This window comes from Syntrophothermus lipocalidus DSM 12680 (assembly GCF_000092405.1).
In the GTDB taxonomy this organism is placed as follows: domain Bacteria; phylum Bacillota; class Syntrophomonadia; order Syntrophomonadales; family Syntrophothermaceae; genus Syntrophothermus; species Syntrophothermus lipocalidus.
Genome location: NC_014220.1, coordinates 115,160 through 230,502, shown reverse-complemented (window position 1 = coordinate 230,502; position 115,343 = coordinate 115,160). Strand labels below are relative to the sequence as shown.

119 protein-coding genes and 2 pseudogenes (2 of these 121 running past the window's edge) are annotated in these 115,343 nt (G+C 51.9%); 37 read left to right on the top strand and 84 right to left on the bottom strand.

Features of this window, described 5'->3' with window-relative positions; translation table 11 throughout:
• The 4 genes in view from SLIP_RS01110 to SLIP_RS13095 are tightly spaced (at most 5 nt apart) and all read left to right on the top strand, a layout consistent with a single transcriptional unit that may run on beyond the window.
• Positions 1-729, top strand: partial view of an efflux RND transporter periplasmic adaptor subunit gene (locus SLIP_RS01110; protein WP_013174419.1) — the 3' portion only. 486 nt of this gene lie to the left of the window's left edge; only the last 729 of its 1,215 coding nucleotides appear in the window; its start codon lies off the left edge, out of view; its stop codon occupies positions 727-729.
• The gene (locus tag SLIP_RS01105) at positions 726-1,463 is read left to right on the top strand and encodes an ABC transporter ATP-binding protein (RefSeq protein WP_013174418.1); all 738 of its coding nucleotides are present in this window, start codon (positions 726-728) and stop codon (positions 1,461-1,463) included. The genes SLIP_RS01110 and SLIP_RS01105 overlap by 4 nt, the downstream gene beginning before the upstream one ends.
• A 5-nt stretch (positions 1,464-1,468) precedes the next feature.
• On the top strand, positions 1,469-2,647 hold the full coding sequence (locus SLIP_RS01100; RefSeq protein ID WP_242649129.1) for an ABC transporter permease: 1,179 nt from the start codon (positions 1,469-1,471) through the stop codon (positions 2,645-2,647).
• Positions 2,640-3,101 carry a DnaJ domain-containing protein gene (locus SLIP_RS13095; protein ID WP_423218573.1) on the top strand — a complete coding sequence of 154 codons (462 nt, stop codon included), beginning with the start codon at positions 2,640-2,642 and terminating at the stop codon, positions 3,099-3,101. Before SLIP_RS01100 ends, SLIP_RS13095 begins: the two co-directional genes overlap by 8 nt.
• Before the next feature lie 62 nt (positions 3,102-3,163).
• Here SLIP_RS13095 and SLIP_RS01095 read toward each other — a convergent pair whose 3' ends face one another.
• Entirely contained in the window at positions 3,164-5,257 is a 2,094-nt protein-coding gene (locus SLIP_RS01095; protein ID WP_013174416.1) for a sigma-54-dependent Fis family transcriptional regulator, read from the bottom strand.
• Positions 5,258-5,988: 731 nt separating this feature from the next.
• Between SLIP_RS01095 and SLIP_RS01090 the strand changes: the two genes are divergently transcribed.
• The 9 genes from SLIP_RS01090 to ccsA all read left to right on the top strand — a co-directional run bounded on the left by SLIP_RS01090 (position 5,989) and on the right by ccsA (position 13,651).
• Positions 5,989-7,530, top strand: coding sequence for an FAD-dependent oxidoreductase (locus tag SLIP_RS01090; protein ID WP_013174415.1), 1,542 nt, complete (start codon positions 5,989-5,991; stop codon positions 7,528-7,530).
• Between the two features lie 153 nt (positions 7,531-7,683).
• The gene (locus SLIP_RS01085; protein WP_013174414.1) at positions 7,684-8,046 is read left to right on the top strand and encodes a NusG domain II-containing protein; all 363 of its coding nucleotides are present in this window, start codon (positions 7,684-7,686) and stop codon (positions 8,044-8,046) included.
• 51 nt (positions 8,047-8,097) lie between these two features.
• Positions 8,098-8,889, top strand: coding sequence for an energy-coupling factor transporter transmembrane component T family protein (locus SLIP_RS01080; protein WP_013174413.1), 792 nt, complete (start codon positions 8,098-8,100; stop codon positions 8,887-8,889).
• Between the two features lie 16 nt (positions 8,890-8,905).
• Positions 8,906-9,745 (top strand): energy-coupling factor transporter ATPase, encoded by an 840-nt coding sequence (locus tag SLIP_RS01075; protein WP_013174412.1) that lies wholly within the window; start codon positions 8,906-8,908, stop codon positions 9,743-9,745.
• A complete protein-coding gene (locus SLIP_RS01070) occupies positions 9,730-10,653 on the top strand; it encodes an energy-coupling factor transporter ATPase (RefSeq protein ID WP_013174411.1) in 924 nt (307 codons plus the stop codon). The genes SLIP_RS01075 and SLIP_RS01070 overlap by 16 nt, the downstream gene beginning before the upstream one ends.
• 46 nt (positions 10,654-10,699) lie before the next feature.
• Complete coding sequence (locus SLIP_RS01065; protein WP_013174410.1) at positions 10,700-11,188, top strand: Gx transporter family protein; 489 nt, start codon at positions 10,700-10,702, stop codon at positions 11,186-11,188.
• Positions 11,189-11,249: 61 nt separating this feature from the next.
• A complete protein-coding gene (locus tag SLIP_RS01060; RefSeq protein ID WP_013174409.1) occupies positions 11,250-11,777 on the top strand; it encodes a cytochrome c3 family protein in 528 nt (175 codons plus the stop codon).
• Positions 11,778-11,815: 38 nt separating this feature from the next.
• A complete protein-coding gene (locus SLIP_RS01055; protein WP_041432532.1) occupies positions 11,816-12,835 on the top strand; it encodes a cytochrome c biogenesis ResB family protein in 1,020 nt (339 codons plus the stop codon).
• 33 nt (positions 12,836-12,868) lie between these two features.
• Positions 12,869-13,651 (top strand): cytochrome c biogenesis protein CcsA, encoded by a 783-nt coding sequence (gene ccsA / locus SLIP_RS01050; protein WP_013174407.1) that lies wholly within the window; start codon positions 12,869-12,871, stop codon positions 13,649-13,651.
• A 162-nt stretch (positions 13,652-13,813) separates the two neighbouring features.
• Here ccsA and SLIP_RS01045 read toward each other — a convergent pair whose 3' ends face one another.
• The 4 genes from SLIP_RS01045 to SLIP_RS01030 all read right to left on the bottom strand — a co-directional run bounded on the left by SLIP_RS01045 (position 13,814) and on the right by SLIP_RS01030 (position 15,335).
• A complete protein-coding gene (locus tag SLIP_RS01045; protein WP_207635744.1) occupies positions 13,814-14,248 on the bottom strand; it encodes a type II toxin-antitoxin system VapC family toxin in 435 nt (144 codons plus the stop codon).
• On the bottom strand, positions 14,245-14,502 hold the full coding sequence (locus SLIP_RS01040; protein WP_013174405.1) for an AbrB/MazE/SpoVT family DNA-binding domain-containing protein: 258 nt from the start codon (positions 14,500-14,502) through the stop codon (positions 14,245-14,247). The genes SLIP_RS01045 and SLIP_RS01040 overlap by 4 nt, the downstream gene beginning before the upstream one ends.
• A gap of 187 nt (positions 14,503-14,689) precedes the next feature.
• Complete coding sequence (locus SLIP_RS01035; protein ID WP_013174396.1) at positions 14,690-15,103, bottom strand: PIN domain-containing protein; 414 nt, start codon at positions 15,101-15,103, stop codon at positions 14,690-14,692.
• Entirely contained in the window at positions 15,078-15,335 is a 258-nt protein-coding gene (locus SLIP_RS01030; RefSeq protein WP_013174395.1) for an AbrB/MazE/SpoVT family DNA-binding domain-containing protein, read from the bottom strand. The genes SLIP_RS01035 and SLIP_RS01030 overlap by 26 nt, the downstream gene beginning before the upstream one ends.
• A gap of 84 nt (positions 15,336-15,419) precedes the next feature.
• On the opposite strand from SLIP_RS01030, the gene SLIP_RS11890 reads away from it, so the two are divergent.
• From SLIP_RS11890 to SLIP_RS01020, 3 genes and pseudogenes are all read left to right on the top strand, one after another.
• Entirely contained in the window at positions 15,420-15,725 is a 306-nt protein-coding gene (locus SLIP_RS11890; RefSeq protein WP_083761925.1) for a DUF4411 family protein, read from the top strand.
• 10 nt (positions 15,726-15,735) lie between these two features.
• A pseudogene (locus tag SLIP_RS13090) lies at positions 15,736-15,831 on the top strand (hypothetical protein); the annotation flags it as partial.
• A gap of 589 nt (positions 15,832-16,420) precedes the next feature.
• Positions 16,421-17,581 carry a DNA sulfur modification protein DndB gene (locus tag SLIP_RS01020; RefSeq protein ID WP_013174404.1) on the top strand — a complete coding sequence of 387 codons (1,161 nt, stop codon included), beginning with the start codon at positions 16,421-16,423 and terminating at the stop codon, positions 17,579-17,581.
• Between the two features lie 77 nt (positions 17,582-17,658).
• On the opposite strand, the gene murJ is transcribed toward SLIP_RS01020, so the two are convergent.
• The 3 genes from murJ to SLIP_RS01005 all read right to left on the bottom strand — a co-directional run bounded on the left by murJ (position 17,659) and on the right by SLIP_RS01005 (position 23,536).
• Positions 17,659-19,245, bottom strand: coding sequence for a murein biosynthesis integral membrane protein MurJ (gene murJ, locus SLIP_RS01015; protein ID WP_013174403.1), 1,587 nt, complete (start codon positions 19,243-19,245; stop codon positions 17,659-17,661).
• A gap of 164 nt (positions 19,246-19,409) precedes the next feature.
• Positions 19,410-21,629: an AAA family ATPase gene (locus SLIP_RS01010; protein WP_169303739.1), complete on the bottom strand. Its 2,220-nt coding sequence runs from the start codon at positions 21,627-21,629 to the stop codon at positions 19,410-19,412.
• A 29-nt stretch (positions 21,630-21,658) separates the two neighbouring features.
• Positions 21,659-23,536, bottom strand: a complete 1,878-nt coding sequence (locus SLIP_RS01005) for an SIR2 family protein (RefSeq protein WP_013174401.1) — start codon at positions 23,534-23,536, stop codon at positions 21,659-21,661.
• Between the two features lie 601 nt (positions 23,537-24,137).
• Between SLIP_RS01005 and SLIP_RS01000 the strand changes: the two genes are divergently transcribed.
• On the top strand, positions 24,138-24,428 hold the full coding sequence (locus SLIP_RS01000; protein ID WP_013174400.1) for a hypothetical protein: 291 nt from the start codon (positions 24,138-24,140) through the stop codon (positions 24,426-24,428).
• Positions 24,409-25,032 carry a nucleotidyl transferase AbiEii/AbiGii toxin family protein gene (locus SLIP_RS00995; RefSeq protein ID WP_013174399.1) on the top strand — a complete coding sequence of 208 codons (624 nt, stop codon included), beginning with the start codon at positions 24,409-24,411 and terminating at the stop codon, positions 25,030-25,032. The genes SLIP_RS01000 and SLIP_RS00995 overlap by 20 nt, the downstream gene beginning before the upstream one ends.
• On the opposite strand, the gene SLIP_RS13050 is transcribed toward SLIP_RS00995, so the two are convergent.
• Positions 24,924-25,184, bottom strand: a complete 261-nt coding sequence (locus SLIP_RS13050) for a hypothetical protein (RefSeq protein ID WP_341271056.1) — start codon at positions 25,182-25,184, stop codon at positions 24,924-24,926. The two genes, SLIP_RS00995 and SLIP_RS13050, sit on opposite strands and share 109 nt — an antisense overlap.
• Positions 25,185-25,514: 330 nt before the next feature.
• Between SLIP_RS13050 and SLIP_RS00990 the strand changes: the two genes are divergently transcribed.
• Entirely contained in the window at positions 25,515-26,270 is a 756-nt protein-coding gene (locus tag SLIP_RS00990) for an SDR family NAD(P)-dependent oxidoreductase (RefSeq protein WP_013174398.1), read from the top strand.
• A gap of 446 nt (positions 26,271-26,716) precedes the next feature.
• On the opposite strand, the gene SLIP_RS12505 is transcribed toward SLIP_RS00990, so the two are convergent.
• The 6 genes from SLIP_RS12505 to SLIP_RS00970 all read right to left on the bottom strand — a co-directional run bounded on the left by SLIP_RS12505 (position 26,717) and on the right by SLIP_RS00970 (position 29,760).
• Positions 26,717-27,064, bottom strand: a complete 348-nt coding sequence (locus tag SLIP_RS12505; protein ID WP_148216480.1) for a hypothetical protein — start codon at positions 27,062-27,064, stop codon at positions 26,717-26,719.
• A gap of 121 nt (positions 27,065-27,185) precedes the next feature.
• A complete protein-coding gene (locus tag SLIP_RS12675) occupies positions 27,186-27,350 on the bottom strand; it encodes a hypothetical protein (RefSeq protein WP_169303738.1) in 165 nt (54 codons plus the stop codon).
• A gap of 221 nt (positions 27,351-27,571) precedes the next feature.
• Positions 27,572-28,537 (bottom strand): HNH endonuclease, encoded by a 966-nt coding sequence (locus tag SLIP_RS00985; protein WP_013174397.1) that lies wholly within the window; start codon positions 28,535-28,537, stop codon positions 27,572-27,574.
• Entirely contained in the window at positions 28,522-29,103 is a 582-nt protein-coding gene (locus tag SLIP_RS00980; protein ID WP_041432521.1) for an SNF2-related protein, read from the bottom strand. Before SLIP_RS00980 ends, SLIP_RS00985 begins: the two co-directional genes overlap by 16 nt.
• Before the next feature lie 11 nt (positions 29,104-29,114).
• Positions 29,115-29,528 carry a PIN domain-containing protein gene (locus SLIP_RS00975; RefSeq protein WP_013174396.1) on the bottom strand — a complete coding sequence of 138 codons (414 nt, stop codon included), beginning with the start codon at positions 29,526-29,528 and terminating at the stop codon, positions 29,115-29,117.
• Complete coding sequence (locus tag SLIP_RS00970) at positions 29,503-29,760, bottom strand: AbrB/MazE/SpoVT family DNA-binding domain-containing protein (RefSeq protein ID WP_013174395.1); 258 nt, start codon at positions 29,758-29,760, stop codon at positions 29,503-29,505. The genes SLIP_RS00975 and SLIP_RS00970 overlap by 26 nt, the downstream gene beginning before the upstream one ends.
• A gap of 135 nt (positions 29,761-29,895) precedes the next feature.
• On the opposite strand from SLIP_RS00970, the gene SLIP_RS13085 reads away from it, so the two are divergent.
• The gene (locus SLIP_RS13085) at positions 29,896-30,093 is read left to right on the top strand and encodes a DUF4411 family protein (protein ID WP_423218572.1); all 198 of its coding nucleotides are present in this window, start codon (positions 29,896-29,898) and stop codon (positions 30,091-30,093) included.
• Here SLIP_RS13085 and SLIP_RS00965 read toward each other — a convergent pair.
• Positions 30,030-30,353, bottom strand: coding sequence for a hypothetical protein (locus tag SLIP_RS00965; protein ID WP_041432516.1), 324 nt, complete (start codon positions 30,351-30,353; stop codon positions 30,030-30,032). The two genes, SLIP_RS13085 and SLIP_RS00965, sit on opposite strands and share 64 nt — an antisense overlap.
• A gap of 54 nt (positions 30,354-30,407) precedes the next feature.
• On the opposite strand from SLIP_RS00965, the gene SLIP_RS00960 reads away from it, so the two are divergent.
• The 5 genes from SLIP_RS00960 to SLIP_RS00940 all read left to right on the top strand — a co-directional run bounded on the left by SLIP_RS00960 (position 30,408) and on the right by SLIP_RS00940 (position 34,365).
• On the top strand, positions 30,408-30,647 hold the full coding sequence (locus SLIP_RS00960; protein WP_013174394.1) for an AbrB/MazE/SpoVT family DNA-binding domain-containing protein: 240 nt from the start codon (positions 30,408-30,410) through the stop codon (positions 30,645-30,647).
• A complete protein-coding gene (locus tag SLIP_RS00955) occupies positions 30,647-31,066 on the top strand; it encodes a type II toxin-antitoxin system VapC family toxin (RefSeq protein ID WP_013174393.1) in 420 nt (139 codons plus the stop codon). The genes SLIP_RS00960 and SLIP_RS00955 overlap by 1 nt, the downstream gene beginning before the upstream one ends.
• 249 nt (positions 31,067-31,315) lie before the next feature.
• A complete protein-coding gene (locus SLIP_RS00950; RefSeq protein ID WP_242649114.1) occupies positions 31,316-32,062 on the top strand; it encodes a histone deacetylase family protein in 747 nt (248 codons plus the stop codon).
• Positions 32,063-32,159: 97 nt separating this feature from the next.
• Positions 32,160-33,551, top strand: coding sequence for an NfeD family protein (locus tag SLIP_RS00945; protein WP_013174391.1), 1,392 nt, complete (start codon positions 32,160-32,162; stop codon positions 33,549-33,551).
• A gap of 43 nt (positions 33,552-33,594) precedes the next feature.
• Positions 33,595-34,365, top strand: a complete 771-nt coding sequence (locus SLIP_RS00940) for a slipin family protein (RefSeq protein WP_013174390.1) — start codon at positions 33,595-33,597, stop codon at positions 34,363-34,365.
• A gap of 225 nt (positions 34,366-34,590) precedes the next feature.
• Here SLIP_RS00940 and SLIP_RS00935 read toward each other — a convergent pair whose 3' ends face one another.
• From SLIP_RS00935 to SLIP_RS13080, 8 genes are all read right to left on the bottom strand, one after another.
• Complete coding sequence (locus SLIP_RS00935) at positions 34,591-34,815, bottom strand: AbrB/MazE/SpoVT family DNA-binding domain-containing protein (protein ID WP_013174389.1); 225 nt, start codon at positions 34,813-34,815, stop codon at positions 34,591-34,593.
• Positions 34,816-34,843: 28 nt separating this feature from the next.
• A complete protein-coding gene (locus tag SLIP_RS00930) occupies positions 34,844-35,248 on the bottom strand; it encodes a PIN domain-containing protein (protein ID WP_013174388.1) in 405 nt (134 codons plus the stop codon).
• Positions 35,241-35,519, bottom strand: a complete 279-nt coding sequence (locus SLIP_RS00925) for an AbrB/MazE/SpoVT family DNA-binding domain-containing protein (RefSeq protein ID WP_013174387.1) — start codon at positions 35,517-35,519, stop codon at positions 35,241-35,243. The genes SLIP_RS00930 and SLIP_RS00925 overlap by 8 nt, the downstream gene beginning before the upstream one ends.
• A 246-nt stretch (positions 35,520-35,765) precedes the next feature.
• Positions 35,766-36,200, bottom strand: coding sequence for a PIN domain-containing protein (locus SLIP_RS00920; protein ID WP_013174386.1), 435 nt, complete (start codon positions 36,198-36,200; stop codon positions 35,766-35,768).
• Positions 36,197-36,415, bottom strand: coding sequence for a type II toxin-antitoxin system Phd/YefM family antitoxin (locus tag SLIP_RS00915; protein WP_013174385.1), 219 nt, complete (start codon positions 36,413-36,415; stop codon positions 36,197-36,199). The genes SLIP_RS00920 and SLIP_RS00915 overlap by 4 nt, the downstream gene beginning before the upstream one ends.
• Positions 36,416-36,549: 134 nt before the next feature.
• Positions 36,550-37,179, bottom strand: a complete 630-nt coding sequence (locus SLIP_RS00910) for a hypothetical protein (protein ID WP_148216479.1) — start codon at positions 37,177-37,179, stop codon at positions 36,550-36,552.
• 11 nt (positions 37,180-37,190) lie between these two features.
• The gene (locus SLIP_RS00905; protein ID WP_041432510.1) at positions 37,191-38,150 is read right to left on the bottom strand and encodes a ParA family protein; all 960 of its coding nucleotides are present in this window, start codon (positions 38,148-38,150) and stop codon (positions 37,191-37,193) included.
• Positions 38,151-38,471: 321 nt separating this feature from the next.
• Positions 38,472-38,624 (bottom strand): hypothetical protein, encoded by a 153-nt coding sequence (locus SLIP_RS13080; RefSeq protein ID WP_169303737.1) that lies wholly within the window; start codon positions 38,622-38,624, stop codon positions 38,472-38,474.
• Between SLIP_RS13080 and SLIP_RS12865 the strand changes: the two genes are divergently transcribed.
• Positions 38,590-39,177: a hypothetical protein gene (locus tag SLIP_RS12865; protein WP_013174381.1), complete on the top strand. Its 588-nt coding sequence runs from the start codon at positions 38,590-38,592 to the stop codon at positions 39,175-39,177. The genes SLIP_RS13080 and SLIP_RS12865 overlap by 35 nt on opposite strands.
• Positions 39,178-39,216: 39 nt before the next feature.
• Here SLIP_RS12865 and SLIP_RS13075 read toward each other — a convergent pair.
• The 9 genes and pseudogenes from SLIP_RS13075 to SLIP_RS00860 all read right to left on the bottom strand — a co-directional run.
• Positions 39,217-39,423 (bottom strand): annotated as a pseudogene (locus SLIP_RS13075) (type II toxin-antitoxin system RelE family toxin); the annotation flags it as partial.
• On the bottom strand, positions 39,410-39,700 hold the full coding sequence (locus SLIP_RS00890; RefSeq protein ID WP_013174380.1) for a type II toxin-antitoxin system Phd/YefM family antitoxin: 291 nt from the start codon (positions 39,698-39,700) through the stop codon (positions 39,410-39,412). The gene SLIP_RS00890 and the pseudogene SLIP_RS13075, both read right to left, overlap by 14 nt.
• A gap of 77 nt (positions 39,701-39,777) precedes the next feature.
• Positions 39,778-40,881 carry a DegT/DnrJ/EryC1/StrS family aminotransferase gene (locus SLIP_RS00885; RefSeq protein ID WP_049765067.1) on the bottom strand — a complete coding sequence of 368 codons (1,104 nt, stop codon included), beginning with the start codon at positions 40,879-40,881 and terminating at the stop codon, positions 39,778-39,780.
• A 79-nt stretch (positions 40,882-40,960) separates the two neighbouring features.
• Positions 40,961-41,632, bottom strand: a complete 672-nt coding sequence (locus SLIP_RS00880; RefSeq protein WP_169303735.1) for an HAD family hydrolase — start codon at positions 41,630-41,632, stop codon at positions 40,961-40,963.
• Positions 41,633-41,649: 17 nt separating this feature from the next.
• Positions 41,650-42,630 (bottom strand): ATP-grasp domain-containing protein, encoded by a 981-nt coding sequence (locus SLIP_RS00875; protein WP_013174377.1) that lies wholly within the window; start codon positions 42,628-42,630, stop codon positions 41,650-41,652.
• Positions 42,631-42,732: 102 nt separating this feature from the next.
• Entirely contained in the window at positions 42,733-43,404 is a 672-nt protein-coding gene (locus SLIP_RS00870) for a sugar transferase (protein ID WP_013174376.1), read from the bottom strand.
• A 190-nt stretch (positions 43,405-43,594) separates the two neighbouring features.
• On the bottom strand, positions 43,595-44,956 hold the full coding sequence (locus SLIP_RS00865) for a hypothetical protein (protein WP_013174375.1): 1,362 nt from the start codon (positions 44,954-44,956) through the stop codon (positions 43,595-43,597).
• Complete coding sequence (locus SLIP_RS12660; protein WP_013174374.1) at positions 44,946-45,104, bottom strand: hypothetical protein; 159 nt, start codon at positions 45,102-45,104, stop codon at positions 44,946-44,948. The genes SLIP_RS00865 and SLIP_RS12660 overlap by 11 nt, the downstream gene beginning before the upstream one ends.
• A 12-nt stretch (positions 45,105-45,116) precedes the next feature.
• Positions 45,117-47,447 carry a sulfatase-like hydrolase/transferase gene (locus SLIP_RS00860; protein WP_169303734.1) on the bottom strand — a complete coding sequence of 777 codons (2,331 nt, stop codon included), beginning with the start codon at positions 47,445-47,447 and terminating at the stop codon, positions 45,117-45,119.
• On the opposite strand from SLIP_RS00860, the gene SLIP_RS12655 reads away from it, so the two are divergent.
• Entirely contained in the window at positions 47,434-47,607 is a 174-nt protein-coding gene (locus tag SLIP_RS12655; protein ID WP_169303733.1) for a hypothetical protein, read from the top strand. The two genes, SLIP_RS00860 and SLIP_RS12655, sit on opposite strands and share 14 nt — an antisense overlap.
• Before the next feature lie 118 nt (positions 47,608-47,725).
• Here the strand turns inward: SLIP_RS12655 and SLIP_RS00855 are convergent, their stop codons facing one another.
• From SLIP_RS00855 to SLIP_RS00805, 11 genes are all read right to left on the bottom strand, one after another.
• On the bottom strand, positions 47,726-49,195 hold the full coding sequence (locus SLIP_RS00855; protein WP_013174372.1) for a hypothetical protein: 1,470 nt from the start codon (positions 49,193-49,195) through the stop codon (positions 47,726-47,728).
• Entirely contained in the window at positions 49,176-50,414 is a 1,239-nt protein-coding gene (locus tag SLIP_RS11885) for a glycosyltransferase (RefSeq protein ID WP_013174371.1), read from the bottom strand. Before SLIP_RS11885 ends, SLIP_RS00855 begins: the two co-directional genes overlap by 20 nt.
• A gap of 16 nt (positions 50,415-50,430) precedes the next feature.
• Positions 50,431-51,474 (bottom strand): glycosyltransferase family 2 protein, encoded by a 1,044-nt coding sequence (locus SLIP_RS11880; RefSeq protein ID WP_049764990.1) that lies wholly within the window; start codon positions 51,472-51,474, stop codon positions 50,431-50,433.
• Positions 51,475-52,605 (bottom strand): non-hydrolyzing UDP-N-acetylglucosamine 2-epimerase, encoded by a 1,131-nt coding sequence (wecB, locus tag SLIP_RS00840; protein ID WP_013174369.1) that lies wholly within the window; start codon positions 52,603-52,605, stop codon positions 51,475-51,477.
• A gap of 2 nt (positions 52,606-52,607) precedes the next feature.
• A complete protein-coding gene (locus SLIP_RS00835) occupies positions 52,608-53,723 on the bottom strand; it encodes a polysaccharide biosynthesis C-terminal domain-containing protein (protein ID WP_013174368.1) in 1,116 nt (371 codons plus the stop codon).
• Positions 53,720-54,793, bottom strand: a complete 1,074-nt coding sequence (locus SLIP_RS00830; RefSeq protein WP_013174367.1) for a polysaccharide biosynthesis protein — start codon at positions 54,791-54,793, stop codon at positions 53,720-53,722. The genes SLIP_RS00835 and SLIP_RS00830 overlap by 4 nt, the downstream gene beginning before the upstream one ends.
• 33 nt (positions 54,794-54,826) lie before the next feature.
• Positions 54,827-56,038 carry a glycosyltransferase family 4 protein gene (locus tag SLIP_RS00825; RefSeq protein ID WP_013174366.1) on the bottom strand — a complete coding sequence of 404 codons (1,212 nt, stop codon included), beginning with the start codon at positions 56,036-56,038 and terminating at the stop codon, positions 54,827-54,829.
• A gap of 64 nt (positions 56,039-56,102) precedes the next feature.
• The gene (locus SLIP_RS00820; protein ID WP_242649113.1) at positions 56,103-57,872 is read right to left on the bottom strand and encodes a polysaccharide biosynthesis protein; all 1,770 of its coding nucleotides are present in this window, start codon (positions 57,870-57,872) and stop codon (positions 56,103-56,105) included.
• A gap of 351 nt (positions 57,873-58,223) precedes the next feature.
• Positions 58,224-60,482: an O-antigen ligase family protein gene (locus SLIP_RS00815; RefSeq protein ID WP_013174364.1), complete on the bottom strand. Its 2,259-nt coding sequence runs from the start codon at positions 60,480-60,482 to the stop codon at positions 58,224-58,226.
• A gap of 44 nt (positions 60,483-60,526) precedes the next feature.
• Positions 60,527-61,588, bottom strand: coding sequence for an LCP family protein (locus SLIP_RS00810; protein ID WP_013174363.1), 1,062 nt, complete (start codon positions 61,586-61,588; stop codon positions 60,527-60,529).
• Positions 61,589-61,683: 95 nt separating this feature from the next.
• Complete coding sequence (locus SLIP_RS00805; RefSeq protein WP_013174362.1) at positions 61,684-62,748, bottom strand: glycosyltransferase family 4 protein; 1,065 nt, start codon at positions 62,746-62,748, stop codon at positions 61,684-61,686.
• A 304-nt stretch (positions 62,749-63,052) separates the two neighbouring features.
• Here SLIP_RS00805 and SLIP_RS00800 point away from each other — a divergent pair, with 304 nt between their 5' ends.
• The 7 genes from SLIP_RS00800 (at position 63,053) to SLIP_RS00775 (ending at position 71,620) form a co-directional block, all read left to right on the top strand.
• Positions 63,053-63,277: a type II toxin-antitoxin system HicB family antitoxin gene (locus SLIP_RS00800; RefSeq protein WP_013174361.1), complete on the top strand. Its 225-nt coding sequence runs from the start codon at positions 63,053-63,055 to the stop codon at positions 63,275-63,277.
• A 187-nt stretch (positions 63,278-63,464) separates the two neighbouring features.
• A complete protein-coding gene (locus tag SLIP_RS00795; RefSeq protein WP_013174360.1) occupies positions 63,465-65,444 on the top strand; it encodes a DUF5693 family protein in 1,980 nt (659 codons plus the stop codon).
• Positions 65,401-66,423, top strand: coding sequence for a polysaccharide pyruvyl transferase CsaB (gene csaB / locus SLIP_RS00790; protein WP_169303732.1), 1,023 nt, complete (start codon positions 65,401-65,403; stop codon positions 66,421-66,423). The genes SLIP_RS00795 and csaB overlap by 44 nt, the downstream gene beginning before the upstream one ends.
• 245 nt (positions 66,424-66,668) lie before the next feature.
• Positions 66,669-67,841, top strand: coding sequence for an SGNH/GDSL hydrolase family protein (locus tag SLIP_RS00785; protein WP_013174358.1), 1,173 nt, complete (start codon positions 66,669-66,671; stop codon positions 67,839-67,841).
• Positions 67,838-69,070, top strand: coding sequence for an MBOAT family O-acyltransferase (locus tag SLIP_RS00780; protein ID WP_013174357.1), 1,233 nt, complete (start codon positions 67,838-67,840; stop codon positions 69,068-69,070). Before SLIP_RS00785 ends, SLIP_RS00780 begins: the two co-directional genes overlap by 4 nt.
• A 39-nt stretch (positions 69,071-69,109) precedes the next feature.
• Positions 69,110-69,244: a hypothetical protein gene (locus tag SLIP_RS12990; RefSeq protein ID WP_013174356.1), complete on the top strand. Its 135-nt coding sequence runs from the start codon at positions 69,110-69,112 to the stop codon at positions 69,242-69,244.
• 507 nt (positions 69,245-69,751) lie between these two features.
• Positions 69,752-71,620 carry an FAD-dependent oxidoreductase gene (locus SLIP_RS00775; protein ID WP_013174355.1) on the top strand — a complete coding sequence of 623 codons (1,869 nt, stop codon included), beginning with the start codon at positions 69,752-69,754 and terminating at the stop codon, positions 71,618-71,620.
• A gap of 313 nt (positions 71,621-71,933) precedes the next feature.
• Here the strand turns inward: SLIP_RS00775 and lysS are convergent, their stop codons facing one another.
• The 28 genes from lysS to nuoE form a co-directional block, all read right to left on the bottom strand.
• On the bottom strand, positions 71,934-73,397 hold the full coding sequence (gene lysS, locus SLIP_RS00770) for a lysine--tRNA ligase (protein WP_013174354.1): 1,464 nt from the start codon (positions 73,395-73,397) through the stop codon (positions 71,934-71,936).
• Between the two features lie 22 nt (positions 73,398-73,419).
• A complete protein-coding gene (gene greA / locus SLIP_RS00765; protein ID WP_013174353.1) occupies positions 73,420-73,896 on the bottom strand; it encodes a transcription elongation factor GreA in 477 nt (158 codons plus the stop codon).
• A gap of 97 nt (positions 73,897-73,993) precedes the next feature.
• The gene (locus tag SLIP_RS00760; protein WP_041432501.1) at positions 73,994-75,028 is read right to left on the bottom strand and encodes a hypothetical protein; all 1,035 of its coding nucleotides are present in this window, start codon (positions 75,026-75,028) and stop codon (positions 73,994-73,996) included.
• Positions 75,029-75,080: 52 nt separating this feature from the next.
• Positions 75,081-75,983 carry a hypothetical protein gene (locus tag SLIP_RS00755; protein ID WP_013174351.1) on the bottom strand — a complete coding sequence of 301 codons (903 nt, stop codon included), beginning with the start codon at positions 75,981-75,983 and terminating at the stop codon, positions 75,081-75,083.
• Positions 75,984-76,077: 94 nt separating this feature from the next.
• Positions 76,078-76,614 carry a helix-turn-helix domain-containing protein gene (locus tag SLIP_RS00750; protein ID WP_013174350.1) on the bottom strand — a complete coding sequence of 179 codons (537 nt, stop codon included), beginning with the start codon at positions 76,612-76,614 and terminating at the stop codon, positions 76,078-76,080.
• 438 nt (positions 76,615-77,052) lie between these two features.
• On the bottom strand, positions 77,053-78,042 hold the full coding sequence (gene dusB, locus SLIP_RS00745) for a tRNA dihydrouridine synthase DusB (RefSeq protein WP_013174349.1): 990 nt from the start codon (positions 78,040-78,042) through the stop codon (positions 77,053-77,055).
• A 14-nt stretch (positions 78,043-78,056) separates the two neighbouring features.
• Complete coding sequence (locus SLIP_RS00740; RefSeq protein ID WP_013174348.1) at positions 78,057-78,827, bottom strand: type III pantothenate kinase; 771 nt, start codon at positions 78,825-78,827, stop codon at positions 78,057-78,059.
• 55 nt (positions 78,828-78,882) lie between these two features.
• Positions 78,883-79,842, bottom strand: coding sequence for a P1 family peptidase (locus tag SLIP_RS00735; protein ID WP_013174347.1), 960 nt, complete (start codon positions 79,840-79,842; stop codon positions 78,883-78,885).
• Between the two features lie 121 nt (positions 79,843-79,963).
• Positions 79,964-80,539, bottom strand: a complete 576-nt coding sequence (locus SLIP_RS00730) for a biotin transporter BioY (RefSeq protein WP_013174346.1) — start codon at positions 80,537-80,539, stop codon at positions 79,964-79,966.
• 66 nt (positions 80,540-80,605) lie between these two features.
• Positions 80,606-81,460 (bottom strand): carboxylating nicotinate-nucleotide diphosphorylase, encoded by an 855-nt coding sequence (gene nadC / locus SLIP_RS00725; protein ID WP_013174345.1) that lies wholly within the window; start codon positions 81,458-81,460, stop codon positions 80,606-80,608.
• A gap of 261 nt (positions 81,461-81,721) precedes the next feature.
• On the bottom strand, positions 81,722-83,320 hold the full coding sequence (nadB, locus tag SLIP_RS00720; protein WP_013174344.1) for an L-aspartate oxidase: 1,599 nt from the start codon (positions 83,318-83,320) through the stop codon (positions 81,722-81,724).
• 40 nt (positions 83,321-83,360) lie between these two features.
• Entirely contained in the window at positions 83,361-84,287 is a 927-nt protein-coding gene (nadA, locus tag SLIP_RS00715; protein ID WP_013174343.1) for a quinolinate synthase NadA, read from the bottom strand.
• 19 nt (positions 84,288-84,306) lie between these two features.
• Positions 84,307-84,681 (bottom strand): aspartate 1-decarboxylase, encoded by a 375-nt coding sequence (panD, locus tag SLIP_RS00710; protein ID WP_013174342.1) that lies wholly within the window; start codon positions 84,679-84,681, stop codon positions 84,307-84,309.
• Positions 84,682-84,684: 3 nt separating this feature from the next.
• Positions 84,685-85,533, bottom strand: coding sequence for a pantoate--beta-alanine ligase (gene panC, locus SLIP_RS00705; protein WP_013174341.1), 849 nt, complete (start codon positions 85,531-85,533; stop codon positions 84,685-84,687).
• Between the two features lie 14 nt (positions 85,534-85,547).
• Positions 85,548-86,378 carry a 3-methyl-2-oxobutanoate hydroxymethyltransferase gene (panB, locus tag SLIP_RS00700; protein WP_013174340.1) on the bottom strand — a complete coding sequence of 277 codons (831 nt, stop codon included), beginning with the start codon at positions 86,376-86,378 and terminating at the stop codon, positions 85,548-85,550.
• 41 nt (positions 86,379-86,419) lie between these two features.
• Positions 86,420-87,376, bottom strand: a complete 957-nt coding sequence (locus SLIP_RS00695; RefSeq protein ID WP_423218571.1) for a Rossmann-like and DUF2520 domain-containing protein — start codon at positions 87,374-87,376, stop codon at positions 86,420-86,422.
• 61 nt (positions 87,377-87,437) lie between these two features.
• Complete coding sequence (gene folK, locus SLIP_RS00690) at positions 87,438-87,959, bottom strand: 2-amino-4-hydroxy-6-hydroxymethyldihydropteridine diphosphokinase (protein WP_013174338.1); 522 nt, start codon at positions 87,957-87,959, stop codon at positions 87,438-87,440.
• Positions 87,960-87,979: 20 nt separating this feature from the next.
• Complete coding sequence (gene folB, locus SLIP_RS00685) at positions 87,980-88,345, bottom strand: dihydroneopterin aldolase (protein ID WP_013174337.1); 366 nt, start codon at positions 88,343-88,345, stop codon at positions 87,980-87,982.
• Between the two features lie 79 nt (positions 88,346-88,424).
• Positions 88,425-89,612, bottom strand: coding sequence for a dihydropteroate synthase (gene folP, locus SLIP_RS00680; RefSeq protein ID WP_013174336.1), 1,188 nt, complete (start codon positions 89,610-89,612; stop codon positions 88,425-88,427).
• Between the two features lie 64 nt (positions 89,613-89,676).
• Positions 89,677-90,201 (bottom strand): HD domain-containing protein, encoded by a 525-nt coding sequence (locus tag SLIP_RS00675; RefSeq protein ID WP_013174335.1) that lies wholly within the window; start codon positions 90,199-90,201, stop codon positions 89,677-89,679.
• 76 nt (positions 90,202-90,277) lie between these two features.
• Complete coding sequence (locus tag SLIP_RS00670) at positions 90,278-91,945, bottom strand: formate--tetrahydrofolate ligase (protein ID WP_013174334.1); 1,668 nt, start codon at positions 91,943-91,945, stop codon at positions 90,278-90,280.
• A 401-nt stretch (positions 91,946-92,346) separates the two neighbouring features.
• Complete coding sequence (ndk, locus tag SLIP_RS00665) at positions 92,347-92,793, bottom strand: nucleoside-diphosphate kinase (protein WP_013174333.1); 447 nt, start codon at positions 92,791-92,793, stop codon at positions 92,347-92,349.
• A gap of 48 nt (positions 92,794-92,841) precedes the next feature.
• Positions 92,842-94,644 (bottom strand): ATP-dependent zinc metalloprotease FtsH, encoded by a 1,803-nt coding sequence (gene ftsH, locus SLIP_RS00660; RefSeq protein ID WP_013174332.1) that lies wholly within the window; start codon positions 94,642-94,644, stop codon positions 92,842-92,844.
• Between the two features lie 65 nt (positions 94,645-94,709).
• On the bottom strand, positions 94,710-96,101 hold the full coding sequence (gene tilS / locus SLIP_RS00655; RefSeq protein WP_013174331.1) for a tRNA lysidine(34) synthetase TilS: 1,392 nt from the start codon (positions 96,099-96,101) through the stop codon (positions 94,710-94,712).
• A 271-nt stretch (positions 96,102-96,372) separates the two neighbouring features.
• Positions 96,373-98,880: a stage II sporulation protein E gene (gene spoIIE, locus SLIP_RS00650; RefSeq protein ID WP_013174330.1), complete on the bottom strand. Its 2,508-nt coding sequence runs from the start codon at positions 98,878-98,880 to the stop codon at positions 96,373-96,375.
• Positions 98,881-99,321: 441 nt separating this feature from the next.
• A complete protein-coding gene (locus SLIP_RS00645) occupies positions 99,322-101,046 on the bottom strand; it encodes an NADH-dependent [FeFe] hydrogenase, group A6 (protein WP_013174329.1) in 1,725 nt (574 codons plus the stop codon).
• A 32-nt stretch (positions 101,047-101,078) separates the two neighbouring features.
• Positions 101,079-102,302, bottom strand: coding sequence for an NADH-quinone oxidoreductase subunit NuoF (gene nuoF / locus SLIP_RS00640; protein WP_013174328.1), 1,224 nt, complete (start codon positions 102,300-102,302; stop codon positions 101,079-101,081).
• A gap of 41 nt (positions 102,303-102,343) precedes the next feature.
• Complete coding sequence (gene nuoE / locus SLIP_RS00635) at positions 102,344-102,790, bottom strand: NADH-quinone oxidoreductase subunit NuoE (RefSeq protein WP_013174327.1); 447 nt, start codon at positions 102,788-102,790, stop codon at positions 102,344-102,346.
• A 418-nt stretch (positions 102,791-103,208) separates the two neighbouring features.
• On the opposite strand from nuoE, the gene SLIP_RS00630 reads away from it, so the two are divergent.
• From SLIP_RS00630 to hydG, 3 genes are all read left to right on the top strand, one after another.
• The gene (locus tag SLIP_RS00630) at positions 103,209-103,466 is read left to right on the top strand and encodes a TM1266 family iron-only hydrogenase system putative regulator (RefSeq protein WP_013174326.1); all 258 of its coding nucleotides are present in this window, start codon (positions 103,209-103,211) and stop codon (positions 103,464-103,466) included.
• A gap of 384 nt (positions 103,467-103,850) precedes the next feature.
• On the top strand, positions 103,851-104,927 hold the full coding sequence (gene hydE, locus SLIP_RS00625; RefSeq protein WP_013174325.1) for a [FeFe] hydrogenase H-cluster radical SAM maturase HydE: 1,077 nt from the start codon (positions 103,851-103,853) through the stop codon (positions 104,925-104,927).
• Between the two features lie 42 nt (positions 104,928-104,969).
• The gene (hydG, locus tag SLIP_RS00620) at positions 104,970-106,373 is read left to right on the top strand and encodes a [FeFe] hydrogenase H-cluster radical SAM maturase HydG (protein WP_013174324.1); all 1,404 of its coding nucleotides are present in this window, start codon (positions 104,970-104,972) and stop codon (positions 106,371-106,373) included.
• Here hydG and SLIP_RS00615 read toward each other — a convergent pair.
• The 12 genes from SLIP_RS00615 to mfd form a co-directional block, all read right to left on the bottom strand.
• Complete coding sequence (locus tag SLIP_RS00615; RefSeq protein WP_013174323.1) at positions 106,370-107,254, bottom strand: Ppx/GppA phosphatase family protein; 885 nt, start codon at positions 107,252-107,254, stop codon at positions 106,370-106,372. The two genes, hydG and SLIP_RS00615, sit on opposite strands and share 4 nt — an antisense overlap.
• Before the next feature lie 66 nt (positions 107,255-107,320).
• On the bottom strand, positions 107,321-107,704 hold the full coding sequence (locus tag SLIP_RS00610; protein ID WP_013174322.1) for a S1 RNA-binding domain-containing protein: 384 nt from the start codon (positions 107,702-107,704) through the stop codon (positions 107,321-107,323).
• A 71-nt stretch (positions 107,705-107,775) separates the two neighbouring features.
• Positions 107,776-108,105 (bottom strand): FtsB family cell division protein, encoded by a 330-nt coding sequence (locus SLIP_RS00605; RefSeq protein ID WP_013174321.1) that lies wholly within the window; start codon positions 108,103-108,105, stop codon positions 107,776-107,778.
• Positions 108,071-108,319: a helix-turn-helix transcriptional regulator gene (locus tag SLIP_RS00600; RefSeq protein ID WP_013174320.1), complete on the bottom strand. Its 249-nt coding sequence runs from the start codon at positions 108,317-108,319 to the stop codon at positions 108,071-108,073. The genes SLIP_RS00605 and SLIP_RS00600 overlap by 35 nt, the downstream gene beginning before the upstream one ends.
• Before the next feature lie 120 nt (positions 108,320-108,439).
• Positions 108,440-108,874: a spore cortex biosynthesis protein YabQ gene (gene yabQ / locus SLIP_RS00595; protein ID WP_013174319.1), complete on the bottom strand. Its 435-nt coding sequence runs from the start codon at positions 108,872-108,874 to the stop codon at positions 108,440-108,442.
• Between the two features lie 47 nt (positions 108,875-108,921).
• Entirely contained in the window at positions 108,922-109,194 is a 273-nt protein-coding gene (gene yabP, locus SLIP_RS00590; protein ID WP_013174318.1) for a sporulation protein YabP, read from the bottom strand.
• Between the two features lie 125 nt (positions 109,195-109,319).
• Positions 109,320-109,568: an RNA-binding S4 domain-containing protein gene (locus SLIP_RS00585; protein ID WP_013174317.1), complete on the bottom strand. Its 249-nt coding sequence runs from the start codon at positions 109,566-109,568 to the stop codon at positions 109,320-109,322.
• Positions 109,569-109,841: an HU family DNA-binding protein gene (locus SLIP_RS00580; protein WP_013174316.1), complete on the bottom strand. Its 273-nt coding sequence runs from the start codon at positions 109,839-109,841 to the stop codon at positions 109,569-109,571.
• 92 nt (positions 109,842-109,933) lie between these two features.
• Positions 109,934-110,692, bottom strand: coding sequence for a nucleoside triphosphate pyrophosphohydrolase (gene mazG, locus SLIP_RS00575; protein WP_013174315.1), 759 nt, complete (start codon positions 110,690-110,692; stop codon positions 109,934-109,936).
• 122 nt (positions 110,693-110,814) lie between these two features.
• A complete protein-coding gene (locus SLIP_RS00570; protein ID WP_013174314.1) occupies positions 110,815-112,362 on the bottom strand; it encodes a putative polysaccharide biosynthesis protein in 1,548 nt (515 codons plus the stop codon).
• Between the two features lie 178 nt (positions 112,363-112,540).
• Positions 112,541-113,107: a stage V sporulation protein T gene (gene spoVT, locus SLIP_RS00565; protein WP_013174313.1), complete on the bottom strand. Its 567-nt coding sequence runs from the start codon at positions 113,105-113,107 to the stop codon at positions 112,541-112,543.
• Positions 113,108-113,337: 230 nt separating this feature from the next.
• On the bottom strand, positions 113,338-115,343 hold the 3' portion of the coding sequence (gene mfd, locus SLIP_RS00560) for a transcription-repair coupling factor (protein ID WP_013174312.1). Its footprint extends 1,240 nt past the window's final position; the window shows 2,006 of its 3,246 coding nt (coding positions 1,241-3,246); the start codon falls outside the window, past its right edge; the stop codon is at positions 113,338-113,340.

Genomic DNA, 115,343 nt, shown 5'->3' with positions numbered 1-115,343 from the left:
CTGGAAGCGGCGCAGCTGGATGCGGATCTCAAGAAGTCGCAGTACGAGAGTGCCCTTGCCCAAGCGGCGGCCAGTCGCCAGTCTTATGAAGCGAGGGTAAGACAGGCCGAGGCATCCTGGAAACTGGCTGTTAACCGGCTTCAGGCGGCCAGGATTGCGGCCCCGTGTGACGGAACCATCCTAGCAAGGACTGTAGAAAAAGGCCAGTTTGTCTCTGCCGGCACGGCGCTGTTTACCATCGGCAACCTAAGCAGCCTTGAGGTTCAGGCCGACATCAGTGAGGTTGATGTCTTGCGGCTCGCTGTGGGACAGGATGTGGAGATTACGGGAGAACCTTTGGGCACCAACAAGTACCGGGGGCGGGTTAAGGACATTGCTCCCCGGGCAGAAAACAAGATCAAGAATCAGAGCGAACAGACCATTGTGCCCGTAACAATAGGTGTGATTGGGAACGCCGAACTGCTCAGGCCAGGGTATAACGTGGACCTGAACATCACTACTGCCAGACGGAAAGCCGCTCTGGTTGTTCCCTACGAGGCGATTGTGGAAGATGGAAATGAAAGCGCTGTTTTTGTGGTCAAGGACGGGGTAGCCCGGAAACGGCAGGTCAGAACCGGGATTAGCGACGAGATGCGTGTGGAGATTCTGGATGGGGTGTCCTCCGGGGACAGGGTGATACTCAATCCTCCGGAAAAACTTGAGGACGGATCCTTGGTGAGAAGTCAATGATTAAAACAAATAACTTGAGTAAGATTTATCAAAACGGGAGCCTAGCGGTGCATGCCCTGAAGGACGTTAACTTGCAGGTAGCCGCTCACGAGTTTGTCGCGGTGATGGGACCCTCAGGGTCAGGGAAGTCCACCTTGATGAACATCCTCGGTTGTCTCGATCGTCCCACCAGCGGTTCGTACACCCTTGATGGGTTAGAAACTTCTGTTCTGAGGGAAGAAGAACTGGCGGAAATCAGAAACCAGCGTATCGGGTTCGTCTTCCAAACGTTCAACCTACTGCCGCGGTTGACTGCCTTACGCAATGTAGAACTTCCTATGATCTATGCCAACGTGCCGACCGATGTCCGGCGGCACAGAGCAAAGGAGGCCCTGGCTAGGGTAGGGCTGGCCGACTGCGGCAATCATCGTCCCAATGAGTTGTCGGGCGGCCAGAAACAGAAGGTGGCGATTGCCCGGGCCCTCGTGAACAACCCTAGCCTCATACTAGCCGACGAGCCGACAGGCAACCTTGATACCCGTTCGGGGGAGGAGATCATGGCCGTTTTTCAGGATCTGAATCGCGAGGGGGCAACGATTGTTCTTGTCACTCATGATCCGGAGATTGCTAGGCACTGCCAGCGGGTTATCTATTTTCGCGACGGGCGGATAGTCAGAGATGAACCGGTTCCGACACCGGTTTCCGCAGAAGAAGTGCTGGCCAAGATGCCGATAGAGGAGGCGCCGAGCTTGTGAACTGGATGGAGAGCATTCGAATCGCGCTGGAGGGTATCTGGGTCAACAAGATGCGGTCGTTTCTTACCATGCTCGGCATCGTGATAGGGGTTGCTGCTGTCATACTGGTGGTGGCCATCGGGCAGGGCGGGAGATCCAAGCTGCTGAGCGAGATGGAACAGATTGGATCCACGTTGTTCGTTATCTACATCCAAAGTGTCAGCACGGATACGGTCACTGACTCAGAAAGGATAAACTTGCAGGATATCCGCGTGATCAAGGAACGAGTGCCAGCCATACTGGCCTTGGCCCCTTCTAGTTATGAGTACGCAGAAGTTAAGAGCCGCAGAGGGAGCAAACAGGTACTGGCCGTCGGAACGACTGGCGATTTTGTTAAAGTCCGCAACTTAGACCTTGCACGGGGACGTTTCTTTTCGGAAATCGATAACAGGGCGGTTCGGCGAGTTGCGGTTATCGATGAAAAGCTGGGGGAGAACCTGTTTGGGCGGGCCGACCCGATAGGGAAAAAGATACTATTGAAGAATACCCCGACCCTGGTGATCGGGGTGGCCAAAGCTGGCGAAAGCATCTTCATGGAGGGACAGGTTAGAAACGTCTATATTCCCTTTTCCTACTGGCAGAGCCTGTTCAACTCCTCGCGGGTAGACCAGCTTGAAGGAAAGGCGGTTAACAAGGACAGGGTCAACGAAGCGGTGAAACAGGCCAAGAATATACTGAACAGGCGCCACCATACCACGGACCGGTACAGTTCCTTTACTATGGAGGAAGAGATGGCGGTGGCTGACCGCGTGATGGGTATTATGACCACGATTATTGGGGCGATCGCGGGGATTTCGCTGCTTGTCGGCGGAGTAGGCGTTATGAACATTATGCTGGTCTCGGTGACAGAGAGAACCCGCGAGGTAGGTATTAGGATGGCTGTAGGTGCCCGGCGAAGGGACATCCTGGTGCAGTTTCTGATTGAGGCCTTAGTCTTAAGCCTCATAGGCGGAACCATAGGGATGATTCTAGGCATCGCTGGATCGGCCATTGTATGCCTGATGTTAAAGCTGCCTCCTGAGATTTCGCCGTTGACCATAGCGCTGGCCTTTGTGTTTTCAGCAGCGGTAGGTATCTTCTTTGGCATCTATCCGGCTAACAAGGCGGCACGGCTGGATCCAATTGAAGCCCTGCGGTATGAGTGATGTTAACCCTAAAACCACTGTTTCCATGTCGTGGACAAGTGTGACTGCTCTGTTGGATATGCCTAGTGTTCTTTTGGCGAATACACGGTACGGTGACAAAGACCTAAAGTTAGCGAAGTTTTGTATTAACACAAAAGGCAACCGCTCCTTTCTCAGGACAACTGGTCAAAGTTATGTCGGCAATTCTGTATTACCACTTCGTTTAGTTCGGTCTTTGAAGTTGATGAGCGTGTTTTCCTGCTGGGTTTTTGTGATCGCTTTTCCAATCGTGGGATCTAATTGCTTTCAAGCAGTAGGCAAACCATTTCAGGGGGTTGCCAAGGTGCGGTTCAGATCGGCTATTTCAAAGGATTACTATTCGATATTAGGAGTCCCGGAGAGCGCTTCTCAGACCGAAATAAAGGCGAGGTATAGAAACCTAGCCAAGGTGTGGTATACCGCCCCATGTTATTGAAGAAAATGATAAAGCATCTGCTAGCGCACTCTTGAGTAGGCTTCACGACCAAACTGAGAAGTTCAGCTTTTCTTAACGATATTACGAGCTCTCCTAGCAAAAATATTTTCCAACCCGTACTCTCTTATCTTCCGATAAAGCGTGGAACGGCTCACTTTGAGTATCTTCGCAGCATCTGACACGCGGTAACCGGCCTTAATTATAGCATAGACCATCATGGTTTTCTCCTGGTCAGGGGGCAGCGGCTTCTTGAGGTCTAACTCGGACAGTAGAAAAGAATCCGCCTCTTCATGTTTTGTGCTACCAGCGGTATTTGAAAGCAAACTAACTTCGGCCGGGAGGTCCTCGGGTTTGATACGACCGTCGTCGGACATGTTAATTGCATACAAAATGCAATTCTGCAATTCGCGCACGTTCCCTGGCCAAGAGTACTGTAGCAGAAGAGCCTTCGTTTCGTCGGTCAGCACCGGAGGAGACAGATGCTGTTTTCGGGAAATATCAGCTATGAATCTCTCTGCTAGTAAGAGGATATCGTGCTTTCTTTCTCGCAGAGGCGGCAGGTATATCTTAAATGCGGCCAGACGGTGATATAGATCCTGACGAAATTGTTGTTTGTTCACCAGTTCTAGCAAATCGTGGTTGGAAGCCGCTATCAGTCGAAAATCCACAGGAATGTAACGGGTTCCGCCCACCCGCATGATTTTCTTTTCCTCCAAGACCCGGAGTAACACGGCCTGCACTTCCAGAGGCAGGTCTCCTATTTCATCGAGAAAGAGAGTTCCCCCATTGGCAATCTCGATTTTCCCTGGCCTCCCACGACGCTCCGCGCCGGTAAAAGCTCCGCCTTCGTAGCCGAACAGTTCGCTTTCGATCAAGTTGCGCGGTAGGGCAGCGCAGTTTATGGCCACAAAAGGACCATAAGGACGACTCTCATTATGGATGGCCTGCGCCAATATTTCTTTACCTGTGCCAGTTTCCCCCTGAATCAGAATACTTGCGTCTAATCTACAAATTTTTTTAGCAAAAGAGATCGATTTTATTAACTGTGGGGACTCCGCTACAATGTCGGCAAAGGTCAACCCGGTAGTTCCCGTTGCCTTGGACTCTATCCGGTGTTTGAGCGTTGGTATCGTCTTTGAAAGTACTAAAACCAGACCGTATATACTGCCGCGGTTGTCGATAATAGGCCGGGCAAGTTTCAATTGTAATCTTTGGGTCTCGGTTTCGATTATCATGTCCTGTACCGGATTCCCTGCTAATACAGAATCCATGAAAGACAGGTGGCCGAGGAGTGACTCGACGGGCACCCCAATAACACTGGGATTCAAATAACGAAAGTACTCTCTGGCAGTATTATTAGCAGCAGTTATTATACCGCGTTTATTGACGGCTAAGACGATGTCGCGATCGGATTGGGGGTGTGTTTCCACCAAATGGCCGTTTAATACCAGCTGGAACCTGTTCTGGATAGCCCAAGCCATGGATGTCACCAGGCCTAGGGAATGCGAGGTTTGAAGATGGACATAAGGGCTGACGATAGAAAGAGTAGCTGCAATGTTACCGTTTAAATCCCAGATAGGCGCGGAAGAGCAGGAAAAACGTTCGTAACTCTGGCAATAGTGTTCTGAGCTGGCCAGCTGGTAGGGGACTCCTTTGATGAGGGTCATCACGTGTGCGCAGGTTCCTACGGTATCTTCTGACCATTTGACTCCAGGAACTAACTCGAACTCTTCTGTAGCCATCTTGAAAAACTTGTGCTCCCCTGTTGCTACGCGCAACATGACCCCGTTTTCATCGGAAAGAAGTATCATGCTGGGGTTGTTGTACATCATGTTCTCTAATTCCCTAATGTAAGGGTCCGCAGCTATCAAAAGCAATTCCTTCTCCTCGAGAAGTTTATTGAAGCGAGCGTCATCCAGGATGGGAGCGAAGTTAAAATCATAGAGATCAAGACCGTAATTCTTCGATCTCATCCAGGATTCAAGGAGTTCGGCACGCACTAAATCGGTGGTTGAATCAGGACTCTTGTGATTGAGTATATCTACCTTATACTCCAGGACCGTCTTAATCAAAGCTTTTGCTTTGTTGTTTAGATTTCGTTTCTCGGCGGTTTCGAGCTTCGTTATTATAGGGCTCAGGATCTGACTAGATTCCATCAATACCACTCCCCCTATTCAGCCCACCACTTGTTCCCACATGCGACTGCCAATCCCAAACTGCCGGTTTTCGTCAGAAATGAACTGTTTTAGAAACTGACCCGACTCGATCAGACCGGAATGCTATTAAGACGTAGTTTGTCTTCGGTTTTGACCACTGGTCATTTTCACCTCCAGCGCCGGTGTTCATCACGAAACACAGGTATCTAATGGAGCAGTGGTATGCTCGGTGTCGTTTCCTGACCGAATCCGTTGTTTTTGGTCTTACTTCTTATGATACAGCACAAGATGTCTTCAGTTAAGTCTCAAAAAACACTGGTGAGACGTTTTTGTGAGACACAAAATTTACCAATTGCCGCAAAACGGCCTTTCGCGGTTGGCACGACTTTTGCATTTATCACAAAGAATAGAGCAGGTCGAATGGACGACAGGATGCGGAATTGGCGCGTGAATCTAGTCGTAAAGAATTGACGATCCGAAGGGTGGCCTGTTGAGGGGGTGAAAGGAGTGCCGACTTGAACTAGCTTGTGATTCACCGAGAAGCAAACACGGTCACGGGTTCCGAGTATCGGAGATTGCCAACTCTCTGTTCGAACTGAAAAGGCCGCTCTTCATACAAGGCTTATACACGTGATTCCCTGGTAAGAAGCGCAACCCTGTCTCGCACTCAGATGTTGAAAGCTTTGTTGATCTTTATAATGACGCAATTTAGGAAAAGGAGGCGGCAGACTATGAAACAAGCTCATAAGTTACTGGCGTTATTCCTGGTACTAGCTATGATGTTCACCCTGGTTGGTTGCGGCGGTGCTGGCAGCGAAAAGCAAGAGGGCAGCGCTCTCACGAAACAAGCGGACGTAGTGGTAGTAGGCGCAGGCATGGCTGGAATGTCAGCGGCCATCGAAGCCGCCAGTCAAGGCGCAAAAGTAATATTGCTGGAGAAACAAAGTGTTCTGGGCGGCAGCACGAACTTTGCGGAAGGCATATTCGGCTGCGAAAGCCCGATTCAGAAGGAAATGGGCATCACCGTCAATCAGGAAGAATTATTGAGGGAAGAGTTTGAGTTTTCCAATTACAGGGTAGATGGGAATTTATGGAAAGACGTAATGAAGCACTCTGGCGAAGACATTCAGTGGCTTATGGATATGGGAGTAAAGTTCGAGACGGTAACTAGTACTGGTGCTGGCAACAAGACTTGGCACGTTTATGAAGGGTTTGGCGAGACCGTTATCAACGAACACATGAAACCTGCAGCTGAAAAGCTGGGGGTCGAAATCATGACGAGCACCCCCGCCACTGAGCTGATCCTGAAGGATGGGAAAGTGGCCGGAGTTAAGGCAAAGACCAAGGACGGGAAAGAATTAATCATCAACGCGAAGGCGGTCGTCTTAGCTACTGGCGGTTTTGCCAACAATAAGGAAATGATTTATGAATTAACGCGTGTTGACGTGGACAACCTGGTTGACAGGGCTGCTCCTGGACATACGGGTGACGGGATAAATATGGCCAAGGCAGCCGGGGCCCTTACGGGTGAACGTGCGATAGTGATGAAGCTTGGCCTGACTCTGGAAGGCACCCCGATTGATTCTCACATCAACACAGCAGGTGCCATGGAGCCTTCTCTGTGGGTTAACCAAGATGGGAAACGGTTCTGCAACGAAGATGTCGTATGGTATTACACCCGCGCGGGCAACGCTGTGACTACCCAGCACCGGGCTTTTTCCGTGATGGATAGCAACGAAATCAAGAGGCTGGCAACAGAAGGGTGCACGGTTGGCTACGGTATGTATGTCACGCCGGGCACGAAGCTCGATAAATTAGAAGCCGAGCTTCAGAAGGCGATCGAAAAGAAGCTGCCTACTGTCTTTAAGGCCGACACGCTGGAGGAACTGGCTGACAAAATGGGGGTTGACCGGGCTACCTTCTTAGAAACTGTCAAGACATACAACGAATACTGCAAGACGGGTAAAGACCTCGATTACGGCAAGGATCCCCAATACCTGCATCCTGTGGAAACCGGCCCCTTCTACGGGTTCCGGCTTAAGGTGGCTAACCTCGCTACATGTGGCGGTATCAGGGTTAATCAGAAAATGGAAGCCCTTGACAAAGACTATAAACCTGTCGCAGGGCTTTACGCGGCAGGACTCGATTGTGACGGGTTTACCGGCGATACTTATGGGTTAACTCTTCCTGGTTCCGCCCAGGGATATTCGTGCTATACCGGCAGAACTGCCGGCAAGAATGCAGCCTTATACGCCAAGGGTTTGACCAGTTAACGGTCTTGGACATGCGGGAAACCGCCGCGAATCAGGTTTCCTGCATGTCCTTTCTTACTCCCCATGCCCGCCCTGATATAATCAGTCCAGGCAAGAACTGCAGTTTCATTTGGTTAGCTACTGACAATACGTACTGGGAAGAGGGAAATCAATATGGGCACAAAGAAGGAGGTATTTCTTGTCGTCCTGGTGGTCTTGGGGATTATCGCCAGTGTAGCCGGCTTTAAGTATTACGAAGGATACTATGAAGGGCAGCACAGCGGCGAGCGGATAGCGGTCATCATTCAGGATAACAGGATAATTGAACGCATCAATCTGGATAAGGTAGAAAAGCCTCGAAACATATTGATATCAGGAGATTACCACAATCTGATCCGGGTTGAAAAAGGAAGAATCAGGTTTGAAAAATCGGATTGCCCTAACCAAATCTGCGTACACACCGGATGGTTAGAAAAATACGGTGATATAGCCGTATGTATGCCTAACAGGGTGATCGTAGAGATAACAACCGATTAGCACCTGAGGAATATTCGGGACTAGAATCATAAAGGGGTTTTGTAGACAGCCATGAAATTAGGACAGTATGTACACGGTGATTCCGTGATTCATGCGCTGGATCCCAGGACAAAGATAATCTGCTGTACCTTGGCAGTTGTCTCGGTGATGATCAGCGTCAACGTTTATTACTTGCTTGTGCTGTTATCCCTGATGCTGGCAGTCGTTATGGTTTCCCGACTGAATTTGGGATTTATCCTGAAATGTATCTACCGCATAAAGGCTTTGTTGCTCGTTACCCTGCTTTGCCAAGGATTGCTTACCCACGGTCAACCTGTAATAATTATCGGGGGTTTGGCCCTAACCAAGGAAGGGCTGGCCATCGGGGCTATTAACATACTAAGGCTTGTTGTTTTGTTTGTGGGGTCTTTGATACTGCTCATGACCACTACTCCCATAAAACTGTCAACCGGAATAGAGGCTCTTATGAGCCCCTTAAGACGATTGAACATCCCTGTTCAGAACCTTACCACTATTTTGGGAATTTCGTTTCGCTTTCTACCTACTGTGTTCGAAGAGGCGACTATTGTCAAAAACGCCCAGAGGTCCCGGGGAGCTCAATTCGATTCGCCCCGAATCATGGTTAAGATAAAGAGTTACGCGGCTATAGTAATTCCTTTGTTCAACGCTTCTCTAACGCGGGCTGCGGATTTGGGCGAGGCTATGGACAGCCGGTGTTACAACCCTCACCCTAATCTGTTGCGCCTAGGCAGTCTCAAAATGCAGGGGCGGGATTTCACCGCCTTGACCATTGCAGCGGTTCTTTTTCTGGTTGCTGTAGCGACGACCATTTATCCAATGTAATGCGAGGAAAGGCATTATGCTGGGAGCCAGGATTGAACTGGTTAACGTAACCAAGCAGTATGAAACTCCGTTGGGAGACGGTGTAGCGGCTTTACGCAACGTCTCGCTGACCATAAGGAAAGGCGAATATATCGGCGTTTTGGGAATGAACGGCTCGGGCAAATCGACCCTGGCCCGGCTGCTTAACGGACTCATCAAGCCAACAGAAGGAAAAGTTTATGTGAACGGGCTGAGTACGGATAAGCCGGCCAATCTCACAGAGATTAGGCGTTCGGTGGGGATGCTTTTTCAAAACCCTGATAACCAACTGGTATGCCCGGTCGTTGAGGAAGAAATCGCCTTCGGGCTCGAGAATCTAGGGCTGCCGCTGCCGGAGATTAGGCGCCGGATAGAATGGGCCTTATATGTTTGCGGGCTTGAAGATAAGAGGTACCACGCGCCTCACCTCTTATCAGGCGGGCAAAAACAAATGGTGGCTCTGGCTTCGGTTCTGGCAATGCTGCCGGAGTATCTGGTGCTGGATGAGCCTACATCCATGCTTGACCCCATAAGCCGGCGAAATCTCATAGCCCAACTCCAAGTGTTGAACAAGGAGGAAGGGGTTACCGTTATCTTTATCAGCCATAACCCTGAGGACTTGATTCAAGCTGATCGCTTGATCGTGCTTGAGCAGGGGTCGGTATATATGGATGGAACGCCCCGGGATGTTTTCTTGAGCGAAGAAATTAGAAATCTAGAGCTCGGTCGTCCGGCAGTCTACCAGTTAATCGGGGAGTTGGAGGCAAGCGGGCTGACTGTTCCCTCGAATGTTAAATCAATTGACGAATTGGTAGGTTATATATGTCTGAGATTGTAAAAGTTAGACATCTTTCCTATACTTACGCTTCCGGTTCGGCCTATGAGCGTAAGGCTCTCAATGACATCAGTTTTTCCGTAGACCGGGGAGAGTTTCTCGGTATATTTGGACCTAATGGTTCCGGGAAGTCGACTCTGGCCCAGCACCTTAACGGGCTGATCCGGCCGGTAAAAGGTACGGTGATTGTTTGTGGGCTCGATGCTTCAGATCCACGGACGAGCCGCGATCTATGGAAAAAGGTTGGTTTGGTGTTTCAGTATCCAGAACACCAAATCTTTCAGACCTCGGTTTATGATGAGGTCGCATACGGGCCTAGGAACCTGGGGCTGCCCGAGGCGGAAGTACAGGAGCGAACGTATGAAGCTTTGAGAGAAGTAGGACTGACTCCAGAGAACATCGTCAAAGTTAATCCTGTAACGCTGAGCGGCGGAATGCGCAGGCGAGTAGCCATAGCCGGGATATTGGCTATTCGGCCGGAAATACTCATACTTGATGAGCCTATGGCAGGTTTGGATGCTGCCGGTCGAAAATTGATTCTCGACATTATCAGGCAGCGGCAGGAAAGACACGAGACAACGATAATGATATCGCACGACCTGAAAGAGGTCCTGAGCACGGCCGACAGAATCGCTGTTTTGGACAGAGGCTGTCTAAGCTTTTTCGGCTATGTAAGTGCGCTTCTGGATGAACCCGAAATCCTGGCCCGATACCAGTTTGACCTGCCCGAATACTTGCAGGTCGTGTTCGCCCTGGCTGCCAAGGACGTCGATATCAGGAGAGATATCAAAAATATCGAAGAAGCGGCTCGCGAGATCGTGAGGTTGCTGAACGAATCCGGACGTTTACCCCTTAGTCGCGGCAAGTTGATGAAGGCGAGGAGAAAGGAGGGGTTCTTAACTGGAACCTGAAAATCGAACGGTATCGACTAAGAGGCTGGCCGTAATTGCCACGCTTGTGGCTCAGGCCACTGCTCTTCATTACCTTGAAAGTTTGTTTCCCAATCCTGTTCCTATTCCTGGTGTGAAATTAGGGTTGGCCAACATTGTTACCCTGGTGGCCTTAGTGGTATTTGATTTTAGGACAGCCCTGCAAATCACCGTTTTGCGCACGATTCTCGGCTCCTTGCTAGCAGGCACTCTATTTGGCATGGGGTTCCTTATGAGTTTCGCGGGTGCGGTTACGGCTGCGGCGGTTATGGCCTTGGCGCTACGGGTCTGTAACATTCTGGGAGTGGTTGGTATCAGTATTCTGGGAGCTGCATTCCACAATATCGGACAGCTGGCTATGGCAACGTTTGTATTGCATTTTCCCGGAATATTCTTGTACCTGCCCTTGATGCTGGTGTTCTCCGTACCTACCGGGTTGCTAACGGGGTTGTTGACCAACGAATTAGTGAAATACATCAGAAAGAGCAATCATTTTGGCTCGATACTAAGCGACTAAGGGAATTTCTAGAGTTTACTCGGTTTGTACCAGGCGATTCTGAACTGAAGGGGTGCGCGCTATGGATGAGATGAAGGACCAGTCAAAGAAATGGCCAAGAAAAACGAGAAACTTGGTGCTGATTGCCGTTGCACTAATAGTAATGGGCAGCGGAACCGGAATTGGTCTTTTGAAGGCCAGTGAGAAGCCTGCTTTTTGTTCTTATTGTCATATCATAAAGCCTTACTACAATTCCTGGAATGAAGGTGACCTGTTGGCCCATAAACACGCGGAACATGATGTTACCTGTCACGACTGTCATCAGGAGTCTGTCTCGGACAAGATCAGCGAAGGGGTCAAGTACTTGACAGGCGATTACGAGACCCCGTTAAATAGGCGTGAGTTCGGGACCAGGGAATTTTGTCTTTCCTGTCATGACTTTGAAAAGGTGAAAAGCGCGACTAACTTTGAAGAATCTAACCCTCATGATAATCACAATGGAGACCAGGAGTGCAATCTCTGTCATAACATGCATCGGGAATCGCAAGTAATGTGCGCTCAATGCCACCAGTTTGAGTGGATGGACGATCTAGGAAAAGGGTGGAAGTAGTAGACGTGTCCGCTGTAGAACGCGCTAGGGGTAGAAACATGTCACGCGCAAGACAATTTTATCGCGCTATATCATCAGTGGACGCCGGACTGATCTTGCTATTTCTTATCGGACTGGATACGGCTGTTGGAAGTATAGCTTTTCCCTCTGGGTTTTCCCACACTGTTGTGTTCCGGCTACTGCTTCTGCTGCTGCTTTTCAACTTAGTGCTGTGCACTTTCAGCCGCTTGAGTCGGTTCAGGTCACTGGCCTTACATGGTACGGCGGATACAAAGTGTGTCATCCGGCATACCGGGATTCTGGTGCTGCATTTGGGTGTTGTCCTGACCTTGATCGGTGCTATAGTCAACAACTTTTACGGCTACAGCAGTCAGATAAGTATCTTGAAGGGGCAAACGGTTGACCTATCTGAAAAGATGAAGTTGGACAACCCTGTTTTCATGACCCTGGATGCGTTTGAGATCGCGGTCAACGAAGACGGTTCTCCGTCCCAATTCTATTCTCACGTGACCTTGCACGAAGCGAAGGGGCAAGAAATGAAACGGGTGATCAGCGTAAATCACCCGTTAGTCTTTGGTGGAATGAAGGTATATCAGGAAGGCTTTGAATACTTGGTGAGGGTTGAGGCCATCACCGGTTCTGTTCATCAACCTGCACGACTGCTGCATCAGGGAGATTACCTTAGATTCCCAGGTACCGAGCGTGTCGTTAAGATATTCCGGTATTTTTCAGATTTTGATCCCGAAGGCGGTATGCGCCAAACATCGATGAAAACGGGTAACCCTCGTATAGTCTACTCTGTATACGAGAATGACAGGCTGATCGGGGTCGGAGCTGCCAAGTTAGGTAGCAAGATCATGGTCGATGACGACGTATTCGTAGTATTTCATGGCGTTGAACCGATGACTATTCTGAGGGTTAAGTCTGATCCCGGGCTCAGGGTTACCCTCGTCGGTGGGATGCTGTTAGTCTCAGGCGTGATAGCAGCTATTTCCGCCGAATCAGCCATCAGGCGCCGCATTTTCCAACAACGCAGTAGGCCTGAGGAAGGGTTTTGAATTCTTGAGATCGGGGTGATGGGATAGATGGTATTGCCCGTGCAGGAGATGCTGTACATTGTTTCTATCTTGTATTTTGCAGGGGCCGTATTTTACCTCCTGGGTAATTATTCAGGTCGGATTTCTTTTTTTAGACTGGCATTGTGGACAAGCGCAGCGGGCGGTTTTTGCAACTTCTTGGCGATCATGATGAGGACAATAGTAGCTGGGAGGCTGCCGCTCGCCAACGGGTACGAATTCATCTTAAGCTATGTGTTCGTAACTGTGCTCTTGTACCTAATATTGGAGAGGAGGAGCGGGAGCCAGCGCGCGGGCTGGATGGTAATGACCCTTGCCGCTTTCCTGATTGTATTTGTGATGGCCAATGGGCAAGCGCAGTTAACAGAAGCCGGCAATTTGATGCCGGCGCTGAAAAGCCCCTGGCTGGCGTTTCACGTGGTCACGGCAGTGCTCGCTTATGCCGGATTTACACTGGCTGCCGGAATGGCGCTGGTTGATGTAATGCAAACAAAAAGCGAAAAACGGAATGATCGGGTATATGTGGTCGTAGGAGCTGCTTTTGTCATGCTGACCCTGTCAATCGTTTTTGGTGCTGTCTGGGCTGAACAGGCCTGGGGCACTTATTGGAGCTGGGACCCTAAAGAAGACTGGGCTTTGATAAGCTGGATAGTATACGCCTCTTACCTCCATTTACACAGGAGGAGGGAATGGAGGGGAAAGAGGAGCAACTGGATGGTCATCATAGGGTTTCTGATAGTGTTATTCACTTTTTTCGGAGTAAACTATTTGATGTCTGGGTTGCACAGCTACGCTTAACACAATAACACACGGAGACGGCAGCCTGTGTGAAAATTGGTTAGTGGTAGCAGAAATATACACGCCAGGCACCACTAGCCTCGTAAACAAGTGTATATTATGCAACCGGATGCATGATTACGCGTAAGACTTTCGTTTTCACACAGCCTGCCGTCCCCTGGTTTACGTGTAATCACCGAGAAGGATTACTTCCGGTGCATGAATCCTGGACCAGGACCTGTCGTTTCCAATAATTGCATCGCATCCATCTGCCTGAGCCGTTGCGATAATGAGTGCATCGGGTAGGGGCAAATTAGTTTCAGCTCTGATCGAAGCACCCATCTGGCTTATCTGACGCGAAACCGGCATGACTTTCAGCCCCGGAAACTCATTGAGCAACAGCTGTACCTTGGCTAAGGCTTCGCTGTCGTTCTTCTTAAGCGGTCCAACCAAGAGTTCGGCCTCCGTAATCGCAGAAATGACAGCTCGCAGTCTCCCCTCTTCAATAAGAATGAATAAAGGATGTAAGAGAACATCGTAAGGGCTGATACCCTGCAAAAAATAGATTATAACGTTGGTGTCGAGTAATAAACGTTTGGCACGGACCACTTTGTTCATGAATGCGTCCTGTCCCATGCTTCCCGTTCCTTTCTGACGTATGCGTCGACTTCTTTTGCAGTTCTACCGTAGACGTTCTTCACAGAACCCGCTAGCAGTTCTGTGTAGCTCGTGGTTTTTGGTGAAAGAATTATCTTGTCCCCTTGAACTTCTAATAATAGCTTTTGTCCCGGCTGTATGCCAAGCCTTTTGTAAATTGCAGCCGGAAGGGTTATTTGCCGCTTACTGGAAACCCGCACTATAACCTGTTCCACCCTATCCCCTCCATTCAGTTCTTTTCCAAAGCCATTATAAACTCAGTAAGTGGTTATGACAACAGAATACCATTACTTTTTCATTGCCAAACCCGTTATCCTTGAGACCCCGTCAAAAGCTTCAAGGCCTGGGTAGCCTCCGGGTCCCGGTTCACCTGGACCGGGACCAGAAACATGCGCCCCTGTTTTAAGGCTCAATCCTCTTGATTTCCAGTAACCTGTCAAAATGGCGGTCGTAGGAATAGATCTCGGCCCTATTTCCACTCGCCATTTTGGCAGCAACAAAAGCATCTGTCCAGTCTATGTTTTTTCCCACGTACCAATCTAGCGCCTTCCTTGCCACGGACTTGCTCGAAAGCCGCATGCCCCGAAGCAGCAATATCGGCAACAACAGCTCCCTTATCCTCGCCTTGGGCTGGCGGTAAAACTTTTCAAGCGTCCACACCACTTCGGCCATAACCAAGTCGGGCAAAAATACCTGTTCGGCCCCGCTTTCGACCCTCTGCAGCAGTTGAGAGCAGCGCTCGGCCTGACTGGGGTTGTCATTGAGGAGAAATCTCAGTATAACGTTGGCATCAATCGTCCTCGCCTTCGCCCGCAACCTCCCTCGCTACCTCCTCCATAACCTGCTGCCTTACTGCCAAAAAATCTTGTGCTTCTGACACCTTCACACTACCTCTCAAAGCAGCTATTCCTTCATCAGCCTTTACCACCTGCACCGAGTCCCCCTGCACGACAAAGCGCAGGCGGGTCCCCGGAGCTGCTCCCAGAACTTTTCTTATCTCGGCCGGAATAGTTACCTGTCCCTTTTTCGAAATCTTTACAACTGACATGGACCTCACCCTCATTCTTTACTTTAGATTGATTGTAAAGCTCCTTAGCTCGGGTGTAAAGCCCAGAACAAAAGCTAAGGCCCTATTTTCGCCAGCAATGGTCTGCTCTGCAGTGTTGATTGGGTTAAACGGGAGTTGGAGCGCGGGAACGACTATCTTGCCCAGTGGGCCAAGAAAGTTTTTGCCAGATGGTTTGACTCGACTGCCGACAAGGATATCGTGGAATGTTACGGTGAGGTTATGAATTGGGTCAACAGACAACGCCAATTTTATGACTGGGCTAAAAGAGATTTTGCCAGTGGAGCTGACGGCTGGCTGCTTGCATACGCAATGGTCCGGAATAAAGTACTCGTAACTCAGGAACAGTTCAAGGCTAACGTTAAAAAATAAGGTTCCTCTTCCCAACGTATGTCGTGCCTTCGAAGTTGACCATATCGACTCATTTACTATGTTGCGCGAGCTCGGGGTGAGATTGGTTGGATTTGAGACACCGTGATCGTGGCAAAGAGCCAAACGGTGGGATTTTATGAGTCATAAGAAGGCGTCCTAGATAGGGTGAGCGAACAGGCGGAGGTCGTCGATGTTGTTTTGGACCATGATGCTCACCCGTCGGTAAGTTATTGCTGCAAGCACTTACTAGGTTTACAATGGTCTTGGGAACAAACTACATAGAGGGTGTAGCATGGAAGAAGATACATGCCAGCCGAGTTGAGATTGTGTTTAGCCCAAGCCTGAGCCTTTCCTAAAACGGAAAGTCCAGCTTTTGCTATTCCAGGATCAAACTGAGTTCGTCATCATTGTGCGTTTGACCCTTTGTCTTTGTCAATGATTCCCCTAAGTGTCTGCAAGCTGGTCTTGCGTAGGCACGTTGTCCCACCGCATGATGAGCGCTTCATAGGCCGCACAAGCCCCCGCTTCCGACCCACAGCTACCTCTGTCTTGCCAATAACAGGAGCTAAGAACGGTATTGTCTCCCGTGGTACCGGTAACTTCCCCGAGTCGGATTGACTTGTGGTCTGATATTAAATATACTTGCATTAGATATATTTCTTGCAATACTTTCTGATAGAAAGAGAGGATAGTTTATGCTTCGCATTCCAGCTTTGCGGGGAGAAATGGGGGGCATCCAGTACTACCTCACCGTGTGGGGACTGGGAGAGGCCGCCCGCAATATAACCTATTCCGAAGAACTGGAAAAACGGCAAGAAGCCGAGATACCGGCCGACCTCCGGGCCCAGCGCAAGATCAACTGGCCCCGCGTGCGTCGGGAGGTAGTGCCTTACCTCTTACAGGTTCCGGACCATTTCTTCAGCTCTCTCACCGTGGAAGTGGTATACCCTGCCCATGCCAAATCCGAAATAACCTTTGAACCGGTGAACGGGGAATGGGGTTACGTCATCCTGGACGGAACCGAGGAACTGCGTACTTTAGACGGGCAACACCGGTTGGTAGCCATCAAAGAAGCCTTAAAAGAAAGCCCGGGCCTTGCAGCCGAAAAGATCTCGGTCATCCTTATACCCCACCGCGGCCTCAAGAAGTCCCAGCAACTGTTCAGCGACCTCAACCGCAACGCGAAACCTACTACCAAAACCTTGAACATCCTTTTCGAATGGCGCGGTCTCTTCGAGCAGGCCGCCAAAGAAGCCATGAACCGCTCGTCACTGCTGGCCAACCGGGTTGAACTTGAGCACAATTCCCTAGCCCAAAAATCGAAAAAAATAATCACTTTAGGAGTTCTTTACGAGATGAGCAAAGAAATCCTCAAAGACCGCAACGGCTACTACGATTCGGAAATGGCCGATATCCCTCCCGAACTCGTTTCCCGGGCCGCCGGTGAGCTGGTGCAGGTCTTCGACGAGGTCCTGCTTCCTTCGCTGCCCGAGATCGAGAAAGTGGTAGCGGGAAAGATGATGCCATTCGAACACCGCTCCCGCTATATCGCCATGCACAGCGTGGGCTGGCAGGCCATGGCGGGGGCTGTCCGGGCCGCCATCGATCAGCGTCCCCAGGATTGGAAAGATCTTTGCCGGGAAAAATTCAGCCGCCTCGACTGGAGCCTGAACAACCCGGCCTGGGAAGGATCGGCCATGGCCGGCGGGTTGGTCGCCAACCGTGCTCCCGCCATCCGCTATCTCGTAGCCCAACTCAAGGAATACTTGGGACTGGAGCTAACCCCGGCCGAGACCGAGTACTTCACCAGCCGTAAGCCGTTCCCGATAAGGAAACTGAAGGAAAGCGGCAGCTGAGCAAGCCCATCCCCTGCCGCGCCGCATGACTGCTCTGAATACCCTTTCTACGCGCGGCTGTTTGCAAACGGTCCCGCTTAATTCACCGATCCCGTGCTTGGCCTTCGCTGAAGTAACCCCACGCCCTTCTCCACCAAGGCCACAAACTCCCTCACTCTCAAAAACCAGGCCACCGTTCCGAACACGACAAGTCCTATCGAACCAGCCACCGCCACGCGAATAAAAGCCCCTACCGTTCCCATACCGACCATGCCCGCCAGCACCGCATCACAGGCCCAGGCGGCAAGGCCACAAACAGCGGCGGCCACGACCGTCATGCCAACGTCACGCCCGATGCCCGAAAACGACACTTGTCCGCCGCTCATCCGGCTCAACCGCCAGCCCAGCTGGAAGACGTTGAACGTGGCCGCCAGCGAGTTAGCCAAGGCCAGCCCCGCGTGCTTCAAGGGATGAATTAATATAAGGCTTAATACCAGGTTCAGCCCGATGGCCACCACCCCGCACTTCAGAGGTGTCACCGAATCCTGCCGGGCATAGAATCCGCGCGTCATGAGGGGATTAACGCACTGCCCCACCAGCCCGATGGCAAACATAGCCAAGGCTAAGGTAGTCATGACCGCCGCCCGCTCATCGAAGGCCCCGCGCATGAACAGCAGCTCCACCGTCGGCCGGGCCAAAACTAAGACCAGAACCGCCAAGGGCAAGGTGGTGACTAAAATTAGGCTCACCCCCCGGGTCAGAGCCCGGGCAAAATCCTCCTCTGACTCCGCCACCGCCCGTTCGGCTAAAGCCGGAAATATGGCGGTGGCCAGGGGAACCGCCAGCATCCCCTGGGGAAGCATCGCCACCTTCTGGGCATAGTTCAGGGCCGTGATGCTCCCTTCCGGCAGGCCCGAAGCCAGTATCCGGTCTATTATGAGGTAGATCTGTCCCAGCCCGGAACTGATCAAGACCGGCACCAGCATCTGCCAGGCCTCGAGCATGCCCGGATGTTTCAGGTCCCATACCGGCCGGTAGCGGAATCCCACCCCGCGCATGTACGGGACCTGCAGCAAAAAAGCAGCCGCATAGCCTGAAAGAACCCCCCAGGCTGCGGCCACGATGCCGTACTTCATGCCCAATACCAGGCCGCCGATTACTAAAACATTGGTCAGAACCGAAGAAAAAGCAGGTGGGCCGAAAATCCCGTTGGCGTTGAGAAGCCCGTAGTATATGTTCCCCAAAGCCAGGAAAATTACGCTGGGCAATACTATCCTAGTCAGCGAAGCAGCAAGAACCGCCGTTTCCTCTGGCAGCCCCGGGGTGATGAGCCACACCAACTGCCTGGCCAGAGGCTCCCCGGCCAGGGTAAAGCCGGTCAAAACCACCAAAAGAAAGGTAATCATAGCCGAAAACAGCCGCCAGGCTTCATCCTCTCCCCAGCGACTGCGGAAAGAAGTAAAAAGGGGCACCGCTCCCGCTGCCAATGCCCCTCCCAGGATCGCAAAAATGATGCCGGGAATGGTCAAGGCCACGAGATAAGCGTCGGTAGCTGCTCCCGCCCCGAAGCCGTAGGCCAAAACCATCTCCCGAATAAACCCCAGAATCTTAGATAATCCCGTAAATATTACGATCACTGCCGCAGCCCTGGCCACGGTTCCTGCTGTGTTGTTAATCGTACCCATCCCTCTTCACCTGACACACATCTTACCACAAACGAAGCCAAACGGTAATATCGGTATAATGTTGCACGCCTCCCGTTATTTTCATTGTAACCGGAATGGTTACCTGTCCCTTTTGTGATATTTTAACTATTTTGGGGTTATCGCCGCGAGATCTGATATCGTTATCAATTACCTGAACAAATGAAGTCGAGGGCATCCACAAACTTCTTCCTATTCTCCGCGGAAGCTTTTAACCCCGGAACAACCTCCCTTTGCTCAATCTGCGGCCCCTTATCTCGGGTCCAATTGACAAAGTTCAAGATTCGCATTTTTTTGCCCTGTGGAGGAATCAGAAAATCAAGGAGCCGATTAGTAAGGTCTTCGTGGTGGCTGACGATAAAGACCTGCCGGCGGGCGGACGCGTCGTCGGTCGCATACGCAATTTGCCTGATGAGAGCAGCGGTTCGAGGTAGCTGTGCCATGTCAAAGGCGGTGGTTACATCGTCCAAAGCGATAATGTTGTGTCCAATGTAACTGTTGAGGCAATAATTGAAACCAAGGAGCATCGCTAAGCCCAGCTGGGCCTTCTGGCCTGTAGAAAAAGCGCTCAGCGGCCGGCCGTCTGCCGCGCAAACTCCCAGGAATGAGCCTGACTTTCTGCTTCTTTCGCGTTTGACTCCAAAGCGAACGGGCCAGATACCGTCCACGAGACGGAAACACTTTAGAACATGGTTTACGATGCCCTCCAGGTCTTTGATAACTTCATCCGGCGGAAGAATTGCCGTGTTCAACACCGAATTTCTCCCGACCTCCTGTTCCAGGGCTTGGGTAACCGACTCCGTCAGCCCCTTGGCCTTCAGGTAAATGGTCTTTTGATGCAGAGCAACTTTTCTTCGTTCGTCGAGGTCCTCTATCTCTTTCCACTGCAAGACCGCTTTCCGTACGCGCTCTATGGCCGTTAGAAGATTGTTTGGTACGTCTGTACCCTGCAACACCGTTTTCAGCATCGATACAAAAAGAGGCGAGCCGCCGCCTGCTAAAGCCTCAAATTGGCTCTTGAGCCGTGGATCCTGCAATAGATCGTAGATCTGTCTGGACTTTTCCAAAAGCTCTTTCCTGTGTCGAGTTGCTTTCTGCAAATCAGACACGCGCTGTACAAGCTCAAGGCGCCTTGCCGCAACCCGTGCCAGCCATTTTTCGAACTGGTCAGCCAATTCGGTCAGATCGGACGACGCGGCCTGACGCAGCCATTCGATAACCGGGGAAGGAGGACTAAAATCAGCGCCAACATCCGGCACTTTAAGCCACTCCGTGCTCTTGTCCCGCAGCGTAACCAGAACTGTCTGTAGATTGGGCCCCGCGGGGTTGTCAAAGTGACGTTCCAAACTTTCGAGAACCGAAACCTGGGCCTGCAACTCCTGTATCTCCTGTGATGCTACAGCTATGTACCTTTCTTCTATCGGCCAGGCACGGGGTGGTAAAAGCGCAGTATCATCAGGGAGATCCTCGAGTAGCGAGCGGAGCTTTTCTTCAACGCGGCCTGTCCGGTTGATCACGTTAAGGCGTAGTGCGTTAAGTGATTCTTCAATGAGACCCAAGGAAACCGACGGTTTCTCGTTTGCGGCGGGCCGCCTTTTTTCCGTCAGAAACAAGGCCAAACAGTCTGCTGCCAGGTTCCTGAGTTCCCTTTCCCAGCCAGAGCGCAGGTTGTCCGATTTGATCAGAAATAGCCAATCCCCCTCACGTCGGGGAAGGGTAATACCACCTTGTGTCTGACAAATATTTGCCAGTTCTTGCCAAGAATCCCGAAACGCAATCGCCGCACGTTTCCTTTCCTCGTTAATCGCGCTCTCGCTCGCCAGACCCTCTATATCGGACACCTTTTTCAGTTCACGAGTAACAAAATCTTTCCATTGCACCCGCGCCTTCTTCAGAGACTCTTGGACAGTCGATACCTCTTCAGGCAGTGGTCTCAGAAATTCGAGCAAGCGTGGGACCTGCGGATCTTCTTCTTCGAAAAGTCTGCTCAAGAGATCCTGATAATAGAAGCTGCATCGGGCGGCCAGTTCCGGCGAAATACCATAAGGACAGAAACCGTCCGCCGACGAAATGTCAGAAACACCCTTGGAGTTGTCGCAAACGGTCACAACCTTTGAACCGAATTCGGAACCTGCATACTCAACCACAGCCTCGACTCGAGCATCGCCGGAGCTGTTAGCAACCCCAACATACGAAACCATCGGATGCCTCTCCCTGTAATAGTGACCGTTCAGCAGTAGGCACAGCGAGTCGATGAGACTCGTCTTGCCGAAACCGTTAGGACCAGTCAATAACACAACGTCGGCATCCGTGTCCAGGACCATTGGATCCCTGTTTACAAACCCCCTGAACCGGCAAAGTCTCAAGGACTTCGTCCATCCTTGTCACCCCCGACCTATATCGGTATCGACCGCTCGCGCACCCTAGATCGTTCAGCATCGATTAAGAGAGAGGTCTTGTGCAGCGTCCGGCGGAATCTCTTGACGGCCTCGGGAACACTGGCGGCCTGCCCAAAAAGTTCGAGAATCGATACCTGCCGAACTGTAACCACCTTTACGCTATTGTGTTCACCACAAGCAAAATACAACCTGTGTTTCCTTGCCCCATATGGGCTAAGTACTATTTGGATAGCCACGGTTAGCTCTGTGGGCATGTGGCACACGACCTTATGAAGCACCTGCTCTGCAACGTTGCGGTGGGCAATATACACACCTACAGGTACGTCGCCAAAAACATAGCATCCCTCAACAGAGAGCCCCAGAGGGCTAGCGTCATCTCTTATCATCGCCTTCAGTTCTTTCCAAGAAATGTCGGATCGATCCAATTGGTAAGTCCCGATCATCAAATAGATTAACAGGAGAACGGCGGGTATTAGGACAGGACGTTCCGCCAGCGGGTGATACAGGCCGCGCCAGATTTGCGGCTGAATTGAGCGGACACGCTCCACCCACCGCGCCAAGGGAATTACTTTGTCCTCGTCTTCCGCCAGCTCCAGCATTTCCGGAAAGCGCCCGCAAATGTGGTCCGGAGCATTCTGGGGAGCGAACCAGTTGATGGTATCGACCAAAAGAGAAGATGCACAAGGCAACACCGGCAGAAGAAAGGACACAACAGCGCTTTCACGCCCGCATGCCAAACGTAACAGCCGCCAGAAGACGGCTTGGAAAAGACGCTCCCAGAAAAGGTCGGCCGGTAGCAGATTTTTATCTGATGACCGTCCTCCGTTAAAGAATTTCACATCGGAACCGAGAAATGCATTCACATTCGTTGTTTCCGAATCAGCCGGGTTATTTGCCAAAAAAGCGTAGGCTTGCATTATTTGGGCTTGACTAAAGGATAGGGTCTCGTAATATGAGACTATAAACGGAGCGCTGGCCTGATCCCATATGGATGCGGCGTTTAGTGGTTCTGAAGAAAATTCCTCACAGACCTGGAGGGCTGTATGGCGCACCTGAGGTTCATCACTACCGAAGCCGGAGAAGAGCAGGGCGCGCGAACGTAGTCGGTCGCGGAACAGATCCCGGGCCCAGCGCCTTTTACCCCAGTCCTGTAAATCCTTTTCTGTTAGGAGAATATTCTTGCAGTAGTCTTCACATTTATCCTTGCCGCCTTTGCACAGGCTGCTTGCACACCCGTTAATCTTATAAACCTTGAGGTAACGCCGCTTTGTCCTCCCGTTTGCGAACTTTCTGCCGCCCTCGACCCGGTATTCGTTCAGATTTCTTACGACCAACGCAGGGGAATCGCCGCTTTCTGAGGCGCTCCCGAACCCAAATGTCGCGCAAAAAGCTTCTTCCATACAGGTGTCGTAATTGGTTGTAATCACTTCATCGATGAGTCCCTCCCGAGCAAGAAAAGCAATGTAGTAGTGTGCCTTTGGCGGCTCTACGTTCGCGAATTCAGGGATTTTTAGAATCTCACGGACAAGCTCGCATCTCCGACGGGATTCCCCGACCCGGTCACCAGGACAGGACCACTCCCATAACTCGCAGGCTTTATCAAAAGATATTTCTTTGCCTGTCTCCAGAGAACTCTCGATTTCAGTGCGTACCACGCACGTACTGCAACGAGCGTCCTGTCTTGTTTGGCATTTTTTAAGAAGTGCCACGAAAACACGCCCAGCCATACTGCTCGTCCTGGTCAGGTCGGCAATGCATCCGCGATGTTTCGCATCGTAAGAAACGCCGGCCCCGATAAACGGCACAATCATGCCGTCTAGCAATCTGCCAATCAACCGTTCGAAGATAAGCTTAGTATCCCTTGATGAAACCATTACGCATAACGCCGGGTTTACAGTCCCCGGCCGTCTACCCTCCTATCCGGCCTGTGTGCTGCTGCATTTTCCGTTTCCCCGCAACTTGACAGAAAATCACGCACCGTCTCCCAGGTGATAGGCAGTCGTAGTCTTGCCTACCACACCTTCCCAGTTAACGATGCTCGCGGTACGGCATTTCCCCATTCTGTATCCCTCCTAATGAATCGACTGCCGGGAACTCCTACCTACCGTCTCAGCAGCACACGTTTCTTCATATTGACTAATTCGCCGACAGAATCGCCTATCCTCCTGGGTAAATTCGCTTTATTCCTCCATATTTCGCCAATATCTGTCGAAATTTTGCGATAGCTTTTGCTTACGTTATCCTGAATATACTTTCCTTTTGTAAGAAACTGTGGCTGCTTGTCCGAGCCCGGTAAGAATGTGCGCCAGGGCGTAGTGATCGATTTGGGGTTACAATGAGGACTCAAAAATGCGAAAAATCTTCCCCAGGATAACCATAGATCCAGAAGTCAGGGGTATCCTCATTCCCTCAACATGGTCCGTGAGGTTTCTTTGTTGTGTTATAATAGGAGCAAAGCAACGGAGGGCCATCTCAATGGTGGAAAAGAAGACTTCACTTGTGGAAGCCATCATAAACGCGCAAACTCAAAACTATCTTACCGAGGAGCACGCTGCCAGTCTCGTAAAAGAGCTGGCTTTTCCTGAAGAGTATGTCGTGCAGATGTTCAATTTGTTTACAGAAGTACCACCAGTCACGTTCACCAGGTTTCAGCTAAAATACGGCCTCAAGGACCAAGACATAAGGCAGTATTATGAGACTTACGTGAAACCGGTTTACCCCAATGTAGAACTGGAGGACATGCTCAATGTGGCAGACCCTTTTTAAGACTGCCCTCGCTATTTTGGACGGAGCAGGGCTTAGCGCCGACGAATGGAGTTTTGGCGGCGGAACTGCGTTGGCTCTGAGATATAAACACCGCGAGAGCAAGGACATAGACATATCTATCACCGATGCCCAATGGCTGCCCTACCTGACTCCCCGACTCAACCCAAGTTTACGCGGGCACAAGGACTACGAAGAGGCCAGCAACTACGTCAAAATTGCTTTCGACGAAGGAGCGATCGACTTCATAGTGAGCCCCCACCTCACACCCAACCACTCCACTCCCGAAGACATATGCGGGCACCGCATTCAGGTTGAAACTCCGGTTGAAATCGTAACCAAAAAACTGTTTTACCGTGCCCACAGCATTAAGGTGCGGGACGTTGTCGATACCGCCGCAGTTTTTATCCACGAAGGCCAAAACCTGCTCAACCAAGCTTCTTTATTAGGCGAGAAGCTAGATATACTGAAGCGCAGGTGGGATGTCATTAAACCGTTTTACGATAGAGAAGTTGCCCACTTGGCCATCCTGGATACTGTGCTCGCCGCACAAGCACCCGTCCTTTTTGAAGAACTCCTTGACACCCTTCTGTTTCTGATAACGTAAAAGTTGAGCGCTGAAGAGCAAAATGACAACTTTGCCGTCGTGGCGAATACCGGGACACTTGGCGGCAAGTTTTCAACGGTCCGGACAATCCGCCGGTAATCGGGACGGAAATCGTGGCCCCAATCGGAAATACAATGTGCTTCGTCAACCACAAACAACCCGATGCCGCCCTATATCGAGGACGATGTTGCGGTTAAAAAATGTGAAGTGGCCAGTCGCTCCGGCGAAACAGGGAGTACATCACAGGCACCCTTTTTGAGCTTCTCCTCTTAATATTTCGTGTTTCATCACTTACCCTTGTCTGCTTGCGAGAACAAGAGAACCGTCCCTTTGTTTGTTTCCTTCAGACGTGCATGCACCAAATAAAGCCCGGTAGTCACCGGGAAAATCCCTAGAAAGTAGATTCTGAATCACGAATAAAAAAGCATTTTAAAGGCATGATAACTAAATGGAAAACTTATAAATAGGAAGGGGTCTTTCAATTGCCTTTACTACAAGATAAGGTCGCCGTAATCACTGGTGCAAGTTCGGGTATCGGAAGAAAGATTGCTTTGTATTTTGCCAAAGAAGGAGCACGAATAGTTATAGGGGATATCAGAGAAGAACCTCGTGAAGGAGGAAAGCCAACCCATCAGGAGATTATTGAACAGGGTGGAGAAGCGGTTTTTCAAAAGACCGACGTCTCAGAACTTGATGACTTAAGGAATTTGATCAAAAAAGCTGTAGATACTTTCAACCGTATCGATATCTTGATAAATAATGCGGGTATCTTTATGATGAAACCAATTACAGAAGTTTCCGAAGAAGAATACGACAGGCTTATGAACATTAATGTTAAAGGCTCATATTTTGCGGCAAAGTTTGCCGCTGAAGAAATGCTTAAGCGGGGAATAAAGGGAAGCATTATTAACATCTCAAGTGTTGCCGGAATTGCTGGCGCAGCCAGTGCAACAACTTACTGTACTTCAAAGGGCGCTATTACTAATTTTACAAGAGCACTAGCTGCGGAATTGGGTCCATCGGGGATCCGTGTTAACGCCATCAATCCCGGTGTTATTGTTACAGAAATGACTGAGACAGACGTTCCTATTGTAGGCAAATTTGTGGAAGGTGTTCCATTGAAAAGAGACGGAAAACCAGAGGAAGTTGCCGCTTGCGCCTTATTTTTAGCAAGTGATGAGTCCTCATTTGTTAACGGTCATAACCTGGTTGTAGACGGGGGTTATACTGCGATATAACCTTCAACTTCTGCGGCTTTTTGTCCCGCAAAAAATATTCTTCCCTCTACACTTTCTTCCATCGTTTGCTCAGCAGCCAATTCAAGGTACGTAATATCGGGAGTTGTTGGCCGCGTGTGGTATTTTCATCAGCGGTCTTCTATACAGAGAATCCATCACTCTACCAGCTAAATGCATTACACCCAAACTATGTTCGAATCGGGTGTGTGTTGTGTCACATGATAAAAAAGCAGTAATCACAAACATACATTCGAAAAGAATGTCGGACCTGGTTAAGATACCTTCAAGAACCTTGTTGGGCGGGCTCAAACCCGCAGCCTTGAAAACATCATAGGCTTTACCCTGGAGGTCCGTCCTTGCCAGGTAGGTCTTGCCGTCAAAGGTGCTCTCGACAGCTACAAATTAACTTTTGGTAATTATTTTCCAACACATTTGAGTGCTGCAAATTAAAGTAGCTCTAGGGGGTTCAACACCTTCAGGTTGGGGAAGTACTTCCGCGGAATCCCCTTGTCGGCAGTAAGAAAAAGGTCGGCTTGGTGTAGGGCATGAGCACCGATGAAAAAATCCGGAAGAATATGGCGGAGACAACCTTGAGCCTTTCCGCAGCGAGGACAGTTAACCTGGATCTTGGCACCACAAGCAGCACAATAGTAAAGAGAGCCGCTGCGCCGGCGATTCTCCAGGTACTGCCGGAACGCGGCAGTCGCTGTAGACCAGATCTGGGGAACTAGTTCCCAGTCAACTAGAATGCGGTTGTCCTTGAGGAAAGCTTCGAGCTTCCTCTTGTCAAGCAAAAAGTGCTGAGAACGTTGGGCCGGAATAATCGATTAAGGCGTGGGCTTCGGAGAAGAAGAGCTGTTATTTCCGCCGACCGGGAACCTGCCTGCCCTGGGGAATATAACATTCAAGATACACTTACTGAACGAACCCGCTCAATTCCTCCCATATGATGTTCCGGGCTTCTTCCAGGTAGCCGGCGGCAAACAGCTGGTCCAGCACCCGATCCAGCGCATCCATGTCGGTCAGTTGCGGCACCTTTTCCTGTATGTCGGCAGAATCCGCTCCAAACCTGCGAGCCAAGTACCTGCATATGACCTCTTGCTTGGCTCTCGAAAAAAGCGGCCAACAGCTCCATCCGCGCCGGGTCCACTATCAAATATCGCGGTTATAAGCCCTAGCTTCGCCGGGTCTAGCCGCATCCTGGTTAGCATCCTTAAAAAATCTATCTTTATCTGTCGCCTCTGAGATGCCCAGATGAAAAATAGTCCCGGCAAATAATTCCCTGCTTTCACGTACGCCTCTCAGTCCACGGCACCTTGTTCTACGAAGTTTGCTATCAGTTCGATCAGGCTGTACCGGTGAGTGACCCGGTGAGGTACGTCCACGATATAGATTGCACCATAATCACAATCCAGGCCGTAAGCCCTGGGTTCTTCGCTCAGCACCACGCAACCTTCAAAGGTGTTGAAAAGATTGACGTAGCCGAAGATAGCGCCGCCCGGAGCTATGAGGCCGCCGGCGAGCCAGTCGGGGTTGTCTACCACAAAGAGCCGGGGCTTCTCCTGGCCCAGAAGACGGATCTCCCCCCTTATCCCTACCCTTGCAGCTTCCTCCCGGCTGATGGTTTCTTTCTGTAGCAACGCACGTATTTTGGCCGCCGCAGGGTCAGCCAGATACCTGGGGCCCAGCTCTTTATAAGCCAGTTCGTAGGCGATCTTGAGGATACCGCGTTGCCAGTCCCAAAGATTGAAACATATCTTTTGTTCGATCAAGGGGTGCTCTGTAATAACTTCCCGGCGTCCAATCTGTACCGGAGTGTAGCCGTTCCCTACCTTAGCATGGCGGGCAGCGATTTTTTCCAATATCTCAGGGAGCCTATCCTCTTCACTCTTGTCCAGGATAATATGAACCCTTTCTTTGCCTTCCACCGTCACTTTTTTTACCTGGGGAATCACATACAGCCTTTGGGGTTTTCCGTCAGCGTCGAACTCATAGCGTACCTTGACCCCTGGCTCATTTGCCAGAACACCCTTCTCCAGGGGATTTGGCACGCGGCCGCTCTTGCCCGGAAGCCTCAGCATCATCCTCTTAGCCTGCATGAGCCAGTTGTTGACCAGAGGGTCGTCCACAAAGCGGCCAAGGCGGGAATTACATGCCCGGCAGACTTCGTGGATAACCAATGTTCCACCTAGTGCCTCCGGGAAGATATGCTCCTGGCTAGCCACTTCATCGGGTAAATCCTTAAGGCAGATTATGCACCTAAACACCAGTGATCATTCCCCTCTACCTCCCCTGAGCAGAACCACAAGATGCATCTCTGGCCAGGCCTGGTCACGCCATGCTCAAAAAAGACGCATAGTATATTCAAGGCAGATCCCCCGCCTACCGGGTCCGGCATGTCGGGTATCCCTTGGCCCTGCCAAAAAGCGTCGGGATCTGCCGGCAGGACCAGCCGAGGCGCATCTGCCGGGGGATGGGGTTCCTCCCCCAATGGGACGGCACCTTTCGGAACCGGCATGGCCGAGTTATCCTTGAGAAAGTAGGCGGGGTGATTGCAGACCTGTTTTAGCTTAGACAGAGCGGCCAGGATCAGCCCCTTCCGTTCAATCCCCTCCGTTCGATCCACCGCCTCAATCTCCCGCACCACCGCCGTGTAGAGAGAAGCCTGCTCCCGGGTGCGGGGGCAGAAAACCTTGATCTCCATTTTATCGGGCAGGTCGGCGATGACACTTTGGTCAGTCGTCAACCGCCGCAGTATAAAAGGCCCCGCCAACCGCTTCAGGGCCTGGGTAGCCGCCGGGTCCCGGTTCACCTGGACCGGTACCAGAAACATGCGCCCCTGTTTTAAGGCTCAATCCTCTTGATTTCCAGTAACCTGTCAAAATGGCGGTCGTAGGAATAGATCTCGGCCCTATTTCCACTCGCCATTTTGGCAGCAACAAAAGCATCTGTCCAGTCTATGTTTTTTCCCACGTACCAATCTAGCGCCTTCCTTGCCACGGACTTGCTCGAAAGCCGCATGCCCCGAAGCAGCAATATCGGCAACAACAGCTCCCTTATCCTCGCCTTGGGCTGGCGGTAAAACTTTTCAAGCGTCCACACCACTTCGGCCATAACCAAGTCGGGCAAAAATACCTGTTCGGCCCCGCTTTCGACCCTCTGCAGCAGTTGAGAGCAGCGCTCGGCCTGACTGGGGTTGTCATTGAGGAGAAATCTCAGTATAACGTTGGCATCAATCGTCCTCGCCTTCGCCCGCAACCTCCCTCGCTACCTCCTCCATAACCTGCTGCCTTACTGCCAAAAAATCTTGTGCTTCGGACACCTTCACACTACCTCTTAAAGCAGCTATTCCTTCATCAGCCTTTACCACCTGCACCGAGTCCCCCTGCACGACAAAGCGCAGGCGGGTCCCCGGAGCTGCTCCCAGAACTTTTCTTATCTCGGCCGGAATAGTTACCTGTCCCTTTTTCGAAATCTTTACAACTGACATGGACCTCACCCTCATTTTTTACTTTAGATTGATTGTAAAGCTCCTTAGCTCGGGTGTAAAGCCCAGAACAAAAGAGAAGGCCCTATTTTCGCCAGCAATGGTCTGCTCTGCAGTGTTGATTGGGTTAAACGGGAGTTGGAGCGCGGGAACGACTATCTTGCCCAGTGGGCCAAGAAAGTTTTTGCCAGATGGTTTGACTCGACTGCCGACAAGGATATCGTGGAATATTACGGTGAGGTTATGAATTGGGTCAACAGACAACACCAATTTTATGACTGGGCTAAAAGAGATTTTGCCAGTTGTTCTTCTTCCTCGCGGTTCAGCTTCAGGTAGGTTTCGAAAAAAGCGGCCAACAGCTCCATCCGCGCCGGGTCCAGCTTCATCCGGGCCAGCATGCGCAGGAATTCTAGCTTTACGCGGACCCTTTCATCCGGCCTGAAGCCCATCTTGCTTAACAGCGCTGCCGCTACCGGATTATCGCTATGGATGTACTCCCGCCAGTCAAGTTTTTTTAACTCCAGTTTGTACATACGGACTTGACAAATATCATGCAACTCTACGACCGTCCGGTGCTTACGGTTGTACTTACCCAAGTCTAGTGCTACAATTTAGACAAGAGTATTACCTCGCGTGTGGAGGTGCGAAAAATGCCGATTGTGAGAATCACCGCCAAAGGACAGGTAGTTATTCCGGCCGAGTTTCGCCGGAAACACGGGCTGCAGACGCCTGGTAGAGCTCTGATAACGGAAAGAGACGGGCAACTGGTAATAACTCCGGTAGCAAGTGACCCTGTAACGGGATCCCGCGGGATTTTGCGTTCTAAGACCCCGTTGAGAGAAGTCCAAAAACGGCACAGAGAAGAGGAAATAGGCCTGGAGGATAGGTAATGAAGAACAGCCCGAAATGCTATATATTAGATTCTTATGCGGTTCTCTGCTATCTCCAGAATGAACCGGGAGCCCAAGAAGTCGAAGCGATATTGAAGGAAGCCCAGAGGGGAAGAGCTAAAATCTACATCACCTGGGTGAATCTCGGCGAGGTCTACTACCGCGTGTGGCGGGAGTATGGAAAAGACGAAGCCGCTGAGATAATCGAGCTCGTTCAGGCCTGGCCGGTCGAACTGCTGGTCGCCGACGCGCGACTCACCCTGGCGGCCGCGGCGATAAAAGCCCAAAACCGGCTGGCCTATGCCGACGGCTTTGCGATCGCGGCAGCCGAGCTACACAAAGGCCTGCTGGTGACCGGCGACCCGGAAATTAAAAAAGCCAGCCGTAAACTAGGCTTCGAGATAATATGGCTGGAGTGAATGCCGCAAATAACCTGTCCTTTCTGGCATCATCCAGCGTGTAGCCATCGTCTTTAACGATGCCGGCAAGGTCATTAACCAGAGCCAGGAGTTTTGAAAAAGGTGTTGCTCGGGTAATGCCATTTTCACCCAATCATGCGAACTTGACTAGATATGGAAAGGCTTGAATGCGGCAATTTATATGGTCACAGTTTATCCCCGGACAACTAAGAAGGGGGCCGGTATTCTGAGTCTTAAGAGAGAAAGGAGATGGCCAAAGTGCGCGTCGTATACCATCCCAGATTCACCGAAGTTTATGACATCGACCCTGCGGCAGCTCGCGGGCGAATCGAAGCCGTACTTGAGGAACTCGGGAACAGGTATACCTTCGTTGAACCAGAACCCGCCACAGATGAGGACATACTCCTGGTCCACACTCCAGAGCACTTAGAACGGGTGAGGAGACACAGCCATGTGTACGAGCTGGCACTACTTGCGGCAGGAGGCGCAATAAAAGCCTCTGACCTAGCCGTCCAAGGTGAACCTGCGTTTGCCCTCATAAGGCCTCCCGGACATCATGCCGGTCCTAATTCTTGCTGGGGTTTTTGCTGGTTCAACAATGTGGCGATAGCCGTAGAAAAGCTCAGACAGAAGGGACATGTAAGAAAGGCCTTGATTATCGATTTTGACCTTCATTACGGGGACGGCACGGCTAAGATATTTTCCGGCAACTCAGAAGTCCGCTACTGCCACTTATCAGGGCAAATGCGGGAGAGTGTCCTGCGCCAGCTGGAGGTTTGTCTCGAGCGAAACGCAGATATCGAGCTCATAGCCGTTTCTGCCGGATTCGATAACCACGAAGCGGACTGGGGTGGGCTTCTCAAGACAGAGGATTATACCGCTATAGCTTCTATGCTGAAAGCGATGGGATTGCCTGTTTTTGCAGCACTTGAAGGGGGATACAGCCACCGGGTACTAGGGAAGAACGTTGTCGCGTTTTTGGCAGGGCTTTCCTGAGGGTTTGTTTTTCCCTTAGGAAGGTGAAACAAGTGGTATAATTAGGAATAAAAAAAGAATGAGAGACTGCGTACACTTAGAATAAGGAAGAGGCGAATTGGATATAAAGTCGCATGATGGGTATTTCAACAAGTGGCGAATACCAGTTGTGTGCCTACCGATTGTGCTGGGCCTGTTGACGCTAATGATACACCCTCCGGCTGCAGTTACTTCTCATCTTGCTTTTACCGACATGTATTCGGCGAAGGCCGCGGTCGTTAGGGATGCGAACTCTTTCGTGCTGGTGGCAGACATTACAGGACCGGTGGTTCCGGTTACGGCAAGATTCGTCGAAAGAGTAATTTCCCTTGCCGAACAAAAAGGAGCGACTGCTTGCGTGCTGCAATTGAACACTCCCGGGGGTCTTTATACCACCACGCAGGAGATAGTTGCCCAGATTCTCAATTCCCGCGTTCCGGTAGTAGTGTTCGTGCATCCTCAGGGAGGATGGGCGGGGTCCGCAGGCACGTTCATTACCATTTCCGCGCACGTTGCGGCCATGTCGCCCGGAACGAGGATAGGAGCGGCCCACCCCGTGAATGTGGGACAACCGGAACTTTCCGAAGTTTCAGGGCAGAAGATCACCGAAGACGCGGCGGCCTGGGCAAGATCCATTGCCCAAATGCGCGGCCGTAACGCGCAGGCAGCCGAACTGGCGGTAAGGGAAAGCAGGTCGTTCTCGGATGTTGAAGCCCTGAAAGAAAACCTGATAGATCTCCGAGCGAGTAATCTCAAAAATCTCCTGGCGGGGATCAATGGCAGGACCGTTCTCCTGGCAAGTGGGGAAAGAAGAACCCTTCAAACAGAGGGCGCTGCCCTTATGCAGGTAGAGATGAGTTTTTTTGAAAAAGTGCTTCACACCGTAAGCGATCCAAATATTGCCTATCTCTTAATGACCCTGGGAATGGCAGGACTAATGGTAGAAATATACAATCCGGGCTTGATCTTTCCCGGCGTGGTCGGAGCCATAAGCCTTTTACTCGGCCTTTATTCTCTGGGTACCCTCGATGCGTACGCGGGTGGAATTCTTTTCATCATCCTTGCTTTTGGATTCTTCATTGCCGAGGCTTTTGTCCCCAGTCACGGGGCTCTGGGAACCGGTGGGGTTGTGTCTTTTGTCGTGGGGTCGATCATGCTGTTCAGCAACAACCCGGCGGGGCTGAAAATAAGGGTTTCCCTCATTGTCACTACTTCCGCTTTTATCGCGGCTCTCCTTTTTCTACTTGTCATGGCAGTCGTGAAAGGACAAAAGATGCCTGTAGCCACGGGAAAAGAGACACTTATCGGTGCAGTCGCTGTTGCCCGTACCGAGCTCAATCCCAGGGGTACGGTTTTTATCGCAGGCGAGAACTGGAATGCCTTGTCCGAGGAGGGGCGAGTTGAAGCCGGAGAAGAGGTGGTGGTTACCGGGATTGAAGGGCTGATGCTGAAGGTAAAGCGCAAGGAGTAAGGGCGAGACCTGTAAACCGTCAGTACGAAAAGGAGGTTCGTAGGTGGTGCTTGGTTTAACTTTTTCGATAGTGTTAGCTTTGATGATACTTGCGGCATCGCTCAAAGTGGTTCAGGAATACGAGCGGGGAGTAGTCTTTCGGCTGGGCCGGTGTGTGGGCGCGCGGGGACCCGGCCTCATTATTTTGATCCCGTGGATCGAAAAGATGCGAAAAATCGACTTGAGAGTGATCACCATGGACGTTCCCACGCAGGAAGTCATCACCCGGGACAACGTCACGGTGAAAGTCAACGCCGTCGTCTATTTCCGGGTGGTTAATCCTGTGGACACCGCGATAAAAGTCTATGACTTCATCAAGGCAACTTCCCAGCTATCTCAAACTACCTTGAGAAGCGTACTGGGGCAGTCCGAATTGGACGAGCTTTTGGCTAACCGGGAAGAAATCAACCACCGCCTCCAAAGGATCATTGATGAAGGCACCGAGCCGTGGGGAATAAAAGTGAGCATGGTAGAAGTGAAAGACGTTGAGCTTCCGCCGACGATGCAGCGAGCTATGGCGGCTCAGGCAGAGGCCGAACGGGAACGGAGAGCAAAGATCATTCATGCAGACGGTGAATACCAGGCGGCAGAGAAGCTTTCCGAAGCAGCGAAAATCCTTGCTCAGCAACCGACAACCCTGCAGCTCAGGTATCTCCAGACTCTGAGAGAGATTGCCGCTGACAATAATAGTACAGTCGTTTTCCCTCTTCCCATCGATCTCTTGTCTCCTTTTCTAGAAACGCTTAAGGCAAAGACAGAGAAAGAACCATCTTGAAAATCCGAGTCTAGAGGGACGCCGAGCCTTTTCGGAGATTTCTCATAAGGAAGAAGTGTGGAAGAAAACCCCGGTGGGAGCCATCATTTCTTACGAATACGCCCTGCAAATGCGTTAATCGCTCACCAGGCCCGGCTGTTACAGCCACTTTATAACGTCCAAAAGCTGACGGTATTGCCTGGCCGGGGATTGCTGGATATGATGGGCACACATGGACAATTCTGTTCAGGAAAGCGTCCTGTCCCATGTTTCGCGTTCATTCCTGATATAAGTGTTGACCTCTTCCGGGGTACGGCCATAGACGTTCTTCAACGAGCTGGCCAACGGATCTGTATAACTTGTAGTTTTCGGCGAAAGAATGATTTTGTCTCCTTGATTTTCTAACAACATCTTTTGTCCCGGCTGGATGCCGAGCTTTTTATAAGATGTCCAAGTCAGTTCGCTCGGCATCTAGCGTCCCAGCATGAGAGTCTTTTTCTCACTCCGGATAGAGCTTCGCTTGCAATCGCTTGAAATGCTTCTTGTCGAAAGTAGCTACGGAATGCCCCAGAGCCTGAGCCTTGGCCGCCAGGTAGGCGTCTATGAAGTCTACTCCGGTAACCTGGTAATCTTGTAAGCTTTTCAGCATCAATTCTTTTTCCTCGGCCACTACACCGTCCGCCATGATGACATCGGTCAAGACCTGGGTTATCATGCGACGCTCTAAACCATAGAATGATTCTAGAACCCATACCATTTCGGCCACGGCAAGTGAAGCCAACCTGAGGCATATATCTCCGGCCTCAGCCTGCTCTACTAACGAGCAAGCTTGGCGAAACATCTCCTCATTGTCCCGCAAGAGGTATCGGAGCATTACGTTTGCGTCTAACCATACATCAGTCATGGTCGAACCCCTCTTGAGCAATTCTTTTTGCTACCGCCTTGCGAGTCTCTTCTTCTTCCCGCTCAGTCCCGGCAAATTCCGATACTGCACCTGCTAAAGCCCCTCCCAGGGTTGACAGCGGTCTGCGTTTACGAACCGTTACTGTTATCCGCCTTTTCCCTGATACCTCGAAGACCAGCTCGTCCCCGGGAACAATTCCGATGGCCTCTCTAATTTCCTTCGGAACCTGGACCTGCCCTTTCCCTGTCACCGTTCCCACACCCGTTATCATGCTAACCCCTCCTTTCCCTGACTGCTTCTCTATTTCATTATATGGGAATTTGTCAATGATTACACCCCAAGCAAAAATATGTTTCCTTACTGGCAAGACGGGCGTGGCGCTTATTGTAATCCCTAGGGAAATGTTTCTTTACATGGCTTTACCCTTCATAGGGAATCAAAAACAGTAGGACCCAGGCCTTCCCGGGGTAATTGCGGCAAGGTTACCAAAAACATACCGTCCTTCAACAACACGAAATCAACCGCAGGAACTGTTCCCTTGGTTTACCTGCGCAAGAAAGTCTCGGGGATCGATAGCAGGTACCGGAGAATCACGGAAATCCTTTGTATTGCGGGTGACGATGTAGGCGGCTTTTACTCTTTTAGCAATGGCTCCGACTAAGGCATCTTCGAAATCTGTTACCTTACTGGATAAAGCGTTCATAATGTCAGATGCAAGGACATCGGCAATGGTAACCAGCTTCAGCAACTTAACAATGGCTTCCTTGGATTTTGCGTGGTCTTTATTGGCACGCTGAAAGATATAGTAGATATCGGTAATAGTGTTAGCTGTAATCAATATCTCGGCCTTATCGAGGGCGGACAGTTTCAGCACCTCATAAGACGCGTCAAAGAATTCCTTGCGGTGCATCAAGACATCAAGTACGACATTGGTATCGACGAGTAACCTCATTGCCGGGATAACCTGTCCTTTCTAGCATCATCCAGCGTGTAGCCATCGTTTTGAACGACGCCCACGAGCTCAGTTAGAATATCAAGCTTGTTCTCGCGCAAGCTCGTCAGCTTAACAATCGGTTTGTTGTTCTTAGTGATGATGATATCCTCCGTTTCCGCGAGCCGAAGGTATTTGCCGATATTGGTTTTCAGTTCTGTGGCGGTGATAATCAAAGCAAGCCCCTCCTTTCCGGTTCGGATACTGTTTCGCATTTATAGTATATTCAAATAGTGCGAACATGCCAATAAATAATGTATGAATAGTGCTGTGCGATATAAACTGTGCTGTCCAAACCATCCCCGCCAGGCTAAAACCCGTACTTCTTGCGCATCTCCTCCATAAAGGCCTCGTCATCGGCGGGCGCCCTCTGCGCGATCCTCTCCGGCAGCCGCTTCTCCTCGTAGTACCGGACGATACGGCTAGCGATATGAGGTTTACTCCGGCCCGACAGCCCCTTCAGGTTCAGCCTCGCCGCGATCTCCTCCAGGTCCTTTTTTAAGAACGACTCCAGATACGACGGCATTACCGCCGTGTCCATCGACTCGAGTTCCGCCACCACAACCCCCACATCCTCTACCGGCGTCTTTTTTGCACTCGACCGCGGCTTCTTTTCGGCCTTACCCGCTTCATTTCGCTTACCGCGGCCGACTGGGGCCCGGCCGGACGCTGGTGAACCTTCTTCCCCACCTACTCCCGCCCCGAGATGGATCTCCCCACCCTCACTTCTGACCTCGTTCGAAGAAGGCGAAACCACGCCGGTTGCCGGCAATGTCGCCGGCTTCCCGACCCTCGCCCCCGCCAAAGACGCCGCTTCCAGCATCTCGGCTCCACCCCCGCATTTCGCTACCAGGTCAATTATCATGTCCTCAACCGAACAGCCCCGGTACCGCTCCAACAGCGGCCTCGCCAGTTCCATAATCTCGAGCACCCTGTCCACCTTCATCCCCATCACTCCGCAATCCGGTCCAGAAACTCCACCAGAATCCGACGCAGAAGCTTCGTCTGCTTGGCCGCGCTGCCGCCCGATCCTGCCAGGGAGTACACCGGCTGGGCTTCGTGCAGGGCCCGCGGGATGCCGTCACCGTTCGTGAGGTAGTTGTAGAACACCAAGTCCCCGTACCGCTCTCTCAGCCCGTTTATAATGGCCGCCTGGCTCTGAATCGGTTCTTGATTGTACTCTTTCACGTTGTTGGGAATGATCCCGACCAGCTCGGTGGCCCGGTACAGCCCGTTGCCGGCCAAGTCCCACCAGCGGTTGAACTCTTGTACCTTGGCTACGATCGAGTGAAGCCCGTAAGCCGAAAACCAGTCGGGCAAAGTCGGTATGATGTAGTAATCGCTGGCGTAAATGGCGTTTTGAGTCAGGTAATGCATGCTGGGCGGACAGTCGATGAACATGAATTCGTACCGGTCCCGCACCTGCTCCAGGATCCGGTCCAAAACCCGGAATTTGTACATGGGAGGCCCGGACATGCTCTCTTTGAAATCGGCACGCGAGTATATGGCAAAACTCATATCCGTGTACACCAGATCAGGGTGAGCAGGCAAAAGGTCAATCCGCTCGAAGGTCTGGCTCCCATTCCTGCGCACTACCCCCTCCAGTATGTACTCTTCGACATTGACTACAGGGGTGTCATTCTCCAGAAAATCCTTGTAGAGATCCTTCATCGTCTTTACGCCTTTGTCCAGCATTTTCTCAAACTGGTCGGAACCGACACAGGCAATCGTCAGGTTGCACTGGGCATCGTTGTCCACCAAAAGCACCCGCGGCACCTCCTCTGATCCCAGGTGCTCCTCCCTGTGCTCCGGTTCCAGCATCTCCAGCCCCGTACCCAGGTGATAGGTAATAGTGGTTTTCCCTACCCCTTCTTTCCAGTTAACGATGCTCGACGTCCGGCATTTCCTCATTCCATATCCCTCCCGATACCTCGACTGCCGGCAGCTCATCCGCTGAGCCCCGGCAGTACACATTTCTTCATACTCTTTACTTCGCCGACAAAGCAAACATACCTCCTGCTAAAATCTCCATTATTCCGTCAATATTCGTCATTATGCGTCGAATTCTGTCGCAATCTTTTTGTATTACGCCATATCGTAGGCCTACCTTTTTCAAGAAATTTGTCTTGATTCTAGCAGCGTAATGTGGTATGGTATATCTCGGCGGGGCGATTCTTGCTGATATAATATCTATATTTGTCCTGCATATACGAGCATTTATTTCGCCACCATTCAAACCTGGTATCCACCAAGCACCCACTCTTCACACCGGACAAGCATCCAGGCCTGACCCGACCCGCCGCCCGGCTTCAGCCAGTCTATTCTCGCAAAGGAGGTATCGTCTACCGGTATGCTCGAGTGGACTCGTATCGAACGTATCTTCACCGATGTCATCGCCATCAGGCCGGTCTACACCGACACCGGCAAAGCAACGGAAGTGATGACCAAAAGCGGGGAAATATGGTGGGATAAACGTGACGTGCGTTCGGTCAAAAGGGCCCTTTTTCGCTGCTGCTTAATGGACCCCGAAGCCCAAAGGACCTTGGTCAAGGAACTTTTGGGCAGGGAACTGGCCCTCCCCTTCTTCCTCGCTCCCGACAGGGTGTTCATCCCCCTGAAAATGAGACAGCCGCAGGTCGAATCCGACGCCGCCTACGGCTACGTCGACCTCAGCCACATAGCCAGCATCGAACCGACTCCCGAAAACCGCTGCCGCCTCACCCTGAAGAACGGCCTAGCTATAGAGCTTCTCTGCACCCATGATACGGCCATAAAAAGTAAAGAGGCGGGACTTAAGCTCTCGGAATCCCTCCAGGAGAAAACTGAGCCCAACCGGGAACTTGAGACCCTGGTCCTGAGCTCGGCCGCCGGGCTGATCCACCTCATGCTGGAAATGCGCCAGGCCCTCCAGGCCATCGCCCGCAAGCTCGGTGCCTGAAGCTAAAAACCCTGCCACACCGGGCCTAATAAGAACCAGTTTCTCAGCATCGATTATCTGGTAAAGAATGCGGATATCCCCGACCCGCATTCTGTAATAGGTCTTTTCCAAGCAGATGCATCCGGGCGGCCGGGGATTTTCGGCCAGCTGTTCCATGGCACTCCGGACTTTCTGACGTTCCCTGTGAGAGAGCCTTGCGTAGTCGTGGCGAAAGCGGTTGGCATTCTTAGGCTTAACCGTGTACATCGTCCTGCGCCTCGATTTCCTGCATTATCTGAAACACATCTTTGTCCTCGGGGTTTTCGGTGGGCTGTTCGAATACTTCGCGGGCCAGTCTCATATCCTGCACAAGCTCATAGGCCTCCAATAGTTCTCTGTAAGTCTCCGCGCTCACCAGAACCCCCTCTACTTCATTATTTTTCAGTATTAAAAGGGGCTTCTCCTTGCACTGCGACAAGTACTTTCCCGGTGCCCTGGACAACGCGGTTGCGCTCACCAAGCTATCAATATCAAATCGCAGCACGACCTGCACCTCCTTTTTGTATTATTGTACGTAATATAATACATATAATCAATGCGCCCGAGACTGTGAGCACGCAGTTAAAAGCACCGCTTTATGCATTCGATTACTCTCTGCTGCTCCTGCTCCGTCAACGATGATCCCGAGGGAAGGCAAATGCCTGTCGCAAAGAGCAGATCGCTGACGCTCGCTCCTTCGGCATGGGAAAAGTATTGACACGCGGCAAACAGGGGCTGCAGGTGCATAGGCTTCCACACCGGCCGGGCCTCGATATTCTCGGATTCCAGGACCCGGATCACGTCCAATGGCGTTACGCCGAGCCTGTTCTTATCTATGGTCATAACTGTAAGCCAGCGGTTACACCTGCCGTAAGGGGCCTCCGGCATGAAGCCCACGCCTTCAACACCGCGGAAGGCTTCCTCATATCGCCTGAAAATCTCTCTTCTCGCTTTTATCCTGTCTTCGATGACCTTCAACTGCCCCCGCCCGATCCCGGCCAAGACATTGCTCATCCGGTAATTATAGCCCATTTCGCTGTGCTGGTACCACGGCGCCTTATCCCTCGCTTGGGTTGCCCAGAACCGCGCTTTCTCGATAGCTTCGAGATCGTCTGAAACCAGCATTCCCCCGCCTGAGGTAGTTATAATCTTATTGCCGTTGAAGGAATAGACCCCAAATCTTCCCAAGGTGCCCGACATCTTACCCTTGTACGTCGCGCCCAACGATTCGGCTGCGTCTTCCACCACCGGCACCCCGTACTCGTTGCAGAGGCTAAGGATTGGATCCATGTCCGCGCTCTGCCCGTAAAGATTGACGACTATTAACGCTTTGGGCAGCTTACCCTTTTTCTCCGCCGCGGCAAAAGCCTTCTTCAAAGCCGCCGGAGACATGTTCCAGCTAGCCGGTTCCGAGTCGATAAAAACCGGCACTGCTCCCAAATACAGAACCGGATTCACACTGCCAATGAAGGTAAGGGTGGAACAGAAAACCTCATCCCCGGATCCCACCCCCAGCAAGCGCAGTGCAAGGTGTATGGCCGCCGTACCCGAACTTACGGCCACTGCCCCCTTCGCTCCGACGTACTCCGCCAACTCCGCCTCAAAGGCATCGACATTAGGACCTAGAGGGGCAATCCAGTTCGTCGCAAATGCTTCTTTTATGTACTCCATTTCCTCCCCGCTCATGTGCGGAGGAGAGAGGTAGATACGGGTTTCTGGATTCAACTCTCATACCACTCCTGTATGTTGAGTGAATGAAGGCTGTTCATGTCAATATACTTAACAAATCTTTTAAACTCCTTATGGTAATTCTCGGAGCATCCATTTCGTCCTTAGGTTCAAGCGATTCTCTCAGTTGCCCTGGCATACGAAGCCTGATTGTGAGCCAGCCTAGGGAGTTCGCAGCTCGAAAGTCCTTTTCTGGGTTGTCCCCTATGTAGCAAAGTTCTTCATGAAAACTCCGCAACTGATCGGCTATCGCAATGAACCCCCTCGGGTTTGGTTTCCACCATCCTTTGCCCCAAACATCCGTCAAAACAATCGAATCAACTAGGTTCCTCAAGCCTAACGCATCAATCTTAAGTTCTTGGGACTTGCGAATCCCATCCGAAAGTATCCCCATCTTAACTCCCTTTTTTCTGAAAAACTTCATTACTTCTGTCGCTTCGGGCAAAAGGCTAATATCAGGATAATGATCCCGATAACAATTGATAAGGTCTGTTATGCTAAAAACCCTCGCCACATCAAGATACCGGGTCAGCAACTGGTCAAAATTATCTCCTCTTCTTCCAGCTTCAAAATTCTCCCACAAAAACGAATATATCTTGTCCGCAGAGACCGTTTCCACGGCTTCCCCAATTTTTCTGGCAACAGCCCTAAAACCGCTTTTTACGTAAGACACCTCTAGGTAGAGCGTATCATCAAGGTCAAAAACCACTCCCCGAGTCACCATACTCACCACACCGGCTGGTCGAATATCAGTTCACAATAGTAGCGAGACATGTACAGTCCCGTTCGGTATTCTCCAATCCTGGGCTCAACTCGTATCCCTTCCACCATTTGCAATATCCACTCCGGATAATCCCCCCCCGCCGCCAAAGTAAGCGGAAACCCGCCGCCAAACCTAGGGTTGATCTCGGACAAGATGGGCCCATCTGGGGAGGAAAAGTATTGAACCGTAATCGGCCCTATCCCTCCCAGCTCCGATATGATATTTAGCAGTCTAATCAGCCAGTCTCTCACATCGTTATCCGGCAAAGTGACACCTTGTATCGACTCATCACCAACGGTGCGAATTCTTTTTCTTGGCACATAATGAACCAGGTTACCGTTCAAGTCAAGCAGTGCATCTACCGTGATTTCCGTGTACGGCAGATGTTCCTGAACAATAGGGAAGGGCACAACCTTGGCAAAAGAAGAAACCTCCTCCTTCTTTATACGGAAAGTAAACTGGCTTGCGCTTCCATTTCTCGGCTTAATGAAAACAACTTCTGGCAGGCTCATTTGTCTATCCAATGTACTGCTTCCACCAGATTCTGGCAGCCATGACTGAGGAACCGATATGCCTCTCTCTTTGAAGAACCGCACGGTTTTCCACTTGTCCTGAGCAATATCTATCAACTCATATGAGGAAACCACCACTCGGCAACCCATCTTCAAGAACTCATCTTTCATACGGGCCATTACCGGCAGTTCATTATCTATCGTCGGTATGATAACCTTGATGTCCTTTTCGGCCACGATTTGTTTTAGCGATTCTCCATATTCAGGACTAGCGACTGGGGGAAGCTTAAAAGCCCCGTGTGCAAAATAAAGAGCGGGGGCTAAGTGGTCCAAATCCCCAGCAAATACTTGACCGTTTCTTTTTTCCACAGCACACTTAAATGCCTCAAGTAGGCTTGTCCTTCTTCCTGCGCTGGTAATGAGCACATTCACGATTGTTCGACCCTCACTTTCGCCAATAGCTGCAAAGTACCCGTCGCACAGGCAACGAAAACTCTCCAACCTGACCGTTGAGGTAGCATCAACTCTGCCAAATCAGAATCGCGAGTCTTCGTCTATAACCGCCGCCGCCTCTCGCAGGGAAATGTCCTTTTCAAGAAAACTCCCCAAAAACTCTGGCATCGTTGCCTCGCCCGGTGCACTTATGCCCTCCCGCTTTATGACCTTCACTAAAGTAAGGACCAGAATCTTCAGGTCCAACCACAGAGACCAGTTGTCCACATACCACACATCAAGTGTAAACTTCTCCTCCCAGGTGATGGCGTTCCGCCCATTGACCTGCGCCCAGCCGGTAATCCCCGGTTTGACCTCGTGGCGCCTGGCCTGCTCCGGGGTGTACCTGTCCAGATACTGCATGAGAAGCGGCCGCGGCCCTACCAGGCTCATGTCTCCTTTGAGAACGTTGAAAAGCTCCGGAAGCTCGTCCAAGCTGGTAGAGCGCAAAAACCGTCCCAAACGCGTCAGCCGCTGTTCGTCGGGCAGGAGGTTGCCTTCGGCATTCCTTTCATCAGTCATAGTTCTAAATTTAATTAGACGAAAAATCCTGCCGTCCTTACCCGGCCTCTCCTGAGTGAATAAGACCGGTCTTCCCATGCTCATGAATATGAGCAATGCCACCACAAAAATGACAGGCGTGAAGACAATAAGTCCCAAAACCGATATCAAAACATCCATAACTCTCTTTGCGGCTTTACTCATTGGCGTCATTCCTTTATTGGCCTTCTCAGCGGATTCCGTCTCACGAAGTGTTACTCTTCGTCAGCATGTTAGTTCTCGAGGTTCAGCCCCCCGTCTCACGAAATCACACATAGTTTCTGGGCGCAGCATCGATTGAGGAACACGCAGATGGAGCATTATGAAAAACAAATGTTCATTGAACTACAACCAACTTTGGTGGTTATTTTCTCTTCATTAGGTATATGGCGCGTTGGGTACCGGTAACAACGCCCTTGGATATGATTTCAAATTTTTGTGAGAAGGTCTCCTCGAAACCGCTCTCATTGTAGTCTGGGAATATATCCTCTCTTGTGGAAAGAAGCTTTTTAACTTGGCCGTCCGATTTCGGCACAAACTCAATAATTAGCCAGTTCCCCAAAGATGCGAACGTCTCAGCTGCCATATCTAACGGGACATTCCCTGATATGCAAATGTGGTGAAGAAGTGCCAACGCCATCACGCAGTCAAAATTCCCCCGCTCGAAAGTAGACATCCGTTCTCGAAGTGCCCATCCAATCGCCGGGCTTGGATTTGCAATATCCAAAACTGCCGGAATTACGTTGTGTATTCCCGAGCGTTTAAGACTATTATAATGAACATCTACCGCATCGTGGTCGACATCGTATGCCACCACCAATTCGGCGTTTTCTGAGGCTATGGCGGAAAATACACCGATGTTTGCCCCCATGTCGCATACGATTCGGGCGTTCGTTTGACGAAGGAATTGGCGGACGATGTTTATCTTTTCTGAAAAAGCCTCTTCGGAATAACTGTGCATGTCTTGATAATAGGCAACCCATTGCGTTGTGCCACTACGTTTGTCAAGTTTCTTTATAGTAGAACGAAGATGTTTTAAAATGGCAATTAACGACGCTTTCGGTATTTTTATGTTCTTGGCTGTGCTACCCAAGTCATCGGCATGCTTGAGTTGCTGCCTTGCGTGCTGATGAATATGAAGTTGGAGACCAAAATCAAACTTAGTCCTTGCAGGCAGCAACTTTGAGGCCAAATCTAGTGGAACTCCATCAATATAAACGCGCATCATTTGCGAAAGCCTGGGGTCCTTTAGTGCCATCAAGGCAATGGGGGCAAGGAAATGCTGACAGAACTGCCTGTAAGCAATCCATGGAGTTCCTTCTTTATATCTGGTAAATGACAGCGTATCAATCAACACCGGATGCCCTTCGTTAAACTGGATATTATAGGCGCTGGCGTCCTTGAGTACCATATCGTATTCTAGGGCAACGGCCGCAACATCAAGCGTTAATAGTGCCGCGTCTTTATATTGGCTTAACGACCACTCATATGGATAGGTTATGTGTGGGATTTTTTCGGGCTCGATAATTATATGATTTTCATCAGAAAATACCTCTTTATGCTTGACGATCTTTCCCTCTGCCGCAAGTCTGTCATAAAGACCACTATTTACAAGAAATAAGAAGTCTTCAAGGCCGCTTTTGTTTATGCGACGAAATAGCTTCCCGTTCTCTGCAAATACGTATCCTCCGGGATCACGAAAGGATGACGGCAATCTATTCCCCATCGGCCTTTCCCTCGTTTGAGAATCTAGCCCTTATCTTTTTCCAAAAAGCAACCACACCGGCACCGAGAGTTAAAATAGACGCTGCAATCAGCTGCATAATATAACTTCCGGTTCCGGGATCTAAATACGCGAATGTTATAAAGCCCATTCAGTACCCCTCCTAGTCAATGACCTCAATACTCATAACCGGCAGGCCCAACACCCGAGCGTTTCTGTCCGCAGTACCACTTGGCCTGTAAGCATTAGGCATTTCGAGGGTGATAAGCTGGAGCCCGTCCGCAGACAGCACCTCTTTGGGAATAGTCATGACCTTGTAGTAACCCCATTCCTCTCCTGCGCAAACCCCCTTCCACTTGCCAATCGGATGCCCATTGACTGACAGATTGACGTAGTTCTCATCATGCGGATAAACGAGTCTAAACTTTAGCCTCGCCTCCTTGTCCGGCCTGAGTGGCAAGAAAAGCTCCGCTCGATCTGACGTCCACCTGTGGCGCGGTTCTGGCGCGTGCCACCCGCTGCCAATATATTTGGTGGAGTTGCCTCCTGCCCCAAAATTAATCACATCTCCCTTCTTAAGCGGAGGTATCGCACCAATGGTCAGGCTGTAAATCCTGAGAGCCCCTTTGAGATAGACCACTTCCTTTTGATAGCCCTCCGGATACCGCGCATGGGGTAATAGAAGCTTTAAATCAAGTTTTCCATCTTTTTTTAGCAACCCCTTTGGTATCGTGAATTTTATGTGTTTAATCCCTGCTCCCGAGACGTAAAACTCATCAGCCAACGGCTTCCCGTTGACTTCTATTCTTAGCCGTTGGATAATGTCTGGATCATCGGGAAAGGCGGAGGACAAAGTAATATATACCGGAAGATCATTGTTTCTCACAGGAATAGCAAAACATAGTTGGGCAAAGTCGCCGGAAGTTGCTGCATAGTCACCTACATAATACAATCCCCGAAATGCGTAAAAGGTTTTCTTATTTTTATCTCTTTCCATAAGACAAGTAATATCGGCACTGTATAGTTGAGTACCTAATCTATACTGTTTGTATTCCGTTGATCTTACGCCCTCAGGCGTCAGAATCCTCCCCGTTCTGACCCAGTCCTGATGGTTTTCACAACTCCCGTTGTTGATATACTCATAGAGGTCCGGCAGGTAACCGCTCTTCGTTTTCTGATATCCATTGTACCAGTAATAATACCTGTTTCGTTTTTGATTGTCCCTTACGTCAAAAATCGAAGCACCTGAATCCCTCACCTCTGGAGCGATTAAGTCCAGAACTGTGGCGGCGATGTCGCCATTGGAAACCGGAGCATTGGAGATCGACATAGCTTCGCCGTGCCGGTTATTGGTTTTGATCAGCATCACCGGCGCGAGGTAATGTGACATCATTAGATCTTCCATCACTCCGTGATCGCCAACAATAATAATTGTAGAATTATCGTACACACCCGCCTTTTTTAATTGATCTAAAAAAGTAACAGTGAGCTTCATACATCCTTTCGCTTGCTGGAAGAAAGCTTGTGGCCATTCCAGATTAGCTGGCCTCAATTCGCCATCTAGGGTATAGGGTAAGTGCGCACCATTAAAATGGTAAAACCGGAAAGCGTTTTCCCTCTCCTGTGTGGCAAAACCTTGAGTGATGAGATGTTTATAAAATGCCACGTCACGGTTTGTGGACTCCCCAATTTTCATCTCCTGTTCAGGATTGTCAAATTCATCATACTCAATAAGAAAATGCTTTTTAAGACTCATCGGGAAAAGCCTCAGCGCGGTAAACTTCAACATGGATTGAAACATGGGCATTGATAATTCTTTTTCTTCGGTTATGCTCTTGGCATTTGAAATGTATTCAGCTAATAGAGGATCGTTAAGGGGAATCATCTGGGGAAAAGTATAAACGCCTGAATCGTAGCCTTTTTCGTATAGGGTTTTGAGCAGCGGCACCTTTCTAAAAGACATCCTTAAATACTCGCTGTAAGGAACCGAATTGTCGTAAGGGATTCCGGTTAGAATAAAAGGAATTGAGGGCGCTGTGTAATTAAAGCCGGAGGTTGTGTTCCTGTAGTAAGTAAAATCAGAAAAGGCCTGCTTAAATTGGCTGTTCTCCTCGGTAAACATTTCAAACAATCTGTTGTCAAAGCAGTCGAGAACCAGAACTATGATGTTGTCTTTTTCTGAGAGTGTGAATTTGCCTTCGCTTGTTAGAACGAACCTCTTCTCCTGGCCCAGGTCGTTCAACAAGGGTATAAGGGCGATGACCTGTACCGCTATCAGCAGGCCGCATACTAGAGGCACCGCTTTCTTAAAGAGTTCTTCTCTGAAACCAGCGGCGGCCACCGATACCAGGATGCACGCCGTCCACAATACGGCGTCCCAGATCATTTGGAAGTAATACTTCTCCCATTCAGTCGGCGCGCCGTTCAAGTTTATGTATTCTATTGGAAGGTATGTCCCTTCAATATAAAGAGCAACGGCAATGCCAAAAACCAAGGCGACGAGCCATTTGCCTTTCTCCCACGGCATCGACACGCATATTATCGAAAACAACAAGAAAACCCCGACGCCGCTCAAGATAAACTTGGAGGCGATAAAGGAAAAAGGAAACCAGAGCTCCTTGCTGTTCCCGGCATACAAATTAATGGGGCCGTAAATAAAGACCGTTAAAACGAGAAGGGCGGCAGGCAATATGGAGATACTAATTCGGGGAACAAGATTCTTGCGTTTCTTAATCAATCCCATTGCGGCCTCCTTTTCTGCGTGCTAACCTTCTAAGGCGCAGTATAGATGGCTGATTCTCCCCTTGGAACCCCCCTCTTCCCGGCACCGAAGTATTTCGGATAAACAACAGAAAGCATTGCTAAACCCCAAAACGTGCAAAAACTCGGACCATTAGCCATAACTTGATTGTTACAGGGCATATATACGAACATAATGGCAAGCACAGGTATCAACGCAATTGAAAAAATATTTTTTCCAAATATCGCATCCATCCATGTCCTGGCCAGGAATAAACCCAGAATAAACATAACTAAGACTACACCCACAAATGACACGTCGCATGCTAGCCAAGTGTAACAAGTATGCCATAACCCAGTGGCAGACCATTCTGGTTCTAATTTGGCCATATAAGTGCGTCCAAACATATTAACATGTGTTATTCTTTCTACCTGTCGAGTCAAAAAGTAGGAGTTCCCGACTCCAAAGGTTGATGTCAAAGGACGTGAAATCGCGAGCGACATTCCGTAATATCCGTGTGTAATGTAAAACAAGAGACCATACCGAGCATTATCCAATAGTTCGGAGTTGCCTGCGTTGTTTGATTGGTTTGCAGTCAACTCATTGGTTTTCGGGCCACTGGTACGATTCGCTTCTGTAAACTCCACTTCTGCCTGTTGTTGTGGAATACTCTTTTCTAAATATGTAGTTACTGAACCAACCCGAGTGGTCATATTTAAGCCGATGAAATAAAACGAAAATATAGTCAAGAGCGCAATGTAAAGTACTATGGGGATCTTATGTTGTAACCAAGTCTTAATATTATTACCTTTGATATATCCACATATTGCATCGAAGGCAAATACAACAATCAAAGTGATCAACAAATCAAAAACACCTTTATTGGTCCCAATCAAAACCCATTTTCCCATTTCAAAAATGAGAATTATACTAAAAACTATTCTATATGGTAACTTCAATTTATCCCACCATATTATTGGCAGTACAAACGAAAACCAAGCCATGGGAGCAATTATACATTGCACAGCGTTTAATGCAGGATTGGGTTGAAGGGCAGAAAGTTGAACTGCCTTGTTGTAGTACACGCTCGCGGGATTAGTTAATCCTATAACGAGTTGTTGCGTAATATTGCTAAGGGAGGTATCGACAATACCCGTTGTATAAGGAAAACTGATTATGTAGCAGATAATATAACATAAATATGAGCCAATTATGAGAATTAGGTTGGGCGAATATTCATTCTTTGTGTGCGAATAAGTGATATGTTCGTGTTTACTTGTTCTCCAATACACAACATATCCACTGATGAACGCCAAATGATACAACACTATGTATAAAAGGAACATACTTAAGTTTTGTATGTGCCACTTTATTGGTCCAAGTAAGAAAACCAAAACGGTAAAGGTTAGATATATTTCAATAGCAACAAGGGGTAGAAATACAATTATCCATTCTTTATTGTCTTTTAGTACATCATTGCTATTATTCATATACTCTTTCACCCATACAAGCCTCTATCATCTCAATTACCTTCTTCGCCTGCACATAGCAATTCTTGTTTTCAAGTACAAACTGTCTCGCCCGCTGGCCTCGTATATTTCTTTCATGCTGAGGTAGCATTAGTACCCGTTGTATCGCTTCTGCAATGCCATCATCGGTTTCATTTTCAATGACGTACACATAATCAAAGTATTCTTCAGGGATACCGGGTAAACGTGTCGTCAATACCGGAGTCCCTGTTGCCATATACTCCAGAGTCTTGGAAGGGAACGAATATAAAGTAAAAGCCGAATCCGATGGTCGTGGATTGATTAGCAATGATGCTTTCTTCTCAAACTCAACAACTTCTTTCCTGGGATACATTCCAAAGAACTTAATTCGTAAGTCTATTAACGCCTGTTGTCTAATCTCATCTTCCATGTCCCCGGTGCCAAAAATCCATAATTGTATATTCTCTTGTCTCAATTTCCTAAAAGCACTAATCAACTTATCAATGCCAAACTGTCTATATAAAGCCCCGGCATACATAATAACATTATCAGATTCCATGCAAATTTTATCATCTTGCACATCCGTCAATTCAGGATCACTCATTCCTTCAATTACAATCGACGGACGATTCTTCCGATTGATAACTCCATTCATATACTTGGTCAGCAGAATGTATCCATCAAATCTAGATTCGGCCATATTGCAAAGCCACTTAAAAGGGTAACTCAGCACCCTCTTTAGGCATGATTGTTTAGTATACGTCAAGATTAACGAAGGTAAGTCAGGAACTATAACAAAAACCGGAGTTCCTATAATTGGTCGCAAGATGAGTGCCGAAAAAACCATGGGTACGTTAATACAGGCGAAGATAATTGCTTTTCTTTTTCTCCTATTAAATACTGCCCATCTTATTATTTCAAAGCCTAATCCTATAGATTGGATAAGCTGCTTAACAACTGGTAAATTTACAACGGGCAAATAAATGCACAACGTATTACCAAATAATCGTTCACTATATGAGGGCCAAAAAATGCGCTTGTGAGCAGGAAAGGATGGGATTAACCGAAACGAACATGCAGTAACATTTACATTGTCTAACATACTAAATCCTTTTAGAAATAGCCCTTCAAATACTTGCGACGCGGAACCGGCAGGCTTTACAGTGCATTCCGAAACTATTTTCCAATACGTCTGTTCTTCGCTAAAATTCGTTACAAAAAATAATTCCATCTTACTCTCAAACTCCTCAAAACCTGTTCATGCCAGCAATGCGAGCAACGGTACGGGCTATCATGTAATATGCACGTGCATTTATTAGAAACAATATTGAACTTAACCGTACCCTGACATCAGAAAAGTCTCTAAGGCGTTTCATCCTTTCTTTAGCTTTTAAATCATTGCACAACTTAATAAACTTCGGGTAGGGCAAGGCACAAGCCGCCTGCCACAGGGTTGCCCATACCCATCTTGCCACACCATGTATTTCAAATTCCTTTCCAAAAGAGGGACAATGGACTTCAAAAAATCGCACTAAGTCCTCCATCAGGTATAACCCTTCCAACCGCTCAGGCCCAAACTTTGCCATGGCCGATCCTTCCCTGAATCTGTAATTGTACAGACGCCTGTTGCAGAGGCTTACTTTGTCTACATGCGCTAAGGCTCTCCACACGAAATGCAAATCTTCAGAGTAACGATAGCCTTCGGCAAAGTATATACCTTCTTTTATCAACAACTCGCGTTGGATAAGAAGGCTCCAACAGCCGACACCGATTTTACCCAACAACATATTTCGCATCAGCCTTAGAGACTCACAAACCCGAACTTCTCCCTCAGATAATCCACATGATGAATGTGGGCTTCCTTCAGAAAGGGTGATGAAGCTACAAAGGGCTATTGTAGTATTATTTTTGATATTAGCATCGTAAAGAGTCTTAAGATAATAGGGAGAAACTGTATCATCGGCATCCACAAAACAGACGTATCTACCCCGCGCGTACTGCAGACCTGTGTTCCTAGCAACGCTGACACCTGAGTTCCCCTGCATAATTAAGCAACCACCAACCTTACTTCCTGATAAGTATTTCCTAACTATATTAAAGGTCTCATCCGTAGACCCATCATCAACCACTATGATCTCAAAGTCAGTAAAAACCTGCATCTCCAGAGAATACAACATTTCCTCTATGTACCTCTCAACGTTGAATGCAGGTATAATGACGCTCACCGCCGGTTCAATAAGGAATCGGAAATCCAATACTGTGTGTTCTCGAGTCATCAACAACCCTCTCAACTATACTGTCTTCCCCCACACCACTTTGTTCACAATCATCGTATAGCTCTGTATGATCCTAACCACCTTGACCGAGACGTTTGTGTCACAATAGTCAGGTGGCAAAAACGTAGGTTCTTCGTTTTCATGCATTTTGATAGCGAGTTCGATTGACTGCTCTACCTCTTCCCCGGTTATGCCTCCTATAACCATAGTACCCTTGTCGAGAACCTCTGGTCTTTCGGTAGAAGTTCTGATAAGAACCGCCGGGAAACCGAGGATAGCACTTTCCTCCGAGAGGGTACCACTGTCGGATACCACGCAGTAAGCGTTTTGCTGCAGCTTCACGTAATCGGTAAAACTAAACGGTTCCAGGTCTCTCACCAACGGATGAAATTCGAAACATCGAGCCTCGATGAATTTTCGGCTACGGGGGTGGGTGGAATAAATCACTGGCATCTGGTAACGTTCAGCCACCCTGTTCACTGCATTCATAAGAGTAAGGAAGTTTCTTTCTTGATCGATGTTTTCTTCCCGGTGAGCAGACAAAAGTATATACTGCCGCGGCGCCAAACCTAATCGCTCCAAAATTGTGCTGGCCTCAATTCGTCCCCGGTGCTGTTTCAAAACCTCTGGCATGGGCGAACCGGTCACAAAAATGCGATCGCCGCGGAACCCTTCGGCCAAAAGATACCGCCGTGAATGCTCGGTATAGGGAAGGTTGATGTCAGAAATATGGTCAACAATCCGACGGTTGATCTCCTCGGGAACATTCTCATCGAAGCACCTATTCCCTGCCTCCATGTGGAAAATGGGAATCTTTAGTCTTTTGGCCGATAAGGCAGAGAGCGCACTATTGGTATCGCCTAGGATTAGAAGGGCGTCCGGCATTTCCCGCTTTAGGACTTCATAGGACCTGGCAATGATATTTCCGATTGTTTCCCCCAAATGCGAGCCGGCACAATCCAGATAAAAGTCGGGCTCTCTTAATCCCAAATCCTGAAAAAATATCTGATTTAGTGTGTAATCCCAGTTTTGTCCAGTATGAACCAATATATGGTGGAAGTAGCGGTCACACGCTTTAATTACCTCCGACAACCTGATTATCTCCGGGCGGGTACCGATTATCGTCATAACCTTGAGTCTGGACATCACTATACCTCCGCATAGTAGGTATCCGGATGTTCTTCATCAAAGATTTCATCCGCCCAGAAGAGCGTTATAAGGTCGTTGTCCCCAATATTGGTAATGCTGTGCGTGTAACCCGGCGGTATATCCACTACTACCGGCTTCTCGCCTGAAACCTCATAGGATAGAATTTCCCCAGTGTCTATCCGACGGAATTGGATAATACCCTTACCCTCAATAACCAAGAACTTCTCTACCTTAGTATGGTGCCAATGGTTACCCCTTGTAATCCCGGGTCTGGTTCTCGAAACGAAAATCTGCCCGAACTGTTTTGACTTGATAAACTCCGCCAGCCAGCCGCGGTGATCATGCTTCATCTCCAGTTCATAGCCAAAATCATCCTCTGATAGATAGGAGATATAGGTAGCATAAAGAAACCGCTCCAGATCATTTTCAAAGTTGGGCACTACTAGAGTTTTGCGGCTTGCAGCAAAGGAGTATATGGTGTCAGCCAGTCGTTGCAGCGTCACCTTGAAAGTGCGGGGAACATAACAGAAGCCACTATCATCCTTATGGGGATTGCCCTCCATAGCTGAGATCAGCTCAGCCACCACATCATCTATGTATACCAGCGTGAGCTCTGCATCGGGGTTGTTTATCTGGATGGGAAGCCCCCGGGCAATGTTATAGCAGAAAGTCGCCACTACGGAGTTGTAGTTGGGGCGGCACCACTTGCCGAAAACATTGGGCAAACGGTATATATAGACTGGTGCCCCACTGCGATGTGACCACTCCCAAAGAGCATCTTCCGCTTTCTTTTTGCTAACCCCATAGGGGTTATCCAGAGCAGCCTGAATAGAAGAAGTAACCGCAATCGGAATATTACGGTTGCTTTTAGCAAGCAGTTCCAGCAATTGCACAGTAAAACCCCAATTACCCTCATCAAACTCCTCCACGTTTTGCGGGCGGTTAACGCCTGCCAGATGAAAAACAAAGTCGGCGCACGCTGCAAACTCTGCTAGCTCTTGTGCAGAATTATCTTTGTCGTAGGCCAAAATTTTTATATCGTTCCTTTGTTCCAGCGCAGCGCACAGGTTTTTCCCAATAAACCCAGCAGCCCCAGTAACCAGCACGGTTTTCATAAATCAATGCTCCTTACCGCCTTAATCCTTTGGAGACGGCGCGGCTGAGATTTCAAGCGCCATTCTTCCAGTTCCTGCCTTATGTACTCAAGGGTCAGGAGTTTTTCTTTGATTTGGTTTACATTCAACCGCTCGGTATTCTCAGAAGTGTATTCTCTGGCCCGGCTGATCTTTTCCTCTCCCTTGACAAAATACTTGTCATAGTTTAGATCGCGGTCGTCCGGCGGAATACGGTAATACCGTCCTAAGTCTTCCGCATACGCCATCTCTTCCCTTGTTAACAGAGTCTCATGAAGTTTTTCCCCGTGGCGGGTCCCGATAATTTTAATCTCGTTATCAGCCTGGAATAATTCTTTCAAAGCCTGGGCCAAATCTCCTATGGTAGCTGCAGGAGCCTTTTGCACAAATATATCCCCCGGGGTGGCGTGTTCGAAGGCAAATAAAACCAATTCAACCGCTTCCTCTAGCGACATTAGAAAGCGGGTCATGGCAGGATCGGTGACTGTTAAAGGCTGTCCCGTTTTTATCTGTTCTACAAATAAGGGAATGACCGAGCCTCGGGAAGCCATTACGTTGCCGTAACGAGTACCGCAGATGGTAATCTTATTTGGATCTGCGACCCGCGATTTAGCAACCATAACCTTTTCCATAAGGGCTTTAGACATGCCCATGGCGTTGATGGGGTAGACCGCTTTGTCAGTAGACAGACAAATTACTTTTTTGACCCCATGTTCAATGGCTGCATTAAGGACATTCTCTGTGCCCATGATGTTTGTTTTTACCGCTTCCATGGGGAAAAATTCACAGGAAGGAACCTGTTTGAGAGCCGCCGCGTGAAAGACGTAATCAACCCCCACCATCGCAGTAGCAACACTGTTATAATCGCGGACATCGCCGATGAAAAACTTAACCTTGGGGTTTTTAAGGGCCTTGCGCATGTCGTCCTGTTTTTTTTCATCGCGGGAAAAGATACGAATTTCGCAGACATCGGTATGTAAGAATCTTTTTAGCACAGCATTGCCGAATGAACCAGTGCCTCCGGTAATAAGAAGGCATTTACCTGTAAACATGTTTACTCACCGCCTACAGCTTACCTAAGAAGCTTATTTAAAATGCGAGGTTATGATGTCATACCCCCGGGAAACTGTATAATATTTTTCCAGATAACAGCGGCCATTTAGACCCATCCCTCGCCGGAGGGAAGGGTCAGCCGCTAGGGTGTTTACTGCTTCCATAAATGCAGCAAGGTCTCCGCTCTTCACCCACAAGCCGCAATTGGCTTCTTTTAATACGTCCTTAATATCAGTGTTTTCGTCAGTCGCTGCCAGTACTGGTAACGCAGATTCCATATAGCCTGTTAATCGAGAAGGAAAGTTGGGGATGGTAAACCGCGCATCAAGAAAAATCATCCCTACATCGCAAGCATCCAGCAGCTGATCGTAATCGTCTTTGGGAAGAAAGCTTATAAGCCTGGTATTGGAATGATCGCCGGTTTCGAGGTGAGCCTTTATTCCTCCGTACTCGGTCCCAGAGCCGACAATCAGAAAAAAAATGTCGTACCTATTCTGTATACTATCTAGCACAGTAAGCAAAAAGTCTATTCCTTGGGGAAGCCCCAGGTTGCCCCCGTAAACAAAGACCACTGCGTCTTGAGGTATTCCCCATCTTTTGCGTATTTCCAGGCGTCTGGCTTCATCAACAATTGAAAGAGGCCTTGGCTTTATGCTGTTGGGGCATTCTTCCACCTTCGCAGGGTCAAGATCAGGGTTGTGCCGCAATAGATACTCCACATTAGCCCGGGACATGCACCCGATATGATCCGAGACTTCATACAAACGCTTTTCTTTTGCACGAAAATAACGCCAGATTAAACCTCCTTTCTTCATCAGGCCAATGTCCACGGCATTTTGGGGAAAGATATCTTTAAGCAAAAGGTATGACTTGCACTTGTCTCTCGCCTTTATGTATTTTACAACCCGCTCAAAAGTTATGGGTGGGGTTGAATAGAGCACCAGATCGAATTTTACGTTATTTAGGTATTTATTTATAGCTGCTATAAACTGCCAATCAATGAGAAGCGTCGCCAGACCTTTCTCAATGATATTACTGGTCCTTTTTATATTCCCCGTCCTTACTCGCAGCACGTTTACCCCGTTTTCGTTTTTAAATTCGGTAGGCTTGCCGTGCCGCCGCTCGCGCTGGCATATGACATAAACCTTATCGCCGCGAGCAGAAAATTCCTGCATTAAGTCGGTATATATATTGCGGTCACCCTCTCGCTCGGGATAAGCAATAGTCAAGAAAAGCACGTTCATAAACCTGGCCCCTACAACTATGTTTATTTCTTGACCTCCAAACCTGAATAAACTAGCTCCACAATTACAACCGCCCGCTCGCCGATTGCCTAAGACTTGGCGACAGCTCCGGCAATATTTGGGAAATCTCTGACCCAACTGCGGCGTCTAGCGACTTCAAATATGTCTTCAATACGGCACCAATCTTCTCTAGGTCCTCTTCGCCGTTTTCCCGAGCAATAAATATTCTCTGATGCCGCGTTACGTCGAGCAACTCTTTTCTGCTCAGGAGCTCTTCACACAGTTTTTCGCCCGGTCTTATCCCGGTAATCTCGATCTTTATGTCAACATCCGGCCGGAGCCCAGAAAGCCTGATCATATCCCGCGCTAAATCGATGATTTTTACGGGCTCGCCCATGTCGAGAACGAATATTTCTCCGCCCTGAGCCAGAGCTCCCGCCTGGATGACCAGCTGCACAGCCTCAGGTATGGTCATGAAGTAGCGCTGCATGTCTTCGTGGGTAACGGTCACCGGGCCCCCTTTGGCTATTTGGCTGGCAAAAATGGGAACCACGCTGCCCCTGCTCCCCAGGACGTTGCCGAACCTTACGGAGGCGAAACGCGTCTTGCCCTTGCCGTTCATGGACTGAACTATCAGCTCGCCCACCCGCTTGGTGGCGCCCATGACGCTGGTGGGGTTGACTGCCTTGTCGGTCGATATGTAAATGAATACCTCAGCCCCGTAGTTTTTTGCCGCGCAGGCGACCACGATGGTCCCGCCCACATTGTTCTTCACCGCCTCATCGGGATTGACTTCCATCATGGGAACGTGCTTATAAGCAGCAGCGTGAAATACTACCTGGGGCCTGTGCCTGCTGAAAACAGTTTCGATTTTAGCGTGGTCCTTGACATCGGCCAGGCAGGGGACGATTTGGGCTTCGGGGTAGCTCTTGCGCAGTTCCAGTTCTATCTCAAAAAGGCCGTTTTCGGAGTTGTCCAAGACGATCAAACCTGCGGGTTTAAACGAACACACTTGCCGGCAGAGTTCCGATCCGATGGAACCCGCTCCCCCCGTAACCAGGACCACTTTGCCCTTAAGGTATCCCGCGATCCCCTCTAGATCCACTTTGACCGGCTCCCGCCGCAGGAGGTCCTCGACCGAAACCGATCTGATGCGGCTGACCCTCACTCTTCCGTTTATCAATTCGTAGACCCCTGGAAGCACCTTGATGCTGGCCTTGGTTTGACCGCATATATCAATGATCTCGCGGACGGTTCTTCCCGGCACGGAGGGCATCGCAATGAGAATCGTGTCTACATCGTGCCTCTCCACCAGGCGCGGGATGTCACGCCTGTCTCCCAAAACTTTCAGCCCACTGAACATCAGTCCTCTTTTGCCCGGATCGTCGTCCACAAAACCCACCGGATGAAGGGTTGCCTTACTGTTTGGGGAAAGCAGCTCTCTTGCCACCAACATCCCGGCATCTCCCGCGCCCACGATAAGCGTCCGGCTCCTGCCTCCTGAAGAACCACCGTTTCCCACGTCACGAATTATCCTAGAGCTCATGCGGGAAAGACCGATCAAACCGATAGTTATAATCCACTCGATAATATGTACACTGCGAGGAAGAAGGGTCCAACCGATGAGATAGGTGCAGAGGGTTGACCCCGCCGCTCCAGCGGTAGCCGCCTTGACAATGATAATAAGCTCCCTTATACTGGCATACTCCCACATCTGTCGATAGAGCTTGAAATAGGCAAAGGCCGCCAAGTAACATGCTATGGTAAGAGGAAGAACCGTCAGCAATCCATCTAAGTATTGTTTTGGTATATCGCCGTCGAGTCTCAGGAACAACGATATGTAGCCTGATGCCGCGACTATCGCGGCATCCAGGATAACAAGGCCTATCCTGCGCCGAATAACGAGCCGCTCCTTTCTGCGTACCGAAGATACCTATGCCGGTATCACACGCTACCAGCGATATGATTATCATTCGATGTCTATTCCCCCTGCATCATACTCAGGTTGATACTTCGTTGTCTCCAACTAAAAGCCCTCCCCACTTATCGTCTCGGCTGACCCCGGCGGGCCCTTACCGCTTAATGTACTAAAGAATATCTATTCGTCACAAAAATGCAAAATCCTTCCTGACAGTCTATTATTTTCTCGAAATAGACTTATCGCCTACCTGTTCTCGCGTCTAAACTAGTTCTTCAAGAGAATCCTCGCTTCCTCTACTTTCTTGTCCAATTCCGCAGGCCGCCTAAAGGAAGAGCTCTGCAGAGGATACTCCGTTTGGACGGCCGCTATCTTGCGGTCGAGCTGATCGGAAATCTGGGCGATTTTTGCCAAGTAGCGGCAGGCCTCGGCGGGTTTTTTCTGGTCCAGGTAATACTTGCCCACGGTCAGGTAGGCATCGGCCAGGTTCAGGTAGCTGGCGGAATCGAGCGGGTTCGTCTTCAGGTACTGCTCGAGGATACGCAGCTGTCCTTGTGGATCGCCCAGGAGCGAATAGGTCTGAAGCAGTTCCTTCAGGTTCTGCAGGTCGTAAGGGCGAAGGCGTTCGGAGTCCTGGGCGTGCTTCTTGGCCGCGGTGAGATAGACTCCCGCCTGCGGGTATTTGTTCTCCGCCAGTACCTTATACTTAACCGCGCATATCTTGGCCAGGTAGGCATCGAACCTGCCGTCCCACTGGTTCAGGTTGATGGCGCGGTTCATGGCCTCTTCGGCCTGGTCAAATTTGTTTTTGTTCGCCGCTTCGGCTCCCCGCTCGGCCCAGGTGTTGGCCCGGGCAAAGGAGGCCGCGGGTATGAGCAGGATAAGGGCTGTGGCGACTGCCACTGCCAATAACCATCCTGGCTCTTTCCCGGTTATACGTATCCCCGGACAGGACAAATTGGTACCGGCTGCCACCAGGGCGATAAGCGACCATAACACCATGGCCATGGCGGCGAGCGACAGGTCGAAGTCGATGGCAGCGTGGGCTCCGAAAGCCAGGGCAGCCGAGGCGACTCCCCAGTTAAGGGCCCATTCTCCTCGCGGCGGTCGCGAACGGTAGAGCCGCCACAGGTTGTATGCCAGGAAGGCCCACATGACGAGGAATGCGATGAACCCGATGGTACCCGCTTCCACCCATACCTGCAGAAAGTGGTTGTGCACCTCGGTAGTCCAGAAGGGGTACCCCTGGTACTGGTGGTAGAGGGCGTTCCAGCCTCCGGCCCCGGTGCCGAAGAGCGGGTAATCTTTCACGATTCTCATGGCGGTATAGTTGAACTCAAGGCGAGATACGTAGCTGGAATTGGCGACATCGCCGAACTGGGCAAACCGCGAAACGAGACTCGTGGGCAGCACTTCTCGGGATATCCGGGCGTGCCAGCCGCCTTGGACGGCCACAGCAGCGCATATCAGCAAAATCACCAAAGCCACACCTGCGGTGAGAACCCGCCCCTTCTTGCGGTAGCAGCAAACCAGACCTTCCCAAAGCAGTTGCCCCAGGATGACAACCAAAACGGTGGCAAGCAGCCCTTCGAAGGCCAGCCGGTTTTGCCCGGCCGTTACAGCGGGGAGAAACTTGATGCTCCCGAGCGATGCACCCGCCCAGGCCAAAAACAGGCTGTAGGCAGTTTTGAGCCGGTACAGTCCCGGCATCCCGGCCAGCAGCAACAGGGCCCCTACCACGAGCACCAGCCAGCCGCCTTTGGATACCGCTACCACTGCCACCAGAACCATGATGGCAGTGGAAATGGCGTATATGAGTCTTCGAATGATATTCCGCTCCCTTATCCAGAGCACGACACCGATGAGGCTCATCACCGCCATGTAGGTAGCAGTCGTGTTCGGGTACTGCAGAGTGGACATTATCCTGCCATCCTCAAACGCCCCCGGGTAATGGGAATAACCGGTGGCGGCGGCGATGCCGATGGCGGCTACTCCCAGGGCGCTGGCAAAAAGGACCTGGAGGACGGTCTCGTAGCGCCGGTAATCCTGCACGACCTGGGTGACCATCCAGTAGATCATGAAGTAGTTCAGGGCTTTGAGGAAGCCTTTGATGGCGTCACCGATATGTACGGCGTCGATGAGGGAAAGGAGATAGGCCCCAGCGTACGCCAGGACCGCGTAATCCAGCGGGTTTTGGATGAATCTCAGGTCACGCCGCCGGAACTTGTCCACCCATACCAGGCCGTAGATGAGGGCGGTGATGACGTGGGTGGGCAGGAGCTCCTTATCGAAGAAAAGCCCGCGAAAATACGGGGGATAGAATAGAAGAACGCAGACCAGGAAAAACACCAGGGCCGAGAACCAGCCCTGGGGAAGGCTGAGGCGAGGAAACCCCGCCCTCTTCGCCATTTTCGGTGTATGGGAACCCTGTCGGACTTCTTTCTTGGTTTTTGTCCCTGAACTAGCAGACATCCTTTTCGGCGCTTCAGCATTCGCCTTTTTGCTTGCCGGTTTCTTCTTAGCCATGTTCCTCTCCCGTATTCGTTGCTCGACGCAGATTAACGCAGATTTCACTCCCCATTTTGCCCTATCGGCTCGGTTCCCGAGCCTGGGGATGCGGGGCTAGGGTACGAATGGTCGCTGGGGGCTTGGGCCCAGGCGGCCCAGTCCTTATTGGCAGTTTTGGTCGTAGTCGTGGTCTTACTCTCTTCAGGGTAAGGAGAATCCTGGAGCACAGCGACGGTTTTCCCCGCCAAGAGATCATCGAGTATGGTGGCGGCGATTTTCTTGTCCGCCATCCAGTAGCTTATGCCGGCATGGGTGTAAAAGTAGCCGGGCAAGGTCTGGGCGTGGAGGTTTTCCGGTTTGAAGTCCTTCGCCATCTCGGCCAGGGCTATCATCTGGCGCAGGGACAGGTTAGTCTGGACGTTTTTGGCGATCTGGGGCACCAGCTTGGGAAGCTTCAGTATGGTCTTCGTCTGGAACATCTCTTGGGCCAATGCCATCATGAACTTCTGCTGGTGTTCGGTGCGCCCGATGTCCCCGGTCGCATACCCCCGGTAGCGGACGTAGGCCAGGGCCTGGCGCCCGTTTAAGCGCTGGACCCCCGGTTTTAGGTCTATGTCTTCCGAGGGCTTGTACATCCGCCGTTCCACGTCGATGGTGACGCCTCCCAGGGTGTCAACAATGTCCTTGAACCCGTTGAAGTTGGTGAGGACGTAATAGTCTATCTTCGTGTCCATGAGATCCCCCACCACTTTACAGGCGAGTTTGGGCCCGCCCACCGCACAGGCAGCGTTGACCTTGGGCACGGGGCTGCCCGGCACCTCGATCCTGGTATCGCGGGGGATGGAAACTACCGCCACCCTGCCGTTCTTGGTATCTATGCGGGCGAGCATGATGGTGTCAGACCTGGTCATGGTCTCGCCTTTGCGGGCGTCAATGCCGAGGATGAGGATGTCCACCTGGTCTTTGAGCCCGCTGCCGCCCACCGCAACCTTCGCCGTCTCCATGAGTTTGGACCAGAGTTCTCCTGAGATCAGAGCCGGTATGCTCCACCCAATGCCGAAACTGAAGAGGAAGCAAGCGGTAAGCAGTATTCCGATTTTCAGTAACGCTGAAGCTTTGGTCATTGTATTTCACCTCTAGAGTAGCCACAGATGAACACTGATTAACATGGATTTACACTGATACGGATTTTTTCTTTTACTATAAATAAAATCTGTGTTCATCCGTGAATATCTGTGTAAATCTGTGGCTTATGTTTAACCTCGCGGCCGGTGACGATGCCGATGCGGGTGGCCCCGATGACCACGAAGACCAGAAGCAGGGCCAGGATCAGCGTCGCCTGGGGGCTGGTGACGTAAGTCAAAGCCACCGCTGCCCCGCCGAAGATAACGCTGATGCCGTAAATTATCAAGACGCTCTGGCGGTGGCTGAACCCCAGTGCCATCAGTCTGTGATGCAGGTGGTTCTTGTCGGGGGCGAAGATCGGCACCTTCTTATTAATACGCCTTATAATGGCAAAAAAGGTATCGAATACCGGGATCCCGAGAACCACGATCGGGACGAACAAAGAAATCACGGCCGCGCTCTTGGCCAGCCCCACTACCGCCAGGCAGGCCAAGACGAAGCCTAAGAAAAGGGCACCGGCATCACCCATGAAGATGCGGGCCGGGTGAAAGTTATAGGGTAGAAAGCCGAGGACGGCGCCGACCAGGGCCAGGCAGAGCAGGGCCACTGCCGGCTCTCCCTGCTGAAAAGCAATAATACCCATGCTGAGGGCCGCGATACCGGAAACCCCGGCCGCCAGCCCGTCCAGCCCGTCCACCAGGTTGACGGCGTTGGTAACCCCGACTATCCACAAGAGGGTCAGGGGAACCCCGAGCTTGCCCAGGTAGATCAGCCCGTCAAACGGGTTGGTCATGAAGTGTACGGTGACTCCGCAGTAAACGGCTACCGCCGCTGCCAAGATCTGGCCCGCGAGCTTGGCCCAGGGGGACAGGCTGAACACGTCGTCCAGTGCCCCGACGGCAAAGACGATAATTCCTCCTATAATGATACCTAAGTAGGGGCCCTGGGCTTGCACTGCCCATGCCGCAGCGCACACAAATCCTGCGAATATGGCAAGCCCTCCCAGCCGGGGCATGATGTTCGTATGCACCTTGCGGGCGTCGGGCTCGTCAACAGCCCCCAGCTTAAAGGCCAGTTTGCGGGCCAGGGGGACCGTGATTCGAGCCACGACCAGGGCTATGATAAAGGCGACAAGGTATGACTGCCAGTGTATCGACACGTTTTTACCTTCTTTCTAGCTTCGGCCTTCCTGCAATCGTGAGGCCGGTACCGGCCTCGACTTCGCTATGTGTGATTCTACCACCGCCTCCGGTGGTTGTCTATAAGGCTTCGACAAACGACGAGCTAATTCCTGCCGCATCATAGCCACTGATAGACACAGATTAACGCAGATTTTCACAGATGCTATTAACAATTACAAAAACCTACTAGCTCCGCGGATTTTTTGAAAGATTGTTTTCACTCTCGTTCTGTGGAATAATAATCTTGCGGCAGGCAGGACTGGATGCGAGGAGGGATAATTGATGCGTTACTTGGTTGTGATTGAAAAAGGCTCTGACAACTACTCCGCATATTTGCCCGATGTGCCGGGATGCGTGGCAGCAGGAAGAACACCAGAAGAGACTTTACAACTGCTGGCCGAAGCACTGGAACTGCACCTTGAAGGCCTCAAAGAAGACGGGTTGCCAATTCCTACCCCTACCAGCGTGGCCAATTACATCGAAATCGAACACGTCTCTGCGGGTTAGGCTGGGCTTTTTCTTCCCTACCCTTCACTTTCCTTCGTTTCGCCTTTCTTGTCACGCCATGTTATGGTAAATATACCTTCCCCCCTCCCAACGATAAACGGTTTGCAAACGGGGACTGGAGCTTTATACTAATAGGTATGTATATGTACTCGGTACTCGTGGTGGGAAACAGCGGGAGGGCATCAGTATGCAGCTTACCAGGAGTTTGAAGCTGGGTTTGATTGCGGTCATTGTTATAGCGGTTGTGAGTTCGGCGTACACCGCCTACCGGTACCGGTTCCTCGTGGAGAAAGATTTCCGGCAGGTGGAGCTGTTGGCTAGCTACGGGGACATCGTGTCCCTGGCCGGAGCTGAAGGCATGACTGCCCGCGAAGGCATGTCGTTTCTCAAGGAGCGGGGGCTGACCGGGGTGGTCATACAGGAACCGACGGTGGAAGACCTGGTGAAACGGGGGGACGCCGTTGTCTACCAGGGACGCCAGCTTGTGGCTTTGCTGGACGAGGCCGAGCATCCTTCCTGGCTATCCGAACTGCAGGCTCGCGGCTACTTGGAACCCTCACGGACGTATCTGGTGGCTACCAATCCCGTAACCGGTGAACAGTTGGCCCGTTTCATCCCGGCCAAGCTGCCGAATAGTTATTGTCTTGCGACTGAGGACGGCTGTGTGGTAGGTACCGTAGCGCCATACGAAGTCTTAAAAGACATCGGGGCCGGGTTTTCTCTGACAACCGCACGCGAGGTGAGTTCTCGCGGCCTTGACGTTTTTTTACAGGTCCGAACGTGGCCGGGAGCTAATCGAACCAGCATCGGCAAGGTGTTCGGGCAGTTTGCAGACATGCCCGGCCTTGCCGGCATCGTATTCAACGACACTACTGTACCCGGCTATCCCGGGGCCTTAGATGAAACCGCCCGCCAGATGGCGAAACTAGGGGTACCGGTCGCTGAAATAGAGTTCTATCCCCAGGCAGGGCTGCCCAAACTCGCCCGCCTGCTGGACCAGCATCTGGTCCGGTTGCACACCCTAAACGACAAAGACCAGAAGTCTCTTTCTTCATCCGAAGCGATTGACCGTTACGTATTGGCTGCGGCCGAAAGGAACCATCGCCTGCTCCTGTTCAAGCCCCTATCCAATGAAAAGAGCCTGGCGGCTCTAGGCCACATGATTTCTGCCACCAAGCAAAGGCTGCTCGAAGAAGGACTGTCTGCGGGGCCAGCCTCGACCCTGCCGGCTTCGGCGGCACCTCTCGTCCTGGTTTTTGTGGCGGGGCTGGGAGTTATCGCCGGAGGCGTGCTGCTCTTTGCGGCTCTGGGGTGGAGACGGTGGCTCGTTGGGCTGGCCTTGGCGGCCGCCGCGGTTTGGGTGCTGCTTCTCTACGCAGACCGAACGTTCGCGGCCAAGCTGATGGCCCTCACCTCGGTTCTGGTTTTCCCCACTCTCGGAGTGCTCACGGGGGTGGACGCCAAACCCCGGACCGTGGGCAGAGCTTTGTCGGCTTTCGTTAAAATGTCGGGCGTGTCATTGCTGGGCGCGGTGTTTATGGTAGGGCTTCTGGCCGACTCTTCTTTTATGCTGAAGCTGAACCAGTTCGCCGGAGTGAAGCTAGCCCATGCCGTGCCCCTGGGGGTGGTGGCCGTTTTCTTCGTCTTGAAGGCGGCCCCGGGCCGGAGCTTGAGGGAAAAGATCGAGGGCATGATGGTACGGCCCCTGGAAACAGGAATGGCCCTTGGGGGTCTCGTCCTGGCAGCTGCGCTGGCCGTGTACCTCATCCGTACCGGCAATGAAGGGCTGCCAGTGAGCGGTCTGGAGCTCAAGCTCCGGACTTTGCTGGACCACATCATGGGTGCGAGGCCCAGGACTAAGGAGTTTGCCCTGGGACACCCGGCCATGCTGCTTTTGCTTTTATACGGTTACCGCAATAACCGTTTTCTGCCGCTTTTAGTCCTGGCGGCTATCGGCCAGGTCTCGATGGTGAACACCTTCGCCCATATCCACACCCCGCTTATGGTTTCCGTACTCCGTACTTGCAACGGCCTGGTCCTGGGCCTGGCGGTGGGGCTAGTGGCTTATGCGGCGGTTAAGGTTCTCGGAATGTGGTGGGAAAGACTGGGCGAGGCAGTTGAAGATGAGCCTGAGAAGATACGAGTCAGTGAAGAAATGCGTGATTAGCGGCTATTACGGGTTCGGTAACCTGGGAGATGAGGCGATCCTCTTTGCTCTCGTGCGGGCGCTTCGTTCTTCGTTCCCCGGTACCGACATAACCGTGCTTTCTGGGAACTGCGAGCACACGGCCTCTAGCTACGGCGTTAAGGCCGCTGACCGCTGGAATCCGGTGGCGGTCTGGCGGGCTCTGCGCGCTTCCGACGGCCTGATAAGCGGGGGCGGAAGCCTGCTTCAGGATGTGACCGGGCTGGGCAGCCTCTGTTACTACCTGGGGGTGATGTGGCTGGCGATACTAGCGGGAAGACCGTTCTGGATTCACGCTCAGGGCATCGGGCCTGTCCGCTCGAGTCTGGGCCGGCTTTTGGTAAGATTGACCTTACGCCGGGCCCGGGGCATATCGGTGCGGGACCCGGAGTCGAAGGAGGAGCTTGTGGCCATGGGGCTGGCCCCGGAGCTTATCGAAGTGACGGTAGACCCGGTACTGACTCTGGACCGAGAGGTGGCCGATCTGCAAATGGGACGGCGAATACTGGAGCGCTGGGGCGTAAAAGGGTTGGGCGAACAGAAGATTGTGGGTATCTCGGTCCGCGAGTGGCGAGGGCTTACCGCCTATAGGCTGGCGGTAGCCGAAGCAGCGGACCGGCTGGTGGAATCGGGCTGTTCGGTCGTATTTCTGCCTTTCCAGTACGAGTCGGATGTCGCCGTCTGCCGGGATATCATAAGAATGATGAACCGGCCCTCATCTGTCGTGGACGAGCCGCTGTCGGTCGTAGAGATGGCTTCGGTCATTGCCTGTTTGGACCTGGTAATCGGAATGCGGCTGCACGCGTTGATACTCGGGCACGCGATGGGGGTGCCGGTGGTCGGCATTTCGTATGACCCGAAGATCGACCGCTTCCTGGCTTCTGTAGGGAAAGAACCCGCGATGTCGGTCGAGCAGCCGGACGGGGAGGTACTTATAGAAGCAGTATTGAGCCACAGATAAACACAGATTTGCACTGATTGACACAGACATTGTAAGACGCAGACTCCCTGAGCTGCTTAAAAGCAGTACTCCTAGGCTTTGCAATATCCGTCTAATGTTGGCGGTAAATCCTATTTATATTTTTTATAGAATGCAATTATTTTTTGTAACCAGTACAAATCTGCGTTAATCAGCGTCTACTAAAACTCTGTGATCATCTGTGATAATCTGTGTGCATCTGTGGCTGTTAAAGAAGGGTGTTTGGGTTGTTGCTGGATGTTATGCGGGATCGCTGGAATCGAATACGGGAGGCTGTGCAGCCTAAGGATTTACGGCGGGTATTCGCCGTTTTTCTTGGGCTGATGCTACTGGCACAGGTGTCGTTGCCTTCTCTGGTGAACAGGTATTATGAGAGCCAGAGCCGGACGTATGTTTATGGCCAGCGGCTGCCCCGTAATTTTGAACAGATCCATAAAGACTTTCCGCTGGTTCTTCGCTATATAGAAAAGCACCTCTCCGACTACGACATTAACGTGTTATTCCTCGGGGACTCGGTAGCCTACGGGGCAGGAGTGGGTGAAAACGAAACCATCCCGGCTTACCTGGAAGAAGAGCTTAAAGGGCTGTTTCCGGGGAAAAAGGTGCGGGTGTGGAACCTGGCGGTTCCTGGGAGCGAGCCTGGGGATCTTTACTGCGTCCTGCGGCGGGTAGGGGCTCTGCACCCGGATGCGGTGGTGGCCGATTTCAACCTGCTGTTCTACGGTAAGGCCAGCATCCAGGACCCGGTCGCTTTCAACTGGTTGTACCTAGACCCCGGCCTGCCAGCCGATGCGGTAAAGAAGGTCAATACCGTCTACCCGCGGCCGTTTCCCGACCGGGTGGCAGAGTTCTTCGACCGGTATTTCCCCCTGTACCATTACCGGGAATTGATCAACTCCGTCCTTTTCGGCGGCCACCCCCGGGACAAAGTCGAAGCAAAGCTGAAGGCTGTGTGGCAGAAGCTCTCGGGCGGCGGCGTAGTAGCCGCATCTGCTGCGAGCCCTGGGCCGGCAGCTGCAGCTGACAGAGCGAAACAGAGGGAGAAGGTGGCGTTCATGTACGATTCTTCTCCCATCAATACCGAAACCAACGCGGCTTACCTGTTCAGTGAAGCGGTACTGGAGTTTCTCGAACGGCAGGAATACCCGTCTTTTGTCTTTCTGACCGACCAGAACCGGGATATCCTGGGCCCGCTGGTGACTAATCCCGGTTTTGTCAGCAATGCCCGCCTGGTGGAATCACTGCTGAGACGCTATCAGGTTCCCTACTTGAGCTTTTGCGGACGGATGCCGGGCGAAAGCTTCGTCGACCACGTTCACCTGAACCCGGACGGGAACCGGAAAGTAGCGAGGGAACTGGCCCGTGAGCTGGCCCCGCGCTTGAGGGGGGTGAGCCCGTGATCTTTACCACCGGGGTCTTTGCCCTGTTTTTCGCACTGGTCTTGCCGTTATACTGGGTCCTTCCGCCCCGGGCCCGAAAGTACCTGCTGATCGTGGCCGGCATGGTGTTTTACGCGTACTACTATGTGCCTTACCTGGTCGTGGTCCTGGTAATGACGATCTTAACCTATATCGCCGCCTTGGCTATACTTAAGGCTAGGGACGGAGCTGGAAGTAGCAAGGGCCGCGCGCGGGTATGGCTGTTCGTGGGAGTTGCGGCCTCGGTCCTGGTCCTGGGATACTTCAAATACTGGAAGATGCTGGTCTCTACCTGGAACGAGCTGGCGTCTCGGATCCACATGGGGCACCCGGCCCCGGTTCCCGATATCCTGGTGCCGATGGCTATTTCGTTTTTCACGTTTGAGTTCATCCACTTTGTATCAGACGTTTACCTGGGCAAGATCGACCGGGAAACGGTCAAGGTGCCGGATTTTGCCCTGTTCATATTCTTTTTCCCTACCCTGGTCAGCGGCCCCATAAAGCGCTACCAAGGGTTCCAGAAGCAGTCCCAGTCTATGCCCGAGTTTGCGCTGGACAACCTGTTGGGCGGCGGTAAACGGGTCATTCTGGGACTGGCGCAGAAGTTCATTCTGGCCGACACCATAGGCCGGTTTGCCGCTCCCCTGGCCGCTCCTGAAGCGTGGAGCGCGCAAATGCTGGCTTTCGCCGCTTACGCTTATGCATTCAAGATCTACTTCGATTTTGCGGGGTATTCGGATATGGCCATTGGTCTGGCCCAGATGCTGGGATTTAAAGTGCCGGAGAACTTCGACCGGCCGTATTTTCAGCCCAACATCGCCCAGTTCTGGCGGCACTGGCACATGAGCCTGTCGAGCTGGATCCGGGACTATCTTTATATTCCCCTGGGCGGGAGCCGCCTGGGATTTGCTCGCACGCTGGCCAACCTCATCGCGGCCTTTGCCATATGCGGGCTCTGGCACGGGGCTGCTTGGAACTTCGTGGCCTGGGGCTTGTGGCACGGTTTCGGTATGGTCGGGCATAGAATTTGGCACCGGTACCTCGGGCAGAGGCTGGCGAGATTCGGTACCCCGGTACATTTCCTCAATGTTTTCTTAACGTTTAACTTCGTGGTGGCAGGGTGGGTGCTCTTCGCTTCGCCTTCGCTCTCGGCGGCTGCTCTTACCTATGCTAAGCTGGCCGGGGCGTGCGCGCGGCTTATCGGGCTGTGACCGGGTTGGCGCAGGTTAACGCAGACGGGGGTGTAAGAAGTGAGTGGGTTGTGGCGTAATTTATCTGGGGCATTTGTGGACGTGAGTTGGGGGGTCCTGCTGTTCGTCCTGGTGGTTCTGTGCATACTGTTTGCCACCGGGGTCGAAGCCAGGTTTATTTATACCGACTTCTAGCCACAGACCCGGCACTCAGCTCAAGTCCTGATTAGCGACTAGCGTTTTCGGGACCAACTGGCATGTTGCAAGTTCGGCCAGCTGAGTGCCGGGCTGATTAGCACAGATTAGCACAGATTCCTTAGACGCTGATTAACGCAGACTTCCGTGACACTCGAGGGTATTGCCAATAGAGAAAAGAATAGATAAGAACAGTGTTTTCCGAGGAGTGTTAGCCAGCTCGCTCCAAGACTCCTCGCCTGCAACACATCGGCTCTCTTCGGTGCGAAGCGGACCGCTCGGGATTCGGCATCCATGCACTCAGTCCCTCGCTGCTCGAAACCTCCTGTTTCTCGCTCCGCTTCGCAGCCCTCAGTTTCGCCGTGTGTTGCAACGGCTCGTCATACGTCGCTTCGCCCGGCTAACACTCCTCCACAGCCGCATTTTCATTCTCTAGTGGTGACTCGGATGAGAGTCATAAAGGTCTGTGTGCATCTGTGGCTATAGATACAGGGGAGGGGTAAAGGTATGAAGGTTCGTAGCAAGAGTTGGTGGCTAGGGTTAGCAGGTTTAATACTACTGGCGACGGCGGTTTTTTGGCTAGGTACCGCCAAGTGCCAAGGTCCGGCCGAGCAAGAAGTAGAAAAACCCCCGGTAAAAATCGGCATCGACCGTGACGCCTACGATGTTATAGTAATCGGGGGCGAGCCCGAAGGGGTGGCAGCGGCGGTGGCGTCGGCCCGAAACGGGGCCAAGACCCTGCTCATCGAACACCGGGACGGGCTGGGGGGCCTCATGACCTACGGGATGCTGACCCATTTGGATACGGCCCGGGACCACCTCGGCCTTCCTGCCAACCAGGGTATATTCGCCGAGTGGCATGAGATGGTGGGAGGCAAGCCTTGTTTCGATGTCCCTGCAGCCAAGAAGGCTTTCCTTGCACTGGTGCAAAAGGAAAAGAACCTGACCCTGCTCCTGCGCGCACGGGTAACGAACGTTGAAGTGAATGAGGCCGGGAATAAAATCGAAGCCGTGACGGTGGAAGGCCCGTTCGGGCAAAAAAGGTACACCGCCCAACGCTTCGTCGACTGCACCCAGGATGCGGATGTGGCGGCCATGGCCGGGGTGCCTTACTTTGTGGGAAAAGAAGACATCGGGCTCCAAAACGAAAACATGTGCGTGACCCTCATGATGTTTTTTAAAAACGTCAACTGGTGGGATGTGTGCAAAACCGCCGTGTCCCAAAAGTTCGGTCCTGCCAGCTTTTACAGCAATGCGGCGTGGGGCTTTTGGAAGGTGAGCCAGGCCTACCAGCCCCATTCGCCTCGAGCCCGGATGCGCGGCCTGAACCTGGCCCGGCAAGGCGACGGCACGGTTTCGATTAATGCTCTGCAGATCTTCGGGGTAAACCCGCTCGATGAGACCTCCAAGGCCGAAGCCATCGCCATCGGACAAGAAGAGACCAAGCACGTGCTCGAGTTTTTGCGAAGGGAGTTTCCAGGATTCGAGAATGCCGAAATCGCCTACTTCCCGCCAGAGCTGTACGTGCGTGAGTCCCGGCATATAAGGTGCGAGTACCAGCTGCCCATAAGCGATGTCTGGGAGAACCGGGATCACTGGGACTCCATTGGCTTCGGCGGTTACCCGGTCGACCTGCAGGCTACCAGTCCTTACGGGTACAACTATGTCCTAGTAACCCCCAAACAGTACGCCATACCCTTCCGGTCCTTGGTTCCGTTAAAAGTCGATAACCTCCTGGTGGCCAGCCGCTGCTCGGGTTATTCCTCCCTGGCAGCTGGCAGTGCAAGGACTCTCCCTACTGGAATGACCACTGGCCAGGCCGCCGGAACCGCCGCAGCTATTTCTGTGAAAAGAGGGCAGGACTTCCGGGCCATGTGCCGCGACCAGGAAGCGGTGAAGCTCGTGCAGGACACCCTGCGCCAGCAGGGGGCCAGGTTGTATCCTTTTCAGCTTTCCTATCCGTACCAGAACGAGTGGTTCTACCCCTATCTCAAGATCCTGTACTCTAAGGGGCTGGTTTTTGCCGGGTATGATAATAACATTTACCCGGAGAAGCGGGTGAACGCGGATTCGTTTCTTTATTTGCTAAATGCAGGGGTAAAACGCACGAACCCCGCGGCCTACCAGCGGTTTACGTGGCCTTCAGCCCTACCCCCGGTGCCGATTACCCGGGACCAAGCCGCTTACCTGGTCCTGCACCTTCGGCCGGGCTCGACGGTGGAAAAACCTCAGGCCTGGGAGGAGGCGTATAAAGCCGGGCTGGTTCCGGAGGAGCTGTACAAGCGGGTACCGAAAAATCGGGCTCTAAGCCGGGCGGAGGTTTACGCGCTGGTCGGTAATTTCTTGGAAAGATTAGGAGCCACAGATACACACTGATTTTCACTGATTTACACAGATAGTGGTAAACGCAGATTAACGCAGAGCCACAGACCCGGCACTCAACTCAAAATTAATGCAAGAGATATGACACTGAACCCTCGCAGGCCAACACAACGACTTTCGGTCCGTTGAGTGCCGGGCAGATTTTCACTGATGTGCATAGATATTGAATGTTGCCAGAGACGCACGGCAAACAGCCGAGCACAAGGGGACGGTTCCTCTGTGTCTGGTCTGCCGACCAGACACAGAGGAACCGTCCCCTTGTGCTCCCCCCCCCTTGTGCTCCCCCTTGTGCTCCTTGTGCTTTTTTTCACTGAGTAGGGCGGAGGGTCGGAAAGAGGATGACGTCGCGAATAGATGGGGAGTCGGTCAAAAGCATAACCAGCCGGTCGATGCCGATGCCGAGCCCGCCGGCCGGAGGCATCCCGTACTCGAGCGCGTTTATGTAGTCCTCGTCCATCATGTGGGCTTCGGTATCTCCTTTTTCCCTCTTGGCCACTTGTTTTTCAAACCGGGAGCGCTGGTCGATGGGGTCGTTCAGCTCCGAGAAGGCATTTGCGATCTCCCGGTTCATTATAAAGACCTCGAACCGGTCGGTGAACTCGGGATTCTCGCGGTTACGCTTGGCCAAGGGCGATACGTCCACCGGGTGCCCGTAAACGAAGACCGGCTGCACCAGGTGGGGCTCGACAAACTCTTCGAACACCAGGTTAATTACCTCGCCGCGGGTGGCCTCGGCTTCTACCTCCAGCCCCAGGCTCCGCGCCGCTTCCTGGGCCTCTTCATCGCTCTTGAGATCGGTAAAGTCAACCCCGGCATACTTCTTAACCGCCTCCAGCATGGGCAGGCGCTGCCAGGGAGGGGTGAAATCCAGCCGGCTCCCCTGGTACTCGACTACCATGGTCCCGAAGACGCTCTTTACCACCGAGGAGATTAAATCTTCGGTAAGCCGCATCATGTCTTGGAAATCGGCATAGGCTTGGTACAGTTCGAGCATGGTGAACTCGGGGTTGTGCTTGGTGGAAATGCCTTCGTTGCGGAAGTTGCGGTTGATCTCGTACACCTTCTCGAACCCGCCGACCAAAAGCCGCTTCAGATACAGTTCGGGAGCGATGCGCAGGTACAGGTCTATCCCCAGGGCGTTGTGGTGGGTGATAAACGGGCGGGCAGCCGCTCCTCCCGGGATAGGCTGCATCATCGGAGTCTCAACCTCGAGAAACCCGCGCTCGTCCAGGTAGCGCCGCATCTCTCTGATGATCTGGCTGCGCTTGACAAAGACCTCCCGGACCGGGGGGTTCACGATGAGATCGACGTAACGCTGCCGGTAGCGCAGTTCCACGTCCTTGAGCCCGTGCCATTTTTCGGGCAGGGGATTCAGAGCCTTGGCCAAATAAACCAGGTCCTGTACGTGCACCGTTATCTCCTGGGTCTTGGTCAAAAACACTGTCCCTTCAACCCCGATGATATCTCCGATATCCATAGACTTGAACAATTCGTACTTTTCGGCTCCGAGGTCGTTTAGACGGAAGTACAGCTGGATCTGACCGGACTGGTCCTGCAGGTTCGCAAAACCGGCCTTGCCGTGAGTGCGACGCGCCATGATACGGCCCGCGATGCGCACTGCCTGTCCTTCGTTGCCGGGATAATTGTTCTTGATGTCGGCTGCAGTTGCATTTCGCTCGAACCTTCCTCCGTAAGGCTCGATTCCTTTATCCCGTAGCTCTTGGAGTTTGTCCAATCGTACCTGCTTCAACTGGTGGGTATCTTCTGACAAGCTCTTCACCTCGGTTATGCGGTTACTTTTCGATACTGACAATCCGGTAGGTCTTGGTGCCGGCCGGGACTGCGACCTCTACTTCAGAATTGATGGGCTTGCCTATTATCGCCCTGCCTACCGGAGACTCGTCTGAGATCTTGGACTGCTTGGGATCCGATTCGGCTGAGGCCACTACGGTGAAAGTTATTTCCTTGCCCGTAGCTATATCGAGAAGGCGCACGCGGGATCCCAGCGAAACCACGTCGGTGTGAATGTCGTCGTCCTCGATGAGACGAGCGTTGCGCAGGGTCTTCTCGAGACAGAGGATGCGCCCCTCCACAAAAGCCTGCTCGTTCTTCGCGTCCTCGTACTCGGAGTTCTCCGTGATATCGCCGAACTCTATGGCCTGTTTGATCCTGGATGCCACTTCCTTACGCCGGACCGATTTCAGGTGCTCCAATTCATCCTCCAGTTTCTTTAACCCTTCTTTGGTAAGAATGATCTCTTTTTCCGACATGATATCGCTCCCTATACGCTCAATAAAAATGGGTCTTCTTGCGATTTTGACAATAAAAAAACGAAGCTCCCTGTGCTTCCAAAGCCACGGTAGGGTCTTAAATTGTCGTTCCCGTTCCTTGAGTGGTATTATATAGAGCTCGAAAATCCTTGTCAAGGAAGAATCCCCACAAATTTAGCTCTTGTCCCTCCTGCCTAATCCGGCTGATGTACCCGGCGGTTTCGTGAATACGCGCAAAACACTCCTGTCCAGCCGAACGCGAACAGGTATCAGGGCTCGTGGACGCAGGCCGCACAGGTAGCAACGGCTCGTGGGGCAATACATCGGTTTGATCCGGGTTCAAGGTCCGCCCCCAGAACCAGGCCTCCAACAACGGGGCCAAGGTCTTAAGAGAAGGATCGACTCCCTGCGCCCCCAACCAGGATTCTAGCCGAGGAGCATGTGAACGGCTGTCATCGGTCAGGTCTATTATGAAAACGTTTCTTGCCTTGCCGGCGCCTGCTGCGAACGGGAGATAAACGGGGTCAAACAAGAGCACCATATCCTCTGGTCCCCAGTTCGAGGGGTTGAAGTAGCTGACGCTCAAGGCCATGCCTTGCTCGTACAGGATGCGGTAGGCAATGGTTTCAAAGCGAGAGGGGGAAAAGCTCTGGATCGCTACCGGTGCCCCGATTCTTCCGATAAGGCTGATAAGACCAAAAAGCCCCGGGAAATCCCCCACCAACCACAGTTTTTCCCTACCGTACCGATTCAATCCTTCCTCTACCACTATCAGGGCCAAAGCCAGAACAAAAAGGTCTCCCCGCGATACGGGGATTGGAAACAGTTCTGGGTTTTGGCTGGGCAACGGACGTAGCCCTCGGTTTACCGCTAAAACCGCCCCCCCAATTTTCTTAGCCGTCTTTTGGGTTGCGGTCCAGAGTTTGAGGCGGGTTTCAGGCTTAAGGACTTTCCAGTCACCGGGCCCAATGGGAAGCAGTAGTTGATGGGTGTGGAGTCCGAGCTCGGGCAGGCTAACGCCTTGCTTAGCCCGAGGGCGGAGCACCAGCGGAGCGAGCCGGTCACGGAGCAACTCCCGGGCCAACAAGCCCCGCCTGTTTTCAGGTAGGATATCGAGAAAAGCAAACCCCAAGCACTCACACGCCCTTAGCTGATGGATTACAGACGCTGATTAACAGTGATGTTTACGTTAGACGGGTAACCGTCGGCTTGATGTCGAGCTCATCGAGCAGCCTCAGGTAGTCCTCAGGTCGAATGGTGTCAAGCGGTTTTCCGAGGATGGCAACCAGAAGCGCTTCCAGGACGTTAGTACCGAAGGACCGTCCCTGCATCTCCGGGGTAGTGGTTACCAGAATACTGACGCCCCGCTCGCGTAGAAGTTCCACGTCTTCCTGGGTTGTGGTGTTGGTTATGATAATCTTACCTTCCAGCCGAGGCGGGAGGTAGCGCTTGATGTAGTTAAAGTCCCCGGCAATGATATCTGCTTCATAATAATATTTAGAGTGTTTGGGGATTATGACTTCCTGCTCTTTTCCGGTCGGGTACAGCATTTTGAAGGGCAGGTTCACGATGATAGGGGCAAACATTTTCCCCACCCGGCGCAGGGCGTCGAGCGAGCGCAGAGGTATAGGTATGCCAACGGTGTAAATGAGGTCACCGAAGACCACGTCGCACCCAGCCTCCACCAGGGCTTCGGCCATGCCGAAACGGTCGACCCCGCATACCATCAGAACCTTCTTGCCTTTGAGCTGCAACCAGTCGCTAGCGGCCAACTGCTGGATGCAACGGCGCTCGAGGGTGTTTTTCAGCCCGCTGCCGTCTACCATGGGCGTGATGCGCGCGGCGGCGATGAGTTTCTTGGCATCGCGGATGACGTAACGCTTGCCGGCGACGTATATGTAGAGGTCAATGCCGCCCATGCCGAACGCCGCTACTTTACCATCCAGTTCCTTGATGAGGGCGATGGCCCGGTCCATATCTCCGTCGGTGCCGATGCGTTCGATGCTGAACTTTTCCCCGAGAAATTCGGTCTCCACCTTGTGGTTCCGCTTGGATGAACCAAGACTCACACTCACTATTCGTCTCACGCTTTAACCTCCCTCATTTAAGCCCGGGACCATGGGGACGGTTCCTGTGGTTTATTTTCAAATAAACCACAGGAACCGTCCCCATGGTTTACCTTCAGCGGCGGGCGGATTTAACAGCTTGGAGAACTTTCTTGACCTCGGCCGGGTCTACCCATTTGTCTTCAGTTAGTGGCGATTCTCCGATTTCAATGCCGATGACCTCGTTGTCAAGGATGCCCTTGATGAGCTTGAGCCGAACGTCTGAACCTATACCGACTACCACATCGTATTTACGGAACTCGCTGATGAGATTCATCAGCTCGTTTAGAAGTTCGGCCCCGGTCTTCGTCTGCACGTAGTTTATCCGTTCTTCCTCGGTCATTAACAGGAAGCGGTCGACTCCTTCCTTACGCAGTATTTCCTCAATCTCGGCTTTGTTTAAGATCGGAAACCCGACAACAGCTATGGACGCGCCTTTTCTAATCTCTCCTATGCCTTCTAACCGTGAAATGAACGTCCGGTCAACCCCTAGGCGGTCCGCTACCTCTTGTTGGGAAAAACCACGGGCCCGCATTTCCAGTATCCTGGAGACGACACTGTCAATCTTCTGCCGGCTGATGATCTTGTCTTGAACCCGATAAAAGTTAACCACTCCTTATCCCGCCCCTGCTCAGTGAAGTATTCCTCTCTCGGCCCGCCTCAATGTGTACAATTTTGTTCACATAGCTTGGGATAATTTTAGCACCGTTACCGGTGCTAAAGCAACTAAAGCCACTGATGGACACAGACCCGGCACTCAGCTCATACTGGAGCAATATGTATTCACGGTAATGTCAATTGCGTTATCATCAAGAACTCGTCTTCTTGCCTAGCTGAGTGCCGGGCAGATTAACGCAGATTTACACTGATTATAAAAATCATATATAATACGGCTTTATGGATACACGCGAATTCTCATGCTTCCTGCGGCGTCACCGAGGACTGATGAGAATTCAATTCGATCACGTATAATTCTCTGGGCACGTTATCCGTGACTTAGTCCCTTTATATGCCCTAATTCTTTAATCACAGACCATAATTCGGTTCATAGTCAGTGTTCATCAGGGTACATCTGTGTTAATCTGTGGCTTAACCCTTCGAGTATGGCTTCTATCTCGGAGAGGGTTCGGGCCTGGTTCATGCGAGCACGAACGGCAGTGGCGTGGGGTAATCCCTTTATGTACCAGCCCAGGTGCTTGCGCATCTCTAAGACTGCTTTAGTCTCCCCTTTGAACCGGCAGGCCAGGACCAAATGCTGCCTGGCCACGTTGATCCTTTCTTCTGCCGTCGGCTCCGGCGGTATTTCGCCTGTTTCCAGGTATTGAAGGGTACGCCGAAAAATGAAAGGGTTCCCCAGGCATCCCCGCCCGATCATTACCGCGTCGCACCCGGTCTCTTCCAGCATCTGCCGGGCCTTCTGGGGCGAAGTCACGTCTCCGTTTCCTATGACCGGTATCTTCACCACCTGTTTTACCGCCCGGATAAGGCTCCAGTCGGCCTTTCCGGAAAAGAGCTGTTCCCTGGTGCGGGGGTGAACCGTGACCGCGTGGGCTCCCGCTTCTTCCGCCAGGACTGCGATCTGACAGCAGTTGATACTGTTCTCGTCCCAACCCGACCGCATCTTGACGGTAACCGGCACCGATACGGCCTTCACTACGGCTTCCACTATACGGACGGCCCGGTTCGGATCCCGCATCAAGGCCGCTCCTTCCCCGTTTTTCACTATCCTGGGAGTAGGACAGCCCATGTTGATGTCTATGATGTGGGCTCCACGGTCAGCCGCTATGCGGGCAGCTTGGGCTATGATGCGGGGATCGGATCCAAAGAGCTGTACAGCAACGGGGGGTTCTTCGCCGCTCAAATCGAGCATAAACATGGTTTTTTCCTGTCCGTATACCAAGGCTTGGGCACTGATCATCTCGGTGGCGACCAGTCCCGCCCCGTGATTCTTCAGGATGATGCGGAAGGCTTTATCTGTAAACCCGGCCATGGGTGCGGCCAGGAGGCGGTTTTCAATGCTGACGCTACCGATTTCAAACAAGGTTGTCGCCTGCTTTAACGGTTTTTCTCGTATATGAGGAGGAGTCCCTCCAAGGTCAGAACCGGGTCCACTATGTCAATGCAATCCGCCTCCCGGCTTATAACCTCGGCCAATCCCCCGGTGGCCACTACCAGAGCATCCTGGCCTATCTCCTCTTTCATCCGCTTGACGATCCCTTCCACCTGACCGACAAAACCAAAAATGATGCCCGACTGCATGCTCATGACCGTGTTCTTGCCGATGACGCTCTTGGGCCGTACCAGCTCAACCCTCGGCAGCTTGGCGGTACGGGTGAACAAGGCCTCGGTCGATATGCCGACCCCAGGGGCAATGGCCCCTCCCAGATACTCCCCCTGGGCGGTTACCACGCAGAAGGTGGTGGCAGTTCCGAAGTCGACGATTATCAGAGGCCGGCTTCCCCCGTACTTCTCGTAGGCAGCCACGGCGTTAACTACTCGGTCAGCTCCCACCTCGCGGGGGTTGTCGTAGCGGATGGAAAGGCCGGTTTTTATCCCGGGCTCGACGACCAGCGGAGAAATGCCGAAGTACTTGCCGATCATCCACTCCAGCTCCTGCATCAACGGCGGGACAACCGAGGAAACCACTACTCCTTGGACATTGCCCATTTCCAGCCCGGCAAAATCAAAAAGCTCTTTGACCAGCATGCCATACTCGTCCGCCGTTTTCTGCCGGTCGGTCCGAATCCGCCACTGGGTAAGGAGTTTCCTGTCCTGGAAGACGCCGATGACTATGTTGGAATTGCCGACATCAAACCCGAGTATCATGAGGTAGTCCCCCTTCGATAATATCAAGACGCTGATTATGGTTATTGTTGTTAGTCTATAATTCCACGCCTGCAGCCGGAATGCCTTGAACAGTTTCGGCAAACACAACGGCGCGGATTATGGCCTGCATGAGCACCTCCTGGGCCAAAATCCCGACCAGGTTCACGTCTGCCTCCACTTGCCCCGTAGCAAGGGCAAAAACCGTGTCCCCGTCGTACATGGTGTGGCAGGGTACGATAACCCGGGCCATACCGTCGTGGGCCATCTGGGCCACCTTGGTAGCCTGGCTCTTGTCCAAGCGGGCGTTGGTAGCGACTACGGCAATGGTGGTGTTCGCGGCAAAAGCCTGGTTGAGGGCTTGCCCTTCTCCCTTCCAAATGTCCAGCGTACAGAGAAAGCCCTCACCCTCCGGATCTCTCACTCCGGCTATCACCTGGCCGGTTTTAGGATCCACGATATCTCCGTAAGCGTTGACCACCGCCAGTGCCCCGACGATAAGGCCGTCTTCCAAACGCACAGCGCTGCTCCCCTGGCCGCTCTTGGTACAGTATTCGTGGCCCAAGGCTTTCCCTACGGTAGCTCCGGTGCCGGCGCCGACGTTCCCCTCTCTCACTATTTCCCCCGCGTTCAGGCAAGCCCGGTAGCCCATGGCTTTGTCCGGCCGCCGCCGGTAATCCCCCACGTTCAGGTCGAAAATGACGGCTCCGGGGACTATAGGAACCACCGTCTTGCCGGTAGGATACCCAATATTACGCTCTTCTAGGTATTCCATAATTCCGGATGCCGCTTCGAGACCAAAAGCACTGCCCCCGGCCAATAGAACCGCATGTACTTTCTCGACCAGGTTCAAGGGTGATAAAAGGTCGGTCTCCCTAGTACCCGGAGCCGATCCCCGCACGTCCACCCCGCACACAGCTCCTTGCTCAGCCAGCACCACCGTACAACCCGTTAAGGCTTCCAGGTCCTCGGCAGTTCCCACTTTGAGCCCTTCGATATCGGTTATCTTGGCCTCCACGTTTTCACCTCGCTCTGAGCCACAGACCCGGCACTCAACTTAAAACTCGAGTACGAACCATGACACTGAGTCCATGCAGGCCAACACAACGACTTTCGGTCCGTTGAGTGCCGGGTCTGTGTCACTCAGTGTCCATCTGTGGTTCCAGAATTGTAACCCTCTTGCTCACCTCGTCGATTATGACCGAAGCGATGCCCGCCTTGATAAGGTCAAGCCCTATGAATGGCCAAAATCCTATCTTCAACACCCGATAAACATCGACCGCTTGTCCCAGGTAGAACTTTAGTATCAGGTATAAATAGGGCAGGCCCACCGCGTAGATCGCCAGTATGCCTGCAACCGAAGCCAACAAGTATGCCGCACGCCTGCGCCCGAGCTTCTCGATGATCCACGCCACCAAGTAAGCCGCTACCCCGAACCCCAGAATGAATCCGAAGCTGGGTTTAAGAACATATACCGGCCCGCCGTAAGGAGGTGAAGCGAAAACCGGCAAGCCGACCAGCCCGAGCAGGGTATACACCATCATACTGGCCGCCGCCACCCGTTTCGGCAAAAGCCCTCCTGCCAGGAGAACAACCACCGGTAGCAGGCTGAAAGGCACCAATACCGGCTGTACTAAGCGGAACACAACTGCTACCGCCGCTGCGAAAGCAGCAAACATTCCTGCCATCACTATTTCTTTAGTGCTAAACCGCATACCCGACACCTCCGACGCAATTGTTAACCCAATTTAATCATGTAGGTTAACAATTGTCAATCGGGGTTATACCAGGTCAAGGCTGATATCCAGTGAAGGGGCCGAATGAGTTAGAGCCCCGACCGATATAAAGTTGACTCCGGTCAGGGCTACGGCCCTTATGTTATTTTCATTAATCCCACCTGAGGCCTCGAGCAAAACTCTATTACTAGCTCGTTCCACTGCCTGCCTCATTGTTTCGATATCCATGTTGTCCAGCATGACGATATCGGCTCCGGCCTCGAGGGCTTCTTCCAACATCTCCAGGTTCTGCACCTCCACTTCGACACGAACCGTATGGGGTATCTTGTCCCGCACTGCTTTCACCGCCGCCGTAATGCTACCGGCAGCTACTATGTGATTGTCTTTTATGATAACCCCATCGAAAAGTCCGAACCGGTGGTTTTTCCCCCCACCCACTCTAACCGCGTACTTCTCGAGAACCCGCAACCCTGGAGTGGTCTTGCGGGTATCGACCAGATCAGCTTTCGTCCCCTGTATCAGTTCACACAGACTCCGGGTGTAAGTAGCAATCCCAGACATGCGTTGAAGGAAATTGAGAGCTACCCTTTCTCCCTGCAAAATCGCCCTGGTACACCCTTCCAAGCGAGCCACAACCTCTCTCGGCTCTACCCTCTCCCCATCTTCAACGGCCTTTTGGAAATCAATTGCGGGGTCCAGCAAATGAAAAGTGCGCCGGGCCACTTCTAGCCCGGCGATTATGCCCTCTTGTTTGGCAATGATAACCGCCCGGCTCCGGTGCTCCCGAGAGATAATCGAATCCGTGGTCAAGTCCCGGTACCCTATGTCCTCCTCAAGCGCCCTTCTTATGACATCATTAAGGTAAAGACTATCCAGCACTTTAATCACCCCGCTAGCCATAGACGCAGATTAACGCAGACAACCACAGACCCGGCACTCAATTTAAAATTAATGTAAGAACATGACACTGAATCCTCGCAGACCACCACAACGACTTTTGGTCCGTTGAGTGCCGGGTCCGTGCCAATCTGTGTAAATCAGTGGTCGCAAACAATCAGTGTTAATCAGCCCGGCACTCAGCTGGCCGAACTTGCAACATGCCAGTTGGTCCCGAAAACGCTAGTCGCTAATAAAGACTTGAGCTGAGTGCCGGGTCTGTGGCTAATAAGCCAGAAAAGATATGTGCTTCAGCCATATGAGGTCGTCAGGTACGGGATAATCGCTGCGGAAATGGGCGCCCCGGCTTTCTCTCCGCCATAAAGCCGCCTGTGTAATCACCCGAGCCGTGATCAACATATTGACCACCTGGTAATAAAGGAGCTCGTCCTCGCCCATGGTCAGGCGCGCATACAGATCCTCGATTATGCTGCCCGCTTTTTTGAGACTGCTCTCGTCCCTCACTATACCGACATATTCCCACATGGTTTCTTTTATGGCCTGCAAAGCCTGGCCGGGCGTTACGCAATCAGATCCGTTATAAGGCACCAGCACCCAGTCTTGATCAAAAGCCTGCAAAACTTCTTCAAAACTGATCTTGTTCTTCCAAAGTATCTCTTCCGCATTGTTCACTATGCGCTGCCCGAAGACAATGCCTTCTAACAGGGAATTGCTAGCTAGTCGGTTGGCTCCGTGCACCCCGGTGCACGCCGCTTCCCCGCAGCTGTACAGTCCAAAAACCCCCGTTCCCCCGTTCAGGTCGGTGCGGATGCCTCCCATCATGTAGTGGGCAGCCGGGGACACGGGTATGACCTCCCGAGTCGGGTTGAACCCCCGCGCCAAACAGTTCTTGTATATGTTCGGGAACCTTTCGGTAAGGTTGGAAATGGAACGCATGTCCAGGTACACGTGGTCAATTCCGTTCTTTATCATTTCGCTCCAGATGGCTCGAGCTACCACATCCCGGGGAGCAAGTTCTGCCATCGGGTGGTACGCTGGCATGAATCGCTCTCCCCGCTCGTTCAGGAGTATTCCCCCTTCACCCCTTACGGCTTCCGAGATCAGGAAACGGCGGGGTTCGGCTGTAGCTAAAACCGTGGGGTGAAACTGAACGAACTCCATGTCGGTCAGCTCGCATCCGGCCCGAAAACCCGCCCCTAACCCGTCCGCAGTGGCTATGTCCGGATTGGTGGTGTATTTGTATAATTGGCCCGCTCCGCCAGTGCAGATTATCACCGCCCGGGCCAAGAACACTACCTTTTGTCTCTGTTTGGCATCGTAAACCAGTGCTCCTTCACAGCGCTTCCCCGCTGTAAGGATGTCGATGAGGCAGTGGTCTTCCAGGATAGGGATCGACTTCTCCCGGCACTTCTGCACTAAAGCCCGGCGTATGGCTTCCCCCGTAGCATCTGCCGCGTGGAGGATCCGGGCCTTGCTGTGAGCAGCTTCTCTGGTCAAGCGAACGGTGCCGTTGACCGTATCGAATCGAGCCCCAATCGTCATCAGCTCCCGCACGCGATCCGGCCCTTCGGTCACCAGAACATTCACCGCCGCTGGATCACACAGTCCTGCACCTGCTTCCAAGGTATCCTCCAGGTGCAAAAAGGGGGAATCCTCTTCGTGCACGGCCGCTGCGATTCCCCCCTGAGCTAATCCGGTATTTGAGTCTTCTACTTTCTTTTTGGTCAAAACCGTAACTTGCCCTAGGTTACAGGCCTTGAGGGCAGTAAACAGCCCGGCAATACCGCTGCCGATAATCAGAAAATCCGTGGTGTATACCGGCGTGTCCTCACCTATTCCTGCAATATACCTGGTCGTAATCATCAAGAAACAACTCTTTCTCCACTTGATTGAAGCTGGCTTGTCAGCGCAGGTTTATCATCCGTTCCAGTGCCTGATAGGCCCGACCGCGAACATCTTCCGGCACCTCGATCTTGGGCTCCAAAGTTTCCAATGATCGGACAACCTTTTCCACGGTGGTGAGCTTCATGTCCGGGCACAGGAACTCGTCCCGCACCAGATAGAAACTGCGATCCGGATAGCGCTTGCGCAACTGATACAGAAGCCCTTCTTCCGTCCCGATGATAAATTCCCGGTCAGGAAGACGACCGACCGTTTCCAAGATGCCGCCTGTCGATAAGGCATAATCGGAAGCGGCTACTACCTCGGGCTGGCATTCCGGGTGTACCATTACCACCGCCCCCGGATGCTGTCGCTTGGCTTCCATTAACTCATCCAGTGAAACCCGGTGGTGAACAGGGCAATATCCTTCCCACAAAATCATCTCCCGGCCCGTTTGCCGGGCCACGAAGTGCCCCAGGTTCTTATCGGGTACAAACAAAACAGGAACACCAGGAGGCAATGAGTTCACAACCTTCACCGCGTTGGAAGAGGTGCAACAGATGTCGCTTTCCGCCTTAACCTCCGCCGAGGAGTTGACGTAACATACTACCTGCACCCCGGGAAGCTCCTGTTTTTTCCGGCGCAGTTCCTTCGCAGTGACCATATCGGCCATGGGGCAACCGGCTCCCGGTTCTGGCAGCAAGACCGTCCTCTTCGGGTTCAGTATCTTCGCGCTTTCCGCCATGAACCTTACCCCACAGAAAACGATAACGTCGGCTGTAGTCTTAGCGGCCTGCACAGCCAGCTGCAGGGAATCGCCGACGTAATCGGCCATCTCTTGTATCTCCGGTCTCTGATAAAAGTGGGCCAGGATGATCGCGTTTAGTTCCTGCTTTCTTCGGTTGATGTATCTGATCTGCTCTGCCACGCTCCCGTCGAGGCTCTCCATGTTTCAAGACTCCCTGCGTTCAATCTTGGTAATGCCCCTGACAAACCTTCTTGATCCGGTTCTTCTCATCTACAAAAACTAAGGTGGGCTTCCAATCGCGCGCCTTCTCGTCTGAAACCGCGGCGTAGGTAATGATGATTATCACATCTTCCTTTTGCACCAGTCGGGCCGCAGCCCCGTTCAGACATATTATCCCCGAATCGCGCTCACCTTCGATAACGTAAGTTTCGAAGCGAGCACCGTTGTTGTTGTTGACCACCTGAACCTTTTCGTTGGGCAGAATATCTGCCGCCTCCATCAGGGATTTATCGATGGTAATACTTCCTACATAATTGAGGTCCGCCTCGGTCACCACTGCCCGATGAATCTTGGACTTCATTAGTGTCCGGAACACCGGTCACACCTCCAAAAGAAGGTTATCTATCAATCTCGTCTTACCCACCCTTACGGCTAAGGCCACCAAGACCTTACCCTTGATCTCAGCCAAATCGCTGAGATCCTCTCCGTTGTAAATCTCGACGTAGTCGATATCGGTAAAAGGTTTCGAATTGATCAGGTTTATCATAGCCTCCTTAACTTTTCCCACGCTGGTCTCACCGTTTTCGATGAGTTCCCGGGCCAGGCCCAAGGCTTGGGACAAAACCAGGGCTGATTTTCGCTCCTCTTCGTTCAAGTATACGTTCCGCGAACTCATGGCCAGTCCGTCCGATTCACGGACAATGGGCCCCCTGACAATCCTGAGAGGAAAATTCAGCTCCCTGACCATTTTTTCAATAATCATCGCCTGTTGCGCGTCTTTCTGGCCGAAGTATGCTACTTCAGGCAAACAGATGTTAAAAAGCTTGCTGACAACCGTAGTAACGCCCTTAAAATGCCCGGGGCGCGATTTTCCGCAGAGTTTGGCGGTGATCTCGCCTCCCACCTCGACCGTAGTCGAATACCCTTGCGGGTACATCTCTTTCACGCTCGGGGCAAATGTCGCTTCAACCCCTTCTTTTTCCAGCAATGCCGCATCCCGCGTGAGATCCCGGGGATATTCCTCGTAGTCCTCGCCCACCCCAAACTGCAAAGGGTTCACGAAAATGCTGACTATGACCACGTCACACTCGGCCTTCGCCCTCCTAACCAAGGAAAGATGACCGTCGTGAAGGTACCCCATGGTAGGAACCAGGCCGATTTTCTTCCCCAACCGCTTCTGTTGCAGGCTCCATTCTTGCATTTCTTGTACTCTGGTGAATACTTGCATCATCGTTCCCCCATCTAATAGAGTTTCTCCAAGACTTCTTCATTTATGGCAAAGCAATGTTCGGCTGCAGGAAATGCTCCGCTCTCCACTTCTTCCTTGTACTGGCGGAGGGCCTCAAGTATGAGCGGGTTGAGGTTCGCGTATTTCTTAACGAACTTAGGCGTAAAACCCCCGTATAGCCCCAGCATGTCGTTGATAACCAGTACTTGACCGTCGCAACCGGGGCCCGCTCCTATGCCGATCGTGGGAACCGAAACTTCGGCGGTTATGCGTTCTGCCAAAGCCGCAGGCACACACTCGAGAACAATAGCAAAAACCCCTGCTGCTTCCAAGGCCTTGGCATCCCGCACCAGCTTTCTGGCAGTTTCCACATCTTTGCCCTGAACCTTAAATCCCCCGAACTGGTGCACGGACTGAGGGGTCAACCCGATGTGGCCCATGACCGGTATCTGGGCATCCAACACCGCCTTAATGGTCTCGACTCTTTCTTCGCCCCCTTCCAGCTTAACCGCTTGCGCCCCCCCTTCTTGAATGAACCGGCCCGCATTCCGGACCGCCTCTGGGATGCTTATGTGGTAAGATAAAAACGGCATATCTCCCACCAACAAGCTGTTCTTCGTGCCCCTGGCAACTGCCCGGGTATGGTGGATCATATCGTCCATGGTTACCGGAAGAGTCGTTTCATAACCCAACACTACATTGCCTAACGAATCCCCCACAAGAATCACGTCGATTCCGGCCTGATCGACCATAACTGCGGTCGAGTAATCGTAAGCCGTCAACATGGTGATTTTTTCTTTCCTGGCTTTTTTCTCCCTCAACAAGGTAGTAGTAACACGCGACACATTATCCACTCCTTATTGTAATTAAGGCCTGACCCTACGAATCAGCTGCCTAGCAGGTTCTTCAAGGTCAAGGCAGTCTCTTCGTCTATCGTTCCTTTAGCCCGGGCCACGTCAACTGTGTGGTAGCCAACGACCCGGTAAAACCCGAGCCATTCCGGCATCATCTCGCGAATAGAGTCCAGATGGCGGGTAACCGTTGCCACATCCCCGCGAGCGATCGGCCCGGTCAACGCCCCGGGAATCCCAATATTTACAATATTGTTAACTGTTCCCTCGATAAGAGGCGACAAAGCCCTATAGGCGGACTCCCTGGGTATCCCAGCTTGTTCCATAAGCTGGAGCCCGAAGTCAACCAATGTCACCAGATAATTCGATACCACGCAGGCGCTCGCATGGTACAAAGGCTTGGCCTTCTTATCGATGAAGAAAAACTCACCTCCTAGCGTTTTCACCACTTCAGCCGCCAGCTCGAAACCCCTTTCGTCCCCTTCAATACTGAAAACCGAACCCGGCAGGTTCTGCAATGCCCTTTCGACACTGGCAAACGACTGCACGGGATGAACAGATAAGGTAATCGCTCCCTGTTCGCGGGCGGCCCATAAAACGTCCGAACTAAGGGCTCCGCTCATATGAGCTACGAACTGCCCCTCCCTAAAACCCCCTTCCTTTGCGATTCCCCGTACCACCCCTTCAATTGCCGAGTCCGAGGTGGTCACTAAGACAACATCTGCCGAGCGAGAAACCTCCGTGGGGCTAGACCCGATCCGGGCTCCTACTTCTTGGGCCAAAAACCGAGTAGACTCGGGACGTAAATCATATACCCCCGTAACCTCCCAGCCTTGCCGCGAAAGAATAACCCCCATCGCGGTTCCTACCACTCCCGCCCCGATAATGCCGACCCTTTTTTTCACTAATTTTAAACCCCCTCGATGTCCGTCTGGAAAGCCCGGGCCCGCTGGCTTCCCAACCGTTCCTAACGTCTCGCTCCCACATCTCACAAGAGGATACGAGCATTTGACAGTAAAGACGAGGTCTCTGGCGGGAGATACCGTGTTCTTTTCAACCGTTCTCGATGTTTCGTTGACTCATTTTATCACAGGTGAGTTTTTTTATACAACCGGTTTCCTGGTTTTTGACAAGATTTTCCCAAACTTTCTGAAGCGGCAATCTGCCGGGCAAAACAAGACCAGGCGCGATCTCGAGCAAGGGGATTATCACAAAGCCCCGCTCGTGCAAACGGGGATGCGGTACCGTAAGCCTGTCCGTATTTATAACCCGATCATCGATTAGGAGAATGTCGATGTCGATGGTCCTCGGTCCCCAACGTTCCTGCCGCACGCGCCCCATCCGTTCTTCGATTAATAAGACCGTGTCGAGCAAGGACAAAGGCTCTAGCCCGGTTTCAACAGCGAGCACTTGGTTTACAAACCAATCCTGATCGGTTTTGCCCCAGGGTTCGGTCAGGTAGAAGGATGATGCCTTTACAACCCTGATTTCGGCCGTTTCCTCCAGCCGGTGCCGGGCTGTTTTGAGATTCTGACATTTATCCCCCACGTTGGATCCGAGGGAAAGGTATACCATGCCTCTTACCCCCTGATCGTCTACCCTGATCTGCGCCGGTAAATGCAGACAGCCACATAATCTAACTTGCCGGGCATAGGCGCCCGTGGTTTTTTTACGGTGATCTCTACAGCTTCTGCCGAGTACTCTTCGATGATGCTCCGGGCCACGTTTTCAGCCAAGGTCTCGATTAGGTTGACCTGCGTTCCTTCCACTGCTTGCCGTATCGTTTCGTACACCGCCGCATAGTCCACCGTCGCTTCGAGACAATCGGCTGCCGCCGCAGGTCGCGTATCAAGGTACAGCACCGCGTCGACGAAAAAGGGCTGTTGTTCCCGCTTCTCCTCAGGCAGTACCCCGTGGCAGCCCCAGAACTCCATCCCCACCAGCATAAGCCTGTCCATCATATGTTTCCCTCCCTAAACCAAGGGGACGGTTCCTGCCGGTTATTTTCGGAAAATAAACCACAGGAACCGTCCCCTTGCTTTACTTGACTGCGTCGGCGATGGTTGCCACGCGCTTGGTTGCTTCAACATCGTGCACCCTGACAATATCGGCTCCGTTTAGGATACCGATGACCGCTGCTGCCAAGCTGCCCTCCAGTCTTTCCCCGACCGGAAGGTTTAAGGCCGCACCTATAAAAGATTTGCGCGACACCCCCAAGAGCAAGGGATACCCCAGGCTCTTGAACTCCCGCAGCCGCTTCAGTATCACGAAGTTTTCTTCGCCGATCTTGCCGAATCCCACCCCAGGGTCTATGATGATGTTCTTTTTCGGAATCCCCGCCTGCTCGGCCCGTTCTAAAGACACCTGAAGGTCTTCTATCATCTCGTCTATGAGATTTCGGTAACCTTCAGGTGGCCGGTTAGGCATGCGGTTGTGCATAACCACCACCGGGGCCTGGAGTTCGGCTACCACCTGTGCCATCTCGGAGTCAAACAGCAAGCCCCCCACATCGTTGATGATGCCGGCACCCGCTTCCAGGCAGGCACGGGCTACGGTAGCGCGGTAAGTATCCACCGAGATCGGGATGTTTATCCGGCCAGCCAGGGCTTCGACCACAGGCAAGACCCGGGCCAGTTCTTCTTCGGGCGGAATAGGAGCATGTCCAGGCCGGGTCGACATACCCCCGATATCCAAGATGTCGGCCCCTTCTTCTTCTATAGCCAGCGCTCTTTCAACGGCGGCTGCGAACGAGTAATAATGCCCTCCGTCCGAGAAAGAATCAGGGGTCACGTTCAGAATCCCCATTACAAGCGTACGCTGCCCCAAAACCAGTTCCTGCCCCCGGGGCAACTGCATCACGGTCGGACCGGTTCCCTCGATATTTTTCAACATCTCGCTCAATTCGTCGGCGATCTTCTTTAACCCAAAGGGCTGCATCCGGAGCTTCTTGATGAGCCGCTGGTACTGTTTTACGGTTCCTAGTAAGAGCACGTCGGTAGTTCCCTGTCCCGAAACCGTGCCCCTCTTCACAGCTGCTTCGCCGCCCTTGGAGAGCATCTCCTGCTTGATTATGTTGGCTGCCGGGCAAGGGATGTCTTTGAGTTTGACCGCTCTGAAAACCGCCTTGGTCTTCATCCATCGCACCCCAGCCTCGTCGGCCCCGACTTCTCTCAGGAACTGCTCTGCCTCGCGCTGGTCTTGGATGAACACGACATGGTCTCCTTTCATGCTATTCCCCCTCGTCATGAACAAAAAGCCGGGCAACAGCCACCACTTTGCCCAGCCCGGCTTCTCAGTACGCCAGCATGTCGTGCCCGATTTCTTTGTTCTGATACTTTAAGCAGCGGTGTCGGTCCTCGCACAGAAAACAGATTCGAGACAGGTTGTCAGCCCGATACAGGCGTTCCCCCAAAAAACTCATATCCCTGCTGATGTTCCGGTGCTCGTAAATGGCCCGGGCTATAACCTCGACTTCGTTGTCGTTGAAGAAAGCCCGCGGCAATATCTCGTGGGCTATCTCCGCTCCGATGCTGGCGTGATCCTGGGCGGTCTGGTACTGTTTCCACTTGGCAATGTCGTGGAGAAGCCCTGCAGCGTAGATGACCTCTTTGGCGGCCAGTTTTCCTGACAACTTGGCCTCCTGAATAAAATACTCCAAGTCATGGTGTTCCAATATCAAAATATACGTGATTCTGGCTACATCGATCATGTGCCTGAGATCGTGCTTGCAGTACTTCTCGTCTTCTTCTAGGTTGACATTTTTTTCGATATGCTCCATGTATAAGGGATCCTTCAGCAGCAGTTCGACCCTTTTCAAATCCCAATCCCCCTCATGTCCACCTTTTTGTTGTCTAATATTATATGATATGCTCTAGTTTCCTTCACTCATGAAATCAAAACAGGCCGTAAATTCTGCCGTCAGCGTCTATGTCGATGTTAAACGCCGCCGGGGCCCGCGATAGTCCGGGCATGGTAAGGATATTGCCCATGAGCGGCACCACGAACCCGGCTCCGGCTGACAGGCGAACCTCTCGCACGGTTACTTCGAAGCCTTGGGGCCGTCCCAAGAGCGAGGGGTTGTCGCTTAAGGAATACTGGGTCTTGGCCACGCAGACAGGAAGGTCAGAGTACCCGAGGGTTTCTATCTCGACCAGGGTTCTTTCTGCCGCGGGTTCGTACTTGACCCCTTGCGCCCCGTAGATCTTGGTAGCGATACGCTCGATCTTGGTCTTTATAGGCTCGTTCAAGTCATAAAGAAATGAGAATCGCGACGTTTCCTGGCAGGCAGCCATGACTTCCCGCGCCAGATCGACCCCTCCCTGCCCGCCGTCAGCCCAAACTGTGGCCAGAGCAAACCTGGCTCCCATCTCGCGGCACCGCTCTTCTAACAATTTGATCTCGGCGTCGGTATCGGTAGGGAACCGATTCAGAGCAACTACGCTGGGAATCCCGAAAAGCTTTACGTTTTCTATGTGTTTGGCCAAATTGGCAAATCCCTTGTCGAGCGCGGCTAAGTCCTCCTGGTGACAGAGAGAACGGGGACGGCCCCCGTGCATCTTGAGAGCCCTCAGAGAAGCCACGATGACTACCGCATCCGGGCTCCGCCCAAGCCTCCGGCACTTGATGTCGAAGAATTTTTCAGCCCCTAGGTCGGCGCCGAACCCGGCTTCGGTGACCAGATAGTCTCCCAATTTTAACCCGAGCCTGGTGGCAATCACGCTGGAGCATCCGTGTGCGATATTGGCAAATGGTCCCCCGTGGATCAAAGCCGGGGTGTGCTCCAAGGTCTGCACCAGGTTCGGTTTGACCGCGTCTTTGAGAAGCACGGTCATCGACCCGACAGCCTTAATATCTTCCGCGGTCACCGGGCGGCCTTCGCGGGTAAAGGCCACGATTATCCGTTTCAGTCTTGCTTTCAGCTCCATGAGGTCATCGCACAGACATAGACAGGCCATGACCTCGGAAGCCACCGTGATGTCGAACCCGGTTTCCCGGGGCAACCCGTGGGCCTTCCCTCCCAGCCCCACGATAACGTGGCGCAGGAAGCGGTCGTTCAAATCGACTACCCGCGGCCACACCATGCGATGCGGGTCTATATCCAGGGGGTTGTCGAAGTAGACGCTGTTGTCTAAAAGGTCCGCGGCCAGGTTATGCGCGGCCCCTACGGCGTGGATGTCGCCGGTAAAGTGCAAGTTGATGTCTTCCATGGGCACGACCTGGGAATAACCGCCCCCGGTGGCCCCGCCTTTGACCCCGAAGCAGGGACCAAGCGACGGCTCGCGTAGAGCTATTATGGCCTTGGCCCCTAGCCGGTTTAGGGCCTGTCCCAACCCTATGGTAACTGTGGTCTTCCCTTCTCCGGCAGGGGTGGGGGTGATGGCTGTTACCAAGATGAGCTTGCCCTCGGGTTTGTCTTGCAGGCGTTTCAGTATTTCGAGAGATAATTTAGCCTTGTAGCGTCCGTACGGTTCTATCTCGTCCGGCATTATACCCGTTCGGTCCGCTATGGATTCAATCGGCTCCAGCCGGGCTTCCTGGGCGATCTCTACGTCCGTCTTCATTCGTTCAACCCCCTCTTTACTCAATAGCTTGAGCCACCAATTAGCACAGATTAGCATGAGATGCAGATTAACGCGAAGCCACTTGTATCAATACAAGTCTGCCTCAAAAATCGATTGGCGGAAAAAGTGTCAGCCAGCTCGCTCCAAGACTCCTCGGTTAGCAACACATGGGCTCTCTTCGGTGCGATCCGGCACTCAGGGCAAACCTGTTATGCAAATTAGCCCGTTAGAGGAAGGTGCTCCTAATGCGGACTGGTCCTGAGTGCCGGATTCGTCAAACGTCGCTTCGCCCGGCTAACGCTCCTACCCGGTCACATTTTCATTCTCTAGCGGTGACACCGACAGGTGTCGTGAGAGCCTGCGACCATCTGTGTTCATCAGTGGTTTCAACATAATTCTACTTAAAATATCCACTTATCGAGGGAACGCTGGTATTCCACGAGTTCGTCGGGGCGGAAGAATATCTCTATCTCCCTGGCTGCTGATTCGGGAGAGTCGGATCCGTGGATGATGTTCTTAGAAATGTAAATGCCGAAGTCGCCCCGGATGGTCCCCGGTTCGGCTTCGAGCGGGTTGGTTTTACCCATCAGTTTGCGGACAGATTCGATCACTCCATTGCCTTCCCAGACCATGGCCACTACGGGACTGGAAGTAATAAAATCGACCAGTTCTTGAAAAAACGGCTTCCCCCGGTGCTCGGCGTAGTGACGCTCGGCCATGGCTTGAGACAACTTCAGCATCTTCAATCCTACAAGCTTGAACCCTTTAGCTTCGATGCGCCCGATTATCTCCCCTACTAAACCTCTTTCCACCCCGTCTGGCTTTACCATCACAAAGGTGCGCTCCACGTCGAGACCTCCTTCGGTTGAGAATAGGTTCCGGCCAGGCCTTGTAATCTAGGCCCGACCGGTCATTATGGCTTCGAACTCGTCGCCTTCGAGCACTTCTTTTTCCATCAGTTTCTCCGCTACCTTGTGAAGTTTGTCGATATTTTGAGTTAGAATATCCTTGGCTTTTTCGTAACAGTTTTCGATAAACCCGCGGGCTTCCTGGTCTATGGCGTAGGCTATGGCTTCAGAGTAATTCCGGTCCCGGGCTATGTCCCGCCCCAAGAATACCTCCTCCCGCTTGTGCCCAAAAGTCAAGGGCCCCAATTCTTCTGACATCCCGTATTCGGTAATCATCCTCCTGACAATAGAAGTAGCCCGCTCCAGGTCGTTTTGGGCCCCGGTGCTGACCTCCTGGAGAACCAGGCTTTCCGCCACCCGCCCTCCGAGCAAGGTAGTAACCTCATCCAAGAGACGCGATTTGGTTACGTAGTTGATATCTTCTTCTGGCAGCAACAGGGTATACCCTCCGGCCCTTCCCCGCGGGATAATCGATATCTTGTGCACCTTGTCGGTGTTGGGAAGGAAATAGCTCACCACCGCATGCCCTGCTTCGTGGTAGGCAACCAGCCGTTTTTCCTTCTCGGAAATAACCCGGGACTTCTTTTCAGGGCCGGCGATCACCCGTTCGATGGCATCCTCCAGTTCCTCCATGGTTATCTCTTTTTTGTTGCGCCGGGCTGACAGCAGAGCGGCCTCGTTCATGACATTGGCCAAGTCGGCTCCCGTAAATCCGGGAGTTCGTTTGGCGATGACGGACATATCAACACCCGGAGCCAGAGGCTTGCCTTCGGCATGCACTTTGAGGATGGCTTCCCGCCCTTTAACGTCAGGGCGGTCGATGACTATATGGCGGTCAAACCTCCCCGGTCGCAGCAGGGCCGGGTCCAGGATGTCTGGCCGGTTGGTACCCGCCATGACGATTATCCCTTCATTAGTGCTAAAGCCATCCATCTCAACCAGCAGCTGGTTCAAGGTCTGCTCGCGCTCGTCGTGTCCTCCGCCTACTCCTGCTCCGCGCTGCCGCCCCACCGCATCTATCTCGTCGATGAACACGATGCAAGGAGCGTTCTTTTTGGCGTTCTCAAAGAGGTCCCTGACCCGAGCTGCCCCCACTCCCACGAACATTTCCACGAAATCGGACCCGCTGATAGAAAAAAAGGGCACACCCGCCTCCCCCGCCACCGCTCTGGCCATCAAGGTCTTGCCTGTGCCGGGAGGCCCGTAAAGGAGCACCCCTTTGGGGATCTTGGCCCCCATTTGAATGAACTTCTGCGGATTTTTAAGGAACTCGATAACCTCCTGAAGCTCTTCCTTGGCCTCATCGGCCCCAGCTACATCTTTAAACGTGACCTTGACCTCTTCCGGCGTCGTCATGCGGGCCCGGCTGCGCCCAAACTGCATGACCCGGTTACCTCCGCCCTGAGTCTGGTTCATCATTAGGAAGATAAAACCGACAAGAATAGCTATGGGCAAAAGAGTGCTCAAAAGTCCGGTCCACCAGGGAGGCCCTTTAGCTTTTTCGGTGTCATAGGCCACGTTATGAGCCCTCAGGTGTTCAAAAATATTGTCTTCTTTGGGAGCCTCGGTCCGAAAGGTTTTGCCGTCTTTGTATTTACCTTCTATTATATAAACATCGGTATCAACCGTTATCATTACCTGGTCGATCTTGTCCTGCGCCACATCTCGATAAAAGGTGCTGTAGTCGACGTCTTGGGTCGGTTTTTCCGATTCAGATGTGGCCTTGATGGCAAAAACGGCTAGCAGGACAATTACCGCATAGATTGCAAAATTCTTCAGTACCCTGTCCAACTGTTACATCCCTCCCCTCAGTCGAAGAAAGTCTTAGACATTTTAGCATAATCACAACTACCTTTTCAATGAGTCTGCTTTTTCCGGATTTCGACTACTAACACCCGCTTGGTAGTGTCATCAATTACAGCTCGCTCGTCCAGTCGGTACCCGATGACCCAGTATATCTCATCTTCACAAGCTAAAATCCCGACCCGATCGCGCTGTTCTACCGGCACTTTGCAGTCCACTAAGAAGTCCTGGAGCTTCTTGGTTCCACCTAGACCTAGCGGTCGAAAACGATCCCCAGGCCGCCGAGACCTAACTTCCAGGGGCTTTTTGAGTTTATCCCAGTCCAGGCACACAGAATCCCAAGACGGCCATACGTCTTCCCTTTTTCTCAAGTAGCACACGAGTTCGGCTCTTATCTCCTCAATATAAGTCTTGCCCGGGATTTCAAGGAAATACCGGAAGGGACGAGTTTTTTCCCGTCCAACCCTGACGATAATTCTCCCGTAACTCTTGTTCGCCCAGATATTCTTTCCCACACAGATGTGTTTGTCCGATCCCGCCTTTTGGGCGAGTTCCAACACCGACTGCACGTCCTTCATTTCCCAGCCCTGTTCTCCCCCCAGTTGTTTTAGAGCTAGAAGGATGACCCGACGCTGCACGGCTACAGGTAATACCTGCATCGTCTCTAAGTTCAGGACCAAGCCTCCTTGGTCCGGTCGGGCTATTTCTTTAAAAGCCTTGACCGCCATTTCTTCCAGTACCATATCTTCATCCCTGGCCACGGTCGCAAGTTGACACAGACTCGCTACTATGTTGGGATTGTACTCTTTCTCTAACAGGGGGATAAGCTGGTGACGGATGCGATTGCGAAGGTAGTCCCAATCGTAGTTGCTGGCATCCAAGCAGTAGTCCAGCCGGTTCTCTTCAAGGTAGGACATTATGTCAGTCCTGGTCACTGTTAAGAAAGGTCGAATAAGAATACCTCTCCTGGGGCTCATGCCTCCCAACCCTTTCAGTCCCGAGCCCCTTAACAGGTGCATGAGTACGGTTTCAGCCTGGTCGCCCATGTGATGGGCAGTGGCCACTTTGTCGGCCTTCAGTTCCTCCGCCACCCGGATGAAAAAAGCGTAACGTGCTTGCCTACCTGCTTCCTCCACCGACCTCCTGCCAGCTCGAGCTTCTTCCCGCACTTTCGCCCTGTCGACTGTACACCCCAGGCCTAGAGACTTGGCCAGTTCCCTAACAAACACCTCTTCCTCCTCGGCCTCCGGACGCAAGCCGTGGTTTAGGTGGGCAGCGTGAATCGAAAACCCCTCTTCTTTCCCCAAGAGATGCAGCAGATGCAGGAGAGCCACCGAATCCGGCCCCCCCGAAACCCCCACCACCACAAGCTCACCAGGACTGATAAGATTATGTTGCATGATAAACTGCCTTACTTTACGGAGCACTGCACCACCTCTAAACAAATGTCCCGCCTTCAAGTTTATTATCTCAAACTTCGAGCCAAATAAAAAGCCGCAAGCCCGTGTAAACGAGCTATACGGCGATTGATGGACGTTGATTATCTGTCAGGCCCAGACCTTACATGACTCTCGTCCGAGTCACCACTGGAGAATGAAAATGCGCCTGGAGAACCGAGTTTTCATACTCTAATGGTGACACTTGCCAGTGTCGTTTGGGTCTGCATCTCAAAAACATCAGGGTAAATCTGTGCAAGATCTGTGTTCATCTGTGGCTCTAACTTCCTTTCACGCCGTCGATACGGGCTACCAGAACCGTCATGTCGTCAGTTGGCTGGCCCCGGGCGCGGTCCAAAGCCCGGTTGATTATGAGGTCAGATATCCTTTGGGGATCCGTTTCTTCCATCTCGGACAATAAACGGTGCAACCAGATGTCTCGGTCTTCGCGTCCCCGCGGGGAATCGAGCACTCCGTCCGTCACCATAATTATGATGTCCCCGGCCCGGAGAGCCCTTTTTTCGGACACGGTTTCAATATTATTTAGAATGCCTATAGGAGGCGTGCTTGATGTCACGACCCCGACCTTGGCACCCCTTTTTATGAAACTGGGGGCACTTCCGATTTTCACGAAGTCTGCTTCCGCCGAATACAGGTCGATCATGCACAGATCGACGGTGGCGAAGGTCTCACTCGGTGAGCGCAGGAGGAGCACGGAGTTTATGGTCTTAAGGGCCACATCTTTCGCAAACCCACCGGTTAGCAATTCCTCAAGGAGGTTGACCACTGCCCTGCTTTCCATAAACGCCCTCTTGCCCACGCCCATGCCGTCACTGAGAACCAGAAGCTCTTTACCCTCCTTCAGCGTGGCCACGGTGAAACTGTCGCCCGATACCCTCTCCTTGGCAAGTTGGGCCGCTCCGGTAACCACCCGGTAGCTGTATGCCTTGCTCAGAGTGAATTCACACCTGCCTTTCCCCATCTGGCGAGGGCACTGTTTTTCGCAGACTCCGTAGGTTTCTCCCATAAGTAAAGAGATGGTCGGGGCCAGTGTATCGCAGGTCGCCCCATCCGTGCAGGAAGTGGCGACAATTCGGAAATATACTTGATTATCCGGTGTTATGAACGGGGCAGCATCGTGTACCTTGATTCCCAGCTTTCTCGTCTCCTTCAGCAAGCGAGTACGTAGTTCCTGGTCCACTTTGGTTCTTAGGTCGATTTCACCGGCCAGGTTCTTTATGATGTCCGAAATCCCTCGCAACTGGTTGGATACAAGCTCTTTGGACTCGAGGAGTTTGCCTTCCCAGTATTCCGCTACCCGCAGGTGTTCGAACACCTGGTTGATTCTGGATGCGAGGTCCCGACACTTGAGGCAGCGCTTGCGCAGGCTCGGCGGGAACTCCTCGCTGTCAACCTTGCCCCGGGATTCGGCCAGGCTGAATACCTCAAACAGGTTCTTGTAAGTTCTGTAAAAGTCCTGATCCCAGCAAGTAGCGTACAGAGCGCAACTTTTGCAGAATCCCTGTGAAATCTCGTCGAAGAGAATGTTCAGATAATTTCTTTCTGCTTTGGAAACCGCTTGGGGTTCGGTGGTTTCTGCCAAGGCTAAAGAGAGTTCCTCAAATATGCGGCTCAGTCGATTCACCCTCTCCCTCGCAAGCTCCTGAACATATTCGTCTACCAGAGCCGCGTCTTCCTTGTCGGCTTTGTTCATAAACCCTTCAACCATTTGCACGGGAACTCTTTCCCTGAGAGATTCGGGTAATAGCAAGAAGAGCACAGAAGCTACCCCGGTTTCCCAAACCCCAACCACCGCTTGACGCGTGTCCACCATGTAAACCGAAAGTAACAAACTGCCTAGCATGAACCCTATTATCACCCCGAGACGGGTAAAGTTCCGGAAAAGTCCGGCTACCAGACCTGATATCGCGTATATCCCGAACATTTCTGGGAAGATTTGACTAGACATAGCCGGCACTATTCCTGCCAACACCCCCGCCATGGTACCGCCCCCACTACCCCAGAGAAAGGCTGCGGTCAATATCCCCAAACGGCTCAATATGCTGGTAAGACTCATATGAAAAAAGGTCGCTCCGGTTAGCCCCAGGATAAGGCCAACGGCCAAAATGCTGAAAGCGGTAATATCCTCGAAATGGAATTCCCAAGCCGCCTTGTGCTCTGAAATCCCCTCTTCAGCTACTATGAACACAAAAGTCAGCACCCCGGCTATTAGGGACTCGAAGATAATAATCATCTCTTGGTAGAATGAAGGCTCCTGTACACACAGGAAGGCGCTCTTGCTTACTAACAGTATCGATGCGGTGAGTACCGGCAAGGTTATGGCCCGTTTTCCTTCGGGGAACCGGATATAGTTCATTACGGTTACCAATACTCCGGTAGCCACCGCGTTACTCCAGAGCAAGTAACCTCCTGGACCTGTAAGAAGGCCGAGAAATGAGAACAAGACTATGCCTAGATTGCGTATGGGATGTTTACGGTAGAAGGCAGCGATAAAAGCGAAGCCAAAAGGCAGGATTTCTCCCAGTATCAAGGCCCGGCTAAGGATGAACACGACTGCCCAAACCATCAGGTTTTCCCAGGTAAGGACATCGGCCCAGGCTTGCCTGTCCCTCAAAACGAGCAGGATCCGGGTCAAAAACCCCTTGGGCCGCCACCGCATAGTCGGCTGAACCTTCCGGAGGAATAAAGCCCTTCGTTTCTTATTCCTGCGGGTTTTGCGACCTTCGTCCGCCAGGCGATGATACGGGTACACCTCGAGCCTGTCCACTTCTTTCCCTCCCTGCCCTGGTTTATCAGATACATTATACCGTTACGGCATGGTAATATTTGTCATTTGCGGGGAAGGCGGGTAATTTTTGATTAGCCACAGATAGACACAGATTGCCACTGATTTACACAGATTCTTAATTATTTATTGTTTGAAAGACATAAGCGTCGGTTGTTAATCAACCGGAAACTGCTGGCCAGGTTCTTAATCGTCCGGCCTTCAGGTCTTCGGCAACTGTACTCGTGAAAACCCCATGGTGTAGAAAAACTGTGAATTACAATGTCCGGAAACCACGTAGTCGCGAGTCTGTGACTCCCATGCGCAGAGTTCTAAGCCGCTGCTTGGTCCATGCCCAACTGTGCACATCTGTGCTAATCTGTGTCCATCCGTGGCTAAAAAAAAAGAGCCTGTCGTGGTGACAGGCTCTTTTCGTTCCGCTGTTTATAAGAACTTCTTGTTCTTCGGATGGTAGTGGGTGTGCAGGAGTTCGTGGGACTTGTGTCCCAGAGGCTCGTGCAGGAATTCTTCGTAGAGTATCTTGACTTCGGGGTTTTCGTGCGACTTGCGTATCGGTAAAGACTCGTCTTCAACGTAAATGGAATCGATACGCTCAGCCCGCTTGGCGTTGGTCTTGGTCAGCGGTTGACCGCCACCGCCTATGCAGCCGCCGGGGCAGGCCATGATCTCGATGAAGTGGTAGGGAGACTGTCCAGCCCGTACCTGGTCCATCAGCTTCCTGGCATTGGCCAGCCCGTGGCCGATAGCCACCTTGACCTTGGTGCCGTCGAGGTCTATCTCGGCTTCCTTGATTCCTTCCATACCACGGGCAAAAGTGAAGTTCACATCCTCCAAAGTCTTCCCGGTTACTACCTCGTAAACTGTACGGAGAGCCGCCTCCATAACACCGCCGGTAGCGCCGAATATAACTGCCGCACCGGTGTAGGCCCCCATCCAGGAATCGAACTTGCTCGGGGTCAGTGTCTTGAAGTCAATGCCAGCCATCCTGAACAAACGCCCTACTTCCCTGGTGGTAAGGACCAGGTCCACGTCGCGGTAGCCGCTGTCTTTCATCTCGGGACGCGAAGCCTCAAACTTCTTAGCAGTACAGGGCATGATGGATACCGAGTAGATCTTGGACGGGTCTATACCCATCTTCTGCGCCCAGTAAGTCTTAACCAAGGCCCCGAACATCTGCTGCGGCGACTTGCAGGTGGAAAGGTGTTCCAGAAGGTCTGGATAGAAAGTCTCACAGAAGTTGATCCAACCTGGGCTACAGGAAGTGAACATCGGCAGCTTCCCGCCTTCTTTGAGGCGTTTGAGAAGCTCGTTTCCTTCTTCCATTATAGTCAGGTCAGCCGTGAAATTGGTATGCAGGACATAATCAAAACCGATCTGCCTGAGCCCGGCTACGAATACCTCCATCGGCATCTCTCCGGTTGCCATGCCGACTTCTTCGCCGATAGCGGTTCTGACCGCCGGCGCGATCTGGGTAACCACGATCTTGTCCGGATCGGCTACTGCAGCCAGGAACTCGTCGATTTGTTCTTTTTCGCTGATAGCACCAACCGGGCACGCATGGATACACTGCCCACACATGACGCAGGGGCTTTCGATGAGGTCTTTACCCAACGAGGGCACAACCATAGCATGGTTGCCCCGGTTTTCGATACCCAACGCGTTAACGGTCTGGGTAACGCTGCAGGCCGAAATGCAGCGGCGGCAAAGCACGCACTTGTCGGGGTCCCGGACAATAGACGGAGTTGAGGTGTCCTTCGGCAACCCCCGTACCATCTGTTCAAACGGGTTGTCCCTGATGGCGTACTCTTCGGCCAGAGCTTGCAGTTCGCAGTTCTGATTCCGAATACAGCCCAGACAGTCCTGCGGGTGATGGGCCAGGATTAGCTCGAGTATCGTCTTCCTGGCTTCGATGACTTTGGGGCTGTGGGTCTTTATCACCATTCCGTCATAAACCGGCTGAGAGCATGCAGCTTGCAAGAGTCTTTGTCCTTCCACTTCGCACACACATATCCGGCAGTTGGCTTTTATCGCCTGGTCCGGATGATAGCACAGGGTAGGAACATGAACACCGGCTACTTGCGCTGCCTGCAATATGGTTGAGCCGTCAGGAACGGATACTTGGATACCGTCTATGGTTACATTAGCCATATCTTCATTTCACTCCTTCCTGCTCATCTTCCCTATTGTAACTTCGCATCGTAGTCGGCTCTGAAGTGCTTGATCGTGGTCAGGACCGGTGTCGGTGCGGCCTGCCCCAGCCCGCACAGGCAAGCTACAGACATCACTCGGCCGAGTCTTTCCATCAAGGCAACGTCTTTCGCTGTTCCTTGGCCCTTATTAACCTTGCTCATCAGCTTGTACATCCGCATGGTACCTTCCCGGCAAGGAGCGCACTTGCCGCAGGACTCGTGTTCAAAGAACTTGGCGATCCTCTCGACCACATCAACGATGTCGCGGGTCTCGTCCATGACCAAGACCGCGCCTGAGCCCAGAGTCGCACCGATAGCAGCCATAGAGTCGAAATCAATCGGGGTGTCGAGTAACGATTCAGGGATAAATCCGCCAGAGGTACCACCAATCTGTACCGCCTTAAACTTCTTGCCGCCCGGTATGCCGCCTCCGAAGCCGTAGACGACCTCGCGAATGGTAGTATTGGTCGGTACTTCGATGAACTTCTTGTTTACCACGTCGCCCGTCAGGGTCAGAACCTTGGTTCCGGGATAGCTGGGAGCTCCCAGGCTGGCGTACCAGTCTGCCCCCTTCTCCAAAATGATTGCAATATTGGCGAACGTTTCCACGTTATTCACGATAGAAGGCTTACCCCACAAACCGCTGACCGGCGGGAACGGTGGCTTATAACGCGGCTCTCCGCGGCTACCTTCTATAGACTCGATCAGAGCCGTCTCTTCACCGCACACATAGGCTCCTGCTCCCATGCGCACCTCAATGTCAAATTCTCCTAATACCCCTTTGGCTTTAGCCTGGGCGATTGCTGTATTGAGGATATCTACCACATACGGGTATTCACCCCGGCAGTATATATAACCTTTGTTAGCGCCGATAGCATATCCGCAAATAGCCATCCCTTCTAAGACGCTGTGAGGATCGCTTTCCATGATTATGCGGTCTTTGTAAGTTCCGGGTTCTCCTTCGTCTGCGTTACAGATGACATACTTCTGGTCAGCCTGAGCCTGGTAGGCGAACATCCATTTCTGTCCGGCATTGAACCCGGCGCCCCCGCGACCCCTCAGGCCTGACTTCTTCACTTCCTGTATTACATCCATTTGGCTCATGCTGCGGGCCTTTTCTAACGACTTATAACCCCCGGCGTTGATATAGTCATCGATATTAAGGGGGTTAATCTTGCCGTAGTTGCGCAGCACTACGCGCAGTTCCTCGGCCATCAGGAATTACCCTCCTTCCAGTTCTCTAGATTTGAAGCCAGTTACTTGTACTCGGCGAGGATTGCCGGGATCTTCTCGGGAGTAATGTCACCGTAGGGCTTGCCGTTGATGGTGATTACCGGCGTGGCTTGGCATTGACCTACGCACTCGGTAAACTCTAGGGTGAATTTGCCGTCCGGAGTGGTTTCTCCCATCTTGATACCCAACTCTTTCTCCAGTGCCGCTACTACTTGTGCTGCTCCGGCTATGTGGCAGGGAGCACTTTCACAAATACGGATGACGTTCTTGCCCCGAGTCTTAACGGAGAACATGGAATAGAAGGTTGCTACGCCGTACGCGTCTTTAACCGGAATGTTGAAAGCCTCAGCTGCAGCGATGATAGCCTCTTCGGGAATAAAGCTCTGCTCCTTCTGAATCGCGTGGTATGCCTCGATGATGCCTCCGGGTAGATCCTTATACTTTGCGATAATAGCTTTGTAGTCGACCATTCGTCCACCTCCTTTCCCTGACCTTTATATTTAGAATTCTTCTTCCAGGGTAAGTAATTCGTCAGAATGTGTATTCTCCATTCAAACCCGTATATCCCGCCCCCCTTATGGTTGCTGTTATACCCGGCGGACAAACACTAGCCTTTATGTACTTCGCTAACTTTTTCGGAATTCCTGCTCGTCGATTCATAGAAAATTATTTTGCCCTTGGCAAAGCCCGGGGAGCATGTTAAACTTTTAACAAGAAGTGTATATACCCTGACGACGAGGATGTTTCTGAGTCCAAGGGGCTTAATCGACACGATTCCTGCTAACGAGGAGCGGTCTGAGTTAAAGGGGAGGTGGGGAAAAGTGCGCCTTTATGAGCCTGCTTGGAAGGATTCCGGGTAGGCTTTTTTAATTTCACAGGGGAAATAGGGTGAAAGTTTTGGAAAACAAAAGACTGGGAGTAGTAGGCATCATAGTTGAGAACCGCGAATCGGTCCCGGCCATGAATCGGATCTTGAGTGACCACGCCGAGATCATCGTGGGCAGGATGGGGTTGCCCTACCGGGAACGCGAGGTTTCCGTACTCGCCCTGATCGTGGACGGCTCAACCGATGAAATTGGGGCCATGACTGGGAAATTGGGGAAGCTGCAGGGGGTAAAGGTGAAAAGTGCCCTGGCCAGTAAATAAGCCGCAGTCAATAAGCCACAGATTTACACTGATTTAACACTGATGTACACAGATTTAATTTCGACGCTGATTGATGTAACTTGCCAAAATAACCAAGCTGAGGTAGTTTGGGATGAATCAGGAGGAATGTTAACCAGTCGAGAACCCGGTATTCAATCCATGATTGCCGATATGGATAGTCTAACAATCCCAACCGAGTGTCTGGTGAAAGACGGAAAGCAGAGCGAATAACGAATAATTTTGACAATAGTAGTGTTTGCTTTCACGAGCGGCGACACCACTACAAGGGTCATTTAATATTCTTCTCAGCCGGTGTCAATATCAGTAATCATCAGTGAGCATCTGTGTTCATCTGTGGCTAACTAAAGGGGAAGAAATGGTCTTATGCGTCGTATCGATGGCATTATAGCTAAGTACTTGGATACAGGTCGTTTGTCCAAGGAAGAAATAGAATTCCTGCTCGGGTTGGAAGATGAAGCAGACCTGCAAAAGCTGTTTGCTCTGGCTAACAAAGTAAGAGAACGCTTCGTGGGCAACGAGGTTCACCTGCGGGGGATCATCGAGTTTTCGAACTACTGCTCACGGGCCTGTCTTTACTGCGGAATCAGCCGTCACAACCGCCATCTCAGCCGTTATCGTATGGACGTAGAAGAGATCCTCGAGGCCGCGAAGGAAGCTGTGGGCATGGGGTTCAAGACCATTGTGCTGCAGTCGGGAGAAGACCCTTTTTACTCAACGTCGACGATAACCAGGTTAGTCTCGCAGATTAAGGCAATGGATGTCGCAGTTACGTTAAGCGTAGGGGAAAGAAGGCGGGAAGATTACGCAGCCTGGAAAGAAGCAGGAGCGGACCGTTACCTCTTGAAATTCGAGACCTCGGACCCGGATCTATACCGGCGATTGCGGCCAGGATGTTCTATGGCCCAAAGGCTCCAGTGTTTGACTTACCTGAAAGACCTCGATTACGAGGTAGGCTCAGGCATCATGGTCGGCCTTCCCGGGCAGACCTTGTCCAGCATGGCCGACGATATCCTTCTCATGAGGAAACTGCAGCTGTCGATGGTAGGAATCGGGCCCTTTATCCCGCACCCTGCCACTCCCCTGGCTTCAGCCCAAGCGGGTACCGCATCCTTAACCCTAAAAGTTTTAGCCGTAACCAGGCTCATGTTGCCATGGGCTAATCTCCCCTCCACCACCGCCCTAGGGTCAGTAGATAGGGAAGGGCGGCGTGAAGGACTGCTAGCGGGGGCTAATGTCTTGATGCTAAACGTGACTCCCCTCAAGTACCGCCGGTTATACGAGATCTATCCCGCCAAGGCAGAGGTTGAGGATGACCCGACTGCCCTTAAAGCCGCAGCCGTGGAACTCGTAACACGGCTGGGAAGGCGGGTATCATCTGGATACGGTGAAGGGCCCAAAGCTATGGGAATTGCGAATTCAGAATTAAGAATGAAGAGTTAAGAGTTCGGGAATTGAAAAGTCTAGGTGAGGAGATGAGGAGAAATGGCGTATCAGGCCGTTGATTTTATTAATGAAGAAGAGATCTGGTCGTTATTGGAGGCTGGGAAAAGGTTTGGGCAGGAAGATATCCGGCAAATGATTGAAAAAGCCCGGGAAGCAAAAGGGTTGGAGCCGGTGGAAGTTGCTGCCCTCATCCAGGTCGAGGACCCCGAGCTGTTGCAAGAAATGTACGCGGCGGCCCGCGAGATCAAAGAAAAGATTTACGGCAAGCGTTTGGTGTTCTTTGCTCCCTTATACATCAGCAACTACTGCATCAACGACTGCGTTTACTGCGGCTATCACCGCTCCAATAAGAACCTGACCCGGCGCAAGCTGACTATCGATGAAATAGCAGAGGAGGTACGCATCCTCGAACAGATGGGGCACAAGCGCATAGCCTTAGAAACCGGGGAGCATCCGGTTGAGTGTCCTATCGAATACGTGGTAGAAGCGATGCAAACCATATACAGCGTGAGAGAAGCGAACGGCAATATACGCAGGATCAACGTGAATATCGCTGCCACCACCGTAGAGAATTATCGCAAGCTGAAAGAAGCAGGTATCGGTACCTACGTGCTGTTCCAGGAAACGTATCACCACGAAACTTACGCCAAAATGCACCCCAGCGGCCCCAAATCCGACTACCTCTATCACTTGACTGCTATGGACCGGGCTATGCAAGGTGGCTGCGATGACGTGGGTTTAGGCGTGTTGTTTGGTCTTTTCGACTACCGGTTTGAAGTAATGGGATTCTTAATGCACGCCCGTCACCTGGATGAAACTTTCGGCGTAGGGCCTCATACTTTGTCCTTCCCGCGCCTGCGCCCGGCAGATGGCGTTTCCCTGGATAACTTCCCTTACCTGGTTTCAGACGACGATTTCCGCAAGATCATCGCGGTCATGCGCATGGCGGTTCCTTATACCGGCATGATCCTGTCTACTCGCGAAGCCCCCGGATACCGAGATGAGTTGTTCGAACTCGGTATTTCCCAGATAAGTGCCGGTTCATGCACCGGGGTAGGAGGTTACAGAGAAGAAATAGAAGGGAAAACCTGCAATACTGCACAATTCGAAGTCGCTGACGAACGTGGCCCCGATGAGTTGATCCGCAGCCTCTGTGTAAGCGGCTACATTCCCAGCTACTGTACCGCCTGCTACCGCAGCGGCCGGACCGGAGATCGTTTCATGGCCCTGGCGAAAACCGGACAAATCGGCAATGTTTGCCAACCCAACGCCATACTGACCTTTAAGGAATACTTGGAAGACTACGCTTCTCCCGAGACCAAGGAAATCGGGGAGAAGACTATTCAAGAACATCTAGGATACATCAAGAGCGACAAGGTCAGGGAAAAGACTATTGAAAGACTGGCGATGATTGAGGCCGGAGCGCGGGATTTATACTTTTAGACACCAGGGGAAGCCCCTGCCAATCGCCATATAATCCCTTCCAAGAGATCGCTCTCGCTGACGATTATTTCATCTTTGCCGAGCCCGTCCATTATAACGAGAACGATAAGCACTCCCTTGACCACGATATCCGCCCGTTCCGGCTGCAGTCCCGGCAGCCGGCGGCGGAGGTTAAGGGGCATGCCTTCCAGCATCTGATACAGGTCCTCTACCTCCTGGTATGTCAGTTTCTGGCCGTGAACCAGGTCCGGATCGTATTCGGCCAGCCCCTTCTTTATGGCAACCAGAGTAGTAGGAGTACCGCCAGTCAAAACCAGTGGATTTTTTCGAAACCTGGGAGCCAGGGCAAGCACCTCCTCAAGTGCTGCCCGGATTTGTTCTCTCGACCAGTCGCCTTCGGTTGCCTTGACTGCTCCTACCTTTACGCTTTTGATAACCGGAGACTGGCCTGCATAGATAAATTCTGTACTTCCAGCCCCCAGGTCCGCTACCAGGGGCAACTCGGGGAAGTTCAGGCTTCGGACCACACCTTCCCACGCGAGGCTAGCCTCTTCTTCCCCGCCTATTACCTCTATAGAAAGGCCGGTTTCTTCTTCTGCCACCGCCAAAAAGTCTTCCCGGTTTACTGCTTCCCGAACCGCGCTGGTCGCAACTACCCTGTAGGCAGAAACCTGGTACCCGTGCATGATATCTCTGAAATTGAGGAGGCAATCGACCGTTCTCTTGATGGCTTTAGGATGAAGCCAACCGCTTTCCAGAAGCCCTTCTCCCAAACGGGTTGATGTTATCTTTTTCAGAATTGATACCAGCCTGCCCTCGATAACTTCGGCTATGAGGAGCCGACAGGAATTGGTGCCGATATCAGCTGCCGCAATCCTCAAAATGACCACCTCAAAGCAAAAAATAAAAAGACACTCGCTAACGAGTGTCGTTTTCTCGACAAAGTGCTAAGAATACCGGTTCCTTCTTCTCGTGTCACGCTTTAACTTAAGGGTCGCCAGTTTTTCATCACTTTCTTTTAAGAACTTGTTGATCTTGTCCTCCAGACTCATAGCTGCGGCCTCCCGACTTTGCCGTTCCTTTTCTTTGGCTTGCCGGACAGACAACCCTACTTTTCCGTTGTCGGCGACATTCAAAACCTTGACCTTGACCCTCTGCCCCTCCTGCAAGAAGTCTTTGACATCTTTCACATACGTGTCGGCAATCTCCGAAATATGGACTAACCCCACTTTGCCGTCCGGAAGCTCGACGAAGGCTCCAAACCTAGTAATGCCCTGTACCACTCCTTCCACAATCGCACCCGGAATAACTTCTTGTTGTTCGATAGGCATACGGATATATGGCCCCCCAATTCTATTTATGGTCTCATTTTACTAAGGTCTCGGGCCCTGTGTCAATATCATCATTGGCCCGAACCCTGTTCGGGGACCACCTTTACCATAACTTTCTCACCTGGTTTTACCATTCCCAATTGCTCCCGGGCCATTCTCTCAATTGCTTCATCGGTCTGGAGATCCCGCTCGAGCCTAGTCAGTTCCGCCTTTTTCTTTAAGAGCTCGGACTTTTGTTCCTGTAACGCCTGGATTTCACCCTTCATATCCCACAACATCTTCAACTGAGGTCCAAACACAAATGCGAAAAAGGCCAACACCAAAACCACTACGAACAGCTTTCTCCCCTTTTTGCCTTTAGACGGCTTAGCCCTGGTCTTTGTCTTTTGTCTCCTCCTCATCGTAAGCCCCCAAAATACCAAGAACTTCGCCCGGAATAACTATTACCACTTCATATCCTTTACTCTTGGCCCTGTTATAAAGAGTGCCAACCGTGCTGGTACTGATACCCAGGGTCCGGGCAATCGTTTCCGTGCTCTTTCCCATCTCCTTTAGCACAACTACCTGTCGCTCTCGGAAGCTCAGTCTCTCGGCTCCTCTTATCTCTATCTTCATCTTCGGCTGCCACCTAGTGTCCACATTTTTTCCACAGTCTGTGTATAAATTAATTACGTTTCTATTACATCATTCTTTAAGGAGGATTGATTTCCTCCCGATTAAAAAATTTTTTTGATTTTACTTCACCTCGTCGTCATCATCATGCTTCCTACGAAAGATTGCCGTGTACCAGGAACCCATTCGGCGACGGGTCCACGTCCAAGGATAACACACCGTCCGAAACAGCCAAGAACAGCCGTTTACCAACCCCTCTGCCATGGCGGACATGATTCTCTGAGTCCTTTTCCACAGGTACAAGCGGTAGGCTAATGCCCCCAAGAGCAAAGCTGCTAGAACATGGCCCCTCATCTCCCCGTGGTTTATTAAAAGCAGAGCCAAGAAAACGGGTATTACCATTAGCAGCCATATTAAGAGATCGAAAAAGTATAAGAAAAAGCGGCTCAGGCCCGCTTTCTTGATGATAACGTGATAGGCATGAAAGAACATCCCTACCAAGAGCCCCAGTCCGGCTGTCAACGCGAATTCGGTTATCTGGGACACGAGTATGTTCAATCCCGGGTCCCCCTTTCCAGGGTTCCTCAAAAAGCCAGCTCTGAGTTTTATCGCAACAGGCGGTCAAATACCCTGCGGCTTTTGTCTTTTAGCCTTTGGTGCTGAGGCCTGTACTCGAGGCTCGTAATCTTGTTTCCCTCAACCGACACGATACCCTGCTCCAGGTTAAGCTGGGTTATGTGCAAGTTCTCCCCGCGCAAGAACAATGGCCCCTGCACCGTGTCTAATACAATCTGGTTATCGTCAAAGCTGCCCACGTTGGTCACCCCGGTTAAACTGAGAAACTGGCAGTTGGTTAACGTGAGAGAGTGCTCAGCCACGTCTACCCCTCCTCGGCCTGTACTCATGACCAGTATATGTCGGCTCTTTCTCCGGTAGAACTCGGTCTCTTCCTCTACGCCGAATAAAAAATCGCCCCCGTTAAAGGGCGATTAAATTATGTACATCATGACTGCTCTATTGTTCGATACAACTGGGCTGCATCCGCAGCCCGGACCGATTCTTTTAGTTCCAGCACTTCGACCACCATTTTCCGAACTCCAAACTGGATGGTGATCACGTCTCCCGGTCGAACCTCGGTAGCAGGCTTGGCCACCCGGCCGTTAACCAGTACCCTCTCGTGATCCGCGAAATCTTTGGCTACCGTTCGGCGCTTGACCAGGCGTGAAACCTTGAGGAATTTGTCCAACCTCACTTATACAACCGCGTCCTTGAGAGCTTTGCCCGCCTTGAAAGCTGGTATCCGGGCAGCCGGTATTTCGATCTCTTCGCCCGTCTGGGGATTGCGTCCCTTTCTCGCCTGCCGCTCCCTCACTTCGAATGTACCAAACCCGACTAGCTGCACCTTGCTACCATCCTTAAGAGCTTCTTCTATGGTGGCAAAGAGAGTGTTGATGACCTTCTCTACGTCTTTCTTGGTCATGTTAGCCTTACTCGCCACTTTGGCAACCAAGTCCGTTTTGTTCAAGCCTATCCCCTCCTTTACTGTAAACTATATTGCCTATTCGCTATGAAAGCGTTCTTTCCTTCTTCCGCTGCAAACTTTTTACGCATCGTTCTCTAAAACTTGGCCTTGGCTTCTTCCCAAAGAGCATCCATCTCCTCGAGGCTCACCTCACTCCAGGCCTTTCCCTGCTGAACAAGGTTGTCCTCTATGTACCTGAAACGGTCTTCGAATTTGTTATTGGTTTTCTGCAAGGCTTCCTCCGGATCTACCCCCAAAAACCTCGCTACATTGACAACGGCAAACAGGATATCGCCCATCTCCGCAGCCACGTTTTCCGGCTCTTTCGCTTCGGCTAATTCCCTTACCTCCTCCGCAACTTTCTGCAAAGCGCCTTCCACGTCCGGCCAGTCAAAGCCCACCCTCGCCGCTTTGCTCTGAAGCTTTTCCGCCCGCATCAAAGCGGGCAGGCTTTTGGGAATGCCCTCCAACACCCTCTTTTTCCCTTCCTTTTCCTTGAACCCTTCCCACCGGTCCAGCACCTCACTGCTGGTTGAAAGGTTCATGGATCCGAAAACGTGGGGATGGCGGTTTATCATCTTTTCGGTGACGCCTTTTATCACGTCGTTGATGTCGAACGCCTCCTCCCGCCGGGCCAAAGCCGAATGAAAGACTACCTGCAAAAGCACGTCCCCCAGCTCTTCCTTTAGTTTGTCCATGTCTTTCTGCCATATGGCATCCACTACCTCGTAAGCTTCCTCAATCAAGTACCGGGTCAAAGAAGCATGCGTTTGCTCGCGATCCCACGGACAGCCTCCCGGACCTAGCAACCTGTCCATTACCTCCACCAACTCGTCTAACGGATACTTGTCCATAATTTGCTCCTCCAAAACTTCTTCAAAAACTCCTGATAACCCCGGCCAGCACTCCTGGACCTAATCGCAGTTAGCAACATCAATAAACCGGGCATCAGCAGAGTGCATCTGCGGCAACATCTTTAAACCTTGATTAGGCTTCGTATAGTCTTAATATCGAGTTCGCGAATGACAAAAAGAATCCCTCCATAGAGGAGAACCCCTGCGCCGATTGCGAGGACGGTAGAATAGTACGAATACAGTCCTTGAGCAACAAAACCCTGGTAGGCCATCTTGACGCCAACCCCCATGAGGGTGGTTGCCACTACCAGCTTAATAAATCTCTTCCCTTCGAAAGATACGCGGCTGATCTTCCTTAGTTCATAGAAATTAAGGCATGATCCCACAAAGAAGGCGACCACCGTTCCGATAGCCGGCCCTCTTATTGCTAGAAAGGTCCCTGTAAGATAGTAATTGAAGAAAACTTTCAGCAGGCCGGTTATGATCAAGTTACGGAGCGGTATGTCGGGTCTTGCTAAACCCTGAAGGGAAGCACTCGATACCTGAAAAGCGGCCAGTACTATAACGGAGAAGGCCAGGGGTTCAAGCGGTATGCCGGCTTCGGGACTGGCAAAAAGCAGGTCTGTTATCTGCCGGGCCAGCACGTAGAGGCCGGCGGCCGAGGGCAGAGAAATGAGCATGGCGGCCCTAACCCCGTTGTTTACGCGAGCCCGCAATTCGGACCAATCCTTACGCGCTGCGACCTCAGATACAGCCGGAACCAAACTGGTAGCAATAGCTATGGTGAAAATGGTAGGAAGGTTGATAAGAACCGAAGCCATCCCTGACAGCTGGCCGTACAGGGCGGTGGCCTGACTCGTAGAATAACCCGATGCCATCAAACGACCGGGAACGATAACCGCGTCCAGCATCTGTACTAGCGGCACTACTACCGCTCCGAAGGATATGGGAACCGCAAGCTTGACCACCTGCCAACCCAACTCCACAGAGCTCTCCCTAGAACAAGGCAGTACGCCCGAATCCCTTTTCATTTGCCGGCGAAAACGGATATAAGAATAGAGCAAGAAAATGAGTCCTGCTATCCCGCCGACCACAGCCCCGAAAGTAGCTCCGGCCGCTGCATATTCCAGGCCGCGCGGAAACAGGAGGTAGGCCAGAATCAATACGAAAGTCACCCGGAATATCTGTTCTACTACCTGGGATACGGCTGTAGGCACCATCCACTGGTAGCCCTGAAAATACCCGCGGAATACGGACATAAGGCCTGAAAAAAAGATGGCTGGGGCTATCGCCATAATCGGGTATACGGCCCGCGGCTCGTGTAGAATATTGCGAGCCAAAAAACCGGCCCCCTGCCAAACCACGATGGAAAGAACAAGCCCGAGGAGAGCCAGTCCTACCAGTGAAACCCGGAAGATCCGGCGGCTATCTCCCCTTAAACCCTCAGTCTCTTTTCTTGCCACCAAAACCGATATGGCTACCGGAACCCCAGCGGTAGCTAGGGCCAAGATAGTAGTATAAATGGGATAGGCCATCTGGTACAAGCCCATCCCTTCTCCTCCTATGAGCCTCGCCAGCGGAATACGGTAAACTGCCCCCAAGGCTTTACTGACTGCTCCGGCTACTGCTAGGATGAAAGCTCCCACCAGGAAGTTCTGTTTTTTTACCATCTATTCTCCTCCCCCAAACTCAGGCCCACAGCTATTAGTTTATCGCCCAAGTAAAAAAAAGAAAACAGTAAAATACACTTTCAGACTTGTCCGGACCGTTTTGGCGACATTTTAAAACAACTCTTCATCTAGAGCAGCAACCCCAAAGAAAAACGGCCTTGCTCGAAGGCCGTGGGATTTACTGCTCCATTTGTTTAGCCAAAAACCCGGCTGCCGTCTCGGCCAGTTTCTGTTCTAAGTCCCCCATCTTTACTCCTGGCTCCTTTGACATTATTATTACCGCTCCGATCGGGTCCCCTTGCGAAATGATAGGAGCAATAACCTGGGAGGTTATTTTGCAGTTCCCGTCTCCCGATTCCAACACAGGACAACCTTTGCAGTAAGAGTGATCACCGATCTCGTTCATAACCGCTACCCGCCGGTCTTCGAGAGTCTTCTCCACGGCCGGACCAATAGGTTTGTTCATAAACTCCTTTTTGGGGGCTCCGGCCACGGCGATGATATTGTCCCGATCCGCAATCAGAGCAATCTGCCCGATGGCTTCATGTAAAGAATCTGCATATTCTTGGGCAAAGTCTCCTAATTCGCCGATAGGAGAGTATTTTTTGAGAATGACTTCGCCTTCCCGATCTACGAAGATCTCCAGGGGATCGCCTTCCCGTATACGTAAGGTCCTCCTTATTTCCTTTGGTATCACTACCCGGCCCAGATCATCTATTCGCCTTACGATACCTGTTGCTTTCATCCGGCTTCCATCCCTCCTTCTTGCGGAAGTCAAAATTTGTTTTCTGTCCTCAGTGATAGTATATAACTCAAAATCCCCTTTTATTCACTTTTTACCATGGTAGCAGCCCTTGTCCCGCAGTCTTTTACCCGTTTTCGACTTTGCGCACAACAAAAGCAGACCGTTCCGCCATTTGCCCTGAAAACGAGCCACAGAAGGACACTGATTTGCCTCAAAATCAAGAACAGGATCTAGATTGCTTCCAGTATCTGTTCGAGCAACTCCAGGTTGGGGCCACCTTCGAGGGGTACGGAAATAGTGAAGCTGTCCAAAGATTGGACAGGCGCCTTTATCTTCTGCCCTAGAACGCGAAGCTTGGCGGCTGCCCCGTCTATAGCCCGGTTAAGTCTTATTTGAAGCACCCCTCCGTTGGTTGAAATACTTTTTATATCTTTGCTCCTGGCACACACTCTTAAGCGAGAAAGGCGCAGCAGGTTTTCAACCGGAGCCGGCAGGCTCCCGAAACGCTCTTTTAATTCTGCACGAATTTCGTCGATTTCTTGTATGCTGGCCGCAAACATGGCCCTCCGGTACACCTGCAACTTGAGCCCTATGTCCCCGACATAATCGTCGGGTATAAAGGCATCTATCCTGACATCCAGCAGAGTATCACCTTCACTCCTAGGGGCCGTACCATTCAAGCGAGCCGTCTCTTCTTCCAGCAACCGGCAGTACAGGTCAAACCCTACAGCTGCTATATAGCCGTGCTGCTCGGGCCCCAGTATGTTTCCGGCCCCTCTGATTTCTAAATCCCGCAACGCGATCTTCATGCCGGATCCGAGTTCGGTAAACTCTCTGATGGCGTTTAACCTCTTTTGGGCCGCTTCCGTAACCGATTTGTCCGGGCGGTAAGTGAAATAAGCGTAGGCCAGGCGCTTGGAACGGCCTACCCGTCCCCGCAACTGGTATAACTGAGCCAGCCCTAAACGGTCAGCCTCGTCCACGATAAGGGTGTTGACATTGGGCATGTCCAAGCCCGACTCGATAATGGTGGTGCATACCAATACCTGAAATTCCTGATTAAGGAACCGCTTCATTATATCGGCCAGCTCATCTTCGGGAACCCGCCCGTGGGCTACCTCCATCTTTACTTCGGGCACCAGCATCTGCAGGTGGTTCCTAAACATCTCAATATCTTGAATCCGGTTGTGAACCGCGAAGACCTGCCCCCCTCTTTCCACCTCGGCCCTAATCGCCTCCCGGATTATGTCTTCGTTGTATTCCAGCACATAAGTGGTGATAGGGTAACGGTCAGGAGGAGGGGTCTCTATTACCGAAAGATCCCTCAGGCCGGTCAAGGCCATGTGCAAAGTTCGGGGAATGGGAGTAGCGGATAAACTGAGTGCGTCCACCGTCTCTTTTAATGCCTTTATCCTCTCCTTTTGCCTTACTCCAAACCGGTGCTCTTCGTCCACCACCAGCAATCCCAGATCCTTAAACCGGACATCCCGGGACAGCAAACGGTGGGTACCGATAATGATGTCGATAACCCCCTTCTTCAAATCTTCCAGGATGCGTTTCTGCTGACCCGGAGTCCGAAAACGGCTCAATACCTCGATAACGACCGGGGTATTCTTGAACCTTTCCAGGCAGGTCTGGTAGTGCTGTTCGGCTAGGATCGTAGTGGGAACCAGAATTGCGACCTGTTTGTGATCCATGACCGCTTTAAACGCTGCCCTAAGAGCCACCTCCGTCTTCCCGTAGCCCACGTCTCCGCAGATAAGCCGGTCCATAGGCCGCGGCGTTTCCATGTCTTTTTTTACTTCTGCAACAGCCCGAATCTGGTCCGCCGTCTCTTCGTACTCAAATGCATCTTCGAACTCCTTCTGCCATACCGTGTCAGGCGAAAAAGCAAACCCCGGGACCGTTTGGCGAAGAGCATATACACGCAAAAGTTCTTGCGCCATTTCGCGGATCGATTCCCGTACCCGGTTTTTGGTTTTCTCCCAGTCCGTCCCCCCGAGCTTAGAAAGACGGGGCTCTTTATCATCAGGTCCGGTGTACCTGGTCAACATTTCCAGTTTGTCTACAGGCAGGTACAGGCGGTCACTGCCTGCATATTGGATGACCAGGTATTCCTTGGCAAACCCTTCCACCTCCATCTTGGTGATTCCTTGAAACAGCCCTATGCCGTGATTCTCGTGGACCACGTAATCCCCCACTCGCAGATGGTCCAACTCTAACCTGAGCTTCCCTG

Bases quoted from the DNA above. Each gene is read 5' to 3' on its own strand.
- SLIP_RS00570 (WP_013174314.1), bottom strand. From the start codon at position 112,362: ATGGTAAAAAAACAGAACTTCCTGGTGGGAGCTTTCATCCTAGCAGTA.
- panC (WP_013174341.1), bottom strand. From the start codon at position 85,533: ATGCAAGTATTCACCAGAGTACAAGAAATGCAAGAATGGAGCCTGCAA.
- SLIP_RS00815 (WP_013174364.1), bottom strand. From the start codon at position 60,482: ATGGCTAAGAAGAAACCGGCAAGCAAAAAGGCGAATGCTGAAGCGCCG.
- SLIP_RS00905 (WP_041432510.1), bottom strand. From the start codon at position 38,150: ATGAGGAAATGCCGGACGTCGAGCATCGTTAACTGGAAAGAAGGGGTA.
- SLIP_RS01030 (WP_013174395.1), bottom strand. From the start codon at position 15,335: ATGTCAGTTGTAAAGATTTCGAAAAAGGGACAGGTAACTATTCCGGCC.
- SLIP_RS00795 (WP_013174360.1), top strand. From the start codon at position 63,465: ATGCAGCTTACCAGGAGTTTGAAGCTGGGTTTGATTGCGGTCATTGTT.
- nuoE (WP_013174327.1), bottom strand. From the start codon at position 102,790: ATGGTCGACTACAAAGCTATTATCGCAAAGTATAAGGATCTACCCGGA.
- SLIP_RS00610 (WP_013174322.1), bottom strand. From the start codon at position 107,704: ATGCCTATCGAACAACAAGAAGTTATTCCGGGTGCGATTGTGGAAGGA.
- folB (WP_013174337.1), bottom strand. From the start codon at position 88,345: ATGATGGACAGGCTTATGCTGGTGGGGATGGAGTTCTGGGGCTGCCAC.
- hydG (WP_013174324.1), top strand. From the start codon at position 104,970: ATGGCGTATCAGGCCGTTGATTTTATTAATGAAGAAGAGATCTGGTCG.
- nadA (WP_013174343.1), bottom strand. From the start codon at position 84,287: ATGGAGAGCCTCGACGGGAGCGTGGCAGAGCAGATCAGATACATCAAC.
- SLIP_RS00825 (WP_013174366.1), bottom strand. From the start codon at position 56,038: ATGAACGTGCTTTTCTTGACTATTGCTTATCCCGAGCGAGAGGGTGAC.
- SLIP_RS01055 (WP_041432532.1), top strand. From the start codon at position 11,816: ATGTCACGCGCAAGACAATTTTATCGCGCTATATCATCAGTGGACGCC.
- SLIP_RS00980 (WP_041432521.1), bottom strand. From the start codon at position 29,103: ATGTTTCTGGTACCGGTCCAGGTGAACCGGGACCCGGCGGCTACCCAG.
- hydE (WP_013174325.1), top strand. From the start codon at position 103,851: ATGCGTCGTATCGATGGCATTATAGCTAAGTACTTGGATACAGGTCGT.
- SLIP_RS12865 (WP_013174381.1), top strand. From the start codon at position 38,590: ATGCTCGAGTGGACTCGTATCGAACGTATCTTCACCGATGTCATCGCC.
- nuoF (WP_013174328.1), bottom strand. From the start codon at position 102,302: ATGGCCGAGGAACTGCGCGTAGTGCTGCGCAACTACGGCAAGATTAAC.
- wecB (WP_013174369.1), bottom strand. From the start codon at position 52,605: ATGTCCAGACTCAAGGTTATGACGATAATCGGTACCCGCCCGGAGATA.
- nadC (WP_013174345.1), bottom strand. From the start codon at position 81,460: ATGGCTAGCGGGGTGATTAAAGTGCTGGATAGTCTTTACCTTAATGAT.
- SLIP_RS00830 (WP_013174367.1), bottom strand. From the start codon at position 54,793: ATGTTTACAGGTAAATGCCTTCTTATTACCGGAGGCACTGGTTCATTC.
- SLIP_RS01095 (WP_013174416.1), bottom strand. From the start codon at position 5,257: ATGGAATCTAGTCAGATCCTGAGCCCTATAATAACGAAGCTCGAAACC.
- SLIP_RS00970 (WP_013174395.1), bottom strand. From the start codon at position 29,760: ATGTCAGTTGTAAAGATTTCGAAAAAGGGACAGGTAACTATTCCGGCC.
- murJ (WP_013174403.1), bottom strand. From the start codon at position 19,245: ATGGGTACGATTAACAACACAGCAGGAACCGTGGCCAGGGCTGCGGCA.
- SLIP_RS11885 (WP_013174371.1), bottom strand. From the start codon at position 50,414: ATGGAATTATTTTTTGTAACGAATTTTAGCGAAGAACAGACGTATTGG.
- SLIP_RS01085 (WP_013174414.1), top strand. From the start codon at position 7,684: ATGGGCACAAAGAAGGAGGTATTTCTTGTCGTCCTGGTGGTCTTGGGG.
- SLIP_RS00740 (WP_013174348.1), bottom strand. From the start codon at position 78,827: ATGATACTCGGGTTTGATGTCGGCAATTCCAACATAGTCATCGGCGTC.
- nadB (WP_013174344.1), bottom strand. From the start codon at position 83,320: ATGATTACGACCAGGTATATTGCAGGAATAGGTGAGGACACGCCGGTA.
- SLIP_RS00930 (WP_013174388.1), bottom strand. From the start codon at position 35,248: ATGACTGATGTATGGTTAGACGCAAACGTAATGCTCCGATACCTCTTG.
- spoVT (WP_013174313.1), bottom strand. From the start codon at position 113,107: ATGAAAGCAACAGGTATCGTAAGGCGAATAGATGATCTGGGCCGGGTA.
- SLIP_RS00950 (WP_242649114.1), top strand. From the start codon at position 31,316: ATGGCCAAAGTGCGCGTCGTATACCATCCCAGATTCACCGAAGTTTAT.
- SLIP_RS00925 (WP_013174387.1), bottom strand. From the start codon at position 35,519: ATGATAACGGGTGTGGGAACGGTGACAGGGAAAGGGCAGGTCCAGGTT.
- SLIP_RS00955 (WP_013174393.1), top strand. From the start codon at position 30,647: ATGAAGAACAGCCCGAAATGCTATATATTAGATTCTTATGCGGTTCTC.
- SLIP_RS01075 (WP_013174412.1), top strand. From the start codon at position 8,906: ATGCTGGGAGCCAGGATTGAACTGGTTAACGTAACCAAGCAGTATGAA.
- SLIP_RS00775 (WP_013174355.1), top strand. From the start codon at position 69,752: ATGAAGGTTCGTAGCAAGAGTTGGTGGCTAGGGTTAGCAGGTTTAATA.
- SLIP_RS00870 (WP_013174376.1), bottom strand. From the start codon at position 43,404: ATGACGCCAATGAGTAAAGCCGCAAAGAGAGTTATGGATGTTTTGATA.
- SLIP_RS00920 (WP_013174386.1), bottom strand. From the start codon at position 36,200: ATGAGGTTACTCGTCGATACCAATGTCGTACTTGATGTCTTGATGCAC.
- SLIP_RS01070 (WP_013174411.1), top strand. From the start codon at position 9,730: ATGTCTGAGATTGTAAAAGTTAGACATCTTTCCTATACTTACGCTTCC.
- SLIP_RS13095 (WP_423218573.1), top strand. From the start codon at position 2,640: ATGAGTGATGTTAACCCTAAAACCACTGTTTCCATGTCGTGGACAAGT.
- SLIP_RS01090 (WP_013174415.1), top strand. From the start codon at position 5,989: ATGAAACAAGCTCATAAGTTACTGGCGTTATTCCTGGTACTAGCTATG.
- mazG (WP_013174315.1), bottom strand. From the start codon at position 110,692: ATGGACAAGTATCCGTTAGACGAGTTGGTGGAGGTAATGGACAGGTTG.
- SLIP_RS12655 (WP_169303733.1), top strand. From the start codon at position 47,434: ATGCCAAAAACCAAGGCGACGAGCCATTTGCCTTTCTCCCACGGCATC.
- csaB (WP_169303732.1), top strand. From the start codon at position 65,401: ATGAGCCTGAGAAGATACGAGTCAGTGAAGAAATGCGTGATTAGCGGC.
- SLIP_RS01000 (WP_013174400.1), top strand. From the start codon at position 24,138: ATGGTGGAAAAGAAGACTTCACTTGTGGAAGCCATCATAAACGCGCAA.
- folK (WP_013174338.1), bottom strand. From the start codon at position 87,959: ATGGTATACCTTTCCCTCGGATCCAACGTGGGGGATAAATGTCAGAAT.
- SLIP_RS01100 (WP_242649129.1), top strand. From the start codon at position 1,469: ATGGAGAGCATTCGAATCGCGCTGGAGGGTATCTGGGTCAACAAGATG.
- SLIP_RS00810 (WP_013174363.1), bottom strand. From the start codon at position 61,588: ATGACCAAAGCTTCAGCGTTACTGAAAATCGGAATACTGCTTACCGCT.
- SLIP_RS00960 (WP_013174394.1), top strand. From the start codon at position 30,408: ATGCCGATTGTGAGAATCACCGCCAAAGGACAGGTAGTTATTCCGGCC.
- greA (WP_013174353.1), bottom strand. From the start codon at position 73,896: ATGTCGGAAAAAGAGATCATTCTTACCAAAGAAGGGTTAAAGAAACTG.
- SLIP_RS00605 (WP_013174321.1), bottom strand. From the start codon at position 108,105: ATGAGGAGGAGACAAAAGACAAAGACCAGGGCTAAGCCGTCTAAAGGC.
- folP (WP_013174336.1), bottom strand. From the start codon at position 89,612: ATGAAAGGAGACCATGTCGTGTTCATCCAAGACCAGCGCGAGGCAGAG.
- SLIP_RS12660 (WP_013174374.1), bottom strand. From the start codon at position 45,104: ATGGGCTTTATAACATTCGCGTATTTAGATCCCGGAACCGGAAGTTAT.
- SLIP_RS00800 (WP_013174361.1), top strand. From the start codon at position 63,053: ATGCGTTACTTGGTTGTGATTGAAAAAGGCTCTGACAACTACTCCGCA.
- SLIP_RS00885 (WP_049765067.1), bottom strand. From the start codon at position 40,881: ATGAGCGGGGAGGAAATGGAGTACATAAAAGAAGCATTTGCGACGAAC.
- SLIP_RS01005 (WP_013174401.1), bottom strand. From the start codon at position 23,536: ATGGTTTCATCAAGGGATACTAAGCTTATCTTCGAACGGTTGATTGGC.
- SLIP_RS00730 (WP_013174346.1), bottom strand. From the start codon at position 80,539: ATGCGGTTTAGCACTAAAGAAATAGTGATGGCAGGAATGTTTGCTGCT.
- SLIP_RS00645 (WP_013174329.1), bottom strand. From the start codon at position 101,046: ATGGCTAATGTAACCATAGACGGTATCCAAGTATCCGTTCCTGACGGC.
- SLIP_RS01045 (WP_207635744.1), bottom strand. From the start codon at position 14,248: ATGAACAAAGTGGTCCGTGCCAAACGTTTATTACTCGACACCAACGTT.
- SLIP_RS00935 (WP_013174389.1), bottom strand. From the start codon at position 34,815: ATGCCGAGCGAACTGACTTGGACATCTTATAAAAAGCTCGGCATCCAG.
- SLIP_RS00835 (WP_013174368.1), bottom strand. From the start codon at position 53,723: ATGAAAACCGTGCTGGTTACTGGGGCTGCTGGGTTTATTGGGAAAAAC.
- SLIP_RS00865 (WP_013174375.1), bottom strand. From the start codon at position 44,956: ATGGGGAATAGATTGCCGTCATCCTTTCGTGATCCCGGAGGATACGTA.
- SLIP_RS01020 (WP_013174404.1), top strand. From the start codon at position 16,421: ATGCTTCGCATTCCAGCTTTGCGGGGAGAAATGGGGGGCATCCAGTAC.
- SLIP_RS00670 (WP_013174334.1), bottom strand. From the start codon at position 91,945: ATGAAGACGGACGTAGAGATCGCCCAGGAAGCCCGGCTGGAGCCGATT.
- SLIP_RS00995 (WP_013174399.1), top strand. From the start codon at position 24,409: ATGTGGCAGACCCTTTTTAAGACTGCCCTCGCTATTTTGGACGGAGCA.
- SLIP_RS01060 (WP_013174409.1), top strand. From the start codon at position 11,250: ATGGATGAGATGAAGGACCAGTCAAAGAAATGGCCAAGAAAAACGAGA.
- SLIP_RS01105 (WP_013174418.1), top strand. From the start codon at position 726: ATGATTAAAACAAATAACTTGAGTAAGATTTATCAAAACGGGAGCCTA.
- SLIP_RS00600 (WP_013174320.1), bottom strand. From the start codon at position 108,319: ATGAAGATAGAGATAAGAGGAGCCGAGAGACTGAGCTTCCGAGAGCGA.
- SLIP_RS01080 (WP_013174413.1), top strand. From the start codon at position 8,098: ATGAAATTAGGACAGTATGTACACGGTGATTCCGTGATTCATGCGCTG.